The organism is Rhodococcus sp. BP-316, from assembly GCF_019836105.1.
Lineage (GTDB): Bacteria > Actinomycetota > Actinomycetes > Mycobacteriales > Mycobacteriaceae > Rhodococcoides.
The window spans coordinates 1-115,343 of sequence record NZ_JABUEE010000008.1; the positions used below are offsets into that span (position 1 = coordinate 1).

Below are 115,343 nucleotides of genomic sequence, written 5' to 3' on the forward strand. Positions count from 1 at the left end.
GATCATTCTGCGGCCGAAATACGTCGACGAGACCCTGAGCTTCTATCGGGACCGGTTGCGGCTCGCCGTGACCCGCCACCTCGATCAGCGACTGCCCCGCGAAGAACACCACGCCACCGGGATACTCGCGGAAGATGCCGAGCCGCAACCGGTCCCGATAGAAGCTCAGGGTCTCGTCGACGTATTTCGGCCGCAGAATGATCCGGCTCGCCAGCACCTCCATCGTCGGTCGCCTCTCAGAAGTACCAGGGGTAGGGAGACCAGTCCGGCTCACGCTTCTCGAGGAACGAGTCGCGACCCTCCACGGCCTCGTCGGTCATGTAGGCCAACCGCGTCGCCTCGCCCGCGAACAGCTGCTGCCCCACCAGCCCGTCGTCCTGAAGATTGAACGCGTACTTGAGCATTCGCTGCGCCTGCGGGGACTTGCCGTTGATCGTGCGCCCCCACTCGATGGCGACGGTCTCGAGGTCGGCGTGATCGACCACCTTGTTCACAGCACCCATCCGGTGCATGTCCTCGGCGGTGTAGGTGTCACCGAGGAAGAAGATCTCGCGAGCGAACTTCTGCCCCACCATCTTCGCCAGGTACGCGCTGCCGTATCCGCCGTCGAAGCTGCCCACGTCGGCGTCGGTCTGCTTGAAGCGAGCGTGTTCCCGGCTCGCCAGAGTCAGGTCGCAGACCACGTGCAGGCTGTGTCCGCCGCCCGCGGCCCACCCGTTGACGAGGCAGATCACGACCTTGGGCATCGTGCGGATCAGGCGCTGCACCTCGAGGATGTGCAGGCGTCCCGCGCGCGCCCGGTCCACGGTCTCGGCCGTGTCGCCGCTGGCGTACTGGTAGCCGGACCGCCCCCGGATGCGCTGGTCGCCGCCGGAACAGAAGGCCCACCCGCCGTCCTTCTCGCTGGGCCCGTTGCCCGTGAGGAGGACGGCGCCGACGTCGGAGGTCATCCGGGCGTGGTCGAGCGTGCGGTACAGCTCGTCGACGGTGCCGGGGCGGAAGGCGTTGCGTACCTCGGGGCGATCGAACGCGATGCGCACGGTGCCGTCGGTGACGTGGCGGTGGTACGTGATGTCCACCAGGTCCTCGAAGCCGGGGACCGCGGTCCACTGCTCGGGCTGGAACGGCGAGGTCTGATCGGTCACCCTCGACAGCCTAACGACGGACCGAATCGGACTCCGCGTTACCGTCGTCCGATGACCGACGATTCCCCCCACGGCGGATTCCCGAAGTTCACCAGGGCCACGCCGCCGCCGGACTACGGCCGGTTGATCGAGGCGTTGCGCACCGTCCAGGACCTCGCGGTGTCCACGGACCTGCCGGACGACCAGCTCGCCCTGGCCGCCGACCAGGCGGAGAAACTCGCCGCGACCATGGCGCCGTACGTGGTGCCGGAGGGTCTGTCACCGGCGGGCCGCGCGCTGGAGCTCCCGGGCCGCGGCAGTCTGCTGATGCTGCCGTGGACCATCGAGAAGTACGGCGCCGAGGGCGTGCGGTCCACCGGTGTGTTCCGCCGGTTCCATCTCGGCGGCAACGGCGCAGCCCACGGCGGCACGCTGCCGTTGCTGTTCGACGACCTCTTCGGGCTGATCCAGCACGCGTACGGTCGCCCGATCAGCCGCACCGCTTTCCTGCACATCGACTACCGCGCCGTGACCCCGTTGAACGAGCAGCTCGTCGCCGAGGGGCACGTGACGAAGGTCGAGGGTCGCAAGACGTTCATCGAGGCCCGGTTGACCAAGCAGGACGGCACGCTCGTCGCCGAGAGCAACGCCCTCATGGTGCAGTTGCTCCCCGGCCAGCAGTGACGGCGGCACCCGCTCCCGGGCTCGACGAGATCGTCGCGTCGGCCCACGTGCTGTCGCTGCCCATGCGCACCCGGTTCCGCGGCATCACGACGCGGGAGGTACTGGTGTTCTCCGGACCCGCCGGATGGGGCGAGTTCGGCGCCTTCCCCGAGTACGACGACGCCGAGGCGTCGGCGTGGCTGCGTGCCGGCATCGAGATGGCCTGGCAGGGCGCGCCCGATCCGGTGCGGGACCACGTCGAGGTCAACGCCACCGTGCCCGCGGTGCCCGCCGCCGAGGTGCCCGCCGTGCTCGCGCGCTATCCCGGCGCGCGCACGGCGAAGGTCAAGGTCGCCGAGAAGGGCCAGACCCTCGACGACGACGTCGCACGAGTCGAGGCGGTCCGGGCGCTCGTCCCCACCGTGCGTGTCGACGCCAACGGGGGCTGGACGGTCGACGAGGCCGAGACGGCCCTGCGCGCCCTCACCGAGAACGGTGACCTCGAGTACGCGGAGCAGCCCTGCGCGACGGTCGAGGAACTCGCCGAGGTGCGCAGACGCGTGCGCGGAGTGTCGATCGCCGCCGACGAGAGCATCCGGCGAGCCGAGGATCCGCTGCGCGTGGTGCGGGCCGGGGCCGCCGACGTGGCCGTCGTCAAGGTGCCGCCGCTGGGCGGGGTGCGGGCGGTGCTGCGGCTCGCCGAGGAGTTGGCGCAGTACGGCGTCCCCGTGGTCGTGTCGAGCGCCCTCGACTCGGCGATCGGCATGTCGGCGGGACTCGCTGCGGCGGCGGCCCTGCCGTCGAGTGCCGCGTGCGGCCTGGGCACCGGCGCACTGTTCGTCACCGACGTCGCCGAGCCGCGAGCACTCGTCGACGGTCGGCTGCGGGTCGACACCGTCGTCCCCGATGCGGATCGACTCCGCGAGCTCGCCGCCCCGGACGATCGGCGGGCGTGGTGGCTGGAGCGTCTCGCCCGGTGCCATCCCCTCGCTCTGTTGTAGGGTCGCGCCGACCAGAAACCTTCTCCGAGAACGGCGTTTGCGCCCGACTCCAAACGACAGGATTGTTTTCCGTGGCATCACTGCAGACCACCCTCCTCGACGAGAACACCGCACCGGCCGTGCGCGCGGACGTCCGCGCGCTGATCGACGCCGAGGTCTCCGACAAGAAGGGCGCCTCCGGCCTGGCGGTCAAGGGCGGATACGGCGCCGTGAAGAAGGTGAGCCCCAGCGTCGTCGACGACGCGGTCGCCAAGCTGTGGCCGAGCTTCGTCGAGAAGCTCGACCCGTTCTGGCAGCGGTACCAGGCCGCGCCGACCGGCACGTTCGGTGAGTTCCTCGCCGCGAACGGTGACGAGGCGTCCGACGCGCTGCTGTCCGTCACCGACGCGCGCATCGACGAGACCAGCAAGTCGACCATCAAGAAGGCGTACTCCTCGCTCCGCCCCTCGGCGAAGAAGAACGTCACCGAGGCTCTCCCGCGCGTCGGCGCCCTGGTGCAGAAGTACGCAGCCTGACCCCTGTGCGCCTTTCGCGTATCCCCGGATGCGCGAAAGGCGCACGGACGGCCGGATCGTCGATCATGGAGCCATGACTCCACGCAACGATCTCGCAGCCCTCACCAGTGGACGCAACTTCTGGAGCACCGAGCAGCAGGACGGGCTCCCGGCGATCACGCTGACCGACGGCCCGCACGGCGTGCGGATGCAGGCGAGCGACAGCGACATGTTCTCCGGACGACCCGCGACGTGCTTCCCGCCGGCCACCGCCACCGCGAGTACCTGGGATCCCGACCTGCTGCGGCGGATGGGAGAGGCGCTGGCCACCGAGGCCCGGTCGATGGACGTGTCCGTCCTGCTGGGCCCCGGCATCAACATCAAGCGCAGCCCGCTCGGCGGCCGCAACTTCGAGTACTTCTCGGAGGACCCGTTGCTCACGGGCACGCTCGCCGCCGCCTACGTGCAGGGCGTGCAGAGCCGGGGCGTCGGCACCTCGCTCAAGCACTTCGCGGTCAACAGCCAGGAGACCGACCGCATGCGCGTGAGCGCCGAGGTGGACGAACGCACCCTGCGCGAGATCTACCTCCGGGCGTTCCAGCGTGTGGTGGAGCAGGCGCAGCCGTGGACCGTCATGTGCTCCTACAACCGCATCAACGGCGTCCACGCCTCGCGGAACCGGTGGCTCCTGACGGACGTGCTGCGCGGCGAGTGGGGTTTCGAGGGCGCCGTCGTGTCCGACTGGGGCGCCGTCGTGGACCGGGTCGACTCGATCGCCGCGGGCCTCGACCTGACGATGCCCGGACCCGACGCTGCCGGTGACCAGCGGGTCGCCGACGCGGCGGAGTCCGGTGCGCTCGATCCGGGCGCTCTCGAGACGGCGGCGGCGCGCGTACGCGCACTGGTCGAGCGCGCGCAGGACGCGAGCGGTTCCGTGGACGTCGATCACGATGCCCACCATGCGCTGGCCCGAGAGATCGCGAGTCGGGCGATCGTCCTGCTGAAGAACGACGGTCTGCTGCCGCTCGAGCCGGGTTCCGGATCGATCGCCGTGCTCGGCGAGATTGCCCGCACCCCGCGCTACCAGGGCGGCGGTAGTTCGCAGATCACCCCGACCCGGTTGGACGACGCGCTGTCGGCGATCACCGCTGCCGCGCAGGGCGAGGTGGCGTTCGCGCCCGGGTACGACGCCGACCACGCGTCGACCGAGGAGACCGACGCCGACGACGGACTGCTGAACGAGGCCGTCGAGCTCGCTCGCACGCACGACATCGCCCTCGTCTTCGTCGGCAACGACCCCGAGACCGAGGGCATGGACCGCACCACGCTGGCGCTGCCGGAAGGCCATCTGGCCCTGGTCGAGCGAGTGCGCGCGGTGAACGAGAACACCGTGGTGGTGCTGTCGAACGGCGGCGTGGTCCTGACGTCTCCGTGGGACACCGAGGTCCCCGCGATCCTCGAGACGTGGCTGCTGGGACAGGCCGGCGGCGGAGCTATCGCCGACGTGCTGTTCGGCGTCGTGAACCCGTCGGGACGGCTCGCCGAGACCGTTCCGCTCCGGCTCGAGGACCACCCGTCCTACCTGGACTTCCCCGGTGAGCACGGGGTCGTCCGCTACGGCGAGGGCATCCACGTGGGCTACCGCGGCTTCGATGCGCGCGAGACCGACGTGTCGTACCCCTTCGGGTGGGGCCTGTCGTACACGACGTTCGAGTACGGCGACGTGACCGCGACGGTGGGGGAGCACGGCATCGACGTCACGGTGCCGGTGACCAACACCGGGGACCGGGACGGCCGGGAGGTCGTGCAGATCTACGTGTCCGCGCCCGACGAGGACGCGCACCGTGTTCCGCGTGAGCTCGCGGCGTTCGAGTCGGTCGAGATCGCCGCGGGTGCGACCGAGACCGTGACTCTCACCGTCCGGCGTGCCGACCTGGCGTACTGGGACACCCGGGTGTCGTCCTGGATCGTGGCGCCGGGCGAGTACGTCGTGGCCGCGGCGGCATCGTCGCGCGATCTCCGGAGCGTCGCGATCGTCTCCGTGACGGGCGACGACGTCCGCCTGCCGTTGACGGCCGAGTCGACCGTCACCGAGTGGCTGGACGATCCGCGCGGCGGTGACCTGCTGCGGGCGGCCATCGAGGACGGCGACGGACCGTCGGTGGCACAGGCGATGATGGGCAATCCGGAGACGGCAGTCTTCCTGTCGAGCGTCCCGCTCGCCCGCATGGTGGCCTTCGGCGACGGAACCCTGACACCCGATGTCGTCGCGCGGCTCGTGCAGGACGCGAACGGCTAACCGCGCCCGCGTGCCCGGGTGAACAGCGGGACCACCAGCAGCATCATGAACACCCGGAGCACCTGGGCCGCCACGACGAAGGTCACGTTCACGCTGCTCGCCGCCGCCAGCGCGAGCACCGCGTAGATACCGCCCGGCGTCGTGGCGAGGTAGGCCTCGTACGGGGTGATACCGGTGGTGCCCACCAGGATCAGGCCGAGCAGCGCGCAGCCCACCGCGATGGCGATGATCAGCAGTACTGCCCACGGGATGATGCGGCCGATGGACTTCAGGCTGTCGAGGGTGAACTGCAGGCCTGCCTGCCACCCGATGACGATGTAGACGAGCTGGAGCGCCAGGATCGGCACGCCGGCGTCGCCCGTCCACCCCAGCAGGTCCGCGGCACCGGAGATCAGCAGCGGTCCGAGCAGGGCGGGTGCGGGCAGGCGGATCAGTCGGCCCAGCGGGATGCCCACCAGCAGGCACACCGCGATGAAGAGCGCGTCCGTCCAGAGCGGGGCGGAGGCGGTGTCGAGTGATCCGCCCTGTCCGGTGTCCGCCGAGAAGACCACCGTGGCGACGAACGGTAGCGACGCGGTGACCAGCAGCACCCGGACGTACTGCACCACGGCGACCACCCGCTCGTCGCCGCCCAGATCACGGGCGATCGCGACCATGCCGGACGCACCCCCGGCCACGAGTGCGAGGGCGCCGGTGGTGGCGTCGAGGTCACGATGCAGTCCGAGGAGAGCGCCGGCCGCGATGGACAGCACCAGGGTGCCGAGCGAGACGACCACCACCCAGATCCAGTCGGACCCCAGCGAGGACATCGTGTCCCGATCGAGCAGGGTGCCGATCTCGACGCCGAGCACGGCCTGCGCGCCCATCGACATCGGCCGGGGAACCTTGCCGGGACCTCTGTTGCACAACGCGAACACCGTCGCGACGGCGAGCGCGACGAACAGTGCCGCCGACGGCACCCCGACGCGATCCGCCAGCACGGCCACGACGGCCGTGACCAGCGCCAGTGCCACCCAGCGGGCAGCGCGGGACCGGTCGACGGCCGGACTCAAGGCCTGTCGGGGCGCTGGATTCGTCGCACGGCCGGGGGCATGCCCCACTCGTCGCGGCCGAGCCGGCTCAGCGGTGCGAGGGCGCCGAAGTCGGGCAACCCGTCCTCCGCGAGGAACTCCGGACGCACGGTGATCATCGTGACCGCGCCCATGACGACGAACGAGTTGCCCACCTCGACCACCTGATGGAGCGTCGCCTCGATCGAGAGCGGGGACGCGACGACGCGCGGCGGGCGGACGGTCTCACTGGGCTCGCTCTCGAGGTCGACCGCGGTGTACTCGCTCACCGAGGCGTCGTAGTTCGCGGACGTCTGATTGATCTGCTCGAACAACGACTCGGTGGCGAGGTTGACGACGAACTCGCCCGTCTCCTCGATGTTCCGCAGGCTGTCCTTGCGGCCGACCGACGTGAACTGCACCACGGCGGGTGCGCTGGAGGAGACGGAGAAGAAGCTGTACGGCGCCAGGTTCGGTACGCCGTCCGCGGAGACCGTCGACACCCACGCGATGGGTCTGGGCACCACTGACGTGGTGAGAAGCTTGTAGTAGTCGCCGGCGTCCATGGTCTGCGGATCGAAGTGTGTGCGCACCGGTTCATCGTGCCAGGGCCACGCGCGCCCTGGAGGCCGGCCGATCATTCAGGCAGGTCCGGCATCTGTGACACTCTGAAATGGTGAATCCGTCCACCTCTCAAGCCGCCGTCGTCGTCGACGAGATGATCCGCGGCGGCGTCCAGGACGTCGTGCTGTGCCCCGGATCGCGTAACGCGCCGCTCGCGTTCGCGCTCGAGGCCGCCGACCGCGCCGGTCGCGTCCGCTTGCACATGCGCATCGACGAGCGCACCGCCGGCTTCCTCGCCATCGGACTGGCCGTGTCCGGCCGCCGACCCGTTCCTGTCGTGATGACGTCCGGCACCGCCGTCGCCAATCTCGGACCCGCCGTGCTCGAGGCCAACTACGCCCGCATTCCGCTGGTCGTGCTCAGCGCCAACCGCCCCTACGAGATGCTCGGCACCGGCGCCAACCAGACGGTCGAGCAACTCGGCCTGTTCGCGGGTCAGGTGCGCGCGACCATCAGCCTCGGTCTCGCCGAGGAGTCCGACCAGGTCAACAGCCAGTGGCGGTCGGCCGTGTGCCGCGTCCTGGCTGCCGCACGCGGTACGCGCTCGGGCAACGCCGGCCCGGTCCACTTCGACATGCCGCTGCGCGAGCCCCTCACGCCCGACCTGGCCGACTCCCGCCCCGCCCCGGAGGGACGTCCCGACGGCTCCCCGTGGACCACCACGCAGTACGCGACGCTCGACGTTCCGGTGGACCTGGACCTCTCGGTGGACACCGTCGTCATCTCCGGACACGGCGCCGCCTATCGGCCGGAACTCGCCGGGCTGCCGACGGTCGCCGAGCCGACCGCGCCCCTGCACGGCCACCCGCTCAACCCGCTCGCGCTCGGTGCGCTGTCGCCGCGCCAGGCCATCATCACCGGGCGCCCCACGCTGCATCGTCAGGTCTCGAAGGTGCTGGCCGATCCGGCCGTCTCCGTCATCGCTCTCACCACCGGACCCCGCTGGCCCGACGTCTCGGGCAACGTCGTGGCGACCGGAACGCGCGCGCTGGTCACCGGGACACCGTCACCCGAGTGGCTGCGTCGCTGTGCCGACGCCTCGGAGTCGGCCGATGCCGCGGTCCGCGGGCAGCTCGACTCGCTCTCGATTCCAACGGGTCTGCACGTCGCCGCCGCCGTGTCGTCGGCACGTCGGCCGGGTGACCTGCTCGTGCTCGGCGCCTCCAACCCGGTGCGCGACATGGCACTGGTCGGCTACCCGGCGGAGGACGTCCGGGTGCTGTCCAATCGCGGTGTGGCGGGCATCGACGGCACCGTCTCCACCGCGGTGGGCGCTGCGCTGGCACACGACGGCCGCACCATCGCGTTGATGGGGGACCTGACGTTCCTGCACGACGCGTCCGGACTGCTCATCGGCACCGGGGAGCCCCGACCGCGGGACCTCACCATCGTCGTCGCGAACGACGACGGTGGCGGCATCTTCGAACTGCTCGAGCAGGGTGATCCCCAGTACGCGGGCGTCTTCGAGCGCGTGTTCGGCACTCCGCACGGCATGGACCTCGCGGCGCTGTGTGCCGCCTACCGGATCCCGCACCGGCGGGTCGATCCCGACGAGCTCGCGAAGCTGCTCACGGGTCACGCCGAGGGCACCCGGGTGCTCGAGGTGACCACCGATCGGTCCGGCCTACGCGATCTGCACGCCTCGATCCGCGCTGCCCTCTAGGCCCTGTCGGCGAGGTACTCCCGTGCCTGCTTGCTCTCGGAGTGCACCATCTTGCCGATCATCTCGGTGACCATGCCCTCGATCTTGCCGCCGACGAACGGGACCTTCACCTCGGCCGTCCCCTTCAGGGTCAGGCGCGATCCGGTGCCGTGAGGCACCAGTTCGAACGTTCCGCGCACCTTCGAGGTCAAGCCCGTCGATCCGCCTTCGAGCGTGCCGTTCGCACGGTCGCCTTCGAGCGGTCCCCAGCTGTCCTTGCGCGTGATCACCAGGTCGCCGCGAATCACCTTCCGGACGAACCCCGGCAGCACGGACGCGCCGACCCCCTCGGAGATCACCACGTCGAAGCCGCCGTCGGGCCGGTGCGAGTACTCCACGCTGGCCCGGTCGGAGACCTCCTTGGTTCGCTTGTCCCACAACGCTTCGTCCGTCAAGGCGGAGTGCGCCTGCGCCGGTGTCACGTCGAAGTCCTCGGTGTAACTGAATTTCCGCCCCATGGCGGGAGACGTTACTCGGCGTACCGCTGCCGACGTCCTGCGTGGTGCGGTCGCTAGCCTGTCCTGGTGAACCCCGTCGTCCCGAGTCCGGCCGGTGCCGAGATGTCCGGTGGCGACACGCCTGCTGTCGAGAACTCCGAGGCTGACGGGGCCCAGGTGCGGCGCCGCTCGCGCGTTCCCACCGTTCTCCTGGTGATCGCCACCGTCGTCTCGGTGCTCGCGGTCCTGTTGGTCCTCGCGGCGTGGCGCAACGACCACACCATCTCCTCGGACGAGGGCGTCGCCACGGCCGAGGTGCTGTCGGCCGGACGTCTGCGCTCGGCGGTGAGCTTCGTGACTCCCGACGGCGAGATGCACAATCCCAAGCTCGGAGTGCTGTACCCGACCAACCTCGTCGCCGGTCAGCGCATCGACGTCGAGTACTCCCGCAGCGATCCCGACCTGGTGCGGGTCGCCGGCCGCGACGCCTCGGTGGCCGTCGTGCCCGCGCTCTCCGTCATCGTCGTCACGTGGCTGATCGCCGGCCCGTCGATCCTCTACCTGCGGCGCCGCGACGCGCGCGTCTGACCCGGTACCGGAGGGTTCGCCCGGGGTTCGCCCGCTGGTCACGTCGCCCTCGCATCGCGGTCGTCGCGGCGCGGAACAGTCCACGGTGTGCGCATAGCCGTGGTCGCCGAATCGTTCCTGCCTCACGTCAACGGTGTCACCAACTCGATTCTCCGTGTGCTCGAGCATGCGGAGTCCGCAGGTCACGACGCCATGATCGTCGCGCCGGACACGCCGGCCGGGGTGCCCGCGGCACCGACCTCGCACGGCTCGTTCCCGGTTCTGCGAGTGCCGTCGGTGATGGTCCCCAAGGTGAGTTCGCTGCCCGTCGGCGTGCCGAGCCCCGGTATGACCGCCGCGCTGCGCTCGTTCGCGCCCGACGTGGTGCACCTGGCATCGCCGTTCTCGCTCGGTGCCGGTGGCCTCGCGGCCGCGCGGAGGCTGGACGTCCCGGCCGTCGCCGTCTATCAGACCGATGTCGCCGGGTTCGCCGAGAGTTACGGTCTCGGGTTGACCTCGCGTGCCTGCTGGGCGTGGACCCGCCGGATCCACAAGGGCAGTGCCCGCACCCTCGCACCGTCGACGTCGGCGATGGACGCACTCGCCGCGCACGGCATCCCCCGCGTGCATCGCTGGGGTCGGGGAGTGGACACCGTGCGCTTCGCGCCGTCGTCGCGGAACGCGGAGCGTCGTGCGCAGTGGGACGCGGGCGACGTGCTGGTGGTGGGCTTCGTCGGCCGGTTGGCACCGGAGAAGCACGTGGAACGCCTCGCGGTACTCGAGCGGACACCGGGCGTGCGTGTGGTGATCGTCGGTGACGGTCCGGAGCGCGCGCGGCTCGAGGCGCTCATGCCGTCCGCGGTGTTCACCGGTCAGCTGGGCGGGCAGGCCCTGTCGGAGGCCTACGCGTCCTTCGACGTGTTCGCGCACCCCGGTGAGCACGAGACGTTCTGCCAGACCGTCCAGGAGGCGCTCGCGAGCGGTGTCCCCGTGATCGGACCCGACGCCGGCGGTCCCCGCGATCTGGTGAGCCACTGCCGCAACGGGTACCTGCTGCCCGTGGATCGGTACGAGGAGTTGCTGCCGAGCGCCGTGCAGGCCCTCGCCGACCCCACCACGCGTGCGAGGTTCGCCACGTCCGCGCGCAAGTCCGTCCTGCATCGCACCTGGCCCGCGCTGTGCAGCCAGTTGATCGGCCACTACGAGGCGGTCATCGGCACCTCGGACGTCGGACGGCGGACGACGGCGGCCTAGGTGAGTGCGCGGCCCACGTACTGTTCAGGTGTGGCAGCACACGGCTCCAGAGCGCAACTGGACAAGCAACCGCACGACGTCGCGTCCATGTTCGACGGAGTCGCGAAGCGGTACGACCTGACCAACACCGTCCTGTCCTTCGGGCAGGACCGCGGCTGGCGGCGCGCGACGCGCGACGCGCTCGCGCTGAAGCCCGGGGAAGCGGTGCTCGATCTCGCGGCCGGGACCGGAGTGTCCACGGAGGAACTCGGCCGGTCCGGCGCCTGGTGCGTCGCCACCGACTTCTCCAAGGGCATGCTCCGCGCGGGCCTCTCGCGCGGCGTCCCGATGATCGCGGGCGACGCGATGCACCTGCCGTACGGCGACGACGTGTTCGACGCCGCGACCATCTCGTTCGGTCTCCGCAATGTGGCCGATCACAACGCCGGCCTCGCCGAGATCCTGCGGGTGGTCCGGCCCGGCGGACGGTTGGTGGTGTGCGAGTTCTCCACACCGGTCTTCCCGGCGTTCCGCACCGTCTACATGGAGTACCTGATGAAGGCGCTCCCGGCCGTGGCCCGCACCGTCAGCAGCAATCCCGACGCCTACGTCTACCTGGCGGAATCCATTCGCGCCTGGCCGGACCAGGCGGAGCTCGCGCGGCGCATGCAGTCCGCGGGATGGGGCCGCGTGCAGTGGCGCAATCTCACGGGCGGCATCGTCACCTTGCACAGCGCCGTGAAACCGGTGTACTGAAAGATACGGAGAACGCACCTATCGGTGTTCGTACCGTGTCCGGATACGGCATGATCTGCGCATGCCCGTACCGGATTGGCTGCCCTATGCCACCCTCGCTGCCTCGGCCGTCGCCGCCGGCGGGGCCGGTTGGGCCGTCAGCACCACGCGCATGCACCTCACCAGGGAGACGCGCCGCGCGCGCGAGCTGCGCACCATCCGCGCCGAGCTGACCCACGATTCCGGTCGCCAGGCCGTCGAGACGTCGCTGGTACGCGACCAGGTCACCGAGCGCTACCAGGAGTTGTCGGTCGCGCTGACCACCTTCCAGCGGGTCTGGATCGACGCCGTACGTCGCCGGACCGCCCCCGACGCGACCGCACTGCCGCCGGGTGCCGACGACCTGCAGGCCGACGTCGACGCCGCCTATCAGGAACTGCTGCGCATCTCGACGATCACCGTCGTCGTGGCCCGCCAGCGCGTCGCGCCGCTGCTCGAGATGCTCATGTCGCTCGATCTCCGGGTGCTGGTGCCCTACTCCACGACGGGCACGATGCCGGGTCCGGCCGTCGAGCGGCTCAACCGTGAGCACGGGTTCCTGATCGAGATCCAGCGTCTGCTGCGCGACGCCATGCGCGCCGACCTCGGTCTGCTCGACGCCAACGACCTGGGCCTGTTGATCATGGACACCAAGCGCGTCGTCGACACCCTCTCGCCGGACCGCCGGTCGATCGGCTTCGGCGCCACCGAGCGCCGCATGGTGGAGTACCTGGCCGAGTTCGGGGTGCGGGTACTGGCGGGCGGCAACGAGCGCGACTACACGATGGAAGCGGACCGTTTCGCGTTCTACCAGGCCAAGGACCCGGCGCTCGCCGGCGCGGTCGAGGCCATCCTGGCGCTGTACGGGGCCGAACTGTCCCTCGCCGTCCACGCCGGACTCGACGAGCAGGCACGGCTCCCCGTGCTGCAACGCGTCGTGGCGTCTCTCGAGTGCGGCTTCCGCGATCGCGACGGGATACTCCTGCCGGACGGCACCACCGTGTACGCCTTCCGACCGGGGCGCTGACCGGGCCCGGCTCCTGAGGCAGCCGGGCGCTCTCAGGAGAACGGTGGCCGGTCGTCCACCTTCAGTGACGTCGATCCCGCGGCCCGCCAGGCGCGAGCGACCACGTCGCGATCCTCGTCGGTGATGAGGTTGCCCATCACCCGCACGGCGACGGTCATGATCGCGCGCGACCGCATGCCGATCGGCCCCGTGGCGGGCAGGAACCGCGGCACCGTCAGCAGTCCCGCGAGGCGACGAGCGACTGAGAAGCTCTGCCCGTAGTGCTCGCGGAGCACCGCCGGCCACACCTGCGTCAGGTCTGCGCCGTCCAGGTGTTCGGCGATCAGTCGACCACCCTCGAGTCCGTAGTCGATGCCCTCACCGTTGAGCGGATTCACGCAGGCCGCCGCATCGCCGACGAGCGCCCAGTTGGGGCCCGCCACGTCCGAGACCGCGCCGCCCATCGGCAGCAGGGCGGACTGCACGCGGCGCACGCCGCCGCTCAGACCCCACTCGGACTCCCGTTGTGACGCATAGAGATTCAGGAGAGGTCGCAGCGCGCCGGCAGCCGGGCGCTTCGAGGTGGCGAGCGTCCCCACCCCCACGTTCACCTCGCCGGTGCCCTCGTCGTTCACGCCCAGCGGGAACACCCACCCGTAGCCGGCCTGCAGGGTGCCCTCCTCGTCGCGGAGCTCGAGGTGCGAGGTGATCCACTCGTCCTCACTGCGGTCACTCGTGACGTATGCCCGTGCCGCGACCCCGAAAGCGGTGTCGCGGTGCCACGTACGGCCGAGGATCTTGCCGAGCGGCGAGCGCACCCCGTCCGCCACGATCAGCGTGCGACAGGCCACGGCGACAGGGCCGTCGGCGGTGTCGAACATCACCTCGGTGACCCGCCCGCTCACCAGCACCGCATCGACGGCCTTGGCGTTCTCCATCATCACCGCGCCGTCGTCGACGGCCACCCGGCGGATCCGGTCGTCCAACTCGGTACGCGGTACCGCGGAACCGATGTCGGGGAGGGAGCCACCCGGCCACGGCAGCGTGAGTTCCTGACCGAATCCGGTGAGGCGTAGGCCACGATTGATCGCCCGCGAGCGCACCCAGTCACCGAGTCCCAGCTCGTCGAGCTCGGCCACGGCACGCGGCGTGAGTCCGTCACCGCAGGTCTTGTCGCGCGGGAACGTGGCGGCGTCCGCGAGAATCGTGTCGTGACCAGCTCGTACGGACCAGGCCGCGGCGGCGCTGCCCGCGGGTCCCGCTCCGACGACGAGAACGTCGGTCACGCGTCGAGTTCCCGGTGTCACACCCTGTGCGCGTCCATCCGTCATCGTTCCATCTTGCAGGCACGATAGGTTGGAGGCAGACGCGGCGCCGAGGCCCGGAGCCGCGCGAGGTGTTCGACGACGAGAAATGGGTGCGAGCGCGGTGACCGAGACGAGTGCGAGTGGGGCCACCGTGGTGGCGGGCGTGGATCTCGGGAACGCGGAGTTCGCAGAGATCGTGCGCGCGGCGATGGCCGAGGTCGAGAGCCTGCTCGTGACCGAGCTGTCCGACGGTGAGGACTTCCTCACCGAGGCGGCGCTGCACCTCGCCAAGGCCGGCGGCAAGCGGTTCCGCCCGCTGTTCACCATTCTCACCGGTCAGCTCGGCCCCAAGGCGTCCAGCCCGGACATCGTCACCGCGGCCACCGTGCTCGAGATGGTGCACCTCGCGACGCTGTATCACGACGACGTCATGGACGAGGCCGCCATGCGCCGCGGCGTGGAGTCCGCCAATGCGCGCTGGGGCAACAGCGTCGCCATCCTCGCGGGCGACTACCTCTTCGCACACGCGTCGCGCCTGGTCTCGACGCTGGGCCCCTCCGCCGTCCGTACGATCGCCGAGACGTTCGCCGCGCTGGTCACGGGCCAGATGCGCGAGACGATCGGCAGCAAGCCCGATCAGGATCCGGTCGATCACTACCTCACCACGGTGTGGGAGAAGACAGGTTCGCTGATCGCGACGAGCGGTCGCTTCGGCGGCACGTTCTCCGGGGGCGACGACGAGCACATCGAGCGGCTCGAGCGTCTCGGCGACGCGGTGGGCACCGCGTTCCAGATCTCCGACGACATCATCGACATCTCGTCCGCCGCGTCGGACTCCGGCAAGACGCCGGGCACCGACCTGCGCGAGGGCGTCCACACGCTGCCCGTGCTGTTCGCGCTGCGCGACGAGGGTGCGGACGGCGACCGGCTCCGCCACCTGCTGCGCGGCCCCGTCACCGACGACGCGGACGTGGCCGAGGCGTTGACTCTGCTGGGTCGTTCGCCGGGCATGGCCAAGGCACGCGAGACGCTCGACACCTACGCCCAGCGGGCGCGCACCGAGCTGGACGCTCTGCCGCAGGGCCCGGCCAACGACGCGCTGCGCAAGCTGGTCGAGTACACGGTCGCCCGCATCAGCTGACGGGAACTACCCGCGTCACCTCGGTCGTTGTTCGTGCAGTAAGCACTGCGGCGAGAGGATCGGCGACACACGATGAAGTTCGCGAACGGCATGAAGACGTTCGGCCTGATGGTCGGGATGTCGGCTCTGATCGTCTTCATCGGCGCTCTGTTCCAGAACTCGACCATCCTGGTGGTCGCGGTCGTCCTGGCCGTCGGCATGAACGGGTACGCCTACTTCAACAGCGACAAGCTGGCGCTGAAGTCGATGCACGCCCAGCCGATCACCGAGGTCGAGTACCCGCGCATCTTCGCGATCGTCCGCGAGCTGGCCACCGCGGCGCATCAGCCCATGCCGCGGCTCTACATCAGCCCCACCAACGCCCCCAACGCGTTCGCCACGGGACGCAACCCGCGCAACGCCGCGGTGTGTTGCACCAGCGGCATCCTGGCGCTGCTGAACGAGCGTGAGCTGCGCGCGGTCCTCGGCCACGAGCTCTCGCACGTCTACAACCGCGACATCCTCATCTCGTCCGTGGCGGGCGCCATGGCGGCCGTGGTGTCCGGACTCGCGAACTTCGCGTTCTTCGCGAACGTCTTCGGCGGGCGCGGGAACGGGCAGGGCGCCAACCCGCTGGCCCTGCTGCTGGTGTCGATGCTCGGACCGATCGCGGCGTCACTGGTGAAGCTGGCCGTGTCGCGCTCGCGGGAGTACCAGGCGGACCAGTCGGGTGCCGAGCTCACCGGCGACCCCCTGGCGCTGGCCTCCGCGCTCCGCAAGCTGCAGAGCGGCACCCAGGCCGCCCCGCTGCCCCCCGAGCCGCGCCTCACGGCTCAGTCGCACCTGATGATCGCCAACCCGTTCCGGGCGGGTGACCGGGCGAGCAAGCTGTTCTCGACGCACCCGCCGATGGAGGAGCGCATCGCCCGCCTCGAGCGCATGGCGGGGCCTTACCGCTGAGTCAGCGGTAGTTGACGAACTGCAGGGCGATGCCGAAGTCCTCGCCCTTGAGCAGCTGCTGAACGGCCTGGAGGTCGTCACGCTTCTTGCTGCTCACCCGCAGTTCCTCGCCCTGGATCTGCGCCTTGACGCCCTTGGGGCCCTCGTCGCGGATCTTCTTCGAGATCTTCTTGGCGTTCTCGGTGGTGATGCCCTGCACCAGCGTGCCGGTGATCTTGTAGGTCTTGCCCGACTGCACGGGATCGCCGGCGTCGAAGGCCTTGAGCGAGATGTCGCGTCGGATGAGCTTCTCCTTGAAGACGTCCAGGGCGGCCTTCGCGCGTTCCTCGGCCTCGGCGGTGATGACGATGGCCTCGTCTCCGGACCACTCGATGCTCGCGCCGGTGCCGCGGAAGTCGAAGCGGGTCGACAGCTCCTTGCCGGCCTGGTTCAGAGCGTTGTCGACCTCCTGGCGGTCCACCTTGCTCACGACGTCGAACGACGAATCAGCCACTGACAACACTCCTTCGTGCGTGATCGGTACGGTGCCGACGGTAGCGTGTCCAGCCGGTTTGCCATCGAGGGGTGCGGTCGTTGTATTCTGCGTATCGCACCTGGAGCGGTCACTCGACGAGTGTCCGGCGCCATGGAGCATCCCGGCAGATTGCCCGAGCGGCCAATGGGAGCGGACTGTAAATCCGTCGGCTTATGCCTACGTAGGTTCGAATCCTACATCTGCCACACCCGACGAGACCCCGGCGAGAATCCTCGCCGGGGTCTCGTCGTCGGGGTGGGGTCAGGCGGCACGCGAAACGCCGCGTGCAACTCGTTCACCAGGCAATTTGGCGAGCGGTCTGACCCCTGTGTAATGTCTTCGAAGGCTTCGACGTGCACCTCGTGTGCGCCGATCCTGCCCCCTTAGCTCAGTCGGTAGAGCGTTTCCATGGTAAGGAAAAGGTCAACGGTTCGATTCCGTTAGGGGGCTCGCGGGACCGAGCGCCGGCCGGCGTCCGGCACCGAGGCGGTGTAGCTCAGTCGGTAGAGCAAACGACTCATAATCGTTGTGTCGCCGGTTCAAGTCCGGCCATCGCTACTCGACAGAGGACTCCGCCGCTGCTGCGCGCAGTGGGGTCCGGTATTCATGACCGACGCAGCACCCGTATCGCGCTCTACCCGAAAGCAGGCATCGACGTGGCCTCCTCCACTGACGTTCGGCCCAAGATCACCTTGGCGTGCGAGGTGTGCAAGCACCGTAACTACATCACCAAGAAGAATCGCCGCAACGATCCCGATCGCCTCGAGATCAAGAAGTTCTGCCCGAACTGCGGAACTCATCGCGCGCACCGCGAATCTCGCTGATCATTCGCACAGCAGCGCTGCCCCGGCACAGTCGCCGTGGCAGCGCTGACGTGTGTCCAGGTGCCGGTGACCCAGTCGGCTCGGCGCCGTCCGTCTCGAACTCGCCCGACAGAGCCGTCCGGACTGTCTCTCGTCCCACGCTCGGGTGTCCCGTGGTGAGTTCCACATCATTCTCGGGGGAGTCGACGACGTGACAGTCACCGCAACCGCAACCGACCGGGGCGACACGCCTGCCGTCGACCCGGCGGTGCACACCGCCAGCATGGTCGGGCACCACTACCGCATGCCCGACTTCTACGAGATCGGGCGCGAGAAGGTGCGCGAGTACTCGCGGGCCGTGCAGAACGATCATCCCGCGCACTCCTCGGAGGACGCCGCGGCCGAGCTCGGGTACGAGCATCTCGTCGCACCGGCCACCTTCATCTCGGTCGTCGGCATCATCGCGCAGAAGGCCATGTTCGACGAGGTCATCACCGGGTACGACCTGTCGCAGATCATGCAGGCGGATCAGCGTCTCGAGTTCCACCGTCCGATCGTGGCGGGGGACCGCCTGACCGTCGACGTGAGCCTGGAGTCCTTCCGCCAGATGGGTGGAAGCGACATCATCATCACGAAGAACATGGTCACGGACGAGGCCGGCGAGGACGTCATGACGTCCTGGACGACACTCGTGGCGAAGACCGGCGGCGGTTCCGATCAGGACGCGCTGGAGATGGCGAAAGGTGTCATGAAACATGACTCGTAAGCAGTTCGACCAGGTCACCGTCGGCGACGACCTTCCCGAGCGCACCTACGAGCTCACCCGCGGTGACCTCGTGAACTACTCGGGCGTCTCCGGCGACCCGAACCCGATCCACTGGAGTGATCCGGTCGCGCGCACGCTCGCCGGACTCTCGGACGTCGTCGCCCACGGCATGCTCACCATGGGACTCGGCGCCGGTTTCGTCACCGACTGGTCGGGTGATCCGGGCGCCATCACCGAGTACAACGTGCGCTTCACCAGCCCCGTGCTGGTCAAGGAGACCGAGCCGGCCAAGGTCGATTTCACGGGTCGCATCAAGTCGGTCGACGCGGACACCCGCAAGGCCGTCGTCGCCATCACCGCGAAGTACGAGGGCAAGAAGATCTTCGGTCGCGCCGTCGCGACCGTCCAGCTCGCGTGATCCGGCTCTCCGATCGCCGACTCGAGTCAGCGATTTCGGGGGCGTCCGTGAGTGCAGTACACTGAGATCTCCGGGGTCGTACAGCGCTGTGCGCTGTCCGTCGCCGGTACGACCGGATTTCGATCCGGCCGAAGGGGCGTAGCTCAATTGGTAGAGCAACGGTCTCCAAAACCGTAGGTTGCAGGTTCAAGTCCTGTCGCCCCTGCCACGTTCGAAAGCGGTGCTTCGGACAGTGGTCATGCAGAGCATTCCAGTGCAGACACCCTGCCAACGACCGAGAGGAACGACGTGAGCGATCAGCGCGGCGCGCGCGACAGCAGCTCCGACGGTTCCGAGGATCTCGGTGCGGACGATGCTGTCGTCGCCGACGATGCTGCTGCCGCCCACGATGCCGCCGGGTCGAGCCGGCCCTCCGGCAAGCGCGCAGCCCGCCGGACCCGGTCCGCGGACGATGCTCCGTCGCTGATCAAGGATGGTGCCAAGACCACCGCCGGCAAGTCCGTCGCCACCGCCTCTCGTGTCGAGGGCCGCACCCGCGCCGAAGCGACGCCGAAGATGAACATCTTCAAGCGGCTCCGCAAGTTTCTGCGCGAGGTCGTCGCCGAGCTGCGCAAGGTCATCTGGCCCAACCGCAAGCAGATGGTCACCTACACCGCTGTGGTGTTGGTGTTCGTGACGTTCATGGTGGCCTACATCAGTGGGCTGGACCTGGCGTTCATCAGGGGAGTGCAGTGGCTGTTCGGCTGACGCCGGACACACAGGTCCGCACGACCACCCCGAGTACGACCGGAACGATTACAGGAAGCGAGTGCCTTTCGTGAGCACGCCCCATAACGACGCCACCGAAGTGGCCGCCTACGACGCTCAGGTCGAGGCGACCAAGCAGGGCCTCGAAGCGGAGCAGGCCGCACAGGACCGCGAGACCGACGAGGCCATCGCGGCCGACGTCGCTGCCGCCACCGGTGACACCGACGAGTCGGAGACCGTCGACGCCGATGCGGACGCCGTCGTCGCCGACGACGCTCCCATCGACGCGGAGCCGGTCGATCCCGTCGCCGAGATGAAGGCTGCGCTGCGGCGCGCCCCCGGCGACTGGTACGTCATCCACTCGTACGCCGGATACGAGAACAAGGTGAAGACCAACCTCGAGACCCGCGTCCAGAACCTCGACGTCGGTGACTACATCTTCCAGGTGGAAGTTCCCACCGAGGAGGTCACCGAGATCAAGAACGGCCAGCGCAAGCAGGTCAACCGCAAGGTGCTGCCGGGCTACATCCTGGTGCGCATGGAACTGAACGACGAGTCCTGGGGTGCTGTCCGCAACACTCCCGGTGTCACCGGCTTCGTCGGCGCCACGTCGCGCCCGTCCCCGTTGACCATCAACGAGGTCGTCAAGTTTCTCATGCCGCAGGAGGACAAGAAGAAGGCCACCGCGGGCGCCACCACCGGTGCCGAGGGTGCGGGCGAGACGTCGTCGAAGCCGACCATCGAGGTCGACTTCGAGGTCGGCGAGTCCGTCACCGTCATGGACGGCCCCTTCGCCACGCTTCCCGCCAGCATCAGCGAGGTCAACGCCGAGCAGCAGAAGCTCAAGGTGCTGGTGTCCATCTTCGGCCGCGAGACTCCGGTCGAGCTGGGCTTCACCCAGGTCGCGAAGATCTAGGGCGCTCAGAACCCCCCCACAACTTGCAGGCAGTACCGCAAGACATCCGAGAACCACGCAACAACCTAGGAATCACAGATGCCCCCCAAGAAGAAGAAGCTAGCCGGGATCATCAAGCTTCAGATCCAGGCCGGTCAGGCCAACCCGGCACCGCCCGTGGGCCCCGCCCTCGGTCAGCACGGCGTCAACATCATGGAGTTCTGCAAGGCGTACAACGCCGCGACCGAGTCGCAGCGTGGCAACGTCGTGCCGGTGGAGATCTCGGTCTACGAGGACCGGACCTTCGACTTCAAGCTGAAGACCCCGCCTGCCGCCAAGCTGCTGCTCAAGGCAGCCGGCGTCGCCAAGGGTTCGGGCGAGCCGCACAAGACCAAGGTCGCCACGGTGACCATGGACCAGGTGCGCGAGATCGCCAAGACCAAGGCCGAGGATCTGAACGCCAACGACATCGACCAGGCCGCGAAGATCATCGCCGGCACTGCTCGCTCGATGGGTATCACGGTCGAAGGCTGAGCCACCGGCTCACCAGCTCCACAGCATCACGTGGGAGAGCCGGCCAGGCTCGTCAACCACGCTCCGAACAACGAACGGACATCATCATGGCAAAGCGCAGCAAGGCCTACGAGGCCGCAGCAGCGAAGATCGATCAGGACCAGCTCTACTCGCCGCTCTCGGCGGCGAAGCTGGCCAAGGACACCGCGTCGAGCAAGTTCGATCCGACCGTCGAGGTCGCGATGCGCCTCGGCGTCGATCCCCGCAAGGCGGACCAGATGGTGCGCGGCACCGTCAACCTGCCCCACGGCACCGGTAAGACCGCCCGCGTCATCGTCTTCGCCGCAGGCGCGAAGGCCGACGAGGCCGTCGCCGCCGGTGCGGACGAGGTCGGCGCAGAGGACCTGATCGAGCGGATCCAGGGCGGATGGCTGGAGTTCGACGCAGCGATCGCCACCCCTGACCAGATGGCCAAGGTCGGCCGCATCGCCCGCGTTCTCGGACCGCGTGGCCTGATGCCGAACCCGAAGACGGGCACGGTCACCAACGACGTGACCAAGGCCGTCGGCGACATCAAGGGCGGCAAGATCAACTTCCGCGTCGACAAGCAGGCCAACCTGCACTTCGTCATCGGCAAGGCGTCGTTCGACGACGCCAAGCTGGTGGAGAACTACGGCGCAGCCCTGGACGAGATCCTGCGTGCGAAGCCGTCGTCGGCCAAGGGCCGTTACGTCAAGAAGATCACGGTCTCGACCACCACCGGACCGGGCATCCCGGTGGACCCGAACCGTACTCGGAACCTCCTCGAGGACGACGCGACCGCCTGAGTCACTCGCAGCACCGAAGAAGGCCGGCACCCCGTGAGGGTGCCGGCCTTCGTCGCGTTCTCAGGCCTTGGCGACGTTCGTGAGAATCGTGTCGACCACGCGGTCCACCAGGGCGTTCGGGATGTCGTGCGCCATGCCGTCGACGAGCACCAGCTCGGATCCGACCACGTGGCGCGCGATGGCCTTCCCGCCGGCGGGACGCACGAGGGGATCCGCCGTGCCGTGGATGACGACCGTCGGCGCCGTGATCCGCTTCGTGTACTTCGCGAGGCTCCCGGTTCCGGTGATCGCCGCGAGCTGACGGACGATGCCGGCCGGGTAGTAGCCGCGGTCGTACGCCTCGGTCGCGTCGGCGACACGTTCGTCCCGCGTGGTGGGGAACTGCTTGCTGCCGATCGTCTGGAACGTCGTCGCCTGGTGTTCGATGATCTGCTCGCGCGTCGCGTTCTTGGGCGGCGGCTTGAGCAGCGGCGCGAGCGCGCGGACGTCCGGCGGCGGCAGGAACGCCTCGTTGGTGCTGGAGAAGAGGATGGAGACCGAGCGGATGCGCTCCGGGTGCGACCCCGCGACCACCTGCGTGATCATGCCGCCCATCGAGGCGCCGACGATGTGGGCCGACTCGATCCCCAGGTGGTCGAGCAGGCCGACGGTGTCCTCGGCCATGTCCACCACCGTGTACGGAACCGAGCTCGCCTGCCCGAGTTCGTGGCGGACCAGTCGCAGCAGGATGTTCCCCGTGACGCGCTGCCCGTCGAGCTTGCCCGAGAGTCCGATGTCTCGGTTGTCGAAGCGGATCACGCGGTAGCCGGCGTTGATCAGCTTGCGGCAGAACGGCATCGACCACGTGAGCAGCTGGCAGCCCAGTCCCATGACGAGCAGGATCGGCGGGTTCTCGATGTCGCCCATGTCCTCGTAGGCGATCTCGACCGCGCCGACCGAGGCGGTGCCGGTACGGACCTCGACCTCGACCTCGGTCTCGGAACGGCCGGTCTCGGGTGTGCCTGTCATACGTGGATCTCCTTACCAGCCGGGCTCACCGAGCAGCGGCAACGTGATGAAACTGGGGTCCGTCGGGTCGAGGTCGACGTCCTGCGCTCGCCATCGGGTGCGGAGGCGATCGGGCAGGATCGGCACGAATCGAGGCGCGTCGGCCGCGAAGATGTCGAGTCGCAGGCGGTGTCCGGGGTGCAGGACCGCCTCGGTCGAGAGTAGTTCGATGTCGAGGACGATCGGTTCGCCGGGGACCACGGGGAGCAGTGACTCGCGCGTGAGCGGGTGGTGGGCCACCAGGTAGTCACCCGACTCGGTGCGGATGCTCTCCTCGTCGTCGATCGCGCGGCGCGACGCCAGCAGCGCACCGTTGGTGAGCACGGTGGGAGTGCCGTCTGGAGCGACGTCGCACAGCATCACGGCCCACATCGACTCGCGGGCGCGCGCGACGGTGCGGACGTGGACGTTGGCGGGGCCCGAGTAGACGACGGTGGTCATGACGGGAGGCGTCGTGAACGTGAGCGCGTCACCCTCCGCGAAGCGGTTGTCGTAGGTGAAGCCGCCGCCGAGAGCGGCCGGAACACCGGCCAGCACCTGCGTGGTGTCGCGGGAGACGACGGTGCGGAACCCGGGCTTCACCGTCAGACGGGCCGAGTCGGTCGGCGCCTCGAAGTGCAGGGACCCGTCGTGCCGACTGTGCGACGCGGTACCGGACGAGTCGGCGCTCAGGTAGAGGCGCCGAGCCACGGCGGCGGGCGCGGGGAATCGGCCGTGCGCTTCCCACCCGCCGCCCTGCTGACGCAGCGTGACCGGTCCGTAGCGGTCGATACCGTTGTCGATGCCGCGCAGCCACTTGTCGAACCAGGCGCGTTCGAGCACGTCGAGTCGCGGCGGGAACCCGGGTTCACCGAAGCCGATCCCGGGGTTGCCGTGGTACCCGTCGCCCACCAGAAGTTGCTTGCGCCCGCGTTCGACGGTGAGTCGGTTGTACATGTCGGGTGCCGCGCCGCCGAAGATGTCGTGCCAGCAGCCGTAGAGGAACGTGGGGACCGCGATGTCCTCGATGGTGGGATCGATGGTGTCGAAGGACGGGTCGTCGTAGATGCGCGGGTCCGAACCGGTGAGGAACCCGTTCACCAGATTGCTGATGTTCGTGGCGGGGGACCGTATGCGATCCGAGAGCCAGCCGACTCCGCCGCGCCGCAGGATCTGTACTGCCGGAACCCATTTGAGGGTGTTCACGGCGGTGAGCCACAGGGGGATGAAGAGCGACGGTGCGCCGCCGGTGGCGAAGATCTCGCGGACGATGTCCTCGGATCCCTCGACGGCGAACACGGCGTCCGGTCCCGCGCTGCCCGCGGCGGCGGCCTGCAGGGAGTTGATGGCGGAGTAGGAGATACCGGCCATGCCGACGCGCCCGTCGCACCACGGCGACGCCCGGATCCACTCGAGGATCTCCAGGGTGTCGAGTTGTTCACGCGGGCCGAGGGTGTCCCACACGCCGGACGAGGAACCGGTGCCGCGCGCGTCGATGATGACCTGCACGTAGCCGCTACGGACGAGATGGCGGTTCACAGTGAGCAGATCCGCCGCACCGCCCGCGACGACGCGGGTGATCTCGGAGATGCCGTCGAACGGGGTTCCCGAGAGGTCGACGGAGCGGGACACGCGACGCAGCGCCGGCCCGAGCACGGGTGCTGCGAGGAGTGCGTCGATCGAGTCGAGCAGGACCGAGTTGTACGGGGTGATGTTCAGGACGACGGGGAAGCGAGAGGAGACGGATCGTCCACTCGCGTCAGCAGGGGACACGACGATGGCGCGGAGAACGGCTCCGTCCGTCATCGTGACGGCGGCGCCGCGGTCGATGTGCACACGGGGGAACTCGGGAGCGGACTCCACGAGTTCTGCCCATGCTCGGCCGTCGGCGCCGCCGGTGGGATCACGGTGGAAGGGCGAGACGACGTGCTCGGGTTGCACCAGTGCATGGGCCGATGTCGTCGTCATGAACGTCGAGTCAACCTCATTGCTGTGACACGCGGTACACAACACGCCATTCCCGGCCCTTCGACAACGACGAGGGCACGTCGTCGTTCGATGTCACCAGGTGAGTGCGCTGCTACTTGCCGCCCTCGGGGGTTCCCTCGCTGTCGCTGAAGAAGGCCCACTCGCCGTCGTGCTCCACTTCGAGGCGCCAGCCGAGTTCGGCGTCGTCGGACTTGCTCTCCTTGAACCAGGTGTGGGCGTCGGTGGAGTTGGGGATCTCCTTGGTGGCGACGACGGATCCGGTGGGGTCGAGTACGCGATAATTGGCCATGAGCACCGTGTTCCCTCGGGAGAGCACCTCTCAAACCGAGGGGGCTCCGCCCCCGTGCGCCTTTTGCGTACCCGGGGATGCGCACAAGGCGCACAGGGGCGGAGCCCTTTTGGTGTCTCCGGCGGCCCCGGGGTACTCTTCTCTTCGGACACCGTGCGGTCGTGATCTGCGATCGTGCGACGTTCACCTGATCTGTTCCACCCAAGACCGTTGGTCATCGTGGTCTCCGAAGAGGTTCGCCTCGTCGGAGATGGCGATTGAAGGTCCGGCCGAGCCGGCGACCCACGCAGGAGGACGAGGACCAGGGATACGTGTTGCTGACTCTCTCCGAGTCGCGCCGCCCGCATTCCGACGCCCCGTGTGCCCTGCACCGGGGCGTTTCTGCTTGTTCGGGCCGGGCCGACTCGACGCAACGAGAGGAGGCGAAGTATGGCAAAGGCTGAGAAGGTATCCGCGGTCGCGGAGATCTCCGAGCAGTTCAAGGGCGCCACGGCGGCCGTCGTCACGGAATACCGTGGCTTGTCGGTCACCCGTCTGACGGAGCTCCGTCGGGCCCTCGGTACCGGAGCTACGTACTCCGTCGCCAAGAACACCCTGGTCAAGCGTGCCGCAGCTGATGCGGGCATCGAAGGCCTCGACGACTTGTTCGTCGGTCCGACCGCCATCGCATTCATCGATGGTGAGCCGGTCGACGCTGCCAAGGCGATCAAGCAGTTCGCCAAGGACAACAAGGCGCTCGTCATCAAGGGCGGCTACATGGACGGCCGCGCGCTGTCCGTGGACGAGGTCAACAGGATCGCGGATCTCGAATCCCGCGAGGTCCTGCTGGCCAAGCTCGCCGGCGCGATGAAGGGCAACCTGGCAAAGGCCGCAGGCCTGTTCAACGCTCCCGCTTCGCAGGTCGCGCGTCTCGCGGCTGCGCTGCAGGAGAAGAAGGCTGCAGAAGAGGGCGCTTCGGCGCCGGAAGCCGCAGCTGCCGACTAGCTGATCCGCAAGGACTGCACACCACCCCGTGCGGCCGGCCTCCGGCCTGCACGCAATCTCCTGTCCCCGGATCGGCGACAAGGACTTACAGAGAGGACCGCCACCATGGCGAAGCTCAGCACCGAAGAATTGCTCGACCAGTTCAAGGAGCTCACCCTCCTCGAGCTCTCCGAGTTCGTGAAGGCATTCGAGGAGACCTTCGAGGTCACCGCAGCTGCCCCCGTCGCCGTTGCTGCCGCAGGCGGAGCAGCTGCTCCCGCCGAGGCCGCTGAGGAGCAGGACGAGTTCGACGTCGTCCTCGAGGGCGCCGGCGACAAGAAGATCCAGGTCATCAAGGTCGTCCGTGAGGTCGTCTCCGGCCTGGGCCTGAAGGAAGCCAAGGACCTCGTCGAGAGTGCTCCGAAGGCCATCCTGGAGAAGGTGGACAAAGCTTCGGCCGACGCCGCCAAGGAGAAGCTCGAAGCTGCCGGCGCGAAGATCTCCATCAAGTGATCTAGCCCCACAGCGCGAGAAGCGGCCGTACCCCTCGGGGTGCGGCCGCTTTTTTCGTTTCTCGGGACGGTGCGCCAGATCAGCCCACGGTGGGCAGTGCGGCGCGGGCGAGAAGGTCTCCGCTCGCGGCCCGGATCTCGATCTCCGCGACGTCGGGACGCAGCACCGCGGCGTTCATGCGGCAGTCGATGGTCACGGAGCTGCCGAGGAAGCTGCCCGAGGAACGATCCGCTCCGGTGCGGTCCACCAGAACCACCTCGAACGCTTCGTCGACCGGGACACCCTGCATGTCCAGGACCGTCTCGGTGCCCCACGTGTGAGCAACCAGGCCGCCGTCGACAGTGACGCCGGGACTCGACGCGGTGAAGTCGACCGTCTCGAAGGCGCCCAGCTCGCCCGGTGGTCCCTCGACCACGGGGGCCGCGATCGTGCTGTCGGCGGGCGTCTCGCCACCCCCGGTGCCGACCGTCTGCACACCGAGCACCGCCGCGACGCCCACCGCGATTCCGGCGACAGCTGCAGCGGCCGGGACGAGGCGACCGCGTGCGGACGGTCTGACGATGCGTCGTCGAAGCAGGTCACCGGGTTCCGCATCGACCCAGGTCAGTCCCGCTGCCGACCCCAGCGACGCGACCGTCTCGCGCATCTCACGGATCTCGTCGGCGACCGAGGTGTCCTCGGCCTCCAGAATGCGAAGCTCGCGCCGCTCGGCGTCGGTCAGGTCGCCGGCCACGGCAGCCGCGATCAACTCCTCTCGTCGCGGATGTCCCGGAGTCATCAGGTCTCCTGACCGTCGAAGTGAACGCGCAGGGCGCGCAGTGCGTAGTACGCGCGGGTGCGCAGGGTGCCGATCGCGACGCCGGTGCCGGCCGACAGCTCCGCGTAGGACAGGCCGGTCAGGTGGATGGCCACCACCACCTGTCGATGTTCGGGGGACAGGGTGGCCAGACCCTCCACCACCCGCATCCGGGTCAGGACGTGATCGCTTCGATCGGGTTCCACGGCGTCGCCTTCCGCGACGGGGGAGGACGCGACCAGCGGAGTACGGCCTCGCGACCGCTGAGCATCCGCGACGACGTTGCGTGCGATGGCGAAGAGCCAGGTCCGAGTTCCACCCCGGGACTCGTCGAACCTGTCCCGCGCTCGCCACGCACGTACGAAGGTCTCCTGCACGCAGTCCTCGGCGGCGACACGATCGTGCAACACATTCACGGCGAAACCCAGCAGCGACGACGCGTGGGCGTCGTAGGCGGCCGTGAGATCGAACGTCCCGCTCTCGCGCGACCGGAAGATCGCCAGCGTCTGCCCCCTCGATGTCGGGGGAGGGGTGTACCCCGCCGGTGCCCGTGCAGGACGAACCCTACTCACCGTCGACGCCGCTCCGACCTCCATGGTGGGTGTACGTCGAGAAGTGCGACGACGTTCGACCGTGGTGAACGTTTCGGTCATTCCGGACGTATCCCCTCTCGAAGGACGTCCGCGCATCCCGATCGGAAGGTACGACCACCATGACGACACGCACTGCACGAGGAACGATCATCGTTGCGGGAGGCGCCGCGGCGTTCCTCGCGCTCACCGCTGCTCCCGCGGCAGCAGAGACGCCGGTCGGCGAACCGTCGTCGTTCACCAGTGCCTTCACGGCCATGGCGACTCCGGACCAGGTCCTGAACGCGGACGGCGTCGCGACGCCGGGTGAGCCCGGCGCGACCGGAACGTTCACGTTCCGCATCAACTCGGACGAGAACATCATCTGCTACGACATCACCCTCGAGGGCGTCACCGGCGACTACATGTCGCCGGCGAAGACGGCGACGCACATTCATCAGGCAGCAGTGGGTGCCGCGGGCCCGCCGCGCATCGCGTTCCCGAACCCGTCCCCGGTCGGCGACGGACCTCGCACCAGCAGCGGCTGCCTGCAGGGGCCGTTCACGACCGGCGTGATGGCGAACGGTGCCGACACCGGAACGAACTTCGACCTCGCGGCCATCGAGGCGAACGCCGCCGGGTTCGCCGCGGACAGTCACACCACCGCCTTCGCCGCCGGCGCGGTGCGCGGACAGCTGACCCCGATTCCCGTCGGCGGTGTGGAGACGGGCGCCGGTGGATCCGTCACCGACAGTTCGACCGCGACCGTCGCGGGTGCCGGTGCCGCCGTTCTGGGCGTGGCGGCCCTCGTCGGGCTGGGCGTCGCCCGTCGGCGGAACTCCTGATCGACCGACGCGGATGAGATGGTCGACGCGCGCGAGTGCGTTCCTCCTGGTGGGGCTGGTGGTCGCCTGCGCGCGACCACCGGCCGTACCGCCCACCGCGACGGCGGTGTCCGTCACGTCTCCCGCTGCCGCGACCGTGTCCGAGACGGGACCTCTCGTCCCGGCGCGGGTGTCGGCACCCGAGATGGGTCTGGACGAACCGTTGATCGAGCTGGGTCTGAACCCGGACAACACCATGGCGGTTCCCGAGGACCACGACGACGTCGGCTGGTTCACCGGCGGCGGGCGGCCCGGGCGTCCCGGCGCGGCCGATCAGGTCGGACCCACGGTGCTGGCCGGTCACGTCGACTCGACCACGGGTCCCTCCGTGTTCTTCCGACTCCGCGACCTCGTGGTGGGAGACGACGTCACGGTCACCACGACAGAGGGCATCGAGGCCAGGTACCGGGTGACGGACATCGGCGACTACGCGAAATCCGAGTTCCCGACGGCACGCGTGTTCGGTGCCGTCCCGCGTGACGAGATCCGACTGATCACGTGTGCCGGAGTGTTCGACGACGACGCGGGGTCCTACGAGAACAACCTCGTCGTCTTCGGCACCCGCGTGGGGTGATGCGACACCTCAGGCGAGGGAGAAGTTCTCGCCGCGGTGGTAGGCCGCGAGGGACGACTCGGTCTCGCGGATCGACGGCGGGTGGAACGCGAACGCCGACACGACGGACTGCAGGTACGCGATGTCCGGGTCGGTGATGAACGCGATGCCGCCCAGCGCTGTCACGGCGGCGTCGACCGCGCGCCGCAGTGCGCCTCGAAGCGCGATGCGGCAGAACAACAGTCGAGCCGAGATGTCGGCGCCGCGCTCACCCGAGTCCATCGCTGCGGCGACGGCCTCGAGGCCCGCGATCGCCGCTTCGAGTTCGGCGGCCGCCGAGGTGTAGACGCTGTCGCTGACCTTCGGGTGTCCCACGAGACGCTCCACGAGCGCGGTGGCCGCGCCGATGTACCCGGCGGAGGCGAGGATGCCGAACCACAGGAACCCGGTGAGCTCGTGCATGCCCTCCGGATCGTCCAGCGCGCCGACCATGGTCAGCGACACCGGCACGCGCACGTCCTCGAGGACGACCTCCTCGCTCTCCGCACCCGCGAGAACGGGCGTCGTCCAGAACGGACGCACCGAGACACCGGGCATCGACGCGGGGATGAGGGCGACCGCCTTGCGTGTCTTGCCGCCCTTCTTCTCGCGTGTCGCGACGCTGGCGGCGAGGAAGTCCATCGAGGCCGACAGACTGCACGGCTTCTTGCTGCCGTTGACGACGTAGTCGCCGTCGTCGTAGTAGGCGTCCACGGACGGCACCAGCGTGCTGCCCACGCCCTCCGCGAAGCCGGACGCGATGATCGACTTCTGTTCGATGAGGCCGGCGACGAGCGGCAGCTCCTCCTCGGGACCCGCCATGGCGATCTCGATGATCGTGGCGATCGACAGGTGGTGCATCGTGACGGCGGCGGCGAGCGACGGGGAGGCCGCGCCGATGGCCCGGTGGACGCGCAGTGCCTCGACGGCGGTCGCGCCGAGTCCGCCGAGCGAGGTGGGTGCGATGAGTCCGCACCCGCCCGCGTCGCGGAACGTCGCGATGGCGTCGCTGCCGGGCGCCTCGAGCACGGACAGCGGCGTGGCCTCGAGGTAGGTGGCGAGGGCGGGCAGCAAGCGACGGAGCGTGGCGCGTTCGGTGGACATGAGCCGCGACGGCTGCGCGGTCCCGTCGGACGCGAGAGCTGCTCTGTCAGCGAGAACGGACACGTACCGGCCTTTCGTCGAAGAAGGGTGACCGTGGCGGGGACGGGTGTGGGACACGTGCCAGCACGTCACTCGATACCGCAGTATTCGGGGTCGGCGACGGCCTCGATGGCGCCCGTCTCAACTGCTGTTGCATGACACAAGTGCAGTCGTGTTCGTTGGCAACTACTCACAGGTCGCGGCACCCTCGGGCCGCCTGTGCTGACCGTAGGCTCGAATCACAGACGTCTCCCGTCGCACGGGTCTCCCGGACCGGCGAGCGCACTCGCGTCACGTACCGATCCCCCAATCTTGGAGCGAACATGAGCTCGCAGAGAATGCTCGACCGAATCCGCCACGACAAGAGGATCTGGGCCCATCGTGTGCTGACGAAGCACGACCAGAACCCGTTCTTCCGCGTCATGAAATCGGTCAACGCGCCGGTCGTCGACGTGGAGGACCGCAGCGTCATCATGCTCGGTTCCAACAATTACCTCGGCCTCGCCGACCACCCGCTGGTGCGCGCGGGAGCCGCTGCGGCACTGGACAAATACGGCGCAACGGTCACGGGCAGCCGGTTGCTCAACGGCACCATCTCGCTGCACACGGAACTCGAGGAAGCACTCGCCGACTGGCACGGGACCGAGCAGGCGCTGGTCTTCACGACCGGCTACCAGGCGAACCTGGGCGGTATCAGCGCGCTGTGCGGTGTCGGTGACACCATCATCGTCGACTCGGCCGCGCACGCGTCCATCTACGATGCCTGCCGCCTCTCACGTGCCACCATCCGCGCCTTCCGTCACAACCGGGTGGACCTGTTGGAGGAGAAGCTCTCCCGCTCCACCGGCGTCGTCATGGTGGTGGTGGACGGCCTCTACTCGATGCACGGCGACCTGGCCCCGCTCGACGAGATCGCCGCGGTCTGCGAGAAGTACGACGCGGCACTGTTCGTCGACGAGGCGCACAGCGTCGCGGTCATGGGCGCGAAGCGCACCGGTGCCGCCGAGCTGTTCGGTATCGAGGACGACATCGACGCCCGGATGGGCTGCCTCTCCAAGGGACTCGGGTCCTCGGGCGGTTTCGTGGCCGGCTCGAAGGACATCGTGGACGCCATGCGCGTGCATGCGCGCACGTTCCTGTTCACCACCGCGGGCGTGCCTGCTGCCCTCGGCGCGGCGCTCGCCTCCGTGCAGCTCATGCAGACCGAGGAGGGCGCCGAGCGCGCCACCCGCACACTCGCGAACGCGCGCTACCTGCACGACGGGCTCGTGGCGGCCGGTGTCGACGTGCACGCGCCGAGCCCTCTCCCGGACGGTACGGACATGGTCTCGCCCATCGTCCCCGTGAACGTCCGTGACGACCTGCGCACCGTCAACACGTGGCGGAAGCTGTGGGACGCGGGCATCTTCGCATCCGCCGCCATGTTCCCGGCGGTGGCCCGCGACGGTGCACTCCTGCGTCTGTGCGTCCAGCCCGATCACACCACCACCCAGCTCGACTACGTGGTGGAGCAGATGGGCCTGTTCCTCGGCGAGAACTCGTCCACGTCCGAGGTGGCGTCGGCCGAGGTGGGGGCAGCGCTCGCCGCGCCGGCGCCGGCATCGGTCTGACCCGGTGGTGACACAGGTCGACCAGCGCACGACGTACGACTGTGCCGCCGCGGTGCTGCACGCGACCCTCACCGACGAGAGATACTGGCAGGACCGGATCGCCGAGATCGGTGGCGGCAGTCGAGTGGTGGAGCATCGCGTCGAGGAGGGCCTGACCACCTCGGTGGTCGACCAGGACCTCGAGGCCGCGGCACTACCGAAGGCGTTGCAGCGCTTCGCCGGAGCGTCGATGTCGGCACGGTGCACCGAGTCGTGGCAGTCGGTGCGCGAGGACGGGTCCGCGCAGGGCCACTACACCCTGCGGGTCGCCCGGATGCCCGTGGTGATCGACGGGGAACTCGAACTTCTCGCGACCGGAGCGCAGCAGTGCGTGCTCCACTTCGTCGGTACGGTCGACGCGTCGATCCCGGTGATGGGTCCGGTGGTCGAGAAGATCATGGTCGGCGAGATCGACAAGAGTTTCTCCGCCGAGCGCGAGTTCACCCAGTCGTGGCTCGCCCTCCGGACCTGAGCCCTCTCATCTGCGGCGCGGGAGTGCGCGCAGGATCGCCTCCAGCACCTGGCGCTGACCACGGCCGGACGTGACGGTGGTTCCGCGCGGCACCGACACGGTCCGGTAGGAACCCGAGACCGGCTGCGCTGCCTGATGTTCGACTCCTCGCAGACGTCGGGTCAGGCGCGGTCCGTTCCATGCGGCGAGCAGACCGTCCGTGCCCGGTACCGCCGTCAGCGTGTCGTCTCCCCGGCGGAGGGCCGCGACCGTCCGTCGGGTCCTGGTGCGCGGAACCCGCACGAGGAGAACGTCGGTCCCCGCGAACTCACCGGCCGCAGCGTCGATCGCCTCGGCTCGTGCCCGGCGTCCGGCGCGCCCGCGGATGCCGGTACCGAGACCGTGGCCGGGGGCGTCGAGCAGCACCACCCGCGGGCCGTGATCGGCCAGTGTCCGTGCCAGACCGGTGGCGTACCGCGCATGGGAGCCGCGGGGCAGCGCGAGAACGACCGTCGGGGCCGAGGTGTCGGTCCCCTCGTGGATCTCGGCGTGCACCGAACCCGTCGACGTGCGGATCTGGCGGTGCTCGCACGAGGTGACCGCGCGATCGAGCTCGGCGCTGAAGGGCTTCATGTCCGGGTCCACGTCGCCCCACGTCCGCACGCGGCGTGTGGCGCCGTCCAGGGCCGCCTCGCACACGTGATGACGGACCGGCGCGTGGCGGGTCGACAGGATGGGGCGCCCGTTGAGCAACACCATGACGGCCGCGGCCTCGGCGGACGACATCGTCGGGGTCCACCCGGTGGCGCGTTCGAAGGCCGTCGAGTCGACGGCCGCCTCGCCCGAGGAGATCCAGTGGCTGGAGAACGGCAGGATGCGGAGCGCGTACGCGAGATCGACCACGGTGCGTAGGACTCGAAGCGGGATCGGCAGCACCAACTGGCCCTGCATCGCACCGAGTTCGCGCACCCCGAGCCAGTCGCGCGGACCCAGGTTGAAGGGGCCGTTCACGGGTGTCCGGACGGCCCGGTGGAAGGCGTCGGCCAGGTCGTCCTCGTGCAGGAACTGGTAGCGGGACTGCGCCGGATCGGGGAAGGCCACCACGGACTGCGTGAGGGTGTCGATGCCGTCGTTCGAGAAGTGGGTGCCCACGATGTAGGTGGGGCGCAGCATCGAGATGGTCATGCCGCCCTCGTGCCGGCGCAGCCACCACTCGACGAAGTGTTCCACCTCTGCCTTGTCGAAGAAGTAGTAGCGCAACGGATCCGACGTCGGGAACTCCTCCTCGGTGACGGGCACCGGAAGGTCCTCGCGTCCGTAAGCGCTGACACTCGAGGCGATGACCATCGACCGCACACCGGCCCGGTGCGCGCACTCGACGGCATTGCGCGAGCCCTCCAGATTGGTCTCGTGGATCGCGGCCTTGTCGCGCTGCTCCTCCACGACGAAAGCCAGGTGGATCACCACGTCACAGCCTGCGAAGGCAGTCTCGAGTTCGGGGGAGCGGATGTCCATCGCGATCGAGCGGAGTTTCGGGTGCCGCACGCGCGGTGCCCGGCGACCCAGCCCGATGACCCGGTCGATCTCCGGATCGTCCAGCAGCACAGGGAGAATGACAGCACCGAAATCGCTCGTCGCACCGGTGACGGCGACGGTCAGGCCGCTCACCGTTCGTCCGAGCTGAACTGTCGGGTGGTGTCCTGTGGGTCCGTCATGACGACTCCTGTGGTGCGGTGGTGGCGGGGAAGCAGGACCGCGACGACGACGGCGCAGGCGAAGACGGCCGCGGCGGCGAGGTAGGACGCCACCTCGGACCCGGCCATCGCGGCTTCCTTCATGGACAGGACGAGGTTGTCGCGCACCGCGGAGAACATCTCGGGGAGCGGGTACTGCTGGATCTGCTGCACGCTGAGGAAGCTGCCGTTCACGTACTCCCGGTCGCGGTCCGAGAGGATCTCCGACGGAATGGTCGCGACGAGTGGGCCGACGGTGGTGTTGTAGTACGACGCGGTCACGGATCCGAGCACCGCGACACCGAGAGTGCCGCCGAGTTCCCGCGTCGTGTCGTTCACGGCCGAGCCGGCGCCGGCCTCGTCGATGGGCACGGAGGACATGATGGACTCGGTCGCGGGACCCTGGATCACGGCGATGCCGACTGCGAGCACGATCATCGTGGGCAGTAACAGCCCGAGGTACGAGCTGTCGATGCCGACCTGACCCGCCATGATCATGCCGATGCCCACCAACAGCAGGCCCGCGACGATCACCGGCATGGTGCCGATCCGCTGTGCCAGCGAGGTCGCGGTCGGTGCGCTCACCGCGAGGGCCACCGCGAACGGCAGTGTGGCGACACCGAACTCGAGCGGCGAGTAGCCGCGGACGCCCTGGAAGTACTGGGTGATGAGGAAGACGTACCCGAAGAGCGAGAAGTAGGCGACCGAGATCGCGAGTGCCGGCATCGCGAAGGGTCGCAACTGGAACAGGCGCACGTCGAGGATCGGGCTGGACACGCGCGACTGGCGTACGACGAAGGCGGACAACAGAACCAGGGACACCGCGATCCCGCCGAGCGTGGGCACGGTCACCCAACCGTGACCCGGCGCTTCGATGAGTGCGTACACCAGGAGCGAGACCCCCGAGAAGGACAGGGCGACACCCGGCAGATCGAGCGGACCGGTGGCCGCAGCACGTGATTCGGGCACCACGGCGACGATGCCGATCACCGCGACGACGGCGACCGGCACGTTCAGCCAGAACACGGAGTGCCAGGTGAAGTGTTCGATGAGCCACCCACCCGAGACCGGCCCGATCGCGATGGCGACACCGGCGATCGAGGCCCACACCCCGATGGCCACGGCGCGGTCCGCGGGAGTACGGAACAGGTCGATGATCACCGCCAGGGTCGCGGGCAGCGCGGCGGCGGCGAAGACCCCCATCAGTGCGCGCGAGGCGATCAGTTGCGGCAGGTCGTCGGCCACCGCGCCCACCACCGACATCGCGGCGAGACCCACGACGCCGATCAGCAGCATGCGGCGCCGCCCGATGCGGTCGGTGATGTTGCCGAACGCCAGCAGCAGACCGCAGAACGTGAGGATGTACGCGTCGACGATCCACTGCAGCCCCGTGAAGCCGGCGCGGAGGTCGGTGGAGATGTCGGGCAGAGCGACGTTGACGACGGTGTTGTCGAGCACGACCAGCAGCTCGACGAGACAGATGACGAGGAAGGCGATCATCCGCCGCGGTGACGAGAGGAGGTGGGACGACGACCGCGGCGGCGGCGCGGCGTGTCGGCCGGTCATGACGGCGAGTCCGGGCCGCCGCCCGGTGCGGAGCCGACGTCCTTCGTTGCGGCGAGACGGTCCACCGCGCGCTCGTCCGAGGTCTGCGGTGCCAGCATGCCCGTGGTGCGGTACGAGGCGGGGAAGAAGCAGAAGACCAGTGCGGCACAGACGAACACGGCTCCGGCCGCCACGTACGCGGCGATGGACGATCCGCGCAGAGCGGCTTCCTTCATCTCCAGGATCAACTGTGCGCGTTGCGGTTCGAACATCGCGGGCAGGTCTCGCTTCTGGATCTCGATGACACTGAGCACGCTGGACTGCGCGTAGCCCTTCTCGGTCTCGCTCATGATGGCGGTGGGGATCCGTTCGACGAGCGGCCGCACCGTCGACACGTAGTAGGAGGCGACGATCGACCCGAGCACCGCGACACCGAGAGTGCCGCCGATCTCGCGGGTGGTGTCGTTCACTGCGGCACCGGCTCCGGCCTCGTCGAGGGGGAGCGAGGACATGATGGATTCCGTCGCGGGGCCCTGGATGATCGCGATGCCCACCGCGAGCAACAGCATCGCGGGCAGGACGAGCGTCAGGTAGGAGCTGTCGATCTCGACGCGGCCCGCGACGAGCAGTCCCGCGCCGATGAGGACGAGCCCGGTCACGAGAACCGGCATCGTGCCGATCTTCTGCGCGACGATCGTCGACACCGGGGAGCTGACGGCCAGCGCGGCGGCGAAGGGCAGTGTCGCGATGCCGAATGCGAGAGGTGAGTACTCGCGCACTCCCTGGAAGTACTGGGTGATGAGGAACAGGAAGCCGAAGAGACTGAAGAATCCCACCGCGATCGACACGGCCGGCCACGCGAACGGACGGATGCGGAAGAGCGACACGTCGAGCACGGGGGACGAGATGCGTCGCTCCCGCTGGACGAACAGCACGAGGAACACCGCGGCGAGCACGAGACCGCCGATCGTCCGCCACGACGTCCAGCCGAAGTTCGGTGCCTCGATGACCACGAACACCAGCAGGGTGACGCCGGCGATCGACAGGATCACGCCGGGCACGTCGAGCGGGCCCACCGCCGAGGCCTTCGACTCGGGGACGATCAGCACCACGAGCACGACGGCGACGAGGGCGACGGGGACGTTCATCCAGAACACCGAGTGCCAGGAGAAGTGTTCGAGCAGCCAGCCGCCCGACACCGGTCCGATCGCGACGGCCACGCCGGCGATGGACGACCACACGCCGATGGCGAGAGCACGCTCCTGCGGCTTCGGGAACAGGTTGGTGATGACGGCCAGGGTGGCGGGCAGGACCATCGCGGCGAAGACGCCCATGACCGAGCGTGAGGTCAGGACGTGGGCGAGGGAGTCGCCGAGCGCACCGATCACCGACGCGGTGCCCAGGCCCGTGAGGCCGACGACGAGGAACAGCTTGCGCCCGTACCGGTCACCGAGGTTGCCGAACGCCAGGAGCAGGCCGGAGAAGGTGAGGGTGTACGCGTCGACGACCCACTGCAGGCCCGAGATGCCCGTCGCCAACTCGATGCCGATGGACGGCAGCGCCACGTTGATGATGGTCATGTCGAGGACGATGAGGAGTTCGGCGATGCAGATGACGCCGAAGGCCGCGAGTTGGCGACGCCGACCGATCTCGGTGCGGACACCGAACGTCGAGTGCCCCCTCGACCCGGGCGTGCCCGTGTCGTCCCTCGAGCTGCTGCCCATGGCGTGATCCCCCGTATTCCCCCCGGACCCCGCCCGCGGATGCAGCGCGGCGAGTGTCGTGCGCGAGCGCAACGCTAGGTGTCACGACGGCACTGTCGACGCTAACGGCGGGAGCGCGGGAGAAGTCGGTGTGACGTCACAGAGTTGCGTCAGCGAGCCGGTGACGCCGTACGACGCTGCAGGTGGGAGCGCCCGTCCCGCGCCACGCGGCGTGAGCCCGGACCACCCGCGCGTGCACCGCCGCCACCAATTTCGGCCGTGTCGGCTCCGTTCCCTCGTGAATCGGGCGTTCATGGGTCACACTTCTATCCGGAGACTGCGGCCAGGTCGGGGGACGTGTTACTGGGCGGTAAGGTCCGTGGTCGTTGCGACCACTCGGCTGGGTTAGAGTGACGCGACGCACACAGGTGTCGACGCGTTCGCGTCGTGTGCGACGAGCAGTGGGAGGGATCCACATGGGTGTCGAGGTTTCGGTCGAGGGATTGACCAAGTCGTTCGGTGTGCAGAAGATCTGGCAGGACGTCACGTTGACGCTCCCGAAGGGTGAGGTCAGTGCTCTCCTGGGGCCGTCCGGTACCGGTAAGTCCGTCTTCCTCAAGTCGCTCATCGGCCTTCTCCGACCGGAGGAGGGTTCGATCGTCGTCGACGGCACGGACATCATGGAGTGCTCGTCCAAGGAGCTTTACGAGATCCGCAAGTTGTTCGGCGTGCTCTTCCAGGACGGCGCCCTCTTCGGCTCCATGAACCTGTACGACAACACCGCCTTCCCGCTTCGTGAGCACACGAAGAAGAAGGAGGACGAGATCCGCAGCATCGTCATGGAGAAGCTCGAGCTGGTCGGTCTGACCGGTGCCGAGAACAAGCTCCCCGGCGAGATCTCGGGCGGTATGCGCAAGCGTGCCGGTCTGGCGCGTGCGCTCGTCCTCGACCCCGAGATCATCCTGGTGGACGAGCCCGACTCGGGCCTCGACCCGGTGCGCACCACCTACATCAGCCAGCTGCTGCTCAACATCAACGCCCAGATCGACGCGACGATGCTGATCGTCACGCACAACATCAATCTCGCGCGCACGGTGCCGGACAACATCGGCATGCTGTTCCGCAAGAACCTCGTCATGTTCGGTCCGCGCGAGGTGCTGCTCACCTCCGACGAGCCCGCCGTGAAGCAGTTCCTGAACGGCACGATGATCGGGCCGATCGGCATGAGCGAGGAGAAGGACGAGGCGCAGATGCGCCAGGAGCAGGCCCTCTCCGATGCCGGCCACAACCTCGGCGGTGTCGAGGACGTGGAGGGCATCATGCCGCAGATGGATCCCACGCCCGGCATGCCGCGTCGTCAGGCCGTGGATCGTCGTCGCGACCGGGTGCGCAGCATCATGCACACGCTGCCCGAGCACGCACAGCACGCCATCCAGCAGAGCCTCGACGAGGCGGACGGCCAGGACGGCCGTCAGGCGGAGCCGGCGTACGCGGGTGCTCAGCAGGGCTACCAGGAGTCGTACGGTCAGCAGTCGGGCCACGACCAGCAGCCGGCCTACGGCAACCAGAGCTACGACCAGGGCCAGAGCTACGACCAGGGTCAGACGTACGACCAGAATCAGGGCTACAGCAACCAGGGGTGGAGTGAGCCCGGCCAGGACCGGAACGACGGTTTTCCTTCCAGTGGCTCGCGGGGCTGACCGAAAACAATGGCTAAAACGAAGAACCCGATTCTCAAGTCGGGCACTGCAGCGCTGGCCCAGGCAGGAAACATCGTCGAACTTCTCGTCGATGTCGCGCGCAACACCTTCCGGCGCCCCTTCCAATTCCGCGAATTCATCGAACAGGCCTGGTTCATCGCCAGCGTCACCATTCTTCCGACCGCGCTGGTCGCCATTCCGTTCGGTGCGGTGGTCTCCCTGCAGACCGGGTCGCTGATCAAGCAGCTCGGCGCCGAGTCCTTCACCGGTGCCGCCAGCGTGCTGGCGGTGGTCCAGCAGGGCAGTCCCATCGTGGTGGCGTTGCTCATCGCGGGTGCGGCGGGATCGGCCGTGACGGCCGACCTCGGTTCACGCACCATCCGCGAGGAGATCGACGCCATGCGGGTGCTCGGCATCGATCCGGTGCAGCGCCTGGTCGTTCCCCGCGTGCTCGCGATGATTCTCGTCGCGCTGCTGCTCAACGGCCTGGTGTCCGTCATCGGCATCGCCGGCGGTTACTTCTTCAACGTGATCCTGCAGGACGGAACGCCCGGCGCGTACCTGGCGTCGTTCTCCACGTTGGCGCAGCTGCCCGACCTGTGGGTCGGTGAGCTCAAGGCCGTCGTGTTCGGTCTCATCGCCGGCGTCATCGCGTCCTACAAGGGGCTGCATCCCAATCCCGGTCCGAAGGGCGTGGGTGAAGCGGTGAACCAGACCGTCGTCATCACGTTCCTGATCCTGTTCTTCGCCAACCTGATCATGACGTTGGTCTACCTGCAGGTCGTCCCTGCGAAGGGAGGGTGAGCGATGACCATCGCTCGTGGTCGTGGAGACCGCACCCTGCTCCGGCTCCGTAGCGCGGCCTCGGCTCCGCTCGGTGTGCTGGACCGTGCCGGTGAACAGATGTCGTTCTACGGACGCGCGATCGGGTGGATCCCGAAGACGGCCGTGCACTACAAGAAGGAGACCCTCCGCCTGCTCGCGGAGGTGACGTTCGGTTCCGGCGCTCTCGCCGTCATCGGCGGCACCATCGGCGTCATCCTGATGATGTCCGGGTTCACCGGTGTCGTCGTCGGTCTGCAGGGCTTCGCGGCGCTCGAACAGCTCGGCAGCCAGGTGCTGACGGGCTTCCTGTCGGCGTACGTGAACACCCGTGAGATCGCGCCCATCGTGGCGTCCCTCGCGCTGTCCGCGACCGTCGGCTGCGGCTTCACCGCCCAACTCGGCGCCATGCGCATCTCCGAGGAGATCGACGCACTCGAGGTCATGGCCGTTCCGTCCGTGCCGTTCCTGGTGTCGACGCGCATGATCGCCGGATTCATCGCCGTCATTCCGCTGTACATCGTCGGCCTGCTGTCCGCCTATCTCGCGTCCCGCTTGGTGAGCACCGTCTTCAACGGTCAGTCACCGGGCTCGTACGACCATTACTTCACGCTCTTCCTGCCCCCGGAGGACGTGCTCTACTCCTTCGCCAAGGTGCTGGTCTTCGCCTTCGTGCTCATCATGATCCACTGCTACTACGGCTACACCGCGTCGGGCGGACCCGCCGGCGTCGGCGTGGCCGTCGGTCGTGCCGTGCGTGCCGCACTGGTCACGGTCGCGGTGCTGAACTTCTTCCTGAGCCTCGCCATCTGGGGCACCACGACGACGGTGAGGGTCGCCGGATGAACCACGCTCCGTCGGCGACGCGTCGTCGCCTCCTCGGAATCGGATTCCTGCTCGTCGTCGTTCTCTTCGTCGCCTGGAGCATCACGACCTTCAACAAGACGTTCAAGGACGTCGTCATGGTCGACCTGATCACCGACACCGTCGGCAACGCGCTGCCCGCCAACGCGGACGTGAAGGCGCGCGGCATGATCGTCGGCGAGGTGCGGTCCGCCACCACCGAGAACGGTGAGGTCACCTCCGAGCTGGCACTCGATCCCGGTCTCGTGGGCACCATCCCCTCCAACGTCACCGCCCGGTTGCTGCCGAAGACGCTCTTCGGCGAGCGCTACGTCGCGCTCCAGATCCCCGAGAACTCCGCCGGCGCCAGCCCTCTCGCCGAGGGCGCGGTGATCCGTCAGGACACCAGCGGCAACGCGGTCGAGGTCGGGCAGCTGCTCGACTCGCTGCTCCCGCTCCTCGACGCCATCCCGCCGCAGGATCTCGCCAACACGCTCGGTGCGCTGTCGCAGGCTCTCGAGGGCAACGGCGAGCGGCTCGGTCTGACTCTCGACCGGCTCGAGGAGATCTTCTCGGGTCTGAACGACGAGCTGCCGAACATCCAGCAGGATCTCGTCGGCATCGCCGACCTGTCGGAGACGTACTCGACCGCGGCTCCGGATCTGATCGACGCGCTCGACAACCTGCGCGTCACCGGGAACACGGTGGTGGAGAAGCAGAACGACGTCACCACGCTCCTGGCGAGCGCCACCGCGTCGTCGGGCTCGCTGGCCGACCTGGTGCAGACCAACGCCGAGTCCATCGTGTCCATCGCGGCGGACTCCCGCGAGGCGCTCGAACTGCTCGCCGAGTTCTCCCCGTCGTTCGGCTGCACGTTCACCGAGTTCGTCCGTGTCGCCGACGAGGCGAAGAAGATCCTCTCGGTCGACGACGCGTACCCCGGCGTCCGTGCGTCGATCAACTTCGTCAACCCCAAGGGGCGCTACATCCCCAACCAGGACGAGCCGCGACTGTTCGACACCCGTGGCCCGTCGTGCTTCGAGAACGTGACCACACCCGGCAAGTTCTTCCCGCAGTACCCGGGCAGCGGCGTCAACGACGGCTCCTACCAGGTGCCGTCGCGCAACCCCGGTCCCGCGGTCGACCCCGGCGCGCTGCCCAACCCGCTGCAGTCGCCCGTCCCGGCGGCCTACGCCGGATCGGACATCGAACGGGACACGCTGGCCGTGGTCTACGGCGGAGGCTCCGGCATCTCGCCGGACCAGGTCCCCGCGTGGACCACCCTGGTGGGCGCTCCGGCGCTCCGCGGCACGGAAGTGAGTGTGCGATGAGAGGCCTAGCGGCACCGCTGATCAAGCTGATCATCTTCGCGGTGGTGACCATTCTGGCGACGGCAGCCCTGGCGTTGACCATCGCCAACGGCGCCGGGTCCGGCAAGACCAAGTTCTCGGCCATCTTCACCGACGTCTCCTCGCTCAACGAGGGCGACGAGGTGCGCATCGCCGGTGTGCGCGTCGGCCAGGTGGAGAAGATCGAGATCCACGAGCGTGACCTGGCTCAGGTGGACTTCGCGCTGACCGAGCGTGAATGGCTGCCGGCCTCCACCACCGCGACCATCCGCTACCGGAACCTGATCGGGCAGCGCTACATCGCGCTCGAGCAGGGCACGGGCGACCAGGGCGAGAAGATCACCAGCGGAGCCACCATCCCGCTCGATCGGACGTCCCCCGCGGTGAACCTGACGACGCTGTTCAACGGCTTCCGTCCGCTGTTCCAGACGCTGACGGCCGACGACGTGAACAAGCTGTCGTACGAGATCATCCAGGTCTTCCAGGGTGAGTCGGGCACCATCGGCGATCTGGTGCGCGACACCGCGAGCCTGACCAACACGGTCGCGGACAAGGATCAGGTCATCGGGGCGGTCATCGACAACCTCAACGGGGTCCTCGACACGGTGAACCAGCACGACAAGGAACTCGACCAGTTGATCGTGAACACCCAGGCGCTGGTGTCGGGGCTGTCGGCGGATCGTGACACCGTCGGCTCGGCGGTCACCTCGCTGGCCGGTCTGACCGACGCGACAGCGGATCTGCTCGAGCCGACCCGTCCGTCCATCCAGTCGGCCATCTCGTCGATCGACGGACTGTCGACCAAGATCAACAACCGGCAGCAGGACTTCGACAACATCCTGTCGAACTTCCCGGTCAAGCTCGAGAAGCTGATCCGCGTCGCCAGCTACGGCTCGTGGTTCCAGTTCTACCTGTGCGGCATCGACATCGTCGCCGGGCCGGGCTACGCGCCGCAGCTCAACCTCCCGACAGGACTGCCCACCATCAATCAGCCGCTGTACACCAACTCCGCGAAGCGTTGCGCCGCAGGAGGTATCTCGTGACGAAACGCAAGCCCGCGGTGCTGGGTGCCCTCGGCATCTTCATCATCCTGATGGCGACGCTGTCCGCGTTCTTCCTCGACTCGCTGCCGATCATCGGTGCCGGATCGAAGTACACCGCGAACTTCTCCGAAGCGGCCGGTCTGCGCGCCAGCAACGAGGTGCGGATCGCCGGCGTGAAGGTCGGCAAGGTCACCGACGTCGCCCTCGACGGCGACAAGGTGAAGGTCGAGTTCACGGTCAGTGACGCGTGGGTCGGCGACAAGACGTCGGCGTCCATCCAGATCAAGACGTTGCTCGGACAGAAGTTCCTCTCGCTCGAGCCCAAGGGCGAGGAGCGGCTGAACCCGCGCGACGCGATCCCGATCGACCGCACGACGGCCCCCTACGACGTCATCGACGCGTTCTCCGACGCCGCCCGCACCACCGGCGACATCGACACGACGCAGCTCGCGACGAGCATGGAGACGCTGTCGCAGGCGTTCTCCGAGACGCCGGAGAACATCCGCGCGTCGCTCGACGGTGTCACGCGGTTGTCCGAGACCATCTCCTCCCGTGACGACGAGCTGAGCAAGCTCTTCGCCGCTACCGACAAGACGACGCAGGTCCTCGCCGACCGCAACCAGGAGTTCACCAAGCTGATCGGTGACGCCTCGGTCCTGTTGCAGGAGTTGAACAATCGGCAGCAGTCCATCTCGCAGCTGCTCATCGGCACGCAGCGGGTGTCCACTCAGCTGACCGGTCTGATCCGCGACAACGAGGCACAGATCGGGCCCGCACTCCAGTCGCTGGGTCAGGTCATCGACACCCTGAAGACCAACAACCAGAACATCGCCGAGGCGATCAAGCTGTACTCGCCGTTCGTCCGGCTGTACACCAACATCGTCGGTAACGGCCGCTGGTTCGATCAGGTCATCGTCAACACCTTCCCGCCCGGTCTCCCGGACATTCCGGGATACCGTGAGCCGATTCGCACCCTTGGTGTGGATCCCGTCCGTAGTCCGGGAGCAGGCCAGTGACCGCATCCACCGACCAGGAAGCCCCGTCGAACGGCGGCTTCTTCAGCAAGCGCAACCTGGGAATCATCGCTGCCGTCGTCGCTGTCGTGGTGCTGGTCGTGTTCGCGCTGTGGTGGGCCTTCACCCGCCTCGGCACCACCACCATCACGTCGTACTTCGACAAGACGGTCGGCGTGTACGAGGGCACCGAGGTTCGCGTCCTCGGCGTCAAGGTCGGCACCGTCACCAAGGTCGAGGGCCTGGGCGATCAGGTGCAGGTCGACATGCGCGTCGACCGCGGCGTCGACATCCCCGCCGATGCCCGCGCCGTCCAGCTCGCGCCGTCCGTCGTCGCCGACCGCTACGTCCAGCTCGCGCCGGCGTACACCGGCGGCGAGAAGATGGAGTCCGGTGCCGTGATCCCACGCGAGCGCACGGCCACTCCCGTCGAGGTCGACGAGCTGTACAAGAGCATCGACGAGCTGTCGGCCGCGCTCGGACCGAACGGCGCCAACCAGAACGGCGCCGTCTCCGACCTCGTGACCACCGGCGCGCAGAACCTGGCCGGAAACGGTGAGGCGCTGAACGATTCGCTGACCCAGCTCTCCGGTGCAGTCGAGACGCTCGACTCGTACCGCGGCGATCTGTTCGGCACGATCCAGAATCTGCAGACGTTCGTCAGTGCACTGTCGGCGAACGACCAGCAGGTGCGTGCCTTCAACAATCAGCTGTCCTCGCTGACGAGCTTCCTGGCGGGGGAGCGGGAGAACCTCGGCCTCGCGCTGAACCAGCTCTCGGTCACGCTCGGTGACGTCGCCACCTTCGTGCGGGACAACCGGGACCAGCTGTCCAACGATCTCGACGACCTCGCTCCGACCACGCAGTTGCTCGCCGACAACCGCCAGAACCTGGCGGACACGTTGACGCTGCTGCCGCTGGCCGTCGCGAACGTCGCGAACTCCTACAACGCCGAGTCCGGATCCTTGGACGCGCGCCTGATCTTCCAGGAGTTCCAGGATCCGAAGACGTTCTTCTGCAGTCTCATCGATCTGCAGAAACTGCGCCCGGGCGATCCGCAGTTCGAGGCGCTCGGCCGTCAGATGCAGCCGATCGTCGACAACTGCGGCGCGATCATCGACCAGGCCGTCGCCGGTGTGAAGACGCCGACGCTGGTCCTGCCGTTCGGGTTGCTCAGCGCGGACAACATCCAGCGCAACGTCGAGCCCGGCACCGTGCCCGGTGTCGAATCGCCGCGGGTCGACGACCTGCAGCTTCCGGGCCTGAACATTCCTGCGGAAGGGGAGTGACGATGAGAGTGCGCTCGCGTGGCCTGATGGCCGCCTCCGGTGCCTGCGTCGTCGCCGTGACGCTCAGTGCCTGCGGATCCAGCGGTATCTACGGGATCCCGCTGCCCGGCGGTGCCGACGTCGGGTCGGATCCGATCCGGTTGACGTTGCAGTTCGACGACGTGCTGGACCTGGTTCCGCAGTCGACCGTCAAGGTCGACGGTGTCCAGGTCGGTCGGGTCACCTCGGTCTCCGTGCCGAACGACTCGTGGATCGCCGACGTCGAGGTCGAGGTCGACTCGTCCGTGGACCTGCCGGCCAACGCCATGGCGTCCGTCCAGCAGACCAACCTGCTCGGCGAGAAGTTCGTCCAGCTCAGCGTTCCGGCCGACGACGCGGCGTCCGCGCGCCTCGCCTCGGGCGACACCATCCCCGTCGAGCGGACCCGCCACGCCACCGACATCGAGCAGGTGCTCGGCGCGCTGTCGATGTTGCTCAACGGCGGCGGCGTCGCGCAGCTCGCTCCGATCGTCAAGGAGCTGAACACCGCGCTCGGCGGCCGCGAGGACCGGGTGCGGAACCTGCTCGAGGAGGCCAACTCGCTCATCGGCGGCCTCGAGGATCAGAAGGCCGACATCACGCGAGCCATCGACGGTCTCGACGTCCTCACCGGCACGCTCAACCAGCAGACCGAGAAGATCGACCGGATCCTCGTCGATCTGCCGGTCGCCACCGAGGTGCTCGAACAGCAGCGTCCGCAGCTGACACAGCTTCTCGGTCAGCTCGATCGCCTGGGGCAGGTGGGAACCGACGTCATCGAGCGGTCGAAGGACGATCTGATCGCCGACCTGCGCGCACTGCGCCCGACCCTGCAGGAGCTCTCGACCTACGGCGACGAGCTGATCACGGACCTCGCGTTCGTGCCCACGTTCCCGTTCCCCGACGGTGTCGAGAAGATCACCCAGGGCAACGCGGTGAACCTGTTCCTCAGCGTCGATCTGCAGATCGGGAATCAGCTCACCGCGCTGGGCGTCGGCCAGGGCAACCCGATCTACAGCGCGCCCCGCAACGGCGATCCCAAGCCTCGGGTCGATCCGTCGAACCCGTACTACAACGGCAACGGCCCGCGTAACTCCTTCCCGACCATCTCGCTGCTGCCTCTGCCGCCCATCATCCCGTCGCCGACCCCGGCGCCGGGTGTACCCGCCGCCGCACCGTCGGCGAACCCGTTGGACGGCATCCTGCAGCAGTTCGGGATCGTTCCTCAGAACGAAGGTGGACAGTGAGATCCAAGCTGGTCAGCACACAGCTGATCCTCTTCGTCGTCATCGCCGTGCTCGGCCTGGTGTACGTCGGTGCCAAGTACGTGCGCGTCGACCAGCTGTTCGGTTTCGGCCAGTACACGGTCACCGGTCAGTTCGCTGATTCCGGCGGCATCTTCAGCAACGCCGAGGTGACGTACCGCGGCATTCCCGTGGGGCGCGTCGGTGAGCTGAAGCTGACCGAGCAGGGCGTCGACGTCGAACTGAAGCTCGAGAAGAGCGCTCCCGACGTCCCGGCCGACACCATCGCCGTGGTGGCCAACCGCTCCGCCATCGGTGAGCAGTACGTCGATCTGCAGCCGCGCACCGATCAGGGCCCGTTCCTGCAGGACGGCGACGTCATCCTGCAGGACGACACGTCCATCCCGACGCCGGTGGAGAGCCTGCTCAAGAACGTCAAGACGCTCGCGGACTCCGTGCCGGTCGACGATCTGCACACCGTGGTGACCGAGCTCGGTACCGGCTTCGCCGGCACGGGTGACTCACTGCAGCAGCTCGTCACCTCGCTCGACAGCTTCTCCGAGGACGGTCTCGCCAACCTGCCGCAGACCCTCACGCTGATCCGCGACAGCCGCGTCGTGCTGGACACCCAGTCGGAGCAGTCGTCGTCCATTCAGCAGTTCAGCTCGGATCTGGATCTGGTCACCGCGCAGTTGCGGTCGAGCGATCCGGACATCCGACGACTGATCGACAACGGGCTTCCCGCCAGCGACCAGGTCGGCGCGCTCGTCGACCAGGCCGGCCCGGGTCTGACGACCAACCTGACGAACCTCGCGGGTGTGACCAGTGCACTGAGCCCGCGCACGTTCGCACTGCGTCCGCTGCTCCAATTCCTCCCGGCCCTGGCGCAGGGAGCGAACTCGGCGAGTCCGGGTGACGGCACCATTCACTTCGGCATCGCGCTCGAGGTGAACAACCCGCCGTCGTGCACCCAGGGTTACGAGGGCACGCAGGCGATCCTCGACGCGGAGTACGCCAAGAATCCCGACTTCGATCCGACGCAGCAAGACTTCCCGTTGAACCTCGACGCGAACTGCACTGTGCCGCAGGGATCCCTGACGGGTGTGCGCGGCGCCAACAGCGTGCGCTTCGCCGATCCGCAGACGGTGCAGCCGTGGGACGACAAGCCCAAGGTCGCGCCGGACCCCCTGGATCTGAACCCGATCGCGACGCAGCTGGCCGCACTGCTCGGTGTGACGGTCCGCCCCTGACCGTCGAGTCGGGTGAGGAGAGGTGCGCGGTGATGGCAGCGAGAAGTTACCCTCAAGTAGGGTGTCTGCTGTGACGCCAACCACCTCTCCTTCCGACCCGGACCTCGACGGCACCGACACCGGTGACGGCACGTCCGAGTCCACGCCCGCACCGGCGCCGCGCACGTCTCCGGTCGCCACGGCGGTGACTGCCGCGGCCGCCGCGATCACGTTGATCGCGGCCGTCGTGCTGAGCATCTTCTGGTTCCTCGCGTACCAGGAGTCCTCGGACGCCTCCCTGCGGGACGACGCCCTCGCCGGCGCCCGGCAGGCGGCGATCAACCTGAACTCCGTCGACTCGAACGATCTGGACAAGACGTTCGCCGACATCGAGTCCTCCATCACCGGTGACGAACTCACCAACGGTCTGAACGACACCAAGGATCAGTTCCGCCAGCAGTTCGCGGAGACCGGTGTGGTCACCACCGCGGCGGTGCAGCACGCGTCGCTCGTCGGGTTCAGTTCCGACGACGGCACCGCGCAGTCGCTCGTGGTCCTCACCACCGACACCACCAAGCCGGACGGCAACGAGCGGTACCAGAGCACCCTGCGTCTCGAACTGCAGGACGTGGACGGCACGTGGAAGGCCACGCGTATCCAGCCCATCGGGCAGCGCATCCCCCTCGAGGTCCCGGGCGCACCCGCTGCGACGGGCGATCCCGCTGCACCCACCGATCCCGCCGCCACCGATCCCGCAGCTCCGGTCGACCCCTCAGCCCCGGTCGACCCCGCCGCGCCCGTCGATCCCGCTCCCGCACCGACCGACGGCGGTCAGTGACACCTCGTTGTCACGACGCCGTCCGTCCCGCTCGCCTCGCACCAGCCAGGAGTTCTCTCTATGCCCCCCGCACGCCGTAGACCCCCCACAGGCGCTCCTCGTGTCCCCGCCGGCAGCGTTCGTCGACCCAAGGTCGCCGGACGCTCCACGGCGCCCCCCGCGGGCGGCGACGCGATCGAGGACGAGACCACGAGCACGTCCACCGGCGCGGCCTCGACCGTCGACCTGTCGAAGTCGTCGGCCGACACCGCCGCGGTCGACAGCGTTGCCACGGACTCGGTCGTGGACGAGACGACCGAGGCGGACGACGGCGCCCCCGCCGGCCGCACGGCCTGGTGGACTCCCCGCACGATGCTGCTCGCCGCACTCGCCGTGGTGTTCGCCGTGATCGCGCTCCTCGCCGTGGTGCGCCCCGGTACGTCCGAGGTGAGCAACCAGGCATGGGTCGACACTCCGGCCACACTCGAGGTCACGTCGGCCGGGCGCGACGCCCTGCAGACGGTGTTCAGCTACAAGTTCGACACCATCGACCAGGATCAGGCGGCCGCTCGCGCGGTGCTGAACGACGAGCGACGCGGGGAGTACGACTCCACCGCGGAGCAGACCAAGCAGGGCGTCATCCAGACGCAGACCACCACGACGGCCACGGTCACCGACATCGGGGTGTCACTGCTCGACGGTGACCGGGCCGAGCTGCTGGCCAGCATGGACATCGCCGCGACGCAGGACACGGTCGACCAGGGAACGGTGCAGACGCCGGTCTCGGTGACCATGGAACGTGTCGACGGAAAGTGGCTGCTCGCGACCATCGACAACCGCTGATCGCCCGCGTCGAGCGGATTCGGGGGACGAAACGCCGCTCTCGCTCTTGACGCGAGGGCTTCGGGAGTCCACTCTGATTACCGGATTCATCGAACGCGGGTGCGACCCCGCTGCCATGATCGAGAACGACGCCGGAGCAAATGGAGGCACCGGGCGCCGGGATCGACCGGCAGGGGCGTACGGCAGTTCGTGGATCACGGCCCGTGCAGTCTCCGGGCCGAGCGCGCTCCCTGCGCGGACGCGGTTGCCATATCCGCCGCATTGGGGTACTTTTGGACGTTGCGCTGGGTGCCTCCTGTCCACTTCCAGACTTTGCCTGAATCGACACGTGTGTCGATCTCTGCTGAGCGAGGACTTCGTACGGGTAGTGACCAGCGAAGTTCCCACACAAAGAAGCAGATTAGCGACGGTCGCGCAGTGCACGAAGCGGCCCGCGTGAGGTGCTGGAAGGACGCATCTTGGCAGTCTCCACCCAGTCCAAGGAAAACGCCGGAACTCCCGGAGCCCCGAAGAGGGTGTCGTTCGCGAAGATTCGCGAACCCCTCGAAGTACCGGGGTTGCTCGATCTTCAGACCGATTCGTTCGAGTGGCTCGTCGGCACGCCGGAGTGGCGCGCACGTGCGGAAGCACGTGGCGACAGCTCTCGCAGCGGCGGTCTCGAGGACATCCTGACGGAGCTCTCTCCGATCGAGGACTTCTCCGGCTCGATGTCCCTCTCCTTCTCCGATCCGCGCTTCGACGAGGTCAAGGCCTCGATCGACGAGTGCAAGGACAAGGACATGACCTACGCGGCGCCGTTGTTCGTCACCGCGGAGTTCATCAACAACAACACCGGTGAGATCAAGAGCCAGACGGTCTTCATGGGTGACTTCCCGATGATGACCGACAAGGGCACGTTCATCATCAACGGCACCGAGCGCGTCGTCGTCTCGCAGCTCGTGCGTTCCCCGGGTGTCTACTTCGACCACGCCGTCGACAAGACCACCGAGAAGGATCTGCACAGCGTCAAGGTCATCCCCGGCCGCGGCGCCTGGCTCGAGTTCGACGTCGACAAGCGCGACACCGTCGGTGTCCGCATCGACCGCAAGCGTCGTCAGCCCGTCACCGTGCTCCTCAAGGCACTCGGCTGGACCACCGAGCAGATCACCGAGCGCTTCGGCTTCTCGGAGATCCTCATGGCCACGCTGGAGAAGGACAACACGGCCGGCACCGACGAGGCGCTGCTCGACATCTACCGCAAGCTCCGCCCGGGCGAGCCGCCCACGAAGGAGAGCGCGCAGACCCTGCTGGAGAACCTGTTCTTCAAGGAGAAGCGCTACGACCTCGCACGCGTGGGTCGCTACAAGATCAACAAGAAGCTGGGCCTGAACTCGGGTCTGCCCATCGAGGCGTCGACGCTGACCGAAGAGGACATCGTCGCCACCATCGAGTACCTCGTGCGTCTGCACGCGGGCGAGAAGTCGATGACGGCACCCGACGGCGTCGAGGTTCCCGTGGAGGTCGACGACATCGACCACTTCGGCAACCGTCGTCTCCGCACGGTCGGCGAGCTGATCCAGAACCAGATCCGCGTGGGCCTGTCCCGCATGGAGCGTGTGGTCCGCGAGCGGATGACCACCCAGGACGTCGAGGCCATCACGCCGCAGACCCTGATCAACATCCGTCCCGTGGTCGCTGCCATCAAGGAGTTCTTCGGAACCTCGCAGCTGTCGCAGTTCATGGACCAGAACAACCCGCTGTCGGGTCTGACGCACAAGCGCCGCCTGTCGGCGCTGGGCCCCGGCGGTCTGTCGCGTGAGCGCGCCGGCCTCGAGGTCCGCGACGTCCACCCGTCGCACTACGGCCGCATGTGCCCCATCGAGACCCCGGAAGGCCCGAACATCGGCCTGATCGGATCGCTCTCGGTGTACGCCCGTGTGAACCCGTTCGGTTTCATCGAGACGCCGTACCGCAAGGTCGTCGAGGGACAGGTCACCGACGACGTCGACTACCTGACCGCCGACGAGGAGGACCGCCACGTCGTGGCGCAGGCCAACTCGTCGATCGACACCTCGGGTCGTTTCGTCGACGAGAAGATCCTTGTCCGCCGTAAGGGTGGAGAGGTCGAGTTCGTCTCGTCGATGGACGTCGACTACATGGACGTCTCGCCTCGGCAGATGGTCTCGGTCGCCACGGCGATGATCCCGTTCCTCGAGCACGACGACGCCAACCGCGCACTGATGGGCGCGAACATGCAGCGTCAGGCCGTGCCGCTGGTGCGCAGCGAGGCTCCGCTCGTCGGAACCGGCATGGAGCTGCGTGCCGCTGTCGATGCCGGCGACGTCATCGTCAACGAGAAGTCCGGTGTCATCGAGGAGGTGTCCGCCGACTACGTCACCGTGATGGCGGACGACGGCACTCGCAACACCTACCGGATGCGCAAGTTCGCGCGCTCGAACCAGGGCACCTGTGCCAACCAGCGTCCGATCGTGGACGAGGGCGCACGGGTCGAGGCCGGCCAGGTCCTGGCCGACGGTCCCTGCACCGAGAACGGTGAGATGGCGCTGGGCAAGAACCTGCTCGTCGCGATCATGCCGTGGGAGGGCCACAACTACGAGGACGCGATCATCCTGTCGCAGCGCCTCGTGGAAGAGGACGTCCTGACCTCGATCCACATCGAGGAGCACGAGATCGATGCCCGCGACACCAAGCTCGGTGCCGAGGAGATCACTCGTGACATCCCGAACGTCTCGGACGAGGTCCTCGCCGATCTCGACGAGCGCGGCATCATCCGTATCGGTGCCGAGGTTCGTGACGGCGACGTCCTGGTCGGAAAGGTCACGCCGAAGGGCGAGACCGAGCTGACCCCGGAGGAGCGCCTGCTGCGCGCCATCTTCGGCGAGAAGGCCCGCGAGGTCCGCGACACGTCTCTGAAGGTTCCGCACGGCGAGAACGGAAAGGTCATCGGCATTCGCGTGTTCTCGCGCGAGGACGACGACGATCTGCCTCCCGGCGTGAACGAGCTGGTCCGCGTCTACGTGGCCCAGAAGCGCAAGATCCAGGACGGCGACAAGCTCGCCGGCCGCCACGGCAACAAGGGCGTCATCGGCAAGATTCTCCCCCAGGAGGACATGCCGTTCCTGTCCGACGGCACCCCTGTCGACATCATCCTGAACACGCACGGCGTCCCACGTCGTATGAACATCGGTCAGATCCTCGAGACTCACCTCGGCTGGATCGGCAAGACCGGATGGAACATTCAGGTGGCCGCGGACGGAGTCCGACCCGACTGGGCCGCGACGCTGCCCGAGGAGATGCTGGCCGCCGAGGCGGACACCAACATCGCCACCCCGGTGTTCGACGGTGCGAAGGAGGACGAGCTCACCGGCCTGCTGGCGAGCACGATCCCGAACCGCGACGGCGAGCGCATGGTCGGCGCGGACGGAAAGGCCACCCTGTTCGACGGCCGTTCCGGCGAGCCGTTCCCGTACCCGGTCTCCGTGGGCTACATGTACATCATCAAGCTGCACCACCTCGTCGACGACAAGATCCACGCTCGTTCGACCGGTCCGTACTCGATGATCACGCAGCAGCCCCTCGGTGGTAAGGCGCAGTTCGGTGGACAGCGCTTCGGCGAGATGGAGTGCTGGGCCATGCAGGCCTACGGCGCTGCGTACACGCTGCAGGAGCTCCTCACCATCAAGTCCGACGACGTGGTCGGCCGCGTGAAGGTCTACGAGGCCATCGTCAAGGGCGAGAACATCCCGGAGCCCGGTATCCCCGAGTCCTTCAAGGTGCTCCTCAAGGAGCTCCAGTCGCTGTGCCTCAACGTGGAGGTGCTGTCCTCGGACGGCGCGGCCATCACGATGGCGGACGGCGACGACGAGGATCTCGAGCGTGCCGCGGCCAACCTGGGAATCAATCTCTCCCGCAACGAGTCCGCGACCGTCGACGATCTCGCGCAGTAATCGGTGACAGGCCGGCGCGAGGGGACTCGCGCCGGCCCACCCCCGATCACTCGTAGCAGCAGAAAACTATCCCTGAGAAGGGGAAAGGAAGTACGACGTGCTGGACGTCAACTTCTTCGATGAACTCCGCATCGGTCTCGCGACCGCGGACGACATCCGCAATTGGTCCTACGGCGAGGTCAAGAAGCCGGAGACCATCAACTACCGCACGCTCAAGCCCGAGAAGGACGGCCTGTTCTGCGAGAAGATCTTCGGACCTACTCGCGACTGGGAGTGCTACTGCGGCAAGTACAAGCGCGTGCGCTTCAAGGGCATCATCTGTGAGCGCTGTGGCGTCGAGGTGACTCGCGCCAAGGTGCGTCGTGAGCGCATGGGACACATCGAGCTGGCCGCACCGGTCACGCACATCTGGTACTTCAAGGGTGTTCCGTCGCGCCTGGGCTACCTGCTGGACCTGGCGCCGAAGGATCTCGAGAAGATCATCTACTTCGCCGCCTACGTCATCACTTCGGTCGACGACGAGCTGCGCCACAACGAGCTCTCCACTCTCGAGGCCGAGATGGAGGTCGAGAAGAAGGCTGTCGCCGATCAGCGTGACGCCGACCTCGAGGCCCGTGCGCAGAAGCTCGAGGCCGACATCGCCGAGCTCGAGGCGGAGGGCGCCAAGTCCGACGTCCGTCGCAAGGTCAAGGACGGTGGCGAGCGCGAGATGCGTCAGCTCCGTGACCGCGCGCAGCGTGAGCTGGATCGTCTCGAGGAGATCTGGACCACCTTCACCAAGCTGGCCAAGAAGCAGCTCATCGTCGACGAGCTCATCTACCGCGAGCTGATCGACCGCTACGGCGAGTACTTCACGGGTGCGATGGGCGCGGAGTCCATCCAGAAGCTCATGGAGACCTTCGACATCGAGGCCGAGGCCGAGAGCCTGCGCGAGACCATCCGCAGTGGCAAGGGCCAGAAGAAGCTCCGTGCGCTGAAGCGTCTCAAGGTCGTCGCCGCGTTCCAGTCCACGGGCAACTCGCCCATGGGCATGGTGCTCGACGCCGTGCCGGTGATCCCGCCGGAGCTGCGTCCGATGGTGCAGCTCGACGGTGGACGTTTCGCGACGTCCGACCTCAACGATCTGTACCGCCGCGTCATCAACCGCAACAACCGCCTCAAGCGACTGATCGACCTCGGTGCTCCCGAGATCATCGTCAACAACGAGAAGCGGATGCTGCAGGAGTCGGTCGACGCCCTGTTCGACAACGGTCGTCGTGGCCGTCCGGTCACCGGACCGGGCAACCGCCCGCTCAAGTCGCTGTCCGATCTGCTCAAGGGCAAGCAGGGTCGTTTCCGTCAGAACCTGCTCGGCAAGCGCGTCGACTACTCGGGCCGTTCGGTCATCGTCGTCGGACCGCAGCTCAAGCTGCACCAGTGCGGTCTGCCGAAGCTCATGGCACTCGAGCTGTTCAAGCCGTTCGTGATGAAGCGTCTGGTGGATCTCAACCACGCGCAGAACATCAAGTCGGCCAAGCGCATGGTCGAGCGTCAGCGCGCACAGGTGTGGGACGTCCTCGAAGAGGTCATCGCCGAGCACCCCGTGCTGCTGAACCGCGCACCGACGCTGCACCGTCTGGGCATCCAGGCATTCGAGCCGCAGCTGGTCGAGGGCAAGGCCATCCAGCTGCACCCCCTCGTGTGCGAGGCGTTCAACGCCGACTTCGACGGTGACCAGATGGCAGTCCACCTGCCGCTGTCCGCCGAGGCGCAGGCCGAGGCGCGCATCCTCATGCTGTCGTCGAACAACATCCTGTCGCCGGCATCGGGCCGACCGCTCGCCATGCCGCGTCTGGACATGGTGACGGGTCTGTTCCACCTGACGCGTCTCGACGACAAGGCTCTGGGCGAGTTCCAGGCCTCGACGTCCGACTCGGCGGAGCTGGGCATCTACGCCAGCCCGGCCGAGGCACAGATGGCCGTCGATCGCGGCGTCCTGACCGTGCAGTCGCAGATCAAGGTGCGTCTGACGCAGCAGCGTCCGTCGCGCGAGATCGAGGCGGAGCTGTTCCCCGACGGCTGGACCCCGGGCGATGCCTGGACCGCCGAGACGACGCTGGGCCGCGTGCTCTTCAACGAGCTGCTCCCGACGAACTACCCGTTCGTCAACGAGCAGATGCCGAAGAAGCGCCAGGCGACGATCATCAACGATCTCGCCGAGCGGTACCCGATGATCGTGGTCGCGCAGACCGTCGACAAGCTCAAGGACGCCGGCTTCTACTGGGCCACGCGTTCGGGTGTCACGATCTCCATCTCCGACGTCCTCGTGCCGCCGGAGAAGCCGCAGATCCTCGAGGAGTTCGAGGCTCAGGCCGACCGCCTGGAGAAGCAGTACCAGCGTGGCGCTCTCGACCGGACCGAGCGCAACTCGGCCCTGGTCAAGATCTGGCAGGAAGCCACCGAGCAGGTCGGTAAGGCCATGGAGGCCCACTTCCCCGACGAGAACCCGATCCCGATGATCGTGAAGTCCGGCGCAGCCGGAAACATGACGCAGGTGCGGTCGCTCGCCGGCATGAAGGGTCTGGTGACCAACCCGAAGGGTGAGTTCATCCCGCGCCCGATCAAGTCCTCCTTCAAGGAGGGCCTGACGGTCCTGGAGTACTTCATCAACACGCACGGTGCTCGTAAGGGTCTGGCCGACACGGCGCTTCGTACCGCCGACTCGGGCTACCTGACGCGTCGTCTGGTCGACGTCTCGCAGGACGTCATCGTTCGGGAGACCGACTGTGGCACCGAGCGCGGCATCACCACGGTGATCGCGGAGAAGCTGGCCGACGGCTCGATGATCCGCGACGCGCACGTCGAGACCTCGACGTACGCCCGCACCCTGGCCGCCGACGCGGTCGACGCCGACGGCAACGTCATCGTCGAGCGTGGACACGACCTGGGCGACCCGGCCATCGACGCGCTGCTCGCAGCGGGCATCACGTCGGTCAAGGTCCGTTCGGTGCTCACCTGCACCACCGGGACCGGCGTCTGCGCCACCTGCTACGGCCGTTCCATGGCCACCGGCAAGCTCGTCGACATCGGCGAGGCCGTCGGTATCGTCGCGGCACAGTCGATCGGTGAGCCCGGCACGCAGCTCACGATGCGTACCTTCCACCAGGGTGGTGTGGCCGGCGACGACATCACCGGTGGTCTGCCCCGAGTGCAGGAGCTCTTCGAGGCTCGTGTGCCCAAGGGCAAGGCGCCCATCGCGGACGTCTCGGGTCGCATCCAGCTCGAGGACGGTGACCGTTTCTACAAGATCACCATCGTCCCGGACGACGGCGGCGAAGAGGTCGTCTACGACAAGCTCTCCAAGCGTCAGCGTCTGCGTGTCTTCAAGCACGACGACGGCACGGAGCGTCTGTTGTCGGACGGTGACCACGTCGAGGTCGGTCAGCAGCTCATGGAAGGTGCTGCCGATCCCCACGAGGTCCTGCGAGTCATGGGCCCGCGCCAGGTGCAGATCCACCTCGTCAACGAGGTCCAGGAGGTGTACCGCAGCCAGGGTGTGTCCATCCACGACAAGCACATCGAGACGATCGTTCGTCAGATGCTCCGCCGCGTGACCATCATCGATTCGGGCTCCACGGAGTTCCTGCCCGGATCGCTGACCGAGCGCAGTGAGTTCGAGTCGAGCAACCGTCGCGTCGTGTCCGAGGGTGGCGAGCCCGCGGCCGGACGTCCGGTGCTGATGGGTATCACCAAGGCATCGCTGGCGACCGACTCGTGGCTGTCCGCGGCGTCGTTCCAGGAGACCACCCGAGTGCTGACCGACGCGGCGATCAACTGCCGCTCGGACAAGCTCATCGGTCTCAAGGAGAACGTGATCATCGGAAAGCTGATCCCCGCCGGCACCGGCATCAACCGGTACCGGAACATCACGGTTCAGCCCACCGAGGAAGCACGTGCCGCGGCCTACGCGGTGCCGTCGTACGACGATCAGTACTACAGCGCGGACGGCTTCGGCCAGAACACCGGTGCTGCAGTGCCGCTCGACGACTACGGTTTCTCCGGCGACTACCGCTAGAGACGAGCAACGCACGAGCCCCATCCCGCTTCGGCGGGGTGGGGCTCGTGTCGTTTCCGAGCCAGTTCGAGCCGCTCGGCTGGGTTGCGCCGCGCGCTGCGCACGGTGGTGTGCGCAGGTTGCAGAGTGCGCTGACGGCCGGGCGCAGCGCGCGGCGGTCCCGGTGCAGCAGCCGCGATGAGTTCCGGGCCACCGCGGAGTCGGCACCTGTATGACCGAGACTCCCAGCACCATCACGAACATCGGCGTGGCCATGTTCACCGTTGCCGATCAGGACAAGGCCCTCGACTTCTACACCCGCGTGCTCGGGTTCGAGGTGCGCGGTGACACCCGCTTCGGGCCGAACGAGGAGTACCGCTGGCTCGAGGTGGCGCCGCCGGGGTCCACGGCGCGCCTCGCGCTGAACCCGCCGATGTACGACACGCCGGGCGGCTCGTCCATCGGGGTGGAGACGTCGGACGTCCGCGCGGAGCACGCTCGCCTGAGTGCCTTCGACGGGTTCGAGATGGAACCGCTCGGCGGCGGCGACGACGATCCGAACGTGCCGCCGATGTTCATGCTGAAGGATCCCGACGGCAACGTCATCACCGTCGTGCAGGCGTGATCCGGTCCCTCCCGGCTCAGCGCAGAGCGAGGGTCGGGAGGGACAAGCTCACCAGCATCAGCGCGAACAGCAGCCAGGCGGCGCCCTGCCAGACGGGCCACGTCCCGCCGTGGCGGTAGGAGCGGTAGCCGATCCACAGTGCGCCGATCCCACCGAGCAGACAGACACCGGGTACGAGCGCAGCGATCGCGACGCTGGACGCGCCCGCTGCGAGGAACACGGCCACCGCGACGGCAGCGATGCCGATCACTGCCCCGTCGTACGTGGCCGCGTGCCGGATCGCGCGCGGATCGCGCCACCGCTTCTCGACGTCGCGTCTGCCCATCTCTCGCTTGTCGTCCATGTCGACTGCGTACCCGATTCGGGTGGCTTCAGCGCGAGTCCTCGCGCGCGTCGTCTCCGATCCACACGGAGTTTCCTTTCGAGGGGCACCGTTCGGTCCATGAGCCGTCGTGATCTCGTCATCGGTGCCGATCGTTCTCTGCGTGCCGGCACCACGCGTCGTTCGTTCCTCACGTGGACCGCACTGGTCGGTGCGCTCGCGATGACACCGGAACTGTCGAGCGCGACGGCGCACGCGCAGCCGCAACGCGGCACCCCGGCCGACTACCCGTTCCGCCTCGGCGTCGCGTCGGGCGATCCGCTGCCGGAATCGGTGGTGCTGTGGACTCGTCTCGCGGTCGACCCACTCGCTCCGGTCGGCGGTATGCGGCCGGGTGTGGTGCCGGTGCGGTGGGAGATCGCCGAGGACGAACGGTTCGGGCGGACGGTGAGCCAGGGCATCGAACTGGCATCCGATGCGGACGGCTGGTCGGTGCACGTGGACGTGCGGGGTCTGGCTCCGGCGCGAGAGTACTTCTACCGCTTCATGGTCGGTCCGCACGTGAGCACCGTCGGACGGACGAGGACGGCGCCCGCACCGGGATCACCCCTTGCGTCACTGTCGTTCGCGTGGGCGTCGTGCCAGAAGTGGGAGGACGGGTTCTACGGCGCCTATGCCGATCTCGCGGCGAGTGACCCGGACGTCGTGTTCTTCCTCGGCGACTACATCTACGAGTACGCGATCGAAGGTACAGGCGCCCGCGCGTCGCAGCCACGGCCCGAGTCCGCGGGACGAGAGACGCTGGCACTGAACGACTATCGCGATCGGTATGCGCTGTACAAGTCGGATCCCGACCTGGCGTCGGCGCACGCAGCGGCGCCGTGGATCACCACCTTCGACGATCACGAGGTGGACAACAACTGGGCCGGGGCGATCAGCCAGGATGCCGGCACCGCCGCTCCCGGCGATCCTGCGGGTGATCCGCGGGTGTTCCTCCTGCGCCGCGCCGATGCGTTCAAGGCGTGGTGGGAGAACACTCCCGTGCGGATGGCCCAGCGACCGACGGGGCCGGATCTGACGGCGTACCGCCGCTTCAGTTTCGGTGACCTGGTGGACTTCTCGGTGCTCGACACCCGGCAGTACCGCAGCGATCAGGCCAACGGGGACGGCGAACACGCGCAGAACGCGGAGACCGCGGACCCGAGTCGCACCATCACCGGAGCGGCACAGGAGAAGTGGATCCTCGACGGTTTCGGGTCCGGTGCCACGTGGAAGTTCCTCGCACACCAGACGGTGATCTCCGACCTGGCCCGCATCAGCGACGGCGAGCGGAAGGTCGGGATGGACCCGTGGAGTGGGTACGAGGCGTCACGGCACCGCATCCTCGACGGCGCCCGCGACCGGGGGATCACCCTCGCGTCCATCGTGGGCGACATCCACCGCACCATCGTGTCGGAACTGCGCCGCGACTATCAGGACGACTCCGCCCCGGTGGTCGGAGTCGAGATCGCGTCGACCTCCATCGCGTCGGGCAAGGACGGTGCGGACGTCGACACGGCCGGTGCGGACATCGCGGCGGCGTCACCGCACGTCAAGTTCGGCAATGCCCGACGCGGTTACCTGCGTGCGACGCTGACGCCGACGGAGTGGCGGTCCGAAGTCCGGGTCCTGGACGCGATCTCGGTTCCCGGCGCGCCGGTCCGCACGGCAGCGACCGTGACGGTGCCGGAGGGTCGGCCGGAGATCGGCCTGGCCTAGCGGACGGCCGGGTACGCCTAGCCGCCCGCAGCGATGACGGCTGCGATGTTGCGCTCGGCGAGCGCGGTGATGGTGAGAGACGGGTTGGCCGCACCTGTGCTGCCGGGAACGAGAGCTCCGTCCATGACGTACAGGCCGGGGTGCCCCTTCACTCGTCCGTGCGCATCGGTGACGTCGCCCAGGACCGCACCGCCGAGGGGGTGCGCGGTGAAGGTGTCGTCGACGTCGCGAGTGAACGGCTCGGCGGAGACGACGGTGCGGCCGGCCTGTGCCATCCGGTTCTGCACCGCGCGCAGTGCCTCGACGGTGTCGCGGCTGCCGCCCTTGGGCCAGGTCAAGCTCATCCCGTCCGTTGCACGGTCGTAGCGGAAATCGGCCCGCAGTGGGTCGATGGTCATACCGAGCGATCCGAGGAACCCCATCTCGGTGGGAACACCGGGGACGTACCAGTTCTCGACGCTGAGAGGCAGGCCCGTGTCGTCGACGATGCGCGAGGCGCACGGCGCCCCCTGCGGGCCGCCGCCGATGGGGCCGAGCGAGCGGGTCATGAAGGCGTCGCCGTTGGTGCCCCATCCGCGTCCGACGAACTCGTTGAGCTCGGGAAGCGCGCCGGTGGCCTGTGCGCGGACCAGCAGTTCGGTGGTGCCGATGGAGCCGGCGCCGAGGATCAGCGAGTCGCAGGTCAGCGTGCGCGTCTCGAGTGCGTTGCCCTCGGGATCGAGGCGCCGCACCTCCACGCGGTAGCGGCCACCGCTCTCGGTACCGATGGCGACGACCTCGTGGCTGTGACACACCACGGCGTTGCCCGTGGACTCGGCCTGCGGGATGTAGTTCTGCGTCAGGTCGTGCTTCGCGCCGTTGGAGTTGCCGAACGTGCTGCAGCCGACGGTGGCGGACGGCCGGGACCGACCCGACATCTCGTCACGCAGCACGTTCCAGTTCCAGCCTCCGTCGACGCGCTGCGGGTCGAAACCGGCGCGGCGGGCGTGGTCGTCCCACGTCCTGGAGTGGGCGAACCCGGGGGAGGCGTAGATGTCGTCGGGCATGGTCGACGGCCGGAGCACCGAGCGAGCCTTGGGGTACCACTGCGACGCCATCTCGTCGTAGTCCACGCGGCCACCGAACGAGAGATCGAAGAAGCGCTTGTCCGGGGCGATGCTGACGCCGGTGTAGACGACGGAGCCGCCGCCCACCGCGGCTGCACGCCACACCGACAGGTTCTCGTATCGCGTGGTGTCGAGGACGCCGTTGAACCAGTCGACGGGCCCGACAGGCATGCCGGTGAGGTTGGTGAACGAGCGCTGATGCCACAGGCCGCGCCCGTCGGCCGTCATGTCGGCGGTGAAGATGTCGCGGAACGGATCGCGCGGCCAGCGGAGTCCTCGTTCGAGCACGGTGACCGACGTACCGGCCTGCGCGAGCCGCAACGCCGCTGCGCTGGCTCCGAAGCCCGATCCGATGACGAGGGCGGGTGAGTGGTCCGGTGGACGCGGAGGGTCGGCGAACAGTTCGGGCAGGAGGTTCCGGATCGAGGGGACGCCGAGCGGGAGTGCGGACGCCGTCGACCGGGTGATCGCGGGCGGGACCGCGAGGCCCACCATTCCTGCTGCGGCCAGTTGCAGCAGTTGCCTGCGCTTCACGTGCACACCCACCATCGATCGAGAACAGTCGAATGGTCAGTCTCCCGTGAATGGTGCAGGTGATGGAACCACTCGACCGGATTGTATGACTGTTACCAATCTCTGTGCCGGTTTATCGGGCGGGTCGGGGCGGAACAGGGCGACTCCCGCGAGGGTTGTTCAGAGTATGCGTCTGTCCCTTCTCGATCGCTCCCGTACCCGCACCGATCGGTCCGCCGCCGCCGCGGTGTCGGACACGATCGAGCGTGCGCGGTGGGCCGAGGCGGCGGGTTACGAGCGGTTCTGGGTGGCCGAGCATCACGCCGTCCCCGGCATCGCGAGCGGCTCACCCGCGGTGCTGCTCGCCGCGATCGGCGCGGCGACGTCGCGGATTCGGCTGGGGTCGGGCGGCGTCATGCTGCCGAACCACTCGCCCATCGTCGTCGCCGAGCAGTTCGCGATGCTCGACGCACTGTGTCCCGGCCGGGTCGACCTCGGTGTCGGCCGGTCGCTGGGGTTCACTCCGCCGATACGCAAGGTGCTGCGGGCGGACACCGAGGACGCCGAGCGCTTCGCCGACGACCTCGCGGATCTGCAGGACTTCCTGCTCGGCACCGGTCCGGTGACCGTGCAGCCCGCGCCCGAGCGACTGATCCCGATCCACGTTCTCGCGACGGGTCACGGGCTCGCGATCGCCGCGCAGCGCGGGCTTCCCGTCGTGGTGGGCGGTCCGATGCTCACGGGTGACCTGTCTCCACTGGAGGCGTATCGACGCGATTTCGTTCCGTCTGCCTTCGCGGCGCAGCCGTCCGTGACGGTGTCGCTCGACGTCCTGGTCGCCGACACCGACGCCGAGGCCCGCCGTCTCGCCATGGCGGAGGCCGTGGCCATGGCGGACTCCCGCCGGACCGGGGAGTTCCCACCGTTGCGGGCGGTCACCGAGATGCCCGACGGACTCACTCCCCGAGCTCGGGAGTCGGCCCAGCGCTCCCTCGACGGCAGCGTGCACGGCAGTCCGGCGACGGTGCGCCGCAGGCTCGAGGACCTCGTCGACCGCACCGGTGCCGACGAGATCCTGTCCTCGGCATCGACCTTCTACCGTGACGCTCTGCGTGCGTCCGACGAGGCGTTGGCCGCACTGCTGCGCTGACGGGTCAGACCTGCAGGTCCACCCACACCAGTCTGTGATCGCTGGCCGACAGCAACTCGGCGCCCGGATCGCCGGGCGCGGGCCAGAAGACCCCCGACCCGGTGACCGTCAGATCGGTGCTCGGCAGGACGTAGTCCACCCGCAGATCACCCGGCACCGGATCGGCGAAGTCCGCAGTGTCGGTGCCGGCGGTCGGCGAGGTGGGCTCCGGGTCCTGCAGCGCCGGGCTGTCGAGCAGTTGCGCGATGGCGCCCGGATAGGAGTCCCCGTCGACCGGATCGCTGTTCTGGTCCCCCAACACCACGAACGAGGAGCCGTTCGGCAGGCCGCCGGCGAGTCCGGTGTCGTCGACGAGGTAGTCGGCGCCGGCGATGTAGTCCGCGGTGAGCCGGATCTCGTCGTGATTGCGTCGGCCGTTGCGGTCCTCGGGCCCGTCGAAGGAGGGCGGCGTGGGGTGCGAGACGACCAGGTGGATCACCCGCCCGTCGATGTCCACGGGCACGTCCCAGTGCGATTTGCTCGACAGGCGCAGGGCGTCCGAGTTCGCGCCGTAGTACTCGCGCGGCAGCAGGTTGTCGGGCATGTCGGCCCAGCGGAAGGTCTGGAACGTGCGGACCGCGGCGGCGTCGAGGGGGAACTTCGAGAGGACGACCATGCCGTACTGGCCGGGGAACTGCCCGAAGCCCCAGGCATCGTTCGGTCCGTCGGACCGCCCGTCCCCGTCGAGGTCGAGCCCGGACGGCTCGCCGGTGTTGACGGGCGCCGTGTACGCGAACGGGTAGTCGATCGGTGCGTCGCCGACGGCGAGGTAGTTGTCGCGGAAGAGGTCGACGGCGCCGTCGGAGTAGTCGAACTCGTTGAGCAGCAGCATGTCCGGGGCGTTGCGCTGGACCACGTCGGCCACCGACCGGATCTGCGGATCCGTTCCGGACCGCAGAGCGGCGACCAGATCGCCGGCGGCGGGGCGGTTCATGCTGGCGTTGTACGTCGCGACGCGGACGGTGCGTGGGTCACCCGGCGGCTCGTCGGCGGCAGGCGCGCTGCAGGCGGTCAGGGTGTGGACGGACGCGGCGAGGACGGACGCGGCGAGAAGCACGCGGGTGAGTCGCATGGTGCGGGACGCTATCGCGCCGCCCTGACAGACGGGCGAACACGAGAGGGCGGGCAGGGGCGTGTCAGGCCACGCCGTCCAGCACCCGCTGCGCGTCCGGCGACACGTACGGGTAGGCGCAGAGGGCGAGCACGCCCCCGATCAGCAGCAGGGGCAGCAGCGGGACCATGCCGGTGGTGAGGGAGCCGTACGCGTCGGACACCGCGCCGACGAGGAGCGGTCCGACGGCGCCGCCCACGGTCGCGGCGATCTGCAGCAGTCCGTAACCCAGTCCGCGGTCGCGCGGGGCGAGCACGTCGGCGACGCACGAGGTGAGCGTGGGGATCGCCCAGGCGGTGAAGAAGCCGAACACGGTGAGCAGCACGGTGAAGGGCAGCCAGCTCTCGGAGGCCAACGCCCCGGCCATGGCCGCGGTGCCCAGCAGGATTCCGGTGCCGCCCACCAGGACGCGCCACTGCGACGGCGTCGAGAACAGGGTTCGCCGGGTGAGCAGGGATCCGACGAGCGTGCCGCCGACGATGCCGATCAGTGTCAGACCACCGCCCGCGGACGCGGCGGCCGCTTCGCCGAGGCCGAATCGGCGTTGCAACAGGCTGGGCACCCAGAACGTCAGGCCACCGACCGCGAGGCTCATGACGGTGAGCGCGCCGCCGGTGAACCACAGCGTCCGGATCGGTGCGACGCGGCGGAGTTGGACCGGCATCGGGTCGGTGGTGGCCTCCGGCGCAGGCGTGTCCGCGCTGCCCGCGGCCAGTCTGTCGGCGTACCCCCGTTCGGGCTCGCGCACGCGTGACATCAGGACGGCGACCACCACACCGGGAATCGCCATGACGAGGAAGGCGCCGCGCCACCCCAGCCACTCGGCGAGCACTCCGCCCAGCACGATGCCGGCGCCGCCGAGGTAGGCCGCGGTCCGCCACCACCCGAAGGCCGTCGGGCGGGTCGCGGGTGGGTGGAAGTCGGCGAGCATGCTGGCGCTGGCCGGGTTGTCGATGGCCTCGGCGGCGGCCAGGCCCATGCGCACCAGGTAGAAGACGGCGAAGGTGGGAGCGAGCGCGGAACCGACCGTCGCGAGGGCCCACAGGAACACGACGACGGTGATGATGCGGCCGCGGTCGTGCCGATCGGCGAGGTACGCGGCCGGCATCGCGAGGAGGCCCGCGGCGACGGCGGCCGCGGTGGGGATGGAACCGGCCGCCGTGTCGCCGAACCCGAACTCCGCCTGCAGCTGCGGCAGCACGGCGGCGACCAGGCTGAACTCGATGCGGTCTACGAGGGAGACCAGCACCAGCACGATCGCGGGTCCCCACCCGTACGGGAGGGTGAGGGAGTCGCGCCGCGCCCCGATCGTGCGCCACCGCGGTGCCCGCGTCGCCGCCGCACCCCGCTCGGTCCGATTCTCGGTCTCCGTCACTGCCGCCCCCGTCCGACCGGCGCGCCTGCCGATTCGGGCGCAGCCTATTCCGGCGAAACGCCCGGGTACCGTCGTCGGGAGAAGCTTGGGCGGACCCACCATCGGGCCCGCCCGGACCCTTGCTCCGTCACCCCCGTGCGCCTTGTGCGTATCCCTGGATGCGCAAAAGGCGCACGGGGGCGTCAGCCCACCGGCAGCTGCTGCACCGCCCACCTGTTGCCGTCCGGGTCGGCGAAGTACGTGAACAACCCCCAGCCCTCGTCCTTCACCGGGGTGGCCTCGACGCCGGCGGACAGCAGCATCTCGTACGCGGCCTGCGCGTCCTGCACGACGACGAGCATGCCCTCGACGGATCCGGGTGCGGCGGAGGTGATGTTCTTCCCGATCGCGATCGAGCACGCGGAACCGGGTGGGGTGAGCTGGACGTAGCGCACGTCCGGGAAGGGAGTGGCGTCGTGATCGGCGTGGAAGCCGATGCGCGTGTAGAACTCCTTCGCACGGTCGACGTCGGTGACGGGCAGCATGACGAGCTGGATCTCCATGGTGAGCGGGTGCGTGGCGGTCATGGTCGGCCTCTCCTCGTATCGGATGATGACCGAGATCCTGCTCGTGATCGAGGACAAACACTGTCCGCAGTGCGCCGCCGATTCCGAGGAACAGTAGGTGTCATCTCCGGTCACAGGTACTGTGACCGGACATTCGTCGTCAGGAGGACTCACATGGTCAGCGTGCGCAACAAGGTCGTGCTCATCACCGGCGCGGGCCGCGGTATCGGCGAGGCGACGGCGCGGGCTCTCGCGGCCAAGGGCGCGAAGCTGGTGCTGACCGACGTGGACGAGGCGCCTCTGACGGCACTCGTGGCCGACCTGGGCGACGTCGCCGTGGGGGTGCGCGCCGACGTGCGGGATCTCGCTGACATGCAGGCCGCCGTGGACGCGGGCATCGCGCGATTCGGAGGTATCGACGTGGTCCTCGCGAACGCCGGCATCTCGAGCTACGGGTCGGTGCTCAACGTCGATCCGGAGACGTTCAAGCGCGTGATCGACATCAACACCACGGGCGTCTTCCACACCGTCCGCGCGGCGCTGCCCTCGCTGATCGAGCGCAAGGGCTACGTGCTGGTCGTCTCGTCGCTCGCGGCCTTCACCGCGTGCCCCGGCCTCGCGTCGTACAACGCGAGCAAGGCGGGAGCCGAACACTTCGCCAACGCCCTGCGCCTCGAGGTGAAGTACCAGGGTGTGGACGTCGGCTCCGCCCACATGGCGTGGATCGACACTCCACTGGTGCAGGACGCCAAGTCCGACCTCACCGCGTTCCAGGATCTGCTGTCCGTGCTGCCCTGGCCGCTCGGTCGCACCCTGCCTGTCGAGGCGTGTGTCGACGCCTTCGTCCGCGCGGTGGAGCGGCGGTCACGCCGGGTCTACGTTCCCGGCATCGTGGGCGGCATCGGCTGGGTGCGCTCCGTGCTCACCACTCGGCTCGGTGAGGCCACGACGTTGCGCCACGTGCCGCGCATCCTGCCGAAGATGGACGCCGAGGTGAAGGCGCTGGGTCGCTCGGAGAGCGCGCGCAATCGCGCTGTGGTGGAGGGTCAGTCGACGCGGAGCGCGTGAGTCAGGCGGGCGCGCCCCGGCCCGAGATCCGACCAGTCGCCGGTGAACTCCAGCACCGCCAGCGCGGAGGTGGGGTAGCCCCGTCGGATCCACACCGCCGCGTCCGACTCCTGATCGTCGGCGAGTTCCAGTGCCGTGAAGGGGATTCCGGGTGCGTGGCCAACCACCAACACGCTGGCCGCCGAGTCGTCGGTCGCGGTGATCTCGCGGACGATGTCGTCGGGGGAGCCCCCGTAGACGGTGCTTTCGAAGCGCACCGGCGCGTCGACGGCCGTGCGCTCGAGAGTCTGGCGAGTACGCGTCGCCGTCGAGCAGATCACCGCGTCCACGGCGCCGACGTTCGCCCGGATCCAGTCGCCGGCTGCGGCGGCCTGGCGACGGCCCCGCTCGTCGAGCGGCCGGTCGTGGTCGTCCACCCCGTCCGGGTACGAGGACTTGCCGTGGCGCATCAGGATCAGGGTGCGGGTGTCGGACATCGCTCGATGCTAGTGCCCGACCGGGCGGCGAGCGATGCTGCTGCCCTCGGGTGTCCAGTCGATCTCGCCGCGCTCGCGAAAAGCGTTCAGCCACCCGATCATCGGCCAGTGTCCCCATCGACCGTGGAAGATGGCGGCGTTGGTCACGATGTCGTCGAGATGCTCGATCGGCGGCGAGGACACGGGGTGCCACTGATGGTGCGCGTGCGCTCCGCCGACCCACAGCAGATCCAGACCCGATCGTTCCGCGACGCGGCCGACGTCGGTGTCCTCGCCGCCGTAGCCCGTGTAGTCCTCGCAGAACCCCCCGAGCGTGTGCCACGTCGCCGACGTGACCGCGAACGACAGCGACCAGAACAGATCCCAGTTCGTTCCGATCTCGACGTGCCCGGGCGCCGGATTCGGGCGTGCCGCATGGGGATTCGTCCATCCGTCCAGGTCGTCCGGGTACCCATCGGAGACCTCGGGCAGGTAGGTGACCGGCCCGCACAGCACGGCTCCGTCGCGCGCGTGACGGACGTACCGGTCGATCATCTCGCGGCTCGGGATGCAGTCGACGTCCAGGAAGATCAGCAGATCGGCACCGGCCTCGAGGGCGAGGCGGGCACCCTCGTTGCGCGCCCGAGCCAGGGGGAGCGCGTCGCCGACGCGGGGAACGACGGCGGTGGCGTCCACGACCGTCGGGTCTCCCATCGACACCACGACGTGCAGATCGGCTCGCCGTGTCGAGCGCGCGAGACCGCGGCGTTGCGCAGCGAGGTGCCCCGCGCGACCCGACACGATCGTCACCACGGCCACCGACGTCACGCCCACACGTCCTCGATCGCTGCTGCCGCACGACGCGCTGCGCCGTCCACCTCAGTCCGTGCCCGGATGTCGCCGGTCAGCGCACCGGCACGGTTCAGGATCTCGGGCCACCGGTCCGGATCGGGCCACGACTCGAGCGAGATCGCCAGCCCCGCGGCCCCCAGCGCGCGAGTGGTCGCGAGTTGCTCCCCGTGCGGGCGACTCTCGGCCACGACCACCGCGGGGGCACCCGATGCGGCCACGTCGGCCACCGCGTTCTGCCCGCCGTGCGTGACCACCACGCCGGCACCGGTCAGCAGCGGCCACACGTCGTCCACCCAGGGGGTGCCGGGCACGCCGACACCGCGCCAGGTGCGGGTCGGCGTGGCAGCACCCGCTCGGGCGAGGTGGTCCGGGGTGAGAGCTGAGCCCCCTGCGCCCGCGAGCACGACGACGGACGTCGGGTCGCGGTCGGTTCCGGCGCGGGCACGATCGGCGTGGGCACTGATCGAGCCGACGTACACGGTCCTGTCCTCGAACTCGCGCAACCACTCCGGCCGGTACACCGAGGCCGACCACGGAGCGACGATGCGGTCGGCGACGCGATAGGCCAGCTGATGGGGCGCATCGGTGCGCTCGCCCGGCATCGCGAACACGACCACCCGAACACCCATGAGTCGCACGAACAGGGCGACCTCGACGGACACGTCCACGACGACGCATCGGGGGCGATCCTCGTCCACGAACCGCGCGAGGGCGGCCATGCGGTCGGTCATCCCGGGGACCGAGGTGGGCGCCCAGTGGACGACCCCGTGAGCGGTGGGGTCGTCCGGATCGTCACCGCCGTCGGGTGTGTCCGGAGCGGGATCGGCGGAGCCGTCGGGTGTGTCGAGAGGAAGTGTGATCCAGCCCGCGAACGGGTCGATGTCCGACGGCCGGGGCCGCGAGGACAGCACCGTCACCGGCTCGGCGAGCGCCCGTGCGACGGACCGGGCGCGGGTCAGATGCCCCACGCCGTGGTGGTGGACGTAGTACCCGATCATGCAGGGACGGCGGCGGTTCGGCCCGACGTCGTCAGCAACTCGCGGTAGAGGTCGAGATAGCTGTCCACCATCGTCGCGTCCGAACAGATGCGCTCCGCGCGAGCGCGGGCGTGCGCACGGGGGAGGCGCGCAGCATCTCCGATGGCCCCGGCGAGAGCGTCGATGTCGTCGGCGGGCACCATCCGGCCACACGTGTCGTCGAGGATCTCCGGGATGCCGCCGCGACGGAAGGCCGCCACCGGTGTGCCGCACGCGAGTGCTTCGGCGACCACGAGCCCGTACGGCTCGTCCCACTGCGGCGTCACCAGTGCGACGGCGGCTCCGCCGACCAGATCGGCGAGTTCCTTCTGCATCAGGTGGCCCTCGTAGGTGACGCCGTCGCCGAGGCGGGGCTCCACCGCCGTCCGGAAGTAGTCGTCGTCGGCTGCCGGTCCGGCGATGCGCAGGTGGTAGCCGGCGCGCCGGGCGGCGTCGATGGCGAGATCGACCCCCTTCTCGGGAACCAACCGGCCCGTCCACACCGCGTACTCGCCCGCCCCGCCGCGATCGCCGGTGCCCTGGCCGAACGGCCACCGGTCGAGCGGGATCCCGTTGGGAACCACGGGGATCGGACCCGCGACGGGTAGCCACTGCTGCGCCGTGTACTCGCTCACCGCGGCGTACCCGGTGTTCGGATTGAGCGGCACCGCGGCCGCCGACTCCAGCCAGGCGAGCGGTGGCGTGTGCAGCGTCGTGAGCATGGGGACCGGCACCATCGAGGACATCGCGATGGGCAGGTAGTGGAGGCTGTGATTGTGGATCACGTCGAACGACTGTGCCAGGGGCCCGGCCAGTTCGAGCATGACCGACAGATAGGCGTGATGCTCGTGCACCACCCACGACGGTCCCATGTGTTCGGTCCGCGCGTGCGGACTCATCTGGAACGTGTGGACGTCGATGACGTCGTGCGCGACGTCGGTCGACGTGCCTTCGGCACCGAAGAGCGTGACGCGATGGCCGCGCTCGGTGAGGGCATGGGCGAGATGCCACACGTGTGCCTCGAGGCCACCCGCGAACGGTTGCGCGATGGGGAAGCGCGACGATCCGAGAAGGGCGATGCGCAGTGGACGTGCGGCGGCGGCGGCGACCGTCATACGAGCACGGCTCCGTCCGCGCGGCCCGAGGCGACGGGAGCGGACAGGGCACGGTAGAGCGCGGCGTGCTCGGCGGCGATCGCGCTCTGCTGATGGCGTCGGTAGTCGGCGAAGTCCGGGCCGGTCGGCTCGGTGCGCAGCGCCTCGCCCACCGCGGCATCGAGCGACGCGGGATCGAAGAGGCCGGGTCCGAACACGAAGGTGGGGCAAGGGAACTGATCGGCGAAGTGGCCGATGTCCGGGACGACGGGGACGACGCCGAGGTCGCGGCACGCCTCCATCCAGCCAGAGTGCGTACCGAAGCGGTACGGAAGCACGGACACGTCGATCTCGGACAGGTACTGCCACAGCTCCGCGTCGGTGAACCGACGATGCACCCGCACGTCGACGTCCGGGTGATCACGGAAGGCCAGCAATCGCTCGCTGCGCTCCGGTGCGTACCAGTGGCTCGTGTGGTCGAACACGTCGTCGTCGATGTCGAGACGCACCACGGCGTCGCGTGCCGACGCGGCCGCCACGACGGTCGCCATGACCGCCTCGGGATCGAGGTTCGCGCGCAACGACTTGGCGTGCACGGCGACGACTGCGCGCTCGTGCGCCGTGGTGTCGCGTGCGGTGATGACGTCGAGCGGTGCGACGTGCGGATGCGGGATCACCATTGCCGAGCGGCCCCAGAGACGTTCGATCTCCCGAGCGGCGCGGTCGGTCAGCGTGATGACGGCGGCCGCGGCGGGGACGAGGACGTCGAGCTGGGACCGGTGCATGTCGAGCTCGGCGAAGTGTGGATTGTGCAGGTCGTGCACCGTGAGAACCAGGGGGGTCGACGACTCGCGCAGCACGGAGACGACGTCGGCGAGACGGTCCGGTGTGGCGGCGTCGAAGCCGAAGTGCAGGTGCACCACGTCGATGTCGTCGATGTGCGCGCGGAGATAGTCGGGCTCGAGCAGGCGCGGCGGCCACCACTGCCCGGGCGTGGTCGCCTCGAGGGGCCGGGGATCGTCGAGCAGAAGAATGTCGTCGCCCGTGGCGACGACAGCGGCGACGTACGGGTGCGCAGCAGGGATGGATGCGACGGCGATCACGGCTCGGGTCATCCTCTCGGGGGCAGACGCGCGCGCCCGAGGGGTGGGCAGGGCGGCACGGGTGTACGAACAGGGATCGGGCCGCCTTCTGGACCACGACAAAAGAGGAATGCCCCGGGGGGCTCGTCCACAAACGCGGTGTCGTGCAGGTCTCTCACCGCTTCGCCTGCGCGCTGTCCGGGTAACCCGACGTCATGCCTCACTCTGCGTCGACCGAGCCGGACGGCCGGACGCGTCACTACGGCGAGTTCTACGGTCTCGACCCGGTGCCCGACGATCCACCGCTGTGGATCGTGCTCGGGAACTGCCAGGCCGAGGCCGTGCGAGTGATGCTCGACGAGGTGCCGGACGCGCCGTTCCGGACCGTGCGCATGCCGCCGGTGCACGAACTCGACTCGGCCGACGTGCGGCACCTCGCCGAGCTGGCCGGCCGGGCCTCGGTGTTGCTGGCGCAGCCGGTTCGCGACGACTACCGCGACCTGCCGATCGGGACGAACCAGGTGGCGTCGATGCTGCCGGAGCACGCCCGGGTCGTACGGTGGCCGGTCTTCCGGTATAGCGGGCTGTACCCGTTCCAGGTGATCGTGCGGCACCCGAGCGACCCGTCGGCGTCTCCCGCCGGCGCTCCGTACCACGATCTGCGCACGGTGCTCGTGGCCGCAGGCAGGGTGGCATCCGAGGAGTGGCGCGCCGCTCCCGTCGCCCCTGACGCGCTGCGCGCGAACGCCGAGGCGAGCATCGCCGAACTCGCACGACGCGAGCGCCGGGACTGCGACGTCGCGATCTCGGACGTCCTGACCGCCCTCGGAGCGGACGCCGCACACACGATCAACCACCCCGGCAATCCGGTGCTGCTCGAGCTGGCCACGCGCATCCTGTCGGCAGCCGGTGTCGACGCTGCGGCGGCGGATCCGGGCCGCGTACTGCTCGATTCGGTGCACACGCCGCTGGAGTCCGCTGTCGTCGACGCGCTCGACCTCGGCGCCGCGCCCCGGCCGGACTGGGTGATCGGCGGCTCCGTCGTCGATGCCGAGGACATTCACCGTCGCCAACTGCAGTGGTACGCCGAGCATCCCGCGTTCGTGGACGCCGCGCTCACCCGACACGCGGACACGCTCTCGCTGCTGCTACCTGAGGTCGACTCGTGACGTCGGTCGCGCATCTCGTCATCGGTCCCGAGCGACACGGGGTGGTGCAGTTCGCGCTGCGCATCCGCGACGGCATCATCGACGCCGGTCTCGAGTCGACGCTCCTGCGTCACGAGTCCGCGAGTGACGTCACGTCGATTCCGGACGTCGACGTCGTGCACCTGCACGTGACGGACCGGTTGTTCGGGTCACCGGCGACGGCTGCGGCCGGGGTGGTCGAGGACCTGGCGCGGCGCATCCACGCATCGGGTTCCGCGTTCGTGGTGACGCTGCACGATCTGCCGCAGCCGTCCGACGGCCGATCCGCGTCCGCGCGCGTCGAGTGCTACCGACGGGTGGTCGCGTGCGCGGACACCGTGATCGTCAGCAGCGAGCACGAACGAGACCTGGTGCGCGAGGCCGGTATCGGTACCCCGTCCGTCGTGATCCCGCTTCCCGTGGCGACGGGGGCCGGCATCCGCACGGACAGCGGCGAGGTGACCGTCGGCGTCCTCGGGTTCCTGTACCCGGGCAAGGGACACGCCGAGGTGCTGGACGCGCTGCCCCCGGGCGCGCACCTGCTGGCACTGGGAACGCCGTCGCCGGGACACGATCATCTGGTCGACGAGCTGATCGAGTCCGCGGCGGCACACGGCACCACCGTGCGTGTCACCGGCTACATCGACGACGCCGACCTTCCGGTCGAACTCGGCCGCGTCACCGTTCCCGTGGCGCATCATCGGCACATGTCCGCGTCCGGGTCGATCAACACCTGGATCGAGCACGGCCGTCGACCGCTGGTGGTGGCCGGCGCGTACACCCGTGAGTTCGCCCGGCGCTCGCCCGGCACCGTGACCCTGTACGAGGAGGACCGTCTCGCCGAGGCGCTGGCCGACGCGGCGGGTGACCCCGAGTCGACGTGGCTGGAGGACGGGGTCGTCGCGCACCCCACGCGCGCGGAGGTCGGCGCCGCGCACGTGCGGGTGTACGCGGAGTCGGCCGTGGTGCACGCGTGATCACCACCGCCGTCCCCACCCCGCTCGGCCACGCGGTGCCCGGAAACAGGTGGGATCTGCTGCGCGACATCGATGCTCCGCGCCCGTCGGTCAGCGTCGTCGTGCCCTATTTCGAACAGCAACGGTCGCTGGATCTGGTTCTCGCGGCGCTCGAGCAGCAGACGTACCGCGCGTTCGAGGTGATCGTCGCGGACGACGGCTCGGCCACGGCGCCGCTCGTCCGCAGTGCACTCGACGTCACGGTGGTCTCGCAGGAGGACCGTGGCTTCCGCGCCGCCGCGGCGCGCAATCTCGGGGCGCGTGCCGCGTCCGGTGACGTGCTCTGTTTCCTCGACGCCGACACGGTTCCCGAGCCCGGGTACCTCCAGGCGCTCGTGCGTCTGCCGTCGCTGGTTCCCGATGCACTCACGGTCGGTCGACGGCGACACGCGGACCTGTCCGCGCTGGGCCGACTTCCGGGGCCGGACGACGAGATCCTCGACGAGCCGCGCTGGTTGATCGACGCGTACCGCGGTTCGCGCGATCTGCTCGATGCCGATCATCGCTCCTATCGCCACGTCATCAGCGCGGTGATGTGTTGCACCGCAGCATTCTTCGAGGAGATCGGCGGCTTCGACGAGTCGTTCGGCGGATACGGCGGAGAGGACTGGGAGCTGGCGAATCGCGCCTACCTCGCCGGCGCCCTGATCGCGCACGTGCCGGACGCCGTCGCCTGGCACGACGGTCCCGACTGGGCGGGCCGACCCGGTGAGCAACGCACCGAGCAGAAGAACGCGGAGGCTCTGTCCCTGCTTCCACTCGTCACCGACCCCGCTGCGCGCACCCACGGCGTCCGGTACGCCGTTCCCGACCTCACGGCCGTCGTGCACGCCGACGGACACAGTGCCGCATCGCTGTTGGTGACGGTGGGATCGGTGCTCGCGCAGGGGGACGTCACCGTGTGGGTGGACGGGACGGACGCCGCGGATCTCGTCGCATCGTGGCGGACCGACGACCCGCGAATCCGCCTCGGTGTCCCCGGCGGCGACGACGTACGGCGCAGCCGCTTCGGGCTCGACCTCGTCGGTCCGGTCGTCCTGGCCCCGGATGCAGCGCGGACGCTGGAGGCGTCGACGCCTCCGCAAGGCCCCGGTCTGGTGCGGTCGAGCGTGCCGGGCGGCAGTGTCGAGTGGTGGTCGTGGCGCGCCGTGCGCCGGGCCCGCCGGTGGGCCGACGCACTGGATCGCACCCCGCAGCAGGCCCTCGCCGACCTGTTCGGCATCACGGACGTACCGGCCGACGAGGTCGGCATCGCGGCGGGTCCGCATCAGCCGGACCTGTCGTGGTGAGACCCCCGAACCATTCGAGTCACAGGACACCGGAGGCACCATGACCACCGAGCACGACATCGTCATCATCGGCGGGGGCAACGCGGGCATCAGCGCCGCCGCCCGTTTCCTGAACAAGGGCGTCTCCGACGTGGTGGTCATCGAACCGCAGGAGGTGCACACCTATCGGCCGCTGCTGTCCTACGTCGGCGGCGGGCAGGCGTCCCTCGCGTCCGCGCAGCGCTCCCAGCGCTCGGTGACACCGAAAGGCTGTACCTGGATCCAGGAGCGTGTCGTCTCGGTGGACACCGTGATGCGGACGGTGCGCACCGAGTCGGGCACGGAGGTGCGCTACCGCGACCTCGTCGTGGGATCCGGTCTCGTGCCCGATCACGACGCACTGCCCGGAATCGACGCGGCGCTCGCGTCGTCGTCGGTGGCGAGCAACTACCTCGACGAGGCGACGCGTACCTGGCACCTCGTGCAGACGATGCGTCCCGACGGGCACGCCGTCTTCACGGTTCCTCGTGCGCCGGTGAGCTGCACCGGCACCACCATCAAGCCGCTGTTCCTCGCCGCCGCGCACTGGCGGAAGGTGGGTGCCGCGCCGTCGATGACGCTGGTGGTCGACCGCCCGGATCTCGTGGGAGTGCCGGCCCTCGACGCCCGGCTGCGGAAGTACCTGCGGGAGCTGGATGTCCGAGTGCTTCACCGCACCGCCGTGACGGCGCTCGCGCCGGGCGAGCGATCGATCACGGTGACCGGCGCGGACGGTCGCACCGAGCGGATCGGCTACGACATGCTGCATCTGGTGCCGCCCTACCGCGGACCGCGGTGGGTCGAGGAGACCGGCCTGGCGAGCGCTGATCCCGGCACGCACGCAGTGGTGGACGTGGATCCGCGGACCTTTCGGCACCGCACACACGAGGGCGTGTGGGCCGTGGGCGACGGCGCGTCCATCGACACCGATCCCTCGGGCGGCGGACTACGGCGCCAGGTGTCGATCCTCGTCGACAACGTGCTGGCGCAACGATCGAACGAGGCGCTGGGGGAGTACGACGGCTACACCGTGGCGCCGATCCCGGTGGACGCGCGGCGTCTCATCGCGGCCGAGTTCGATCGCACCGGCGAGATCACGTCGTCGTTGCCGTCGTTCCTGGACCCGCTGAAGCCCCGTCGGCTCTCGTGGGCGGGCGACCGGTTCGGCCTGCCGTTCACGTACTGGCACCTGTTGCTGAAGGGCCATCTCTGAGTCAGCTCGTCGGGCGCAGCATTCCGGTGAGGAACAGTTGCGTAGCAGCATCGACGATCTCGTCGGGGGTCGCACCGATGTGGTCCTGCAACCGGGCGGAGACGAGTTCGGAGCAGGCGCCGATGAACATCAACGCCATGAGCCGGTCCTGCGGCGGCGGGAGTGCGCGGTCGGCCCAGAGTTCGTGCGAGCGTTCGACGACCACGTCCGCGACGGCGTCGATGGTCGCCTGACGTCGAGCTCGCAGGGTCGGTGACGCCATCGACTCGACGAACGCGATCCGGCCCTTGCGGGGGTCGGAGAGCATGATCGACACCACGGCGCTCAGAGCGGCCCGCACGCGGTCGGCGACGTCTCCGTCCGTGGACGAGACGGCATGGATCGCAGCGCTTCTCACCTCGTCGGCAACGCTGTCGAGCACGGCGAGCAGCAGGTCCGACTTGGTGCGGAAGCTCTCGTAGAAATACCGCTCGGTGAGCCCGGCTGCGGCGCAGACCGCGGTCATCGTCATCTTGTCGGTGCCCACCGAGGACATGAGGTCCAGGCCCGCCTCGATCAGTGCGGCCCGGCGGCGGACGGCGCGGTCCGCCGCGTCCACTCCGCCGTAGGTCCTGCTCGCGGGTTCCGCCATGCCGTCAGTCTCGCAGGTCTTGACGAGTGCCTCTCCTGTGACGCACACTACATCTGACAGGATGCCCTGTCAGATACTCAGGAGGCCCCATGGCTCACGCGCTCGCCGCCCCACCGCTCGGCTCCGATCTCCGTCCCGTCATGGGCAGCGCGGGCATCCCCTACGTCGGCCGTTCGATGCAGTACATCCGGGACCCCCTCGCCCTGTGGCGTCAGCAGGAGCGGCGCTACGGGCAGGTCTCGTGGCACACGATGGCGGGTCGGCGCGTGGTGCTGGTGCTCGGCGCCGACGGTTGCGAGGAGATCCTGACCAACCGGGACAAGGCGTTCAGCAACGCACTCGGCTGGCGGCCGCTCATCGGGCCGTTCTTCGACAACGGGCTCATGCTCATGGACCTCGGCGAGCATCGCCACCACCGGCGGCTGCTGCAGCAGGCGTTCACCAAGGACCGTCTCGCGTCCTACGCCGCGGCGATGGAACCGCTGATCGCCCGCACCGTGCAGGAGTGGGACTCGTCGGAGCACTTCGAGATCTATCCCGCTGTGAAGTCGTTGACGCTCGGCCTCGCGACCGAGGTGTTCATGGGCGGGGTGCGCGACGGTGACACCCGGCTGGACGCCGTCAACAAGGCCTTCGTCGACTGTGTTCAGGCGGCGACGTCCATCGTCCGGCTCGACGTGCCCGGTGGTCGGTGGCGCCGGGGTCTGAAGGGTCGACGCTTCCTCGAAGACTTTCTGCGGGACTATCTTCCGGATCGGCGGCGCGGCGACGGCCGAGATCTGTTCTCGGTGCTCGCCCACCTCGAGGACGACGACGGCGAGCGCTTCTCCGACGACGCGATCATCGACCACATGATCTTCCTGCTGATGGCAGCGCACGACACGTCGACCATCACCATCTCCACGATGGTCGATCAGCTCGGCCGACACCCGGAGTGGCAGGAGGAATGTCGCGGGCAGTCGCTGGCTGCGGGTCCCGATGTCTCCGCACCCGAGGCGCGGGCGGGTCTGACGGCACTCGACGCGGTGATGAAGGAATCGCTGCGCATGCTCGCTCCGCTGCCCACCATGGCGCGATGGACGGTGCGGGACACGGTGATCCGCGGCCATCACGTGCCTGCCGACGTGATGGTGGTGGCCACGCCGCACTACACGCATCACGATCCCACCTACTGGTCGGACCCTGAGGTCTTCGACCCCACCCGCTTCGACGGTCGCGCGCTGCCACACAAGTTCGCGTGGCAACCGTTCGGCGGCGGGGTCCACACGTGCCTGGGTCAGTTCTTCTCGGCCATCGAGATCACGATGGTGCTGCACCACCTCCTGCGCCACCACACGTGGTCGGTGCCGGCCGATCGTGCGACACCGATCGACTTCACCTCCCTGCCGTATCCCAAGGACGGGCAGCCCGTGCGGCTGCAGCGCCGCAGCTGACGTTCACGACCGGCTGGGGTTTCTGCTCTCCTCGCGCCGCCTGCGAGCGGGATCCCGCCGATTCAGTCGGCGAGAGGAGCGGAAACGCCACTCGCGCCGGCGCGCGCCACCACGCACGCGATCGTGCGTACCGCGTCGTCCACCATGAACCACACCGTCACCGCCGGTGCACCGTCCACGTCGTGCCGACGCCAGCGGAGCGTGACGTGATCCGGCGCCATGATCGGCGAGAGGTACTCGATGACCGCGCGGTGCGGTCCGCCGGTGATCTCGCCGGACTCCGCGCGGGCGAGCACCTCCTCGACGGCCTGCCAATAGGCGGCGTTGTTCACGTGGTTGAACGCGTCGACGTCGGTGATGCGCAGCGGGAACGCGAGATCTGTCAGTGAGGACTCCGGGGCCGGATCGCGGAGCCACTGCTTCCACTTGAGTCTGGTCTCGCCCGCTGTGCGGGTGAGCAGCGCGAGCCCCTCGTCGGAGATGCGCGTCGGCATGCCCGTCGTCGACGAGATGCTGATCCAGAATCCCTCGGTGCGGATGTGCGCGCCCTTGTCGCCGGTGATGTCGACGCGCATGTTCGACCATCGCGTCGACAGACCGGAACACCAGCGCCGCAACGTGATCCGCTCGGGCCAGACCGACGGTCGGTCGATGTCCATGATCGTGCGGCGCACGATCCAGAACGGATCCGTCTCCCCGAGTCCGGAGGCGTCGAGGTTGTCCGACCCGATGTCCTGCAGGTACCGGGCGACGGAGTCGTAGCGCAGCCGGTTCGCGGTGTCGACGTCGCCGGCGCGGATGGGCCACGCGGTCTCGAACCCCTCGCCCGTCGGCGGCTGTGGTGCGAGTTCGTGGCTGGTGACGGGGGAGAGGTCCATGGTGCTCATTTCCGACGTGATGGTCAGGACGTGCGGGCGCAGATCTCGTCGACGGCGTAGCGGTACCCGCGGACGCCGCACCCGGCGATCACCGACACGGCGATCCCCGAGACGAAGCTGTGGTGTCGGAACTCCTCGCGGGCGTGCACGTTCGAGATGTGGATCTCGACGACGGGGATCTCGGGCACGACCAGAGCATCGCGCAGAACGACCGACGTGTGGGTCAGACCGCCCGGGTTGATGACGATTCCCGACGCCGTCCCGCGCGCCTCGTGAATCCAGTCGATCAACGCGCCCTCGTGGTTGGACTGCTCGGCACGGATCGTGCGTCCGTGGCGTTCCGCGGTCTCGCGGCACAGCGCGACCACGTCGTCGAGCGTCTCGGTGCCGTAGACCTCGGGTTGGCGGGTTCCGAGCATGTTCAGGTTCGGACCGTTGAGCACCAGGATGGGCAGCGGGGAGGCCGGAGGCCGGCCGTCGTCAGGCAGCGTGTCGTGGTGGGCGTGACCGTGGGTCATGGGTGCGGACTCTACCCGGGAGACTGAGCAGCATGCGCGCGTGGATCGTCTGGGGAACAGGTGTCCTCGCCTACATCGTCGGCGTCCTGCATCGCACGTCGTTCGGTGTGTCGGGGCTCGACGCGGCGGATCGGTACGCCGCGAGTCCGTCGGTGCTGTCGTCGTTCGTCGTCCTGCAGGTCGTCGTCTACGCGGCCATGCAGATCCCCGCGGGAGTGCTGCTCGACAGGGTGGGTCCGCGCGCGATGATCGTCACGGGAGCGCTGGTCATGGCGTCGGGGCAGATGATCCTGGCGTTCACCGACTCGCTGCCGGTGGCGGTGGCGGCCCGTGCCGTCGTGGGTGTCGGTGATGCGCTGACGTTCATCTCGGTGCTGCGGCTGGTGCCGAAGTGGTTCGCGCCCCGCCGGGTTCCGCTGGTCTCGCAGCTGACGGGCATCTTCGGGCAGGTCGGGCAGGTGCTGTCCGCGGTGCCGTTCCTGACGCTGCTGCACGGCGGGGGGTGGTCCGTCGCTTACGGCGCGGCCGCGGGCAGCGGGGTGGTGGTCGCGCTGGCCGCGTTCCTCGCCGTCTCGAATTCGCCCGATCCCGGACCCGACAGCGCGCCGCGGGTGACGTTCCGCGAGACGGTGCGCAACATCTCCGTCGTCTGGTCGCGGCCCGGTACCCGGCTCGGCTTCTTCTCCCACATGGGGACGCAGTTCTCCATCACCGTGTTCGCGCTGATGTGGGGAGTGCCCTACCTGAGTTCGGCGCAGGGGGTGTCGTCCGCAGTGGTGGGCGCGCTGCTCACCACGTCGGTGGTGTCGGCCATCGTGTCGGGCATCGTCGTCGGCATCCTGACGGGGCGTTATCCCATGCGTCGGTCGTGGATGGTGCTGGCGATCATGGCCAGCAACGCCCTCATGTGGGCGGTGGTGCTCGCTCTTCCGGGACCCGCGCCGACGTGGTTGCTCTTCGTCCTGGTGATCGTCATCTCGGTCGGTGGCCCGGGGTCGGCCATCGGCTTCGACTACGCGCGCACGTTCAACCCGTCGGTCGCGCTCGGCACCGCCCAGGGCATGGTGAACATCGGCGGATTCCTCGCGTCGCTGCTGGTGATGCAGGCCATGGGCGCCATTCTGAACGCGATGGGCGGCTACACCTTCGAGGCGTTCCGCGTCGCGTGGCTCACGCAGTACGCGGTCTGGGCCGTGGCGGCGACGGGTGTGCTGGTGGCCCGCCGCAAGACCCGTCGCGACGCGGGGATCTCGCCCCGGACCTGGCGTGAGGTCAGGGAGCGGATACGGTCGCAGCGACCGGCACGGGAGCCGTCGGAGCCGTGAAGGCCGACCGCCCGGCGAGGACCCCGAGCAGTGCCAGCAGCATGGTGACGGCCGCGAAGACCAGCACCGCCGTCACCGACAGGGTGTCGACGATGCCGCCGCCCACCAGGGCACCCGTCGCGATGGCCACCTGGAAGGTCACGACGTAGATCGCCGACGCGCGGTCCGCCGCGGCCCCGGCCGGTGCCGAGTGCAGGACGGCGGACTGGATGCACACCGGGATGGTGGTGAAGGCCATGCCCCACAGAGCGATGGCGACGATCGCCAGCACGCCGGATCCGGTGGACAGCGCCAGGACCAGCGCCGCGAGCGCCGTGGTGATGGCGGTCAGGACGACGATCGTCGAGCGCCACGGACCGCGGTCGTACGTGCGACCGATGAGCCAGATGCCGGCGACGCCGGCGAGTCCGTAGACGAACAGCATGGTCGAGAGCACGCTCCCCGATGTGCCGATGCCCTCGCCGACCACGAGCGCGAAGTAGGTGTAGCCGGCGAAGTGGCCCAGCGCGGCGAGGAACGTGATGCCGCACAGCAGGACGAGCACCCGGCTGATGCCGGGGCGCGACGTGGCCGTGGTGGCGACCGGAGTCGCGACCGGGAGAGCGGGCAGCAACCGGGTCAGGGCGACGGTGATGGCCAGCGCGACGACGCCGAGCGTCGCGGCGGCGACGCGCCAGTGCGTCCACTGTCCGAGGGCGGCGGTCAGCGGATTGCCCGCGACGAGTGCCAACGACGTCCCGGCGTAGACGAGCGCGATCGCCTTCGCGCGCTTACCCGGTGCGGCGAGTGACGCCGCGACCGGAGCCACCACGGCCCAGAACACACCGTGGGTGGCCGCGCAGATCAGTCGTGCTCCGACCAGCATCGGATAGCCGACGGACACCGCCGACACGAGTTGCGACACCGCGAGTGCGCCGGCGGTGATGACGACGACCTTGCGACGGTCCCACGACTTCACCGCTGCCATCAGCGGCAACGTGATCACGGCGACCGCGTACGCGTAGAAGGTCAGCAGCAGCCCGATGGCCGATTCGCCGACACCGAGGTCGGCGGACATCTCGGGGAGCAGTCCCACCGGCAGCGTCTCCGCCGTGACGTAGATGAACGCGGTCGCGCCGAGGACGAGCAGAGCGGGCGTGTTCGCGCGCGGAGGTGCCGTGGACATGCTGTGTAACGATACACACGGACGGGGGTGGGCGATAGAGTGGCGATGATGACCTCGCACACACGCGTCACCATGGCCGACGTCGCGGCGGCGGCCGGCGTCTCGGTCATGAGCGTGTCCTACGCGTACGGGCGGCCGGAGCGGGTGTCGGACGAGACGCGGGCGAAGGTGTTCGACGCCGCCGAGCGACTCGGCTACACCGGCCCGCACCGGGGCGCGCAGTCGCTCCGCAGCGGCCGCAGCAACAACCTCGCCGTGCTTCTGACGGAGAAGCTGACGTACGCGTTCGACGACCCGCAGGCCCGCCGGTTCCTGTCAGGAGTGGCCGATGCGTGCCTCGACACCGACACCGGCCTGGTGATCCTGCCGAACACGCGCGTCGCCCGCGACGTCGACCGGGTGCGCGACGCCGCCGTGGACGGGTACGTCTTCTGGACCACGGTCACCGGGGACCCACTGCTCGACGCGGCCGTCGCCACTGGGCGACCCGTGTGCGTGCAGGGCGGTCCGGAGCACGACGGCACGACGTTGGTCAGCATCGACGACGCCGCCGCGGCCGAGGCGGTCGCCCTGATCGCCCTCGCGGGTGCCGCGCGACCGCTGGTGCTCGCTTTTCCTGCCGACGAGCATCGGGAGCGGCGCCTCGTGCACGGACCGGATCCGGAGACGATCGACTTCCCGGTGACGAGGAACCGTCTGCGGGGCTACCGTGCGGCTGCCGAGGCGCTGGGGCTCGACTGGTCCGCGGTGCCGGTGGCGTTCGGCACCGGCAGCTTCCGCTCGGAGGGCACGCGCGCGATGCAGGATCACCTGGACGCGCTGCGGCCGGACACGGTGCTGGCGATGAGTGACGAGATGGCGCTCGGGGCATTGTCGGTGGTGCGGGACCGCGGCATGCAGGTGCCGGGCGACCTGGCGATGGTCGGGTGGGACGACACCGAGGAAGCGGCGGGCGCAGGGCTGACGACGGTGGCCCAGTCGCTGTACGAGCAGGGGCGCAGCGCTGCGCGGGCCGTGCTCGCGGGTGAGCCGGTCGCGACACCGGAGTGGCACGTCGTGCGGCGGACCTCGACGAGGTGAGGCGTGCGCAGGCTGCACACGAACCACCGCCCCGGGGCCGGATGTGCTGATTCGTCACGGCCTGTGTGTGCAACCGGGGTACGGCGCATCTGACCGTGCAGTAGGTTCGGCCTCATGAGTGGCGCCGATCACACAGACGTTTCCCCTGCCGACCATCGCGATCCCGAGCTGCAGGACCAGGCCGAGCGGGTCGCCGCCGCTGCCCGGCTGACGATGAAGGACAAGCGCGAGAACGCGTCCGGTGGACTCAGTGGCCTGGTCGCCTCGCGCGCCGGCGACTGGGACCTCACGGACCAGGACGTCGACAGCATGCGGCGCCAGGAGAAGTTCTGGAACCCGCTCGTCGACAAGTACTTCCGCATGGAGATCGACGGGTGGGAGACCATCCCGCCGCCACCGGTGCTGCTGGTCGGCGTGCATTCGGGTGCACCGTTCGTGTGGGACGCCTGGACGGTGGGGGCGCAGTGGTGGCGACGGTTCGGCCCGTCACGCACGTTGCACGGCACCGCGCACGATGCGCTGATGGCCTTCCCTCTCATCGGCACGGTGTTCCGGTCGATGGGTGTCCTGCCCGCTGCTCCCGACTCGATGTCCACGGCACTGGCCGAGGGGCGCGACGTCATCGTGTGGCCCGGAGGTGAGGTCGACTCGCTGCGACCGTGGAGCGAACGTGACGTCGCCACCCTCGGCGGGCGCACCGGCTTCATCAAGCTCGCCATCCGCTGCGGGGTGCCGATCGTGCCGATCGCCACCGTCGGCGGCGCCGACGCCATGCCCGTGCTGGTCCGCGGTGACAAGCTCTCGAAGATGCTGGGGCTGGACAAGATCGCGCGACTCAAGGTGTTCCCCATTGCCGTGTCGCTGCCGTGGATCATCGCGCCGGCCGCACTTCCGCAGATCCCGCTGCCCGCCAAGATCCGGACCCGCTTCATGCCGCCCGTCGAGGTGGATCACGATCTCGCCCGCGTGGACGACGAGGAGTACGTGGAGGCCAAGTACGAGGAGGTGCGGCGCTCCATCCAGTCGGGCATGGACGCGCTCGCCACCAAGAGGAAGTTCCCGCTCTTCCGCTGATGCCTAAGCTGACGGGGTGAGTCACAGCATCGCGGAGGCGTCCGAGCAGACCGGGCTGACCATCGACACGCTGCGGTACTACGAGCGTGACGGGTTGCTCCTGCGCGCGGTGCCGCGGTCGTCCACCGGACAGCGCCGCTACAGCGACGACGACATCACGTGGATCGTCCTCATCACCCGACTGCGCGCCACCGGGATGTCGATCGCGGAGGTGCGGCACTACGCCGACCTGGTGCGTCAGGGCGAGGGGACGGAGCAGCAGCGGCTCGACGCCCTCCGCGCGCATCGGGAACGGGTGCTGGCGCAGCTCGCCGAGGTGACCGGCCATCTGCGCGCGATCGACCACAAGATCGAGCTCTACGTCGGCAGGCTTGACCTGGAGCGCACTCCAGCACGTTGAGTGGGGGCATGACGCTCACCTCACGCACCCTCGGTACGCAGTCCCCTCTCACCGTCTCCGCCCTCGGCCTCGGCTGCATGGGTATGTCCGAGTTCTACGGCGACACCGACCGCGCCTCCGGCATCGCCACCATCCACCGCGCTCTCGAACTCGGTGTGACCTTCCTCGACACGGCCGACATGTACGGCCCGTTCGTCAACGAGGAGCTGGTCGGCGAGGCCATCGCCGGCCGTCGGGACCAGGTGGTGCTCGCCACCAAGTTCGGCAACGAGCGACTCGCCGACGGCACCCGTCTCGGCATCAACGGCACCCCCGAGTACGTCCGCGCGGCCTGCGACGCGTCGTTGTCGCGGCTCGGTGTCGACCACATCGACCTGTACTACCAGCACCGCGTCGACAAGTCGGTCCCCATCGAGGACACGGTCGGCGCGATGGCGGAACTGGTGCAGGCGGGCAAGGTGCGCCATCTCGGGATGTCCGAGGCATCGGCCGCGACCATCCGTCGGGCGCACGCGGTGCACCCGATCACGGCCGTGCAGACCGAGTACTCCCTGTTCACGCGGGATCTCGAGGAGGCCGTGCTCCCGACGCTCCGTGAGCTCGGCATCGGGTTGGTCCCGTACTCGCCGCTCGGTCGCGGGCTGTTGACCGGCGCCATCGCGCACGAGTCGGAGTTGGCGGAGAAGGACTCGCGCCGCACCGCGTACTTCCCGCGGTTCCAGGGCGAGGCGCTCGAGGCGAACCTGGCGCTCGTGGCGCGCATCCGTGAGATCGCGGACCGGCTGGGATGCACGCCCGGTCAGCTGGCTCTGGCGTGGGTGCTGGCGCAGGGCGAGGACGTCGCGCCGATCCCCGGAACCAAGCGCGTGCGCTACCTCGAGGAGAACGTGGCAGCGGCGGGCGTCGCGGTGACGCAGGAGGTCCTCGACGAACTCGAGGCAGCGGTGCCCGCGTCGGCCGTGGCCGGAGCACGCTACGGAGACATGTCCAGCATCGACGAGTGAGCCCCGAGGCCACCCCCCCACCGCGAGTACGTCGACAGTGTCGTGATTCCACTCGCGATCACGACAGCACGGACGTACTCGCGGAGAGTGGCTCAGGACTGGTCGAGCCGCACTGCTCGCACGAACGTGTAGAGCAGTGCGGGAACGGCGATGACCAGTGACATGACCGGTGCCCACACGACCAGCGCGCCCAGCGGGGGGACGTCCTCGAACAGCATGTTGTAGCCGATGATGGACGTGACGGCGACACCGGCGATCGCGATGTGAGTGGCCAGCATCCAGCGGTCGAGGAAGACACCGGCGAACAGGCCGAGCACCACGAAGAAGGTGGTCTTCCCGACGGCGTAGGCGGGCGGCATGTCGGCGCTGAGGTTCGCGGCGAGGATGCCCAGGTTGGACAGGACGACGAAGGCGAAGGCGGTGTGCAGCCGCGGCCAGGAGGTCACCGTCCACCAGAGAGCGGCGGCGAATGCGAAGACCGCGCAGCCGATCTGCACGCCCACCGTGAACGTGGTGGTGCCGCCGAAGCCGTACAGGATCTCGAGGGTGGCGCACACGCCCATCGACGCGGTGAAGAAGGCGATGATCCACCGCACGACGCGCTGATCGGTGAACGACGACATGAGGCCGACGATCCACTCGTAGCGAGCCTCGAGTTCGCCGATCGGCTCGTCGTCGTCGTCGTACCGGGGTTCGTCGTACCCGGTCTCGTCGTGCCGCACCGGTTCCGGCGCCGGGTACTCGGCTCGGGGTCCGACGCCCGGACTGAAGGCCGTGGTGAAGGCGCCCGGCGCGCTGTAGGCCTGCCCCGGTCGTCCGTCTCGTGCACTGACCATGTCGGGTCCCGTTCCCTTCGGTGCCCGCATTCGCGGGCGGCCTCGTCCCGCCCGGCGTGTCGCGAGCGTCGTGATGGGTGTCGTGCGGTAAAGCGTCCAACCGCCTGTGGGATTCACCGTAAACCAGGCTTTCGGACCTGCGCTGCGGATGGATGGTGCCACGGATTGTTTTGGAGTTCGTCACAACGTCCAAGAACAAGCAAGCATGCTTGCTTTTTTGGCCCGTGGGTGCGACCGTTCCAGGCATGGCTGCTCTCGAGGTGTTGCTGCAGGACCTGCGTGCGGAGGGCGACGCGCTGGACGCGCTGGTCGCCGATGCCGACGACGCCGCGTGGCGCACGGACACCCCGGCGGCCGGTTGGACGGTGGCGCATCAGATCGCTCACCTGCACTGGACCGACCACGTCGCCGCGCTGACGACGGCCGGCGCCTCCGGTGACGAGGACGCCGAAGCGGCATTCGACGCGGTGATCGCCGACGCGATGGGCAGTCCGGACTCGTTCGTGGACTCCGCTGCCGACGCACTCGCTGGAGAGCAGGTCAGCACCCTGTTGTCGCGATGGCGGCTCGGCCGAGTGCAACTGCTCGACGTCCTGACACACGTGCCCGACGGCGTGAAGATCCGCTGGTTCGGCCCGCCGATGAGCGCGATGTCGATGGCCACCGCGCGCATCATGGAGACCTGGGCACACGGTCAGGACGTCGCGGACGCCCTCGGTGTGGTCCGGGAACCCACCGTGCGGCTGCGTCACGTCGCGCACATCGGCGTACGCACCCGCGACTTCGCCTACGCGATCCGCGGCCTGACGCCGCCGTCGGCACCGTTCCGCGTCGTGCTCACCGCTCCCGACGGGAGTGAGTGGTCGTGGGGGCCGGAAGACGCGGAGCAGAGTGTCACGGGTTCCGCTTTGGACTTCTGCCTGCTCGTCACGCAGCGCGTGCACCGTGACGACACCGACCTGGTGGCCGTCGGCGACGACGCGGCGACGTGGCTGGGTCTCGCGCAGGCGTTCGCGGGGGCCCCCGGCGGTGGCCGGGACGTGCGGGTGGCGTCGTGACGGAGATGATCAGGGTCGGGAACTGCTCCGGCTTCTACGGTGACCGCGCGTCGGCCATGCGCGAGATGCTCGACGGCGGTGATCTCGACGTCCTCACGGGCGACTACCTGGCCGAGCTGACGATGCTCATTCTCGGACGCGACCGGATGAAGGATCCGACGCGCGGCTACGCCAAGACGTATCTGCGGCAGCTCGAGGAGTGCCTGGGCACTGCGCTCGACAAGGGCGTCACCCTGGTCAGCAATGCCGGTGGGTTGGCGCCCGCACGACTGGCGCACGAGATCCGGTCCCTCGCCGACCGTCTCGGTCTGACCGTCTCGGTCGCCCACGTGGAGGGAGACGATCTGCACGACCGCGCCGAGGAGCTGGGCCTCGGCTCCCCGCTGACCGCCAATGCCTATCTCGGCGCCTTCGGTGTCGCGGCGTGCCTGGACGCCGGGGCGCAGGTCGTGGTCACCGGACGCGTCACGGACGCGTCGGTGGTGGTGGCCCCGGCGATCTCCAGGTTCGGGTGGACCCGCGATCACCTCGACGAACTCGCGGGCGCCGTCGTCGCCGGCCACATCATCGAATGCGGAACCCAGGCGACCGGCGGGAACTACTCCTTCTTCGGTGAGATCGAGGATCTGCGTCGACCGGGGTTCCCCCTCGCGGAGATCCGGTCGGACGGGTCGTCGGTGATCACCAAGCACGAGAACACCGGCGGCGCCGTGACGGTCGGAACGGTGACGGCGCAGTTGATGTACGAGATCACCGGCCCGCGCTACCTCGGCCCGGACGTGACCGCGCGGCTCGACACGGTGCGGGTCTCGCAGGACGGACCCGACCGCGTGCTGGTCACGGGGGCTCGCGGCGAGGCGCCGCCGCCCACCCTCAAGGTCTCCCGGAACACGCTCGGCGGGTTCCGCAACGAGATGACCTTCGTGCTCACCGGCCTCGACATCGAGGCCAAGGCCGACCTGGTGCGCACTCAGATGACCGAGGCGCTGACGCCGCCGCCGCGCGAGGTCGACTGGACTCTCGCGCGCACCGATCACCCTGACGCCGACACCGAGGAGGCCGCCAGTGCGGTGCTCCGTGTCGTCGTCCGCGACGCTGATCCGCAGCGTGTGGGTCGCGTGTTCAGCGCTGCCGCAGTGGAACTCGCGCTGGCGAGCTACCCCGGTTTCTGTGTGACGACGCCTCCGGGTCAGGGGTCGCCCTACGGCGTCTTCGAGGCCGGGTTCGTCGATCAGGCGGTGCCGCGGCACGTGGCGGTTCTCGCGGACGGCACGCGCGTCGACGTCGCACCGCCCACCGTCACCACGGCTGTCGAGGCGGACCCGTCCGACGCGCCCGCAGGCCGCCCGCCGGCCGAACCCACACGCACGCTGCCGCTCGGCACGGTGGCGGCGGCGCGCAGCGGTGACAAGGGCGGCAGCGCCAACGTCGGGGTCTGGGTGCGCGGCGACGCCGCGTGGGCCTGGCTCCGGTCGACTCTCACCACCGAGCTGGTGACGACGCTGCTCCCGGAGACGGCGGGCCTGCGCGTGCACCGGTACGAGTTCCCGCACCTGCGGGCCGTGAACATCGTCGTCGACGGGATTCTCGGAGAGGGCGTCGCATCCGGCGCTCGCTTCGATCCCCAGGCCAAGGGCCTGGGGGAGTGGCTGCGATCGCGGCACGTCCCGATACCCGAATCAGTACTCGCAGAAAGTGGACTCGCATGAGCACCTGGGGTGGCCCCGACCGAGCGCAACTCCGTAAGACGGTCCGGGGGTTCGTGGACCGGGAGGTGCTGCCGCACCTCACCGAGTGGGAGCGTGACGGCGAGATTCCCCGCAGCCTGCACCGCGCGGCAGCCGAGATCGGTCTGCTCGGGGCGCCGTTCCCCGAGGCGGTCGGCGGTGGCGGCGGCTCGCTGGTCGACGCCACGGTCATCTGCGAGGAGATGCACGAGGCGGGTGCGTCCGGCGGCCTGTTCGCGTCCTTGTTCACCTGTGGGATCGCGTTGCCGCACATGGTCGCTGCGGGCAACCCCGACCACCTCGAGAAGTGGGTCCGGCCCACGCTCGACGGCGAGCTGATCGGGTCGCTGGCCATCACCGAGCCCGGCGGCGGATCCGACGTGGGACACCTGCGCACCCGAGCGGTGCGCGACGGGGACCACTTCGTCGTCAACGGCGCGAAGACCTACATCACCTCGGGGTGCCGGGCCGACTTCGTGGTCACCGCCGTCCGCACCGGGGGAGACGGCGCGGCCGGCGTCTCGCTGCTCGTCGTCGAGCGCGGCACACCGGGATTCGAGGTGTCCCGCAAGCTCGACAAGATGGGATGGCGGTCCTCCGACACCGCCGAACTGTCGTACACCGACGTGCGCGTGCCCGTGGAGAACCTGGTGGGCCCGGAGAACTCCGGGTTCGCCCAGATCGCGCAGGCCTTCGTCTCCGAACGGGCGGCACTGGCCGCGCAGGCCTACTCCTCGGCGCAGCGGTGCCTCGATCTGACGGTGGCGTGGACGCGGGACCGCTCGACGTTCGGCAAGCCGCTCATCGCCCGTCAGGCGGTGCAGAACACGCTCAGCGAGATGCACCGCAAGATCGACGTGGCCCGCACGTACACGCACGCACTGATCGATCGCCACGTCGAGGACGGCGACGACTGCATCGCCGAGGTGTGCTTCGCGAAGAACACCGCGGTCGAGGCCGGTGAATGGGTCGCCTCGCAGGCGGTACAGCTGTTCGGTGGACTCGGCTACATGGCCGAGAGCGAGGTCGAGCGTCAGTACCGCGACATGCGCATCATCGGCATCGGCGGCGGCACCACCGAGATCCTCACCTCGCTGGCCGCGAAGCGACTGGGGTACACCGCATGACGACTCTGACCTCCCGACTCGACAGCTCCGGTGACGCGTACGTCTCGGCCGCCGACACCATGATCGCGAAGCTCTCCGAGGTGGAGACCGAACACGCCAAGGCACTGGGCGGCGGGGGCGAGAAGTACGTCGCACGGCACCGCGGCCGCGGCAAGATGACCCCGCGCGAGCGCATCGAGATGCTCGTCGACCCGGACTCGCCGTTCCTCGAGCTGTGCCCGCTCGCGGCCTGGGGCACGGACTTCCCGGTCGGCGCCAGCGTGGTCGTCGGCATCGGTGTCGTCAGCGGCGTCGAGTGCCTGATCGTCGCCAACGACCCCACCGTGCGGGGCGGCACGAGCAATCCGTGGACCCTGCGGAAGACACTGCGAGCGAACGACATCGCGATGCAGAACCGGCTGCCGGTCATCTCACTGGTCGAGTCCGGCGGTGCCGACCTCCCCACGCAGAAGGAGGTGTTCATCCCGGGTGGCCGCATCTTCCGTGATCTGACGCGCCTCTCCGCGGCCGGCATCCCCACCATCGCCCTCGTGTTCGGCAACTCCACCGCCGGCGGCGCCTACATCCCCGGCATGTCCGATCACGTCGTCATGATCGAGGAGCGGTCCAAGGTGTTCCTCGCCGGACCGCCGCTGGTGAAGATGGCCACCGGCGAGGAGACCGACGACGAATCGCTCGGCGGCGCCCGCATGCACGCCCGGACCTCCGGTCTCGCAGACCATCTCGCCGTGGACGAGAAGGACGCCATCCGCATCGGCCGCGGCATCGTGAAGCGGCTCAACTGGCACAAGAAGGGTCCGGCGCCGCGCACCGAGGTGCTCCCGCCCCGGTACGACGAGGAGGAACTGCTCGGTATCGTGCCGGCCGACCTCAAGATCCCGTTCGACCCCCGCGACGTCATCGCGCGCATCGTCGACGACAGCGACTTCGACGAGTTCAAGCCGCTCTACGGCTCGTCTCTGGTCACCGGATGGGCGGAACTGCACGGGTATCCGGTCGGCATCCTCGCCAACGCCCGCGGCGTCCTCTTCAGCGAGGAGTCGCAGAAGGCGACGCAGTTCATCCAACTGGCGAACCGTTCGAACACGCCACTGCTGTTCCTGCACAACACCACCGGCTACATGGTGGGCAAGGAGTACGAGGAGGGCGGGATGATCAAGCACGGGTCGATGATGATCAACGCCGTCTCCAACTCCACCGTCCCGCACATCTCGGTGCTGCTCGGTGCGTCGTACGGCGCCGGGCACTACGGCATGTGCGGTCGTGCCTTCGACCCGCGCTTCCTCTTCGCCTGGCCCAGCGCGAAGTCCGCGGTCATGGGCGGTGCCCAACTCGCGGGCGTCATCTCGATCGTCTCCCGCGCCTCCGCCGAGGCCCGCGGACAGGCGTTCGACGAGGAGGCCGACGCGGGTCTGCGCGCGATGATCGAGCAGCAGATCGAGGCCGAGTCGGTTCCCATGTTCCTGTCCGGACGCCTGTACGACGACGGCGTGATCGACCCCCGAGACACCCGCACGGTGGTGGGGATGTGCCTGTCGGCCATCGCCTCCGCCCCGATCGAGGGCACCGCCAACTTCGGTGTCTTCCGGATGTGACCGTCATGACCATTTCGTCAGTACTCGTTGCCAACCGCGGCGAGATCGCCCTCCGCGTGTTCACGACCTGCCGCGCAGAGGGCATCGACACGGTCGCCGTGTTCTCCGATCCGGACTCCGCGTCACCGCACGTCGCCGACGCCGACGTCGCCGTCCGGTTGCCCGGTTCCGCGTCGTCGGAGACGTACCTCCGCGGAGACCTGATCATCGAGGCGGCGCAGCGCGCGGGCGCCGACGCGATCCACCCCGGTTACGGGTTCCTGTCCGAGAACGCGGAGTTCGCGCGCGCCGTGCAGGATGCGGGCCTCACCTGGATCGGTCCGCCGGTGAAGGCGATCGAGTCGATGGGGTCGAAGGTCGAGTCCAAGGCCATGATGCAGAGCGCCGGTGTGCCGGTGCTCGATCGGCTCGACCCCGCGTCCGTCACGCAGGACGATCTGCCGGTGCTCGTGAAGGCGTCCGCCGGTGGTGGTGGTCGCGGTATGCGCGTGGTGCGTGAACTCGACGCCCTGCAGGACGAGATCGACGCGGCGTCGCGGGAGGCGCTGTCCGCCTTCGGTGACGCGACGGTCTTCTGCGAGCGCTATCTCGAGACGGGCCGCCACATCGAGGTCCAGGTCATGGCGGACCGCCACGGCACGGTGTGGGCGGTGGGCGAGCGGGAGTGCTCCATCCAACGACGCCACCAGAAGGTGGTCGAGGAGGCGCCGTCTCCGCTCGTCGAGCGCGTTCCGGGTATGCGGGAGAAGCTGTTCGAGGCGGCACGCATCGCCACCGAGGCGCTCGACTACGAGGGGGCCGGCACCGTCGAATTCCTCAGCGACGAGCGCGGCAACTTCTACTTCCTCGAGATGAACACGCGCCTGCAGGTCGAGCACCCGGTGACCGAGTGCACCACCGGTCTCGATCTGGTGGCACTGCAGATCCACGTCGCCGCGGGCGGAGCGCTCCCGGCCGAGCAGCCCACCACGCGCGGACACTCGATCGAAGTGCGTCTGTACGCGGAGGATCCGGCGCGCGACTGGCAGCCGCAGAGCGGCGTCGTGCACCACGTCGAGTTCGACGGAGCGCGAGAGTTCGAGGTGCTCACGCGGACAGGCCTGCGAGTCGACTCGGGCATCGTCGACGGCAGCGTGGTGGGGACCCACTACGACCCGATGCTCGCCAAGGTGATCTCGTACGCGCCCACCCGGGAGCAGGCGGCCGGAATCCTGGCGAAAGCGCTGCTGCGCTCGCGCATTCACGGGGTGCGCACCAACCGCGACCTGCTCGTCACGGTGCTGAGACACCCCGCGTTCCTCGCGGGCGACACCGACACCGCGTTCTTCGCGACGCACGATCTGGCGGTCCTCGCTCGGCCGCTCGTCGACGACCGGGGTGTGCGGCTGTCCGCACTCGCCGCAGCGCTCGCGGACGCCACCCGATCGAGAGAACTGGCGACGGTGGGCCGATCCCTCCCCAGCGGCTGGCGCAACCTCGCCTCCGTGCCGCAACGCAAGACGTACGCGGTGAACGGCACCGAGATCGTCGCCGAGTACCGACTGTCGCGCGGAACCCTCGTCACCGACGTCGACGACTGCGCGCTGGTCCGGGCCGAGTCCGACCGGGTGGTGCTGCTGGCCGACGGTGTGCGACGCGAGTTCCACGTCGCGGTCCACGGCGACGCCGTGTTCGTCGACTCGTCGATCGGACCGGTACGGCTCGAACGGGTTCCGGTGTTCGTCGATCCGAGCGAGATCGTCGCCGCCGGATCGCTGCTGGCACCGATGCCCGGCAGCGTCGTGCGGATCGGTGCTGCCGTCGGCGACACCGTCACCGCCGGCCAACCGATCCTGTGGCTCGAGGCCATGAAGATGGAACACACGATCACCGCACCCGCGGCGGGCGTGCTGACCGAGCTCACGGTCACTGTGGGACACCAGGTGGACGTCGACGCCGTACTGGCGGTCGTCGCAGCAGAAGGAGATCAGGCATGAGCTTCATCGAGACGGACGAGCAGAAGAGCCTCCGCGCCGCGGTGGCCGGACTGGGCAAGCGCCACAACTACATCGACTACGTGCTGCCCAAGGCACGCAAGGGTGAGGCACTCACCGAACTGTGGCACGAGGCCGGGCAGTTGGGCTTCCTCGGGGTGAACCTCCCCGAGGAGTACGGCGGCGGCGGTGCCGGCATCTACGAGCTCGCACTGGTCCAGGAGGAGATGTCCTCGTTCGGTGCGGGCCTGCTGCTCGTGGTCGTCAGCCCGGCGATCTGCGGCACCATCATCGCGAAGTACGGCACCCCCGAACAGAAGCAGTCCTGGCTGCCCCGCCTCTCGGACGGCTCCGCGATCATGGCGTTCGGCATCACCGAGCCCGACGCCGGCTCCAACTCCCACCAGATCACCACCACCGCGCGACGCGACGGTGACGAGTGGGTGCTGCGCGGCAGCAAGATCTACATCTCCGGCGTCGACCAGGCCGACGCGGTGCTCATCGTCTCCCGTACGGAGGACGCGAAGACCGGGAAGCTCAAGCCGGCGCTGTTCATCGTGCCGACCGATGCACCGGGCCTGAACAAGACGCAGATGCGCATGGACATCATCGAGCCCGATCATCAGTTCACGCTCTTCCTCGACGACGTCCGGCTGCCGGCCGAGGCGCTGGTCGGCGAGCCCGACGCGGCGTTGATGCAGTTGTTCGCGGGTCTCAACCCCGAGCGCATCCTCGGTGCGGCGATGGCCGTCGGCATGGGCCGCTACGCCCTCGACGCCGCGGTGAAGTACGCGAACGAGCGCACCGTGTGGAAGAGCCCCATCGGGGCGCACCAGGGGATCGCGCATCCGTTGGCGCAATGCAAGATCGAGCTCGAACTGGCGAAGCTGATGATGCAGAAGGCCGCGGTGCTCTACGACAGCGGTGACGATTTCGGTGCGGCGGAAGCGGCCAACATGGCGAAGTACGCGGCCGCCGAGGCCAGCATCAAGGCCATCGACCAGGCCATCCAGACGCACGGCGGTGCAGGCTTGACCGAGGAGTACGGCCTCGCGTCCATGCTCGGTGCGGCGCGCATCGCCCGCGTGGCTCCCGTCAGTCGGGAGATGATCCTGAACTTCGTGTCCCAGCACTCGCTGGGCCTGCCGAAGAGCTACTGATGGCGGGCAGGCCGGAGGCCGGTCGGGGCCCGGGCAGGCCGGAGGCCGGTCGGGGCGACGGACCACCTGTGCGGGTCGATCGGTCGGAGGGCGTGGTGACTCTGACACTCGACACCCCGCACAATCGCAACGCCCTCTCCACCGCCCTGGTCGACGACCTGACGGCGGGGCTCCGCGACGCGGGCGCGGATCGGGACGTCCGCGCCGTGGTCCTCACCCACACTGGCGGAACGTTCTGTGCAGGTGCCGATCTCACGGAGGCGGGCAGTTCGGTCTCCTCGCGCACCGAGCAGATGCTGACGCTGCTGCGGGCGATCCTCGAGACGCCGAAGCCGGTGATCGGCAGGATCGACGGGCATGTGCGTGCCGGCGGTATGGGCCTCGTGGGCGCGTGCGATCTGGTGGTGGCCGGGCCGAAGAGTTCGTTCGCGCTGACGGAGGCGCGGCTGGGGTTGGCCGCGTCCATCGTCTCCTTGACGGTGGTGCCGAGGATGACCTCGCGTGCGGCGAGCCGGTACTTCCTGACGACGGAGACGTTCGGCGCGCACGAGGCGGAGGCCATCGGGCTCGTCACCGAGGCTGCGGCCGACACCGGGGCCACGGTGGCCGAACTCGTCGCGGCGATCCGTCCATCGTCACCGCAGGGTCTCGCGGCGTCGAAACGCCTCACCACCGCCGCGATGCTCGAGGAGTTCGACCGCCGGGGCGCGGACCTGGCGGAGGAGTCCGCGAGGCTGTTCGCTTCGGACGAGGCGCGGGAGGGGATGATGGCCTTTCTGCAGAAGCGCAGCCCGTCGTGGGCCGCACCGGCGGAGTCGTCCGGTGCCGCTGTGGGGAAGGAGACGTGACGGCCATGACCGTGCCCACTCGTCACCGGGTCGGTGACACCCGCAGCCCGAAGCAGGATCGCAGCCGCGCCACGCGACTGCGTCTGCTCGAGTCCACGATCGACGCGCTCGCCACCGAGGGATGGGCGGCGACGACGGTCGCCGTCGTGGCCGAGCGGGCCGGCGTCTCTCGCGGTGCCACCCAGCACCACTTCCCGACGCGGGAGGACCTCATCACCGCGGCGCTCGAGTACATGTTCGACACGCGCATGGGGGAGGCGCGAGCCGAGAGCAGTGCGCTCCCGCAGAGCGCCGGGCGGACCGAGGCCGTGGTCACCCGGCTGGTCGACTACTACACGAGCCCCATCTTCCGTGCCGCGCTGCAGGTCTGGACCGCCGCGGCCGCGGATCCCGAGATGCGAGCCCGGGTCCTGCCTCTCGAGGAGAAGTTCGGTCGCGTGGCGCACCGCACGGCGGTCGATCACCTCGGCGCCGACGACAGTGATCCGCGCACCCACCGACTCGTGCAGGCCACCCTCGACCTGGCCCGCGGGCTCGGTCTCGCCGACGTGCTCAGCGACGACTCGCGCCGCCGCGCCGAGATCGTGAAGGTGTGGGCCTCGGTGCTCGACGCCTCCCTGGCCCTCGATACCCCCACCACCAGCACCAGCACCCCCGCGAGTACGTCCGAACTGTCGTGATCGGCGCTCGCATCACGGCACTTTCGGCGTACTCGCGACAGTCCGCACTCCGATAGGCTGCCGCCATGAACTCCGTGCGGTGGGCCGGCGTGGCAGCAGTGGTGCTGCTCGGGCTCACCGGTTGCGGATCCGACTCCGACGCCGCCACCGACGACGCGCCGTCCACGTCCGCGTCGCAGGGACCCGGCCCGTTCTTCGGCGTCTGCGGCGGTCTGTCGGACGAGGAGGTCCGCACTGCGTTTGCCGTGCCGTCGTTCGCGATCGTGACCCGCAACTCGGTGGGCTGCGAGTGGGAGGTGTCGGGTCCGACCGGCCCGTCGGTCAGCTTCTCCTGGTACCGCGGGAGCCCGATCGGGCGTGAGCGCATGGGGTCGGAACTGATCGGCCGACCGGCCGCGGACATCGAGATCGAGGGTCGACCGGGGTTCGAGGCGCGATCCGAGAACGCGACGGGTGTGACGTACCTCTGCGAGAACGGTCTGCAGTACGGCGACGACTTCGTCCACTTCTCCGTCATGTACGCCGACAGCGCTCCCACCGCGGATCCGTGCGCCGTCGCCGAGAGTCTGATGACGCTCGTCGCGGAGCGCGCGCAGTGAGGGCCGGACGCGTGCTGGCGGCGCTGTCGGTCACCGCGGTGCTCGCCGGATGCGGGTCGACCATCGAGGGCACGCCCGTGGCAGCGGGCGTGAGTGGCGCGGACGGCGAGTTCCGCTCGCTCCTCGAGGAGTGCGACACCGTGACGCCGGAGCAGATCGCCGACGTCGTGGGCGGCGACGCCATCGACCAGGGCTTCATCGGGGCCATCTGCCGGTGGGACCTGACCGGCCCGGGCGGCGCGGTCAAGGTGACGTTCGACTGGTTCGAGACGGGGTCGCTCGCGGCCGAGCGCGAGGCGAACGAACGTATGGGGTGGAAGGTGAGCGACGTCGAGGTGTCCTCGCGGAAGGCCCTCGAGATCCGTCAACCGGACGATCCGGCATCGTGCGGCGTGGCGGCGCAGTCGCCAGATTCCGGGGTCATCGGCTGGTGGGTGCAGTATCGGCCGGGGAACCCGACCGATCCCTGTGAGTCGGCCACGCGGTTGATGCAGCTCTCGCTCAATCTGTCGGCGTGACGACGGAAGGGTGAACTCCTGTACCCGATGCAGGGGCGTTTTGACCATCAGGCGCGCCGCCGGGTACCGTTACAGGTCGTGCCCGGCCCAGCCGGTACGTCTGTGTGCCTATGCGAGGTACAGCCGTGTTCGAGTTCACCATCGAGCAAGAACCGCGGCTGCCGTGTGGGGGTATGCGACACACCCGACCGCGGGGTGCACGAAGCCCGCGGAAGCACTACTGGGTGAGGGGCAGCGTTCTCTTGCCCCAACTGCTAGATCCCTGTTTCTCGACACGAAGAAAGCCGGTTCATGCCAACAATCAACCAGCTGGTCCGCAAGGGTCGCACCGACAAGGTCGCGAAGCTGAAGACCGCTGCCCTGAAGGGCAGCCCGCAGCGCCGTGGTGTGTGCACTCGCGTGTACACCACCACCCCGAAGAAGCCGAACTCCGCGCTTCGTAAGGTCGCTCGCGTCCGCCTGACCACGTCCGTCGAGGTCACCGCCTACATCCCCGGTGAGGGCCACAACCTGCAGGAGCACTCCATGGTGCTCGTGCGCGGTGGTCGCGTGAAGGACCTCCCGGGTGTCCGTTACAAGATCATCCGTGGCTCGCTCGACACGCAGGGCGTGAAGAACCGCAAGCAGGCTCGCAGCAAGTACGGCGCCAAGAAGGAGAAGAGCTGACATGCCACGTAAAGGCCCAGCACCCAAGCGCCCGCTGATCAACGATCCCGTCTACGGTTCGCCGCTGGTCACCCAGCTGGTCAACAAGATCCTGCTGGACGGCAAGAAGTCGACCGCGGAGCGCATCGTGTACCAGGCTCTCGAGCAGGCACGCGAGAAGACGGGCACCGATCCCGTCGTGACGCTCAAGCGCGCACTGGACAACGTCAAGCCGGCCCTCGAGGTCCGCAGCCGTCGTGTCGGTGGCGCCACCTACCAGGTTCCGGTCGAGGTTCGTCCGGGCCGCTCCACCACGCTGGCTCTGCGCTGGCTCGTCTCGTTCTCCCGCGCTCGTCGCGAGAAGACGATGGTCGAGCGTCTGGCCAACGAACTCCTCGATGCCAGCAACGGTCTCGGCGCAGCAGTCAAGCGTCGCGAGGACACGCACAAGATGGCGGAAGCCAACAAGGCATTCGCGCACTACCGCTGGTGATCGCGTCTCGGGGGCGCCGGGAAACATCCGGCGCCACCCGAGCGTTGAACCTTCGACTCACTTCTTCCAACACCAAGGCGGGATGAATTCGTGGCACAGGACGTGCTGACCGACCTGAACAAGGTCCGCAACATCGGCATCATGGCCCACATCGATGCCGGTAAGACCACCACTACCGAGCGCATCCTCTTCTACACCGGTATCTCGTACAAGATCGGTGAGGTCCATGACGGCGCAGCCACCATGGACTGGATGGAGCAGGAGCAGGAGCGTGGCATCACCATCACGTCTGCTGCCACGACGTGCTTCTGGAACGACAACCAGATCAACATCATCGACACCCCCGGGCACGTCGACTTCACGGTCGAGGTGGAGCGTTCGCTCCGCGTCCTCGACGGTGCCGTCGCCGTGTTCGACGGCAAGGAGGGCGTCGAGCCCCAGTCCGAGCAGGTGTGGCGTCAGGCCGACAAGTACGACGTGCCGCGCATCTGTTTCGTCAACAAGATGGACAAGCTCGGTGCGGACTTCTACTTCACCGTGCAGACCATCAAGGATCGCCTCGGCGCCAAGCCGTTGGTCATCCAGTTGCCGATCGGCGCAGAGGACAGCTTCGAGGGCATCGTCGACCTGATCGAGATGAACGCGAAGGTCTGGCGCGGAGAGACGAAGCTCGGCGAGACCTACGAGACCGTCGAGATCCCCGAGGAGCTGAAGGAGCGGGCCGAGCAGTACCGCACCGAGCTGCTCGAGACCGTCGCCGAGTCCGACGAGGCACTGCTGGAGAAGCACTTCAGCGGTGACGAGCTGACCATCGACGAGGTCAAGACCGCGATTCGCAAGATGACGGTCAACTCCGAGCTGTACCCGATCCTGTGCGGTTCCGCGTTCAAGAACAAGGGCGTCCAGCCCATGCTCGACGCGGTCATCGACTACCTCCCGTCCCCGCTCGACGTCGCCGAGACCATCGGTCACGCCGTGGGCGACGAGGAGAAGGAACTCACCCGCAAGCCGTCCGCCGACGAGCCGTTCGCGGCGCTCGCGTTCAAGATCGCGACGCACCCGTTCTTCGGCAAGCTGACGTACGTGCGCGTGTACTCGGGCAAGGTCGACTCCGGCTCGCAGGTCATCAACTCGACCAAGGGCAAGAAGGAGCGTCTGGGCAAGCTCTTCCAGATGCACTCCAACAAGGAGAACCCGGTCGCGACCGCCAGCGCCGGCCACATCTACGCCGTGATCGGTCTGAAGGACACGACGACGGGTGACACGCTCTGCGATCCGCAGAACCAGATCATCCTCGAGTCGATGACGTTCCCGGACCCGGTCATCCAGGTGTCGATCGAGCCGAAGACGAAGTCCGACCAGGAGAAGCTCGGCACGGCCATCCAGAAGCTGGCCGAAGAGGACCCGACCTTCTCGGTCAAGCTCGACGAGGAGACCGGCCAGACCGTCATCGGCGGCATGGGCGAGCTCCACCTCGACATCCTCGTCGACCGCATGCGTCGCGAGTTCAAGGTCGAGGCCAACGTCGGCAAGCCGCAGGTGGCCTACCGCGAGACGATCACCAAGATCGTCGAGAAGCAGGAGTTCACCCACAAGAAGCAGACGGGTGGCTCCGGCCAGTTCGCGAAGGTCATCATCGGCCTCGAGCCCTTCATCGGCGAGGACGGCGCGACCTACGAGTTCGAGAACAAGGTTTCCGGCGGTCGTATCCCGCGCGAGTACATCCCGTCCGTGGATGCCGGCGCGCAGGACGCGATGCAGTACGGCGTTCTCGCCGGCTACCCGCTGGTGAACGTCAAGCTGATCCTGCTCGACGGCGCGTACCACGACGTCGACTCGTCCGAGATGGCGTTCAAGATCGCGGGTTCGCAGGCCTTCAAGGAAGCTGCCCGCAAGGCCGGTCCGGTCATCCTCGAACCGCTCATGGCGGTCGAGGTGATCACGCCCGAGGAGTACATGGGCGACGTGATCGGCGATGTGAACTCCCGCCGTGGCCAGATCCAGGCCATGGAGGAACGCAGTGGTGCCCGTGTCGTCAAGGCGCTGGTTCCGCTGTCGGAGATGTTCGGTTACATCGGTGACCTGCGGTCTCGCACCCAGGGCCGAGCGAACTACTCCATGGTCTTCGACTCCTACGCAGAGGTTCCCTCGAACGTCTCGAAGGAGATCATCGCGAAGGCCACCGGAGAATAGTCTCCGAAGCTGGACCCGGTACCACCGTCACACCGCACCACCCGTAAGTACATCCGTAATGCTGCATAACGCAGGCAATAACAGTCCAGGAGGACACAGTGGCCAAGGCGAAGTTCGATCGGACCAAGCCGCACGTCAACATCGGCACCATCGGTCACGTTGACCACGGTAAGACGACGCTGACGGCTGCAATCACCAAGGTTCTGCACGACAAGTTCCCGGACCTGAACGAGGCGTCGGCCTTCGACCAGATCGACAAGGCTCCGGAGGAGAAGGCTCGTGGTATCACGATCAACATCTCCCACGTCGAGTACCAGACCGAGAAGCGTCACTACGCACACGTCGACGCTCCCGGCCACGCCGACTACATCAAGAACATGATCACCGGCGCGGCACAGATGGACGGCGCGATCCTCGTCGTCGCAGCGACCGACGGCCCCATGCCCCAGACGCGCGAGCATGTCCTGCTCGCTCGCCAGGTCGGCGTGCCGTACATCCTCGTCGCGCTGAACAAGGCCGACATGGTGGACGACGACGAGATCATCGAGCTCGTCGAGATGGAGGTGCGCGAGCTCCTCGCCGCACAGGAGTTCGACGAGGACGCTCCCGTCGTCAAGGTCTCCGCTCTCAAGGCCCTCGAGGGCGACGAGAAGTGGGCCGAGTCGGTTCTCGAGCTCATGCAGGCAGTGGACGACTCGGTTCCGGACCCCGTCCGTGAGACCGAGAAGCCCTTCCTCATGCCCGTCGAGGACGTCTTCACCATCACCGGTCGCGGCACCGTCGTCACCGGCCGTATCGAGCGTGGCTCGGTCAACGTCAACGAGGATGTCGAGATCGTCGGCATCAAGGAGAAGTCGACCAAGACCACGGTCACCGGCATCGAGATGTTCCGCAAGCTGCTCGACTCGGGCCAGGCGGGCGACAACGTCGGCCTCCTCGTCCGCGGCATCAAGCGCGAAGATGTCGAGCGTGGACAGGTCGTCGTCAAGCCCGGCACCACCACTCCCCACACGGAGTTCGAGGGCCAGGCATACATCCTGTCGAAGGACGAGGGCGGTCGCCACACCCCGTTCTTCAACAACTACCGCCCGCAGTTCTACTTCCGTACCACGGACGTGACGGGCGTCGTGACCCTCCCCGAGGGCACCGAGATGGTCATGCCCGGTGACAACACCGAGATGTCCGTCGTGCTGATCCAGCCGGTCGCCATGGACGAGGGCCTGCGCTTCGCGATCCGCGAGGGTGGCCGCACCGTCGGCGCCGGTCGCGTCACGAAGATCAACAAGTAAGACCGCCTCACACCGAACGGCGCTCACCCTGCGGGGTGGGCGCCGTTCGGCGTGTGTGGAATCAGGGCAGCACGACGACGTCCGCGGGAGAGCGCGGATCGATCTCGTAGTGGTCCTCGTACTGGCTGCTCATGCCGGTGACGCGCAGTGTCTGCCCCGCGCGGATCGCGCTCACGTCGATGCCCGTCTGCGTGTTGACGAAGACGGTGGTCTCCCCGGTCCGGTCCGCGATCGTGAACTTGTACCCGTACGGCAGATCGTCCACCACGGCGCTCGTGACGCGTCCGACGACCGTCACCAGCGACGCCTCGGTGGACTCGCCGACCACGCGGACCACCACCGGTCTGGGTGCCACCGCATCGACCGGTCCCAGCGACACGATGCTCGTCGGTCGCACCACCAGAAGTCCGGACTGGTCCGCGAGCGACCCCGTGACACGCACCGATGTACCCGGCACGACGTCGGTGGGCGCCGAGGCGCTGATGTAGATGCCGGCGGTGCGGTCCTGGATCCCGAACCCGACGTCGAGGAAGCTCGATGCGAAGGCGCCGGGCGGTGTGGTGACCGTGCCGACCACGGTGACCGTGGCGCCGGCGGAGAGAGTGCGCACCTGCGCGATGGGCGGAGCACCGCCCGGAGCGGCCGATGCAGGGGATGCTCCGAGCGTGAGTGCCACGAGGGCGGTGAGGGTCGTGCCGACAGTGCGGCGAAGGATCGTGCGCATCATGTGAGTTCCGTTTCCGCGCCGATCCCGCGTCGGCGCGCGCGCAACCCTCGTCCTCTCGGGTCGCGACGGCAACCGTGCCGAAAAGCGTTGTGACGCCGACTCACTCGACGGCGAAATCCTCCACCGTGACCACAACGGGAATCCGGACGACACGCGCGAGCGTCTCCTGGACGGCGTGGACGACGGAGTCGGGATCTCCCGGACAGCGGACCGTGATGTGCACGGCGCAGGACTCGTGCCCCACCACCACGCCCTCGATGCGTCGACCCGGCAGCAGTGTCACGGCCTCACCGAAGAGGCCGGAGTGCAGGCCGGCCACACCGGGGACCGCGAGCACCGCCGCGGCGATGAGGTCGGCCTCATCGGGCTCGAGCGGAGCGGTCATCCGCTGAGTCTGCGCTCTGTCACATTCCGACCGGCCTCCGGCCTTCCCGCATCCATCGTGGCCGCGCGCCGACGTCCGGAGGTCGGCCGGTGCCGGGGCGGTAGATTGTCACCGTGAACGTCGCGCTGATCGACTCGGGCCTGGGGTCGTTGCCCACGGCAGCCCGCCTGCGTCGACTGCGCCCGTCGCTCGACCTTCATCTGTACCTCGACCCGGACAACGCGCCGTGGGGACCCAAGCCCACTGCGTGGACGGAGGCGCACGTCGTGGAGACGGCGCGGCGCGCCGTCGACGGTGGAGCCGAGGTGGTGGTGCTGCCGTGCAACACCGCCAGCGTCATCGCGCTCGACGCGACCCGCGCGGCCCTGGGGTCCACCCCCGTGGTCGGGACGGTTCCGGCCATCAAACCCGCTGCACTGCAGTGTGACTCGATCACGGTGTGGGCGACGGCGGCGACCACCGCGTCGTCGTATCAGGCGCGCTTGATCGCGGAGTTCGCGTCGGGTCGCACGGTGTCGGCCGTCGCGTGCCACGGGCTCGCCGATGCCATCGACCGTGGTGATCTCGCGGCCGTCAGCGCGGCCATCGCGTCGGCAGCGGCGCGGACGCCGGACGACGTGCAGGGCATCGTCCTGGGGTGCACCCATTATCCGCTGGTAGCGGACGAGATCATGGCGGCGCTGCCGCCGGGTGTGCGGATGTTCGACAGCGCCGAGGCCGTCGCGGCCCAGACTCTGCGCCGCCTCGACGAGGTGTCGTCGCCGCGTGAGGGACACGGGAGCGTGTCGGTGACCCTGTCGGGACGCGACGGTTCCCTCCCCGACAGTGCGTTGCGCTTCGCGGCCGGGCGATCGCTCGCGGTGCCCGCGACGCTCTGACGCCGTCACCGTGCCGGGAATGAGGAGTCGGTGGGGGGAGTTGGACCCACGGTGACGACGACCGAGGTGCGACCCCAGTCCTGGATGACCCCCGTTCGCTCGTTCTGGGTGGTGGCCCTCGTGTTCTTCACCGTCATGGGATCGTCGGCGGCGCCGTCCCCGCTGTACCCCGTGTACCAGTCCCGATGGGGATTCGGCGCGTCGACGCTGACCATCGTCTTCGCCGTGTACGTCTTCGCACTACTCGCCGCCCTGTTGACCGTCGGGTCGCTGTCCGACCACCTCGGCCGTAAGCCCGTGATCGTGACGTCGCTGCTCGTGCTGATCGCCAGCCAGGTCGTCTTCGTGTTCGCCGACGGGGTCGGCTGGCTCGTCGCCGCGCGCGTCGTGCAGGGTCTGGCGGCCGGCGCGGCCATGGGTGCCCTGACCGCCGCGATCATCGATCTGCAGCCGACCGACCGTCTCGGCCCCCTGGTGAGCTCGGTCGCACCGGCCTTTGGGCTGGGAGCAGGCGGTATCGCGGCCGGACTGCTGGTGCAGTTCGCGCCGTTCCCCACCACGCTCGTGTACGTCGTGATGATCGTCGCGCTGGTCGTCCTCACGGCGCTCGTCGTGGCCGTGCCGGAATCCGCGGTCCGGGCAGGCTTCGACGACCGTCGACACGTCGTGCGGGTGCTGACGCCGACCCTCGGGCTGCCCGTGTCGATCCGTGCCCACTTCTGGCCGGTCGTCCCCGCGCTCGTCGCGACGTGGTCGCTGGGCGGGTTCCACCTGTCGCTGGGGCCGTCCATCATGGGCACGGTCTTCGATCTCCGCGGCGCCGTCGTGGGCGGGCTGGACATCTTCACGATGTTCACGGCCGGAGCGATCGGTGCCGCGTCCGCTCGTACTCTTCTCCCGCGCACGGCCATGACCGCCGGTGCACTCACTCTCGCCGCGGGCATCGTGGTGAATCTCGTCGGGCTGCACATCGCGTCGGCGCCGCTGTACTTCGTCGGGACCGCGGTGTCCGGGTTCGGCTGGGGCGCGACGTTCCTCGGCGCGATGAGCATCATCGGCGCTCTCGCACCGCCGGAGCATCGCGGCAGTGTCTTCGCCACGACGCTCGTGCTGAGTTACCTCGCCTTCAGCGTGCCGGCCATCGTCGCGGGTGTTGCGATCCACTCGGCCGGTCTCCTCGTCACCGCGACGGTCTACGGAGCGGTCGTCGTGGCGCTGGCATCGGGTGCCGTCACGACGACGGTGCTCCGTTCACCCGCGCGCGTCTGATCCAGCACTGCGCGGACGGGCTCCATGAGGAATATTGGTGTCCCATGACGTCTGCCGACACCGTGACCGGACGTGCGCGTTTCACCCGCGACGAGATCCCCCGGCTCCTGGGCCTGGCAGCAGTGCTCGTTGCGCTGCACGTCGTCGGGTGGGGCCTGTTCCTGCACTACGACTCGATCCCGGCGATCCACGGCCTCACCGGCGCGGACGGCACTCTCGTCTACGCGGGCGCCGGGGTGTTGGCCTACACGTTGGGCATGCGGCACGCCTTCGACGCCGACCACATCGCGGCCATCGACGACACCACCCGACTGTTGCTGCAGAAGGGCAGGCGGCCCCTGTCGGTCGGACTGTTCTTCTCGCTCGGGCACTCGACGGTCGTGTTCGCGTTCGTCGCCGCGATCGCGTTCGCCGCATCGCGCGCGACGGACTTCCGGGACGCCTTCGCGGACACCGGCGGCATCATCGGCACCCTCGTCTCCGGCACGTTCCTCTACCTCATCGCGGCCCTGAACCTGGTCGTCCTCGTCGGCATCGTGCGCATGTGGCGTGCCGCGCGGCGCGGACAGTTCTCCGACGAGACGCTCGACGATCTCCTCGCACGCAGAGGACTGCTCAATCGGATCTTCCGCGGCCGCTACGACCGGATGATCAGCCACTCGTGGCAGATGTATCCGCTGGGGCTGCTCTTCGGCCTGGGGTTCGACACCGCCACGCAGGTCGGTCTGCTCGCCGTGGCGGGCACCAGCGCCATCGCCGGTGGCCTGCCGCCGATGGCCATCATCGCGCTGCCGGTGCTGTTCGCGGCCGGCATGTCGACGATGGACACGCTCGACGGCGTCTTCATGTCCAAGGCGTACGGCTGGGCCTTCGTCACGCCGGTCCGGAAGATCTACTACAACATCACGATGACGGGCCTGTCGATCTTCCTCGCCCTCGTGGTGGGCACCGTGCAGATCCTGTCGTTGCTCGGTGAGGAACTCGGACTGTCCGGCGGCATCTGGGACGCGGTGGCCGCAGTGGATCTCACCCTGGCGGGCCAGATCGTGGTGGTCGTGTTCGTGGTGGTCTGGATCGGCTCGATCGTCTACTACAAGGCGGCGCGCATCGACGACCGGTTCGAGCGGGAGACGCCGGCGAGCTGACCCGCGGGAGTCATCGGGCGACGATCGCGTCGTGCAGTTCGGCATGATCGTCGAAGTACACGGTTCGGGTGCCGAAGTGCTGCCAGGTGTCGCTGCCTCGCCCCGCCACGACGACGGTGTCCCCGGCCGCCGCGTCCGCCACGGCGTGGTGGAATGCTGCGCGCCGGTCCGCGATCTCCACCACGCGGACGCCCCGATCACCGGACCGGGCGCCGCGGACGACGTCGGCGCGAATCGAGTGCGGATCCTCGCCGTTGGCACTCTCGTCCGTGACGACGATGTCGTTCGCATAGGCCGCGGCGACCGTGCCCAGCTCGACGCGCTTGCCCACGTCACGGTCACCGGTCGCCCCGATGACCAGGATCAGGCGCCCCGGGGTGATGCGCCGCAGGTACGGCAGGATCGCGCGCTGGCCGGACACGTTGTGCATGTAGTCGACGAGGGCGGTGAAGTCCTGGCCGGCCGACACGGTCTCGCACCGGCCCGGAATGCTGTGCAGCGCCGAGATGCCGGCGGCCGCACGCTCCGCGTCCACCCCACCGGAGACGAGGGAGGCGAGTGCGACCAGAGCGTTCGCCACCTGGTGGGGGCCGAGAACCTGCAGTGAGAGCGGGATGTCGCCCACCGGGGTCCGGGCGCGGAAGCGGGTGCGATGCGTCGTGCAGTCGATGCGATCGGCGCGGAAGTCCGCCGAAGGATCGGACACCGAGCACGTCACCGTCGGCACCGCGCACTCCGACGCGAGCCGCCGCCCGTACTCGTCGTCGATCATGACGACGGCCCGTCCGGTGCGGTCCGGGGTGAACAGTGAGGCCTTGGTCCGGTAGTACTCCTCCATCGAGCCGTGGAAGTCGAGGTGGTCCCGGCCGAGATTGGTGAAGGCGGTGACGGCGAACTCCACCCCGTCGACGCGGTGCTGGGCGATGGCGTGCGAGGACACCTCGAGGGCGGCGGCCGTGCATCCGTTGTGGACGAACGTCGACAGCGTGCGTTGGAGCACCGTCGCCTCGGGAGTGGTGCGCACCGGGGCCTCGTCGCTGCCGGCGCCGCTGACCGCGACCCCGGAGATCATCCCCGCACGATGACCCGCGGCGCGCAGGCCGGCGTGGTGGAAGTGCGTCGTGCTGGTCTTGCCGTTGGTGCCCGTCGCTCCGAACACGGCCATCGACGAGGACGGGCTCCCGTGGAACCATGCGGCCAGCGGACCGACGACGACCCGCGGATCCGCGACCACGATGCTCGGCAACCGGGTGCCGGGCCGATCGCTGAGCACGGCCACCGCGCCGGCGCGCTGGGCGTCCTCCTCGAAATCGAGACCGTGCCAGCGTGTTCCGGGGAGCGCGACATACAGATCGCCGGGCCGCACCGCACGCGAATCGTCACAGAGATCGTCCACCGTGACCGGCTCGGCGGGACCTGTGACCGATCCGCCCGCGCGGTCGGCGACGTCGACGAGGGACCTCGCCCCTTGGCCACCGGCATGCGGGATCGGACGGCGGGACACGACACTCACCAGGATGCGGTACCCGAAAGTAGAACGCTCAACCACCTCTGTGCGGCACCCGGGACACTGGAGGGGTGAGCGCAGCCGACGGAGACTCCACGCAGGCCCGAGTGGTGCTGAGGACCATGCCCGACGATCGACTTCCCGAATGGGTCGAGCGCAGCCGCGGTGACTACCGCGCGGATCGCGTCCGGGCGGGTGACACCCTCGAACAGGCGACCGACAACGCCGAGCAGAGTTTCTCCGCCTACTTCCCCGACGGTCGTCCGGCACCGCATCATCAGGTGTACGACGTGCTGGACGGCGAGACCGTGGTGGGGTCACTGTGGATCGGGCCCCAGTCGATCGCGACCACGACCGACTGGTGGGTCTGGGACGTCGCCATCGACGAGCGGTACCGGGGTCGCGGTCTCGGCCGGGCGGCGATGCTCCTGGCGGAGGACGCGGTACGGGAGAACGGCGGAACGGTGCTCGGGCTCAACGTGTTCGGCTTCAACACGGCGGCGCGTCGGCTGTACGAGTCGCTGGGGTACGACACCGCGTCCCTCCGGATGCAGAAGGTTCTCCGGGAGGACGCGCGATGAGCGTGGACGAGCCGGTGGTGTTCGACCTCACCGCGGCGCGCGACGAGTTCACCCGCTTCATGATGTCCTACCGCTTCGGCATGCAGGAGCTCACCACCAAGATCGACATCCTGAAGGACGAGTTCACGCACCTGCATTCCTACAGCCCCATCGAGCACGTGGTGTCGCGGCTGAAGACGCCGCGCAGCATCGCCGAGAAGGCCGTGCGCAAGGGGATTCCGTTGACGTTCCAGGCGATTCGCGCCGGTCTGTTCGACATCGCCGGCGTCCGGATCACCTGTAGTTTCATCGCCGACACCTATGCGGTGAAGGAGATGCTGGCGTCGCAGAGCGACATCCGAGTGCTCGAATTCGAGGACTACATCGCGAATCCGAAGCCCAACGGGTACCGCAGTCTCCACCTCACCATCGAAATTCCGGTGTTCCTGTCCGACCGCACGGAGCACGTCTTCGTGGAGCTGCAGATCCGGACCATCGCGATGGACTTCTGGGCGAGTCTCGAACACAAGATCTTCTACAAGTACGACGGTGAGGTGCCGCAGCGCCTGCGGGACGAGTTGCGCGAGGCGGCGATGGCCGCGGGCACGCTCGACATCACGATGGAGCGACTGCACGCCGAGGTGGTCCGTCTCGGCGACGCCCGCACCGACGCCGGCCCCGACTACGAGGAGCTGTTCCTGCGCTCGCTCATGCCGGGACTGGCGCCGGATCCGCGGTCAGGCGGGGACGTTCCGCACCCGTAGCGAGGTCTTCGTGGCCAGCACCCAGTAGAGGGCGAAGCCGATGCCGCAGCCGATGAACCAGCTGTACTGCGCCGCGGTGTGCATTCCGGTGAGGGTGCCGCCCGTGAGCACGGGGAACATCGCGAAGACGGCACCGACGGCGGTGGCGATCAGCGCGGCCGGGTTGTAGCCCTTGGCGTAGTGGTACGTGCCGCTCTCGTCCATGGTGAACAGGTCGTCGACGATGACCTTCTGCTTGCGGATGAGGTAATAGTCCGCGATGAGGATGCCGAACAGCGGTCCGATGAACGCTCCCAGGGTCTCGAGCGTGTAGTGGATGACGTCGGGATTGTTGTAGAGGTTCCACGGCGTGATGAGCACGGAGCCGACGGCGGCGATCATGCCGCCGGCGCGCCAGCTGATCTTCTGCGGGCTGACGTTGGAGAAGTCGAAGGCCGGCGAGATGAAGTTCGCGACGATGTTGATACCGATCGTGGCGATCGTGAAGGTCAACGCGCCCAACACGATCGCGAAGGTGCTGTCGATGCGCGCCACCGTCGTGACGGGGTCCGTGATGAGCTCGCCGAAGACGGGAACGGTGAGGGACGCGGTGACGACGACGAGGATCGAGAAGAGCAGGAAGTTGACGGGCAGGCCCAGGAAGTTGCCGCGCTTCACGGCGGCGTAGCTCTTTCCGTAGCGCGAGAAGTCGCCGAAGTTGAGCATCGGACCCGAGAAGTAGGAGACGACGAGCGCGATCGCGCCGAGCATGACGGGCACCGCGGCGAACCCCGTGTAGGTGACGTCGCCGAGGTTCAGGTCGATGGCGCTCCAGCCGGCTTCGTGAATCAGGTAGCCGCACAACAGGAACATGACGACGTAGACGGCCGGGCCGCAGAAGTCGATGAACTTGCGGATGGACTCCATGCCGCGCCAGAAGACCGCCGCCTGCAGGACCCACAGGAGCATGAAGCTGCCCCACCCCAGAGTGGACAGTCCCGCGAAGCCGTGGAGGTCTCGGTCCGCCCACGGACCGAGCGCCGGGAACAGCTTGATCAACACGATGTCGAGCGCGGCGGAGGCCAGGAAGGTCTGGATCCCGTACCACGCCACCGCGATCAGTCCTCGGATGATGGCGGGAACGTTTGCCCCGAGGACGCCGAAGACCGATCGACAGATCACCGGGTACGGGACACCTGCGACCTGACTGGGCTTGGCCACCAGGTTGCAGAAGACGTAGACGATCGAGATGCCGACGAGGAGACAGACGAGCACCTGCCAACTGGCCAGTCCCAGCGCGAAAAGGCTGCCCGCGGTGACGTATCCGCCCACGGAGTGCACGTCGGACATCCAGAACGCGAAGATGTTGTAGGACGACCAGGTCTGCTTCCGCAGCGGGGCGAGGTCCTCGTTGGTGAGCCTCGGGTCGTACCCCTCCTTGATCACTCCACCCCCCACCGGATGTCCCTCTGCTGTCGACCCGCCTCCGGCGTACCCGTGTGCCTCGATCAGATCGTTCACACCGGAGCGGGACCCGGGAGGCGGGTCGAACGGGCCGGTGTGCGGAATGGTGTCGGTCATCGTGTCTCCGTCGCTGGTGCGGACCGTGGTCGGTGCTGCGGAGAAGTCTGAGCCCGTTGTATTTCCGTGTCGTGACGAAACCGATATATCTCTTTACCGGCAGGTTTCCGGGTCCGGTCTGTCCGGTTCCGGCTCAGGAGAGCAGGCCGGAACCCGCCGGAAGCGTCGCGATGACGTCGTTCAGCCGCTCGTTGTGGTGCCCTGCCGCCGCCAGGAGTGCCGCCGAGTCGCGGTCGACGAACGCGCGGACCATGACGGAGTGATCGTCGTTCAACGCCGCGCGGTCCGCACCCTTCACGTGCACCATCGGTTGGACCGGCTCCGTGACGTTCCACGCGACGTCGAGCATGTGGAGCAGGCGGTACATCCGGGACGGCGCGGTGAGGGCGACGTGGAACTCGCGGCTCAACCGGTGGTAGCGCTGGGGATCGTCGTCCGCGATCGAGGATCGGAGGTCTCGCTCGATCTGTTCGGCACGACGCCGTTCCCCGTCGGTGGCGGCCTCGGCCGCCACCGCGAGGGCGGCGTTCTCGAGCACCTCCCGAACGATGTACATCTCGCGCAGTTCCTGAGACGTCAACTGCGCGACCGTGTATCCGAGGTTGGGTCGATGCGACACCAGATTCTCGCCGATGAGGGTCTTCAGCGATTCGCGCACCGGGATGCGGCTGACTCCGAACACGTCGGCGACGTCGCCCAGGGGAATGGGCGTTCCCGGCGGGGCGTCACCCGACAGGATGACCCGGCGGAGTTCGGTGAGGATCTCCTCCTGTGAACCACCCGCGACGTCGCGGGACAGTTTCGCGAGCAGGGCCGAGCGGCGACGCGGCGGCATCGTGACCCCTTCTGCGAACCGGGACGGGACATGGCGACTCTAACCGGGGGAGTCGTCGGACGCTCGCGTGTCGCCGCATCGGTGCGACGAGAGTTGGTGAACGTTCACGTCGGCGGACGCCGGTCGATCGATCCGCTGCCGGGCAGTCGGCTCGCCTGCCCGAGCTCGCGGCGCGGGCTCCCCGGTGCACGTCGATCTGCCGTGGACGATCCGGTCGGCGGCTGCTCGATCCGAGCGAACCTCAAGTCTCGCTTGACAGTCGAGACCGGTCACACCGACCGGCCGGGGTCACGGCGCGCCGAGCAGCGCCGATGCACGGTGCGCGCGGGGCGGGTGTCCCTCGAACGGACCACAGCGCGATTCCCGCGTCGGCGGGTGTTCGGGCCGATCCTGCCCGACTTATGACAAATACCGAGAAAGGCCCTTACGATGACCCGATGCGCGACGGTCGTCTTCCCGATGGATTCGGAGTGCGTATCGATCCTCGAGTGCGGACTCTCTCGAACGGTCGAGTTCTCCTCGGCGGATCGCCCACCAGGATGGTGATGCTGGCACCCGCCGCGGCCGCGATGATCGGCGACGGATTCCTGCGGGTGTCCGATCCCGACTCCGCCACGGTGGCGCGTCGACTGCTCGACTCCGGTGTCGCGAACCCCCGGCCGATGAGCACTCCGTCCGCCGCGGACGTGACGGTCGTGATCCCGGTCCGCGACAACCACGAGGGACTGCTGCGGCTGATGCGCGCGCTGCGTGGACTCCGCGTGATCGTCGTGGACGACGGGTCCCGCTTTCCCGTCCGGCACGCCGAGATCGCCGTGGACGAACTGTGTGCCTCGGTCGCGGTGGTGCGGCACGACGCCCCGCGGGGACCGTCCGCGGCGCGCAACGCCGGCCTCGCCGCGGCCACGACCGACTTCGTCGCGTTCCTCGACTCCGACGTGGTGCCGCGCAAGGGCTGGCTCGAAGTCGTCCTCAGCCATTTCTCCGACCCCTCCGTCGGGCTGGTCGCTCCGCGCATCGTGGCGCTCGAGCCGGAGGGCAGTGCGCTCGCCCGCTACGAGCGCGCACGGTCCTCCCTCGATCTCGGTCGCCGGGAGGCCCCGGTGTTCGCGGGTGGCCCCGTGTCGTACGTCCCCAGTGCGGCGGTCGTCGCCCGGCGACGGGCCGTGCTCGACTGCGGAGGCTTCGACGAGGCGATGCACGTGGCCGAGGACGTCGATCTGTGCTGGCGACTGCAGGACGCGGGATGGCGCCTGCGGTACGAGCCGGTGGCCCGCGTCGCCCACGATCACCGCGTCACTCTGCGAAAGTGGTTCGGCCGCAAGCTGTTCTACGGTACCGGTGCCACCGAGCTGGCCTCCCGCCACCACGGGAAGGTGCCGCCCGTGGCCATGGCGCGGTCGACCCTGCTCGCACTGCTGCTGGCCGCCTCGGGGACGCGTGCGGGCATGGTCGGTGCGCTGGTCACGCTGATCACCACGGTGGTCCGCCTACGGCGCCTGTTCGTCGATCTGGATCACCCCACTCGCCTCGCCGCGGTGTTCGCGGCACGCGGAACCGTCGGGGGCGCTTGGCAGTTGGCCTCCGCGGCGGTGCGTCACTACTGGCCGGTCACGCTGGTGGCCGTGCTGTTCTCCCGGCGCATCCGACGTCTGGCGCTGGCCATCGCGGTGGCGGAGGGTGTGCGGGACTGGGTCGAGCACCGGGAGCCGGGCGGCCTCGGTCCGGTGCGCTACGCGGCGTACAAGCGCATCGACGACGTCGCCTACGGCACCGGACTCTGGGTGGGTGCCGTGTCGCACCGCGACCCCCGTGCTCTGGTGCCGCGTCTCGGCAACCAGTAGTCCCTGCCAGCCGCTCTGTGAGCTGGGTTACAGTGGAGGCCGGTCGAGTGTGCCGATCTGCCGGGCGAGGCTGTTGACGGAAGCGGGGTCTGTGGTGACGGTCAATCCGTGGGTCGCGATGAGGCCCGGGGACGACGCCGCCACGCTCGCGCGCTCCGTCTCCCGCGCTCACGAGACCTTCGTCGGGCCGGGCCTGTCGACCGTGGGACTCGCCCGTCCCGTCGATCCCCAGTCGCCCGTGCGGTCCGTCGTTCTCGACTCCTGGCTGCGCAGCCGCGACATGGGCGTCGACCCCGATCGTGGTGCGGACGATCTCCTCGACGACGTCACGCTCGCGCAGTACCGCGCCGATCACCCGATGTCCGTCATCCGACCCGTGGTGCGCAAACTCCTCGTCGAGGACGCCGCCGACACCGGTCTTCTCGTGGCCATCACCGACGCGTCGGGCCGGCTGCTGTGGGTCGAGGGCGACACCGCGGCGAAGGATCGCGCGAACGCCATGAACTTCACCGAGGGCGCTGACTGGAGCGAGGGGCGGATGGGCACCAACGCCCCCGGCACCGCGCTGGCCATCGATCACTGCGTGCAGATCTTCGCCGCCGAGCACTTCTCGCGGCCCGTGCACGAGTGGAGTTGCAGTGCGGCTCCCGTCCATCACCCCGTCACCGGCCGCATCCTGGGGGCCATCGACATCACGGGCGGTCCGCGCGTCGCGGTTCCCGAGGTGCTCTCGTTGGTCCGCGCGACGGTGGCGGCGGCCGAGTCCGAACTGCGATTGCATCTGCTCGAGTCCCCGCGTCCCGATCTCGACACCGGAGTCCGGCTGGAGGTACTCGGGGCCGGGCGCCCGTCGTTGGTCCGCGGCGGTGAACGCGTCGCCCTGTCCGGACGGCACGCCGAGATGCTGC

At 68.7% G+C, this 115,343-nt stretch carries 107 protein-coding genes, 4 tRNA genes and 1 pseudogene (1 of these 112 running past the window's edge); 76 read left to right on the plus strand and 36 right to left on the minus strand.

Translation table 11 applies throughout. The annotated features are described in order from the left end of the window. Both HQ312_RS15925 and HQ312_RS15930 read right to left on the minus strand, forming a co-directional pair. Positions 1-223, minus strand: a pseudogene (locus HQ312_RS15925) (hypothetical protein); the annotation flags it as partial. Positions 224-236: 13 nt separating this feature from the next. Further along, positions 237-1,145 (minus strand): 1,4-dihydroxy-2-naphthoyl-CoA synthase, encoded by a 909-nt coding sequence (locus tag HQ312_RS15930; RefSeq protein ID WP_373425200.1) that lies wholly within the window; start codon positions 1,143-1,145, stop codon positions 237-239. A gap of 51 nt (positions 1,146-1,196) precedes the next feature. On the opposite strand from HQ312_RS15930, the gene HQ312_RS15935 reads away from it, so the two are divergent. The 4 genes from HQ312_RS15935 (at position 1,197) to HQ312_RS15950 (ending at position 5,581) form a co-directional block, all read left to right on the plus strand. Continuing rightward, positions 1,197-1,808 (plus strand): PaaI family thioesterase, encoded by a 612-nt coding sequence (locus tag HQ312_RS15935; RefSeq protein ID WP_027504536.1) that lies wholly within the window; start codon positions 1,197-1,199, stop codon positions 1,806-1,808. Further along, complete coding sequence (locus HQ312_RS15940) at positions 1,805-2,788, plus strand: o-succinylbenzoate synthase (protein ID WP_222639241.1); 984 nt, start codon at positions 1,805-1,807, stop codon at positions 2,786-2,788. The genes HQ312_RS15935 and HQ312_RS15940 overlap by 4 nt, the downstream gene beginning before the upstream one ends. A gap of 71 nt (positions 2,789-2,859) precedes the next feature. After that, positions 2,860-3,303 carry a hypothetical protein gene (locus tag HQ312_RS15945; RefSeq protein ID WP_037184699.1) on the plus strand — a complete coding sequence of 148 codons (444 nt, stop codon included), beginning with the start codon at positions 2,860-2,862 and terminating at the stop codon, positions 3,301-3,303. Between the two features lie 73 nt (positions 3,304-3,376). Next, the gene (locus HQ312_RS15950; RefSeq protein WP_261782388.1) at positions 3,377-5,581 is read left to right on the plus strand and encodes a glycoside hydrolase family 3 C-terminal domain-containing protein; all 2,205 of its coding nucleotides are present in this window, start codon (positions 3,377-3,379) and stop codon (positions 5,579-5,581) included. On the opposite strand, the gene HQ312_RS15955 is transcribed toward HQ312_RS15950, so the two are convergent. Further along, on the minus strand, positions 5,578-6,633 hold the full coding sequence (locus HQ312_RS15955) for an AbrB family transcriptional regulator (RefSeq protein ID WP_222639245.1): 1,056 nt from the start codon (positions 6,631-6,633) through the stop codon (positions 5,578-5,580). The genes HQ312_RS15950 and HQ312_RS15955 overlap by 4 nt on opposite strands. Further along, positions 6,630-7,223, minus strand: a complete 594-nt coding sequence (locus HQ312_RS15960; protein ID WP_027504541.1) for a flavin reductase family protein — start codon at positions 7,221-7,223, stop codon at positions 6,630-6,632. The genes HQ312_RS15955 and HQ312_RS15960 overlap by 4 nt, the downstream gene beginning before the upstream one ends. 83 nt (positions 7,224-7,306) lie before the next feature. Here HQ312_RS15960 and menD point away from each other — a divergent pair, with 83 nt between their 5' ends. Beyond that, a complete protein-coding gene (gene menD / locus HQ312_RS15965; protein ID WP_222631857.1) occupies positions 7,307-8,917 on the plus strand; it encodes a 2-succinyl-5-enolpyruvyl-6-hydroxy-3-cyclohexene-1-carboxylic-acid synthase in 1,611 nt (536 codons plus the stop codon). Here the strand turns inward: menD and HQ312_RS15970 are convergent. Continuing rightward, entirely contained in the window at positions 8,914-9,414 is a 501-nt protein-coding gene (locus HQ312_RS15970) for a DUF2505 domain-containing protein (RefSeq protein WP_027504543.1), read from the minus strand. The two genes, menD and HQ312_RS15970, sit on opposite strands and share 4 nt — an antisense overlap. Before the next feature lie 102 nt (positions 9,415-9,516). Between HQ312_RS15970 and HQ312_RS15975 the strand changes: the two genes are divergently transcribed. The 4 genes from HQ312_RS15975 (at position 9,517) to HQ312_RS15990 (ending at position 12,994) form a co-directional block, all read left to right on the plus strand. After that, the gene (locus tag HQ312_RS15975; RefSeq protein WP_261782400.1) at positions 9,517-9,981 is read left to right on the plus strand and encodes a DUF3592 domain-containing protein; all 465 of its coding nucleotides are present in this window, start codon (positions 9,517-9,519) and stop codon (positions 9,979-9,981) included. 87 nt (positions 9,982-10,068) lie between these two features. Beyond that, positions 10,069-11,214 (plus strand): glycosyltransferase family 1 protein, encoded by a 1,146-nt coding sequence (locus tag HQ312_RS15980; RefSeq protein WP_222639247.1) that lies wholly within the window; start codon positions 10,069-10,071, stop codon positions 11,212-11,214. 30 nt (positions 11,215-11,244) lie between these two features. Continuing rightward, on the plus strand, positions 11,245-11,949 hold the full coding sequence (locus HQ312_RS15985) for a demethylmenaquinone methyltransferase (protein WP_027504546.1): 705 nt from the start codon (positions 11,245-11,247) through the stop codon (positions 11,947-11,949). Between the two features lie 61 nt (positions 11,950-12,010). Next, positions 12,011-12,994, plus strand: coding sequence for a hypothetical protein (locus tag HQ312_RS15990; protein ID WP_222639249.1), 984 nt, complete (start codon positions 12,011-12,013; stop codon positions 12,992-12,994). A 32-nt stretch (positions 12,995-13,026) separates the two neighbouring features. Here HQ312_RS15990 and HQ312_RS15995 read toward each other — a convergent pair whose 3' ends face one another. Beyond that, positions 13,027-14,304 carry a geranylgeranyl reductase family protein gene (locus tag HQ312_RS15995; RefSeq protein ID WP_051613089.1) on the minus strand — a complete coding sequence of 426 codons (1,278 nt, stop codon included), beginning with the start codon at positions 14,302-14,304 and terminating at the stop codon, positions 13,027-13,029. An 82-nt stretch (positions 14,305-14,386) separates the two neighbouring features. Between HQ312_RS15995 and HQ312_RS16000 the strand changes: the two genes are divergently transcribed. Next, positions 14,387-15,421, plus strand: coding sequence for a polyprenyl synthetase family protein (locus HQ312_RS16000; protein WP_222639251.1), 1,035 nt, complete (start codon positions 14,387-14,389; stop codon positions 15,419-15,421). 72 nt (positions 15,422-15,493) lie between these two features. Continuing rightward, positions 15,494-16,360 (plus strand): zinc metalloprotease HtpX, encoded by an 867-nt coding sequence (gene htpX / locus HQ312_RS16005; protein WP_027504550.1) that lies wholly within the window; start codon positions 15,494-15,496, stop codon positions 16,358-16,360. 1 nt (position 16,361) lies between these two features. On the opposite strand, the gene HQ312_RS16010 is transcribed toward htpX, so the two are convergent. Beyond that, positions 16,362-16,853: a YajQ family cyclic di-GMP-binding protein gene (locus HQ312_RS16010; protein WP_056441678.1), complete on the minus strand. Its 492-nt coding sequence runs from the start codon at positions 16,851-16,853 to the stop codon at positions 16,362-16,364. Between the two features lie 144 nt (positions 16,854-16,997). On the opposite strand from HQ312_RS16010, the gene HQ312_RS16015 reads away from it, so the two are divergent. The 11 genes from HQ312_RS16015 (at position 16,998) to rplA (ending at position 21,843) form a co-directional block, all read left to right on the plus strand. Next, positions 16,998-17,080: transfer RNA gene (locus HQ312_RS16015), tRNA-Tyr, on the plus strand. Positions 17,081-17,251: 171 nt separating this feature from the next. After that, positions 17,252-17,324, plus strand: a tRNA-Thr gene (locus HQ312_RS16020). Between the two features lie 35 nt (positions 17,325-17,359). Next, positions 17,360-17,432 (plus strand) — tRNA-Met (locus tag HQ312_RS16025). Positions 17,433-17,530: 98 nt separating this feature from the next. Then, on the plus strand, positions 17,531-17,698 hold the full coding sequence (gene rpmG / locus HQ312_RS16030) for a 50S ribosomal protein L33 (protein ID WP_027504552.1): 168 nt from the start codon (positions 17,531-17,533) through the stop codon (positions 17,696-17,698). A 190-nt stretch (positions 17,699-17,888) separates the two neighbouring features. Further along, positions 17,889-18,443 carry a (3R)-hydroxyacyl-ACP dehydratase subunit HadA gene (hadA, locus tag HQ312_RS16035; RefSeq protein WP_051613161.1) on the plus strand — a complete coding sequence of 185 codons (555 nt, stop codon included), beginning with the start codon at positions 17,889-17,891 and terminating at the stop codon, positions 18,441-18,443. Further along, positions 18,433-18,861, plus strand: a complete 429-nt coding sequence (hadB, locus tag HQ312_RS16040) for a (3R)-hydroxyacyl-ACP dehydratase subunit HadB (RefSeq protein WP_027504553.1) — start codon at positions 18,433-18,435, stop codon at positions 18,859-18,861. The genes hadA and hadB overlap by 11 nt, the downstream gene beginning before the upstream one ends. A gap of 132 nt (positions 18,862-18,993) precedes the next feature. Then, positions 18,994-19,069, plus strand: a tRNA-Trp gene (locus HQ312_RS16045). Positions 19,070-19,149: 80 nt separating this feature from the next. Then, positions 19,150-19,608, plus strand: a complete 459-nt coding sequence (gene secE / locus HQ312_RS16050) for a preprotein translocase subunit SecE (protein ID WP_027504554.1) — start codon at positions 19,150-19,152, stop codon at positions 19,606-19,608. A gap of 70 nt (positions 19,609-19,678) precedes the next feature. Next, a complete protein-coding gene (gene nusG, locus HQ312_RS16055; RefSeq protein ID WP_056442340.1) occupies positions 19,679-20,524 on the plus strand; it encodes a transcription termination/antitermination protein NusG in 846 nt (281 codons plus the stop codon). 78 nt (positions 20,525-20,602) lie between these two features. After that, entirely contained in the window at positions 20,603-21,037 is a 435-nt protein-coding gene (gene rplK, locus HQ312_RS16060; protein ID WP_027504556.1) for a 50S ribosomal protein L11, read from the plus strand. Positions 21,038-21,123: 86 nt separating this feature from the next. Further along, positions 21,124-21,843, plus strand: coding sequence for a 50S ribosomal protein L1 (gene rplA / locus HQ312_RS16065; protein ID WP_027504557.1), 720 nt, complete (start codon positions 21,124-21,126; stop codon positions 21,841-21,843). 60 nt (positions 21,844-21,903) lie between these two features. On the opposite strand, the gene HQ312_RS16070 is transcribed toward rplA, so the two are convergent. The 3 genes from HQ312_RS16070 to HQ312_RS16080 all read right to left on the minus strand — a co-directional run bounded on the left by HQ312_RS16070 (position 21,904) and on the right by HQ312_RS16080 (position 25,147). After that, a complete protein-coding gene (locus HQ312_RS16070; protein WP_374198304.1) occupies positions 21,904-22,749 on the minus strand; it encodes an alpha/beta fold hydrolase in 846 nt (281 codons plus the stop codon). 114 nt (positions 22,750-22,863) lie between these two features. Next, complete coding sequence (locus tag HQ312_RS16075) at positions 22,864-24,837, minus strand: CocE/NonD family hydrolase (protein ID WP_222639255.1); 1,974 nt, start codon at positions 24,835-24,837, stop codon at positions 22,864-22,866. A 112-nt stretch (positions 24,838-24,949) separates the two neighbouring features. After that, complete coding sequence (locus tag HQ312_RS16080) at positions 24,950-25,147, minus strand: hypothetical protein (RefSeq protein WP_027504559.1); 198 nt, start codon at positions 25,145-25,147, stop codon at positions 24,950-24,952. Between the two features lie 429 nt (positions 25,148-25,576). Here HQ312_RS16080 and rplJ point away from each other — a divergent pair, with 429 nt between their 5' ends. Continuing rightward, positions 25,577-26,131: a 50S ribosomal protein L10 gene (gene rplJ / locus HQ312_RS16085; protein WP_027504560.1), complete on the plus strand. Its 555-nt coding sequence runs from the start codon at positions 25,577-25,579 to the stop codon at positions 26,129-26,131. 105 nt (positions 26,132-26,236) lie between these two features. Beyond that, positions 26,237-26,623 carry a 50S ribosomal protein L7/L12 gene (gene rplL / locus HQ312_RS16090; protein ID WP_027504561.1) on the plus strand — a complete coding sequence of 129 codons (387 nt, stop codon included), beginning with the start codon at positions 26,237-26,239 and terminating at the stop codon, positions 26,621-26,623. A 79-nt stretch (positions 26,624-26,702) separates the two neighbouring features. Here rplL and HQ312_RS16095 read toward each other — a convergent pair whose 3' ends face one another. Both HQ312_RS16095 and HQ312_RS16100 read right to left on the minus strand, forming a co-directional pair. Next, positions 26,703-27,401 (minus strand): hypothetical protein, encoded by a 699-nt coding sequence (locus tag HQ312_RS16095; protein ID WP_222639257.1) that lies wholly within the window; start codon positions 27,399-27,401, stop codon positions 26,703-26,705. Then, on the minus strand, positions 27,401-28,072 hold the full coding sequence (locus HQ312_RS16100; protein WP_261782389.1) for a sigma-70 family RNA polymerase sigma factor: 672 nt from the start codon (positions 28,070-28,072) through the stop codon (positions 27,401-27,403). Before HQ312_RS16100 ends, HQ312_RS16095 begins: the two co-directional genes overlap by 1 nt. A 59-nt stretch (positions 28,073-28,131) precedes the next feature. On the opposite strand from HQ312_RS16100, the gene HQ312_RS16105 reads away from it, so the two are divergent. Further along, entirely contained in the window at positions 28,132-28,833 is a 702-nt protein-coding gene (locus HQ312_RS16105) for a CHRD domain-containing protein (protein ID WP_027504563.1), read from the plus strand. Between the two features lie 13 nt (positions 28,834-28,846). Continuing rightward, positions 28,847-29,446 carry a class F sortase gene (locus HQ312_RS16110; RefSeq protein WP_222639260.1) on the plus strand — a complete coding sequence of 200 codons (600 nt, stop codon included), beginning with the start codon at positions 28,847-28,849 and terminating at the stop codon, positions 29,444-29,446. 9 nt (positions 29,447-29,455) lie between these two features. Here HQ312_RS16110 and HQ312_RS16115 read toward each other — a convergent pair whose 3' ends face one another. Next, positions 29,456-30,631 carry an acyl-CoA dehydrogenase family protein gene (locus HQ312_RS16115; RefSeq protein ID WP_231476216.1) on the minus strand — a complete coding sequence of 392 codons (1,176 nt, stop codon included), beginning with the start codon at positions 30,629-30,631 and terminating at the stop codon, positions 29,456-29,458. 299 nt (positions 30,632-30,930) lie between these two features. On the opposite strand from HQ312_RS16115, the gene HQ312_RS16120 reads away from it, so the two are divergent. Together HQ312_RS16120 and HQ312_RS16125 are read left to right on the plus strand one after the other, a co-directional pair. Beyond that, complete coding sequence (locus tag HQ312_RS16120; RefSeq protein ID WP_081821120.1) at positions 30,931-32,217, plus strand: aminotransferase class I/II-fold pyridoxal phosphate-dependent enzyme; 1,287 nt, start codon at positions 30,931-30,933, stop codon at positions 32,215-32,217. Positions 32,218-32,221: 4 nt separating this feature from the next. Next, a complete protein-coding gene (locus tag HQ312_RS16125; protein WP_027504565.1) occupies positions 32,222-32,728 on the plus strand; it encodes a DUF2505 domain-containing protein in 507 nt (168 codons plus the stop codon). 6 nt (positions 32,729-32,734) lie between these two features. Here HQ312_RS16125 and HQ312_RS16130 read toward each other — a convergent pair whose 3' ends face one another. Genes HQ312_RS16130 through HQ312_RS16140 form a run of 3 tightly spaced genes read right to left on the minus strand, consistent with a single transcriptional unit; the run spans position 32,735 to position 37,709 of the window. Continuing rightward, complete coding sequence (locus HQ312_RS16130) at positions 32,735-34,375, minus strand: NAD-dependent epimerase/dehydratase family protein (protein WP_222639262.1); 1,641 nt, start codon at positions 34,373-34,375, stop codon at positions 32,735-32,737. Beyond that, a complete protein-coding gene (locus tag HQ312_RS16135; protein WP_222639264.1) occupies positions 34,372-36,006 on the minus strand; it encodes an MFS transporter in 1,635 nt (544 codons plus the stop codon). Before HQ312_RS16135 ends, HQ312_RS16130 begins: the two co-directional genes overlap by 4 nt. Further along, entirely contained in the window at positions 36,003-37,709 is a 1,707-nt protein-coding gene (locus tag HQ312_RS16140; protein WP_222639266.1) for an MFS transporter, read from the minus strand. The genes HQ312_RS16135 and HQ312_RS16140 overlap by 4 nt, the downstream gene beginning before the upstream one ends. Positions 37,710-38,164: 455 nt before the next feature. Between HQ312_RS16140 and HQ312_RS16145 the strand changes: the two genes are divergently transcribed. The 14 genes from HQ312_RS16145 (at position 38,165) to HQ312_RS16210 (ending at position 58,503) form a co-directional block, all read left to right on the plus strand. After that, entirely contained in the window at positions 38,165-39,388 is a 1,224-nt protein-coding gene (locus HQ312_RS16145; RefSeq protein ID WP_051613163.1) for an ABC transporter ATP-binding protein, read from the plus strand. A 9-nt stretch (positions 39,389-39,397) separates the two neighbouring features. Continuing rightward, entirely contained in the window at positions 39,398-40,192 is a 795-nt protein-coding gene (locus HQ312_RS16150) for an ABC transporter permease (RefSeq protein ID WP_027504566.1), read from the plus strand. Between the two features lie 3 nt (positions 40,193-40,195). Further along, entirely contained in the window at positions 40,196-41,056 is an 861-nt protein-coding gene (locus tag HQ312_RS16155; protein WP_027504567.1) for an ABC transporter permease, read from the plus strand. Then, positions 41,053-42,384: an MCE family protein gene (locus tag HQ312_RS16160; protein WP_027504568.1), complete on the plus strand. Its 1,332-nt coding sequence runs from the start codon at positions 41,053-41,055 to the stop codon at positions 42,382-42,384. The genes HQ312_RS16155 and HQ312_RS16160 overlap by 4 nt, the downstream gene beginning before the upstream one ends. After that, positions 42,381-43,445, plus strand: a complete 1,065-nt coding sequence (locus HQ312_RS16165) for an MCE family protein (RefSeq protein WP_222639268.1) — start codon at positions 42,381-42,383, stop codon at positions 43,443-43,445. The genes HQ312_RS16160 and HQ312_RS16165 overlap by 4 nt, the downstream gene beginning before the upstream one ends. Continuing rightward, the gene (locus tag HQ312_RS16170) at positions 43,442-44,461 is read left to right on the plus strand and encodes an MCE family protein (protein WP_037184706.1); all 1,020 of its coding nucleotides are present in this window, start codon (positions 43,442-43,444) and stop codon (positions 44,459-44,461) included. The genes HQ312_RS16165 and HQ312_RS16170 overlap by 4 nt, the downstream gene beginning before the upstream one ends. Before the next feature lie 56 nt (positions 44,462-44,517). Further along, entirely contained in the window at positions 44,518-45,747 is a 1,230-nt protein-coding gene (locus HQ312_RS16175) for an MCE family protein (protein WP_027504571.1), read from the plus strand. A gap of 2 nt (positions 45,748-45,749) precedes the next feature. Continuing rightward, positions 45,750-47,012 carry an MCE family protein gene (locus HQ312_RS16180; RefSeq protein WP_027504572.1) on the plus strand — a complete coding sequence of 421 codons (1,263 nt, stop codon included), beginning with the start codon at positions 45,750-45,752 and terminating at the stop codon, positions 47,010-47,012. Next, a complete protein-coding gene (locus tag HQ312_RS16185; RefSeq protein ID WP_027504573.1) occupies positions 47,009-48,259 on the plus strand; it encodes an MCE family protein in 1,251 nt (416 codons plus the stop codon). The genes HQ312_RS16180 and HQ312_RS16185 overlap by 4 nt, the downstream gene beginning before the upstream one ends. A gap of 70 nt (positions 48,260-48,329) precedes the next feature. Continuing rightward, the gene (locus tag HQ312_RS16190) at positions 48,330-49,076 is read left to right on the plus strand and encodes a hypothetical protein (RefSeq protein ID WP_222639270.1); all 747 of its coding nucleotides are present in this window, start codon (positions 48,330-48,332) and stop codon (positions 49,074-49,076) included. Between the two features lie 60 nt (positions 49,077-49,136). Continuing rightward, positions 49,137-49,898, plus strand: a complete 762-nt coding sequence (locus HQ312_RS16195) for a hypothetical protein (RefSeq protein WP_222639272.1) — start codon at positions 49,137-49,139, stop codon at positions 49,896-49,898. A gap of 440 nt (positions 49,899-50,338) precedes the next feature. Continuing rightward, positions 50,339-53,845, plus strand: a complete 3,507-nt coding sequence (locus HQ312_RS16200; RefSeq protein WP_027504574.1) for a DNA-directed RNA polymerase subunit beta — start codon at positions 50,339-50,341, stop codon at positions 53,843-53,845. A 97-nt stretch (positions 53,846-53,942) separates the two neighbouring features. Then, positions 53,943-57,899, plus strand: a complete 3,957-nt coding sequence (locus tag HQ312_RS16205; RefSeq protein WP_027504575.1) for a DNA-directed RNA polymerase subunit beta' — start codon at positions 53,943-53,945, stop codon at positions 57,897-57,899. Between the two features lie 211 nt (positions 57,900-58,110). After that, a complete protein-coding gene (locus HQ312_RS16210; protein ID WP_222639274.1) occupies positions 58,111-58,503 on the plus strand; it encodes a VOC family protein in 393 nt (130 codons plus the stop codon). A gap of 16 nt (positions 58,504-58,519) precedes the next feature. Here the strand turns inward: HQ312_RS16210 and HQ312_RS16215 are convergent, their stop codons facing one another. Next, the gene (locus HQ312_RS16215; protein ID WP_027504577.1) at positions 58,520-58,846 is read right to left on the minus strand and encodes a hypothetical protein; all 327 of its coding nucleotides are present in this window, start codon (positions 58,844-58,846) and stop codon (positions 58,520-58,522) included. A gap of 99 nt (positions 58,847-58,945) precedes the next feature. Between HQ312_RS16215 and HQ312_RS16220 the strand changes: the two genes are divergently transcribed. Continuing rightward, complete coding sequence (locus tag HQ312_RS16220; protein ID WP_222639276.1) at positions 58,946-60,583, plus strand: alkaline phosphatase; 1,638 nt, start codon at positions 58,946-58,948, stop codon at positions 60,581-60,583. 17 nt (positions 60,584-60,600) lie between these two features. Here the strand turns inward: HQ312_RS16220 and HQ312_RS16225 are convergent, their stop codons facing one another. Then, a complete protein-coding gene (locus HQ312_RS16225) occupies positions 60,601-62,184 on the minus strand; it encodes a GMC oxidoreductase (protein ID WP_222639550.1) in 1,584 nt (527 codons plus the stop codon). A 205-nt stretch (positions 62,185-62,389) separates the two neighbouring features. Here HQ312_RS16225 and HQ312_RS16230 point away from each other — a divergent pair, with 205 nt between their 5' ends. Next, entirely contained in the window at positions 62,390-63,352 is a 963-nt protein-coding gene (locus HQ312_RS16230) for an MsnO8 family LLM class oxidoreductase (protein WP_222639279.1), read from the plus strand. A gap of 4 nt (positions 63,353-63,356) precedes the next feature. On the opposite strand, the gene HQ312_RS16235 is transcribed toward HQ312_RS16230, so the two are convergent. The 3 genes from HQ312_RS16235 to HQ312_RS16245 all read right to left on the minus strand — a co-directional run bounded on the left by HQ312_RS16235 (position 63,357) and on the right by HQ312_RS16245 (position 66,443). Then, entirely contained in the window at positions 63,357-64,463 is a 1,107-nt protein-coding gene (locus tag HQ312_RS16235) for an endonuclease/exonuclease/phosphatase family protein (protein ID WP_222639281.1), read from the minus strand. Between the two features lie 64 nt (positions 64,464-64,527). Beyond that, complete coding sequence (locus HQ312_RS16240) at positions 64,528-65,877, minus strand: MFS transporter (protein ID WP_027504582.1); 1,350 nt, start codon at positions 65,875-65,877, stop codon at positions 64,528-64,530. A gap of 182 nt (positions 65,878-66,059) precedes the next feature. Next, positions 66,060-66,443 (minus strand): VOC family protein, encoded by a 384-nt coding sequence (locus HQ312_RS16245; RefSeq protein WP_222639283.1) that lies wholly within the window; start codon positions 66,441-66,443, stop codon positions 66,060-66,062. A gap of 153 nt (positions 66,444-66,596) precedes the next feature. On the opposite strand from HQ312_RS16245, the gene HQ312_RS16250 reads away from it, so the two are divergent. Next, positions 66,597-67,490, plus strand: coding sequence for an SDR family oxidoreductase (locus tag HQ312_RS16250; protein WP_027504584.1), 894 nt, complete (start codon positions 66,597-66,599; stop codon positions 67,488-67,490). Here the strand turns inward: HQ312_RS16250 and HQ312_RS16255 are convergent. From HQ312_RS16255 to HQ312_RS16275, 5 genes are read right to left on the minus strand one after another with little or no spacing between them, the layout of a single operon-like run. Continuing rightward, entirely contained in the window at positions 67,469-67,966 is a 498-nt protein-coding gene (locus tag HQ312_RS16255; RefSeq protein WP_222639285.1) for a histidine phosphatase family protein, read from the minus strand. The two genes, HQ312_RS16250 and HQ312_RS16255, sit on opposite strands and share 22 nt — an antisense overlap. Before the next feature lie 9 nt (positions 67,967-67,975). Continuing rightward, positions 67,976-68,773, minus strand: a complete 798-nt coding sequence (locus HQ312_RS16260; RefSeq protein WP_222639287.1) for a glycosyltransferase family 2 protein — start codon at positions 68,771-68,773, stop codon at positions 67,976-67,978. Continuing rightward, positions 68,770-69,795 (minus strand): glycosyltransferase, encoded by a 1,026-nt coding sequence (locus tag HQ312_RS16265; protein ID WP_222639289.1) that lies wholly within the window; start codon positions 69,793-69,795, stop codon positions 68,770-68,772. Before HQ312_RS16265 ends, HQ312_RS16260 begins: the two co-directional genes overlap by 4 nt. Beyond that, positions 69,792-70,928, minus strand: a complete 1,137-nt coding sequence (locus tag HQ312_RS16270) for a glycosyltransferase (protein ID WP_222639292.1) — start codon at positions 70,926-70,928, stop codon at positions 69,792-69,794. Before HQ312_RS16270 ends, HQ312_RS16265 begins: the two co-directional genes overlap by 4 nt. Next, the gene (locus HQ312_RS16275) at positions 70,925-72,010 is read right to left on the minus strand and encodes a hypothetical protein (protein ID WP_308123910.1); all 1,086 of its coding nucleotides are present in this window, start codon (positions 72,008-72,010) and stop codon (positions 70,925-70,927) included. Before HQ312_RS16275 ends, HQ312_RS16270 begins: the two co-directional genes overlap by 4 nt. Before the next feature lie 194 nt (positions 72,011-72,204). Here HQ312_RS16275 and HQ312_RS16280 point away from each other — a divergent pair, with 194 nt between their 5' ends. From HQ312_RS16280 to HQ312_RS16295, 4 genes are read left to right on the plus strand one after another with little or no spacing between them, the layout of a single operon-like run. Next, positions 72,205-73,158 (plus strand): WcbI family polysaccharide biosynthesis putative acetyltransferase, encoded by a 954-nt coding sequence (locus HQ312_RS16280; RefSeq protein WP_222639296.1) that lies wholly within the window; start codon positions 72,205-72,207, stop codon positions 73,156-73,158. Then, positions 73,155-74,153, plus strand: coding sequence for a glycosyltransferase (locus HQ312_RS16285; protein WP_308123911.1), 999 nt, complete (start codon positions 73,155-73,157; stop codon positions 74,151-74,153). The genes HQ312_RS16280 and HQ312_RS16285 overlap by 4 nt, the downstream gene beginning before the upstream one ends. Next, positions 74,150-75,481, plus strand: coding sequence for a glycosyltransferase (locus tag HQ312_RS16290; protein WP_308123912.1), 1,332 nt, complete (start codon positions 74,150-74,152; stop codon positions 75,479-75,481). The genes HQ312_RS16285 and HQ312_RS16290 overlap by 4 nt, the downstream gene beginning before the upstream one ends. 40 nt (positions 75,482-75,521) lie before the next feature. Then, entirely contained in the window at positions 75,522-76,712 is a 1,191-nt protein-coding gene (locus HQ312_RS16295) for an NAD(P)/FAD-dependent oxidoreductase (RefSeq protein WP_222639298.1), read from the plus strand. Between the two features lies 1 nt (position 76,713). Here the strand turns inward: HQ312_RS16295 and HQ312_RS16300 are convergent, their stop codons facing one another. Continuing rightward, positions 76,714-77,343: a TetR/AcrR family transcriptional regulator gene (locus HQ312_RS16300; protein WP_222639300.1), complete on the minus strand. Its 630-nt coding sequence runs from the start codon at positions 77,341-77,343 to the stop codon at positions 76,714-76,716. 89 nt (positions 77,344-77,432) lie between these two features. Between HQ312_RS16300 and HQ312_RS16305 the strand changes: the two genes are divergently transcribed. Then, positions 77,433-78,776, plus strand: a complete 1,344-nt coding sequence (locus HQ312_RS16305; RefSeq protein WP_222630399.1) for a cytochrome P450 — start codon at positions 77,433-77,435, stop codon at positions 78,774-78,776. Positions 78,777-78,838: 62 nt separating this feature from the next. Here HQ312_RS16305 and HQ312_RS16310 read toward each other — a convergent pair whose 3' ends face one another. Continuing rightward, a complete protein-coding gene (locus tag HQ312_RS16310) occupies positions 78,839-79,663 on the minus strand; it encodes an acyl-ACP thioesterase domain-containing protein (protein ID WP_082544316.1) in 825 nt (274 codons plus the stop codon). Between the two features lie 14 nt (positions 79,664-79,677). Then, positions 79,678-80,172: a type II 3-dehydroquinate dehydratase gene (gene aroQ, locus HQ312_RS16315; protein WP_222639302.1), complete on the minus strand. Its 495-nt coding sequence runs from the start codon at positions 80,170-80,172 to the stop codon at positions 79,678-79,680. 32 nt (positions 80,173-80,204) lie between these two features. On the opposite strand from aroQ, the gene HQ312_RS16320 reads away from it, so the two are divergent. Beyond that, positions 80,205-81,497 carry a nitrate/nitrite transporter gene (locus HQ312_RS16320; protein ID WP_222639304.1) on the plus strand — a complete coding sequence of 431 codons (1,293 nt, stop codon included), beginning with the start codon at positions 80,205-80,207 and terminating at the stop codon, positions 81,495-81,497. Here HQ312_RS16320 and HQ312_RS16325 read toward each other — a convergent pair. Then, positions 81,445-82,662: an MFS transporter gene (locus HQ312_RS16325; protein ID WP_222639306.1), complete on the minus strand. Its 1,218-nt coding sequence runs from the start codon at positions 82,660-82,662 to the stop codon at positions 81,445-81,447. The two genes, HQ312_RS16320 and HQ312_RS16325, sit on opposite strands and share 53 nt — an antisense overlap. A gap of 48 nt (positions 82,663-82,710) precedes the next feature. Between HQ312_RS16325 and HQ312_RS16330 the strand changes: the two genes are divergently transcribed. The 4 genes from HQ312_RS16330 to HQ312_RS16345 all read left to right on the plus strand — a co-directional run bounded on the left by HQ312_RS16330 (position 82,711) and on the right by HQ312_RS16345 (position 86,220). Next, positions 82,711-83,742: a LacI family DNA-binding transcriptional regulator gene (locus HQ312_RS16330; RefSeq protein WP_261782394.1), complete on the plus strand. Its 1,032-nt coding sequence runs from the start codon at positions 82,711-82,713 to the stop codon at positions 83,740-83,742. Positions 83,743-83,856: 114 nt separating this feature from the next. After that, entirely contained in the window at positions 83,857-84,816 is a 960-nt protein-coding gene (locus tag HQ312_RS16335) for a lysophospholipid acyltransferase family protein (RefSeq protein WP_222639310.1), read from the plus strand. A gap of 16 nt (positions 84,817-84,832) precedes the next feature. Beyond that, positions 84,833-85,216, plus strand: coding sequence for a MerR family transcriptional regulator (locus HQ312_RS16340; RefSeq protein ID WP_056441761.1), 384 nt, complete (start codon positions 84,833-84,835; stop codon positions 85,214-85,216). A gap of 8 nt (positions 85,217-85,224) precedes the next feature. Further along, on the plus strand, positions 85,225-86,220 hold the full coding sequence (locus HQ312_RS16345; RefSeq protein WP_222639312.1) for an aldo/keto reductase: 996 nt from the start codon (positions 85,225-85,227) through the stop codon (positions 86,218-86,220). Positions 86,221-86,312: 92 nt separating this feature from the next. Here the strand turns inward: HQ312_RS16345 and HQ312_RS16350 are convergent, their stop codons facing one another. Then, on the minus strand, positions 86,313-87,056 hold the full coding sequence (locus tag HQ312_RS16350; protein ID WP_222639314.1) for a giguanylate cyclase: 744 nt from the start codon (positions 87,054-87,056) through the stop codon (positions 86,313-86,315). A gap of 245 nt (positions 87,057-87,301) precedes the next feature. On the opposite strand from HQ312_RS16350, the gene HQ312_RS16355 reads away from it, so the two are divergent. From HQ312_RS16355 to tuf, 14 genes are all read left to right on the plus strand, one after another. Next, complete coding sequence (locus HQ312_RS16355) at positions 87,302-88,114, plus strand: TIGR03084 family metal-binding protein (RefSeq protein ID WP_222639316.1); 813 nt, start codon at positions 87,302-87,304, stop codon at positions 88,112-88,114. Between the two features lie 5 nt (positions 88,115-88,119). Beyond that, complete coding sequence (locus tag HQ312_RS16360; RefSeq protein WP_222639559.1) at positions 88,120-89,823, plus strand: acyclic terpene utilization AtuA family protein; 1,704 nt, start codon at positions 88,120-88,122, stop codon at positions 89,821-89,823. After that, a complete protein-coding gene (locus HQ312_RS16365) occupies positions 89,820-90,968 on the plus strand; it encodes an acyl-CoA dehydrogenase family protein (protein ID WP_222639318.1) in 1,149 nt (382 codons plus the stop codon). Before HQ312_RS16360 ends, HQ312_RS16365 begins: the two co-directional genes overlap by 4 nt. Beyond that, on the plus strand, positions 90,965-92,563 hold the full coding sequence (locus tag HQ312_RS16370; RefSeq protein WP_222639320.1) for an acyl-CoA carboxylase subunit beta: 1,599 nt from the start codon (positions 90,965-90,967) through the stop codon (positions 92,561-92,563). Before HQ312_RS16365 ends, HQ312_RS16370 begins: the two co-directional genes overlap by 4 nt. A 5-nt stretch (positions 92,564-92,568) precedes the next feature. Continuing rightward, on the plus strand, positions 92,569-94,539 hold the full coding sequence (locus HQ312_RS16375) for a biotin carboxylase N-terminal domain-containing protein (RefSeq protein WP_222639322.1): 1,971 nt from the start codon (positions 92,569-92,571) through the stop codon (positions 94,537-94,539). Further along, positions 94,536-95,696: an acyl-CoA dehydrogenase family protein gene (locus HQ312_RS16380; RefSeq protein WP_027504609.1), complete on the plus strand. Its 1,161-nt coding sequence runs from the start codon at positions 94,536-94,538 to the stop codon at positions 95,694-95,696. The genes HQ312_RS16375 and HQ312_RS16380 overlap by 4 nt, the downstream gene beginning before the upstream one ends. Beyond that, complete coding sequence (locus HQ312_RS16385) at positions 95,696-96,544, plus strand: enoyl-CoA hydratase family protein (protein ID WP_222639324.1); 849 nt, start codon at positions 95,696-95,698, stop codon at positions 96,542-96,544. Before HQ312_RS16380 ends, HQ312_RS16385 begins: the two co-directional genes overlap by 1 nt. A gap of 5 nt (positions 96,545-96,549) precedes the next feature. Then, positions 96,550-97,224 carry a TetR/AcrR family transcriptional regulator gene (locus HQ312_RS16390; protein ID WP_222639326.1) on the plus strand — a complete coding sequence of 225 codons (675 nt, stop codon included), beginning with the start codon at positions 96,550-96,552 and terminating at the stop codon, positions 97,222-97,224. Positions 97,225-97,289: 65 nt separating this feature from the next. Beyond that, a complete protein-coding gene (locus HQ312_RS16395) occupies positions 97,290-97,823 on the plus strand; it encodes a DUF3558 domain-containing protein (protein WP_222631750.1) in 534 nt (177 codons plus the stop codon). Further along, positions 97,820-98,341, plus strand: a complete 522-nt coding sequence (locus HQ312_RS16400) for a DUF3558 domain-containing protein (protein ID WP_308123913.1) — start codon at positions 97,820-97,822, stop codon at positions 98,339-98,341. The genes HQ312_RS16395 and HQ312_RS16400 overlap by 4 nt, the downstream gene beginning before the upstream one ends. Before the next feature lie 291 nt (positions 98,342-98,632). Further along, on the plus strand, positions 98,633-99,007 hold the full coding sequence (rpsL, locus tag HQ312_RS16405; RefSeq protein WP_027504614.1) for a 30S ribosomal protein S12: 375 nt from the start codon (positions 98,633-98,635) through the stop codon (positions 99,005-99,007). Between the two features lies 1 nt (position 99,008). Continuing rightward, positions 99,009-99,479, plus strand: a complete 471-nt coding sequence (gene rpsG / locus HQ312_RS16410; RefSeq protein ID WP_027504615.1) for a 30S ribosomal protein S7 — start codon at positions 99,009-99,011, stop codon at positions 99,477-99,479. 90 nt (positions 99,480-99,569) lie between these two features. Further along, positions 99,570-101,672 carry an elongation factor G gene (gene fusA / locus HQ312_RS16415; protein WP_027504616.1) on the plus strand — a complete coding sequence of 701 codons (2,103 nt, stop codon included), beginning with the start codon at positions 99,570-99,572 and terminating at the stop codon, positions 101,670-101,672. Positions 101,673-101,770: 98 nt separating this feature from the next. After that, a complete protein-coding gene (gene tuf / locus HQ312_RS16420; RefSeq protein ID WP_027504617.1) occupies positions 101,771-102,961 on the plus strand; it encodes an elongation factor Tu in 1,191 nt (396 codons plus the stop codon). Positions 102,962-103,022: 61 nt separating this feature from the next. Here tuf and HQ312_RS16425 read toward each other — a convergent pair whose 3' ends face one another. Both HQ312_RS16425 and HQ312_RS16430 read right to left on the minus strand, forming a co-directional pair. After that, positions 103,023-103,688, minus strand: coding sequence for a hypothetical protein (locus tag HQ312_RS16425; RefSeq protein WP_027504618.1), 666 nt, complete (start codon positions 103,686-103,688; stop codon positions 103,023-103,025). A 100-nt stretch (positions 103,689-103,788) separates the two neighbouring features. Beyond that, positions 103,789-104,073, minus strand: a complete 285-nt coding sequence (locus HQ312_RS16430) for a hypothetical protein (RefSeq protein ID WP_027504619.1) — start codon at positions 104,071-104,073, stop codon at positions 103,789-103,791. Positions 104,074-104,186: 113 nt separating this feature from the next. Between HQ312_RS16430 and HQ312_RS16435 the strand changes: the two genes are divergently transcribed. The 3 genes from HQ312_RS16435 to HQ312_RS16445 are packed head-to-tail and all read left to right on the plus strand — an operon-like array spanning position 104,187 to position 107,365. Beyond that, positions 104,187-104,951 (plus strand): glutamate racemase, encoded by a 765-nt coding sequence (locus HQ312_RS16435; protein ID WP_027504620.1) that lies wholly within the window; start codon positions 104,187-104,189, stop codon positions 104,949-104,951. Between the two features lie 51 nt (positions 104,952-105,002). Continuing rightward, positions 105,003-106,220: an MFS transporter gene (locus HQ312_RS16440; RefSeq protein ID WP_308123914.1), complete on the plus strand. Its 1,218-nt coding sequence runs from the start codon at positions 105,003-105,005 to the stop codon at positions 106,218-106,220. 44 nt (positions 106,221-106,264) lie between these two features. Further along, entirely contained in the window at positions 106,265-107,365 is a 1,101-nt protein-coding gene (locus HQ312_RS16445; protein WP_222639328.1) for a HoxN/HupN/NixA family nickel/cobalt transporter, read from the plus strand. A 10-nt stretch (positions 107,366-107,375) separates the two neighbouring features. On the opposite strand, the gene HQ312_RS16450 is transcribed toward HQ312_RS16445, so the two are convergent. Beyond that, a complete protein-coding gene (locus HQ312_RS16450; RefSeq protein WP_308123915.1) occupies positions 107,376-108,878 on the minus strand; it encodes a UDP-N-acetylmuramoyl-L-alanyl-D-glutamate--2,6-diaminopimelate ligase in 1,503 nt (500 codons plus the stop codon). A gap of 65 nt (positions 108,879-108,943) precedes the next feature. Between HQ312_RS16450 and HQ312_RS16455 the strand changes: the two genes are divergently transcribed. After that, on the plus strand, positions 108,944-109,453 hold the full coding sequence (locus HQ312_RS16455; RefSeq protein WP_222639331.1) for a GNAT family N-acetyltransferase: 510 nt from the start codon (positions 108,944-108,946) through the stop codon (positions 109,451-109,453). Beyond that, positions 109,450-110,196, plus strand: coding sequence for a GTP pyrophosphokinase family protein (locus tag HQ312_RS16460; protein ID WP_081821128.1), 747 nt, complete (start codon positions 109,450-109,452; stop codon positions 110,194-110,196). The genes HQ312_RS16455 and HQ312_RS16460 overlap by 4 nt, the downstream gene beginning before the upstream one ends. On the opposite strand, the gene HQ312_RS16465 is transcribed toward HQ312_RS16460, so the two are convergent. Both HQ312_RS16465 and HQ312_RS16470 read right to left on the minus strand, forming a co-directional pair. After that, positions 110,170-111,756, minus strand: coding sequence for an NCS1 family nucleobase:cation symporter-1 (locus HQ312_RS16465; RefSeq protein WP_056441786.1), 1,587 nt, complete (start codon positions 111,754-111,756; stop codon positions 110,170-110,172). The two genes, HQ312_RS16460 and HQ312_RS16465, sit on opposite strands and share 27 nt — an antisense overlap. 133 nt (positions 111,757-111,889) lie before the next feature. After that, entirely contained in the window at positions 111,890-112,591 is a 702-nt protein-coding gene (locus tag HQ312_RS16470) for a GntR family transcriptional regulator (protein WP_056441789.1), read from the minus strand. Between the two features lie 437 nt (positions 112,592-113,028). Here HQ312_RS16470 and mftF point away from each other — a divergent pair, with 437 nt between their 5' ends. Beyond that, positions 113,029-114,435, plus strand: coding sequence for a mycofactocin biosynthesis glycosyltransferase MftF (mftF, locus tag HQ312_RS16475; RefSeq protein ID WP_222639333.1), 1,407 nt, complete (start codon positions 113,029-113,031; stop codon positions 114,433-114,435). A 118-nt stretch (positions 114,436-114,553) separates the two neighbouring features. Next, positions 114,554-115,343: the 5' portion of a transcriptional regulator gene (locus HQ312_RS16480; protein WP_222639572.1), read on the plus strand. The gene runs 473 nt beyond the window's last position; only the first 790 of its 1,263 coding nucleotides appear in the window; it begins with the start codon at positions 114,554-114,556; the stop codon falls past the right edge of the window.

Coding starts and splice junctions, on each gene's coding strand:
- HQ312_RS16350 (WP_222639314.1), bottom strand. CDS start 87,056: ATGGTCAGTGCACGAGACGGACGACCGGGGCAGGCCTACAGCGCGCCG.
- HQ312_RS16295 (WP_222639298.1), top strand. CDS start 75,522: ATGACCACCGAGCACGACATCGTCATCATCGGCGGGGGCAACGCGGGC.
- rplK (WP_027504556.1), top strand. CDS start 20,603: ATGCCCCCCAAGAAGAAGAAGCTAGCCGGGATCATCAAGCTTCAGATC.
- HQ312_RS16320 (WP_222639304.1), top strand. CDS start 80,205: ATGCGCGCGTGGATCGTCTGGGGAACAGGTGTCCTCGCCTACATCGTC.
- HQ312_RS16385 (WP_222639324.1), top strand. CDS start 95,696: ATGGCGGGCAGGCCGGAGGCCGGTCGGGGCCCGGGCAGGCCGGAGGCC.
- HQ312_RS16095 (WP_222639257.1), bottom strand. CDS start 27,401: ATGACTCCGGGACATCCGCGACGAGAGGAGTTGATCGCGGCTGCCGTG.
- HQ312_RS16145 (WP_051613163.1), top strand. CDS start 38,165: ATGGGTGTCGAGGTTTCGGTCGAGGGATTGACCAAGTCGTTCGGTGTG.
- HQ312_RS16250 (WP_027504584.1), top strand. CDS start 66,597: ATGGTCAGCGTGCGCAACAAGGTCGTGCTCATCACCGGCGCGGGCCGC.
- HQ312_RS16335 (WP_222639310.1), top strand. CDS start 83,857: ATGAGTGGCGCCGATCACACAGACGTTTCCCCTGCCGACCATCGCGAT.
- HQ312_RS15935 (WP_027504536.1), top strand. CDS start 1,197: ATGACCGACGATTCCCCCCACGGCGGATTCCCGAAGTTCACCAGGGCC.
- HQ312_RS15995 (WP_051613089.1), bottom strand. CDS start 14,304: ATGACGGATGGACGCGCACAGGGTGTGACACCGGGAACTCGACGCGTG.
- HQ312_RS16000 (WP_222639251.1), top strand. CDS start 14,387: ATGGGTGCGAGCGCGGTGACCGAGACGAGTGCGAGTGGGGCCACCGTG.
- HQ312_RS16135 (WP_222639264.1), bottom strand. CDS start 36,006: ATGACCGGCCGACACGCCGCGCCGCCGCCGCGGTCGTCGTCCCACCTC.
- rpsL (WP_027504614.1), top strand. CDS start 98,633: ATGCCAACAATCAACCAGCTGGTCCGCAAGGGTCGCACCGACAAGGTC.
- HQ312_RS16150 (WP_027504566.1), top strand. CDS start 39,398: ATGGCTAAAACGAAGAACCCGATTCTCAAGTCGGGCACTGCAGCGCTG.
- HQ312_RS16075 (WP_222639255.1), bottom strand. CDS start 24,837: ATGACGACGACATCGGCCCATGCACTGGTGCAACCCGAGCACGTCGTC.
- HQ312_RS16230 (WP_222639279.1), top strand. CDS start 62,390: ATGCGTCTGTCCCTTCTCGATCGCTCCCGTACCCGCACCGATCGGTCC.
- HQ312_RS16370 (WP_222639320.1), top strand. CDS start 90,965: ATGACGACTCTGACCTCCCGACTCGACAGCTCCGGTGACGCGTACGTC.
- HQ312_RS16445 (WP_222639328.1), top strand. CDS start 106,265: ATGACGTCTGCCGACACCGTGACCGGACGTGCGCGTTTCACCCGCGAC.
- HQ312_RS16280 (WP_222639296.1), top strand. CDS start 72,205: ATGCCTCACTCTGCGTCGACCGAGCCGGACGGCCGGACGCGTCACTAC.
- HQ312_RS16330 (WP_261782394.1), top strand. CDS start 82,711: ATGACCTCGCACACACGCGTCACCATGGCCGACGTCGCGGCGGCGGCC.
- rplJ (WP_027504560.1), top strand. CDS start 25,577: ATGGCAAAGGCTGAGAAGGTATCCGCGGTCGCGGAGATCTCCGAGCAG.
- HQ312_RS16100 (WP_261782389.1), bottom strand. CDS start 28,072: ATGACCGAAACGTTCACCACGGTCGAACGTCGTCGCACTTCTCGACGT.
- HQ312_RS16430 (WP_027504619.1), bottom strand. CDS start 104,073: ATGACCGCTCCGCTCGAGCCCGATGAGGCCGACCTCATCGCCGCGGCG.
- HQ312_RS16325 (WP_222639306.1), bottom strand. CDS start 82,662: ATGTCCACGGCACCTCCGCGCGCGAACACGCCCGCTCTGCTCGTCCTC.
- HQ312_RS16310 (WP_082544316.1), bottom strand. CDS start 79,663: ATGAGCACCATGGACCTCTCCCCCGTCACCAGCCACGAACTCGCACCA.
- HQ312_RS16270 (WP_222639292.1), bottom strand. CDS start 70,928: ATGACGGTCGCCGCCGCCGCCGCACGTCCACTGCGCATCGCCCTTCTC.
- aroQ (WP_222639302.1), bottom strand. CDS start 80,172: ATGACCCACGGTCACGCCCACCACGACACGCTGCCTGACGACGGCCGG.
- HQ312_RS16465 (WP_056441786.1), bottom strand. CDS start 111,756: ATGACCGACACCATTCCGCACACCGGCCCGTTCGACCCGCCTCCCGGG.
- HQ312_RS15970 (WP_027504543.1), bottom strand. CDS start 9,414: ATGGGGCGGAAATTCAGTTACACCGAGGACTTCGACGTGACACCGGCG.
- HQ312_RS16345 (WP_222639312.1), top strand. CDS start 85,225: ATGACGCTCACCTCACGCACCCTCGGTACGCAGTCCCCTCTCACCGTC.
- HQ312_RS16165 (WP_222639268.1), top strand. CDS start 42,381: ATGAGAGGCCTAGCGGCACCGCTGATCAAGCTGATCATCTTCGCGGTG.
- HQ312_RS16215 (WP_027504577.1), bottom strand. CDS start 58,846: ATGGACGACAAGCGAGAGATGGGCAGACGCGACGTCGAGAAGCGGTGG.
- HQ312_RS15990 (WP_222639249.1), top strand. CDS start 12,011: ATGCCCGTACCGGATTGGCTGCCCTATGCCACCCTCGCTGCCTCGGCC.
- HQ312_RS16255 (WP_222639285.1), bottom strand. CDS start 67,966: ATGTCCGACACCCGCACCCTGATCCTGATGCGCCACGGCAAGTCCTCG.
- mftF (WP_222639333.1), top strand. CDS start 113,029: ATGCGCGACGGTCGTCTTCCCGATGGATTCGGAGTGCGTATCGATCCT.
- HQ312_RS16355 (WP_222639316.1), top strand. CDS start 87,302: ATGGCTGCTCTCGAGGTGTTGCTGCAGGACCTGCGTGCGGAGGGCGAC.
- HQ312_RS16140 (WP_222639266.1), bottom strand. CDS start 37,709: ATGGGCAGCAGCTCGAGGGACGACACGGGCACGCCCGGGTCGAGGGGG.
- HQ312_RS16195 (WP_222639272.1), top strand. CDS start 49,137: ATGCCCCCCGCACGCCGTAGACCCCCCACAGGCGCTCCTCGTGTCCCC.
- HQ312_RS15950 (WP_261782388.1), top strand. CDS start 3,377: ATGACTCCACGCAACGATCTCGCAGCCCTCACCAGTGGACGCAACTTC.
- HQ312_RS16265 (WP_222639289.1), bottom strand. CDS start 69,795: ATGATCGGGTACTACGTCCACCACCACGGCGTGGGGCATCTGACCCGC.
- HQ312_RS16160 (WP_027504568.1), top strand. CDS start 41,053: ATGAACCACGCTCCGTCGGCGACGCGTCGTCGCCTCCTCGGAATCGGA.
- rplL (WP_027504561.1), top strand. CDS start 26,237: ATGGCGAAGCTCAGCACCGAAGAATTGCTCGACCAGTTCAAGGAGCTC.
- HQ312_RS16390 (WP_222639326.1), top strand. CDS start 96,550: ATGACCGTGCCCACTCGTCACCGGGTCGGTGACACCCGCAGCCCGAAG.
- HQ312_RS16110 (WP_222639260.1), top strand. CDS start 28,847: ATGAGATGGTCGACGCGCGCGAGTGCGTTCCTCCTGGTGGGGCTGGTG.
- HQ312_RS15975 (WP_261782400.1), top strand. CDS start 9,517: ATGTCCGGTGGCGACACGCCTGCTGTCGAGAACTCCGAGGCTGACGGG.
- HQ312_RS16245 (WP_222639283.1), bottom strand. CDS start 66,443: ATGACCGCCACGCACCCGCTCACCATGGAGATCCAGCTCGTCATGCTG.
- HQ312_RS16365 (WP_222639318.1), top strand. CDS start 89,820: ATGAGCACCTGGGGTGGCCCCGACCGAGCGCAACTCCGTAAGACGGTC.
- HQ312_RS16080 (WP_027504559.1), bottom strand. CDS start 25,147: ATGGCCAATTATCGCGTACTCGACCCCACCGGATCCGTCGTCGCCACC.
- HQ312_RS16360 (WP_222639559.1), top strand. CDS start 88,120: ATGATCAGGGTCGGGAACTGCTCCGGCTTCTACGGTGACCGCGCGTCG.
- HQ312_RS16220 (WP_222639276.1), top strand. CDS start 58,946: ATGAGCCGTCGTGATCTCGTCATCGGTGCCGATCGTTCTCTGCGTGCC.
- HQ312_RS16470 (WP_056441789.1), bottom strand. CDS start 112,591: ATGCCGCCGCGTCGCCGCTCGGCCCTGCTCGCGAAACTGTCCCGCGAC.
- HQ312_RS16460 (WP_081821128.1), top strand. CDS start 109,450: ATGAGCGTGGACGAGCCGGTGGTGTTCGACCTCACCGCGGCGCGCGAC.
- hadB (WP_027504553.1), top strand. CDS start 18,433: ATGACTCGTAAGCAGTTCGACCAGGTCACCGTCGGCGACGACCTTCCC.
- HQ312_RS16300 (WP_222639300.1), bottom strand. CDS start 77,343: ATGGCGGAACCCGCGAGCAGGACCTACGGCGGAGTGGACGCGGCGGAC.
- HQ312_RS16380 (WP_027504609.1), top strand. CDS start 94,536: ATGAGCTTCATCGAGACGGACGAGCAGAAGAGCCTCCGCGCCGCGGTG.
- rplA (WP_027504557.1), top strand. CDS start 21,124: ATGGCAAAGCGCAGCAAGGCCTACGAGGCCGCAGCAGCGAAGATCGAT.
- HQ312_RS16425 (WP_027504618.1), bottom strand. CDS start 103,688: ATGATGCGCACGATCCTTCGCCGCACTGTCGGCACGACCCTCACCGCC.
- HQ312_RS16105 (WP_027504563.1), top strand. CDS start 28,132: ATGACGACACGCACTGCACGAGGAACGATCATCGTTGCGGGAGGCGCC.
- HQ312_RS16395 (WP_222631750.1), top strand. CDS start 97,290: ATGAACTCCGTGCGGTGGGCCGGCGTGGCAGCAGTGGTGCTGCTCGGG.
- HQ312_RS16375 (WP_222639322.1), top strand. CDS start 92,569: ATGACCATTTCGTCAGTACTCGTTGCCAACCGCGGCGAGATCGCCCTC.
- HQ312_RS16070 (WP_374198304.1), bottom strand. CDS start 22,749: ATGGGCGACATCGAGAACCCGCCGATCCTGCTCGTCATGGGACTGGGC.
- HQ312_RS16235 (WP_222639281.1), bottom strand. CDS start 64,463: ATGCGACTCACCCGCGTGCTTCTCGCCGCGTCCGTCCTCGCCGCGTCC.
- htpX (WP_027504550.1), top strand. CDS start 15,494: ATGAAGTTCGCGAACGGCATGAAGACGTTCGGCCTGATGGTCGGGATG.
- HQ312_RS16225 (WP_222639550.1), bottom strand. CDS start 62,184: ATGGTGGGCCTCGCGGTCCCGCCCGCGATCACCCGGTCGACGGCGTCC.
- HQ312_RS16210 (WP_222639274.1), top strand. CDS start 58,111: ATGACCGAGACTCCCAGCACCATCACGAACATCGGCGTGGCCATGTTC.
- rpsG (WP_027504615.1), top strand. CDS start 99,009: ATGCCACGTAAAGGCCCAGCACCCAAGCGCCCGCTGATCAACGATCCC.
- HQ312_RS16180 (WP_027504572.1), top strand. CDS start 45,750: ATGAGAGTGCGCTCGCGTGGCCTGATGGCCGCCTCCGGTGCCTGCGTC.
- HQ312_RS16155 (WP_027504567.1), top strand. CDS start 40,196: ATGACCATCGCTCGTGGTCGTGGAGACCGCACCCTGCTCCGGCTCCGT.
- HQ312_RS16120 (WP_081821120.1), top strand. CDS start 30,931: ATGAGCTCGCAGAGAATGCTCGACCGAATCCGCCACGACAAGAGGATC.
- HQ312_RS16305 (WP_222630399.1), top strand. CDS start 77,433: ATGGCTCACGCGCTCGCCGCCCCACCGCTCGGCTCCGATCTCCGTCCC.